Annotated in this window: 96 protein-coding genes and 4 pseudogenes (2 of these 100 cut by a window edge); 60 read left to right on the top strand and 40 right to left on the bottom strand. The window is 70.0% G+C overall.

Annotation, left to right across the window (positions count from 1 at the left end):
- A protein-coding gene (gene pglX / locus IE198_RS20325) for a BREX-2 system adenine-specific DNA-methyltransferase PglX (protein WP_189888593.1) crosses the window boundary here: on the top strand, positions 1–887 show its final stretch. Its footprint begins 2764 nt before the window's first position; only the last 887 of its 3651 coding nucleotides appear in the window; its start codon lies off the left edge, out of view; its stop codon occupies positions 885–887.
- A gap of 63 nt (positions 888–950) precedes the next feature.
- Here the strand turns inward: pglX and IE198_RS20320 are convergent, their stop codons facing one another.
- The gene (locus tag IE198_RS20320) at positions 951–1160 is read right to left on the bottom strand and encodes a DUF397 domain-containing protein (protein ID WP_189888591.1); all 210 of its coding nucleotides are present in this window, start codon (positions 1158–1160) and stop codon (positions 951–953) included.
- Positions 1142–1984 carry a helix-turn-helix domain-containing protein gene (locus IE198_RS20315; protein ID WP_189888589.1) on the bottom strand — a complete coding sequence of 281 codons (843 nt, stop codon included), beginning with the start codon at positions 1982–1984 and terminating at the stop codon, positions 1142–1144. Before IE198_RS20315 ends, IE198_RS20320 begins: the two co-directional genes overlap by 19 nt.
- Before the next feature lie 440 nt (positions 1985–2424).
- Between IE198_RS20315 and IE198_RS20310 the strand changes: the two genes are divergently transcribed.
- Positions 2425–3099 (top strand): class I SAM-dependent methyltransferase, encoded by a 675-nt coding sequence (locus IE198_RS20310; RefSeq protein WP_189888587.1) that lies wholly within the window; start codon positions 2425–2427, stop codon positions 3097–3099.
- Positions 3100–3232: 133 nt separating this feature from the next.
- On the opposite strand, the gene IE198_RS20305 is transcribed toward IE198_RS20310, so the two are convergent.
- The 3 genes from IE198_RS20305 to IE198_RS20295 form a co-directional block, all read right to left on the bottom strand.
- Positions 3233–3373, bottom strand: a complete 141-nt coding sequence (locus tag IE198_RS20305) for a hypothetical protein (protein ID WP_189888585.1) — start codon at positions 3371–3373, stop codon at positions 3233–3235.
- Positions 3374–3932: 559 nt separating this feature from the next.
- On the bottom strand, positions 3933–5003 hold the full coding sequence (locus IE198_RS20300) for a putative hexosyltransferase (protein WP_229834126.1): 1071 nt from the start codon (positions 5001–5003) through the stop codon (positions 3933–3935).
- 626 nt (positions 5004–5629) lie between these two features.
- Positions 5630–5917, bottom strand: coding sequence for a hypothetical protein (locus IE198_RS20295; RefSeq protein WP_189888583.1), 288 nt, complete (start codon positions 5915–5917; stop codon positions 5630–5632).
- A 409-nt stretch (positions 5918–6326) separates the two neighbouring features.
- Here IE198_RS20295 and IE198_RS20290 point away from each other — a divergent pair, with 409 nt between their 5' ends.
- On the top strand, positions 6327–6614 hold the full coding sequence (locus IE198_RS20290) for a hypothetical protein (RefSeq protein WP_189888581.1): 288 nt from the start codon (positions 6327–6329) through the stop codon (positions 6612–6614).
- Between the two features lie 29 nt (positions 6615–6643).
- Here the strand turns inward: IE198_RS20290 and IE198_RS20285 are convergent, their stop codons facing one another.
- Positions 6644–7039, bottom strand: a complete 396-nt coding sequence (locus IE198_RS20285) for a hypothetical protein (RefSeq protein WP_189888579.1) — start codon at positions 7037–7039, stop codon at positions 6644–6646.
- Between the two features lie 116 nt (positions 7040–7155).
- Between IE198_RS20285 and IE198_RS20280 the strand changes: the two genes are divergently transcribed.
- Entirely contained in the window at positions 7156–7443 is a 288-nt protein-coding gene (locus tag IE198_RS20280; RefSeq protein WP_189888577.1) for a hypothetical protein, read from the top strand.
- Positions 7444–7567: 124 nt separating this feature from the next.
- On the opposite strand, the pseudogene IE198_RS20275 reads toward IE198_RS20280, so the two are convergent.
- Positions 7568–8627 (bottom strand): annotated as a pseudogene (locus IE198_RS20275) (NF041680 family putative transposase); the annotation flags it as partial.
- Between the two features lie 82 nt (positions 8628–8709).
- Positions 8710–8949 (bottom strand): annotated as a pseudogene (locus tag IE198_RS20270) (helix-turn-helix domain-containing protein); the annotation flags it as partial.
- A gap of 214 nt (positions 8950–9163) precedes the next feature.
- On the opposite strand from IE198_RS20270, the gene IE198_RS20265 reads away from it, so the two are divergent.
- The 10 genes from IE198_RS20265 (at position 9164) to IE198_RS20220 (ending at position 25331) form a co-directional block, all read left to right on the top strand.
- Entirely contained in the window at positions 9164–9412 is a 249-nt protein-coding gene (locus IE198_RS20265) for a hypothetical protein (RefSeq protein ID WP_189888575.1), read from the top strand.
- Entirely contained in the window at positions 9409–9648 is a 240-nt protein-coding gene (locus tag IE198_RS20260) for a hypothetical protein (protein ID WP_373299907.1), read from the top strand. Before IE198_RS20265 ends, IE198_RS20260 begins: the two co-directional genes overlap by 4 nt.
- Positions 9649–9781: 133 nt before the next feature.
- On the top strand, positions 9782–10282 hold the full coding sequence (locus IE198_RS20255) for a glycine-rich domain-containing protein (RefSeq protein ID WP_189888573.1): 501 nt from the start codon (positions 9782–9784) through the stop codon (positions 10280–10282).
- A gap of 70 nt (positions 10283–10352) precedes the next feature.
- Positions 10353–11009 carry a class I SAM-dependent methyltransferase gene (locus tag IE198_RS20250; RefSeq protein ID WP_189888571.1) on the top strand — a complete coding sequence of 219 codons (657 nt, stop codon included), beginning with the start codon at positions 10353–10355 and terminating at the stop codon, positions 11007–11009.
- Between the two features lie 169 nt (positions 11010–11178).
- Positions 11179–13119 (top strand): DUF2075 domain-containing protein, encoded by a 1941-nt coding sequence (locus IE198_RS20245; protein WP_189888569.1) that lies wholly within the window; start codon positions 11179–11181, stop codon positions 13117–13119.
- Positions 13120–13211: 92 nt separating this feature from the next.
- Positions 13212–17111: a BREX-2 system ATPase PglY gene (gene pglY, locus IE198_RS20240; protein ID WP_189888567.1), complete on the top strand. Its 3900-nt coding sequence runs from the start codon at positions 13212–13214 to the stop codon at positions 17109–17111.
- Positions 17108–20005 carry a BREX-2 system phosphatase PglZ gene (gene pglZ / locus IE198_RS20235; RefSeq protein WP_189888565.1) on the top strand — a complete coding sequence of 966 codons (2898 nt, stop codon included), beginning with the start codon at positions 17108–17110 and terminating at the stop codon, positions 20003–20005. The genes pglY and pglZ overlap by 4 nt, the downstream gene beginning before the upstream one ends.
- Positions 20006–20045: 40 nt before the next feature.
- Positions 20046–21797, top strand: coding sequence for an AIPR family protein (locus IE198_RS20230; RefSeq protein ID WP_189888563.1), 1752 nt, complete (start codon positions 20046–20048; stop codon positions 21795–21797).
- 46 nt (positions 21798–21843) lie between these two features.
- Positions 21844–23169, top strand: a complete 1326-nt coding sequence (gene brxD / locus IE198_RS20225) for a BREX system ATP-binding protein BrxD (protein ID WP_189888560.1) — start codon at positions 21844–21846, stop codon at positions 23167–23169.
- A complete protein-coding gene (locus tag IE198_RS20220; RefSeq protein WP_189888558.1) occupies positions 23169–25331 on the top strand; it encodes a DEAD/DEAH box helicase in 2163 nt (720 codons plus the stop codon). Before brxD ends, IE198_RS20220 begins: the two co-directional genes overlap by 1 nt.
- 177 nt (positions 25332–25508) lie before the next feature.
- Here IE198_RS20220 and IE198_RS20215 read toward each other — a convergent pair whose 3' ends face one another.
- Positions 25509–30788: a sacsin N-terminal ATP-binding-like domain-containing protein gene (locus IE198_RS20215; protein ID WP_189888556.1), complete on the bottom strand. Its 5280-nt coding sequence runs from the start codon at positions 30786–30788 to the stop codon at positions 25509–25511.
- Between the two features lie 302 nt (positions 30789–31090).
- Between IE198_RS20215 and IE198_RS20210 the strand changes: the two are divergent.
- A pseudogene (locus IE198_RS20210) lies at positions 31091–31429 on the top strand (SpoIIE family protein phosphatase); the annotation flags it as partial.
- A 65-nt stretch (positions 31430–31494) separates the two neighbouring features.
- On the opposite strand, the gene trhA reads toward IE198_RS20210, so the two are convergent.
- Positions 31495–32325 (bottom strand): PAQR family membrane homeostasis protein TrhA, encoded by an 831-nt coding sequence (gene trhA, locus IE198_RS20205; RefSeq protein WP_189888554.1) that lies wholly within the window; start codon positions 32323–32325, stop codon positions 31495–31497.
- Positions 32326–32547: 222 nt separating this feature from the next.
- On the opposite strand from trhA, the gene IE198_RS20200 reads away from it, so the two are divergent.
- Positions 32548–33108: a hypothetical protein gene (locus tag IE198_RS20200; protein WP_189888552.1), complete on the top strand. Its 561-nt coding sequence runs from the start codon at positions 32548–32550 to the stop codon at positions 33106–33108.
- Positions 33109–33568: 460 nt separating this feature from the next.
- Here IE198_RS20200 and IE198_RS20195 read toward each other — a convergent pair whose 3' ends face one another.
- Together IE198_RS20195 and IE198_RS20190 are read right to left on the bottom strand one after the other, a co-directional pair.
- Positions 33569–33772, bottom strand: coding sequence for a cold-shock protein (locus IE198_RS20195; RefSeq protein ID WP_053751759.1), 204 nt, complete (start codon positions 33770–33772; stop codon positions 33569–33571).
- 242 nt (positions 33773–34014) lie between these two features.
- A complete protein-coding gene (locus IE198_RS20190; protein ID WP_189888550.1) occupies positions 34015–34353 on the bottom strand; it encodes a helix-turn-helix domain-containing protein in 339 nt (112 codons plus the stop codon).
- Positions 34354–35918: 1565 nt separating this feature from the next.
- On the opposite strand from IE198_RS20190, the gene IE198_RS20185 reads away from it, so the two are divergent.
- The 15 genes from IE198_RS20185 (at position 35919) to IE198_RS20120 (ending at position 49284) form a co-directional block, all read left to right on the top strand.
- Positions 35919–36485: a winged helix-turn-helix domain-containing protein gene (locus IE198_RS20185; protein ID WP_189888548.1), complete on the top strand. Its 567-nt coding sequence runs from the start codon at positions 35919–35921 to the stop codon at positions 36483–36485.
- Positions 36486–36498: 13 nt separating this feature from the next.
- Positions 36499–37728: an acyl-CoA dehydrogenase family protein gene (locus IE198_RS20180; RefSeq protein WP_189888546.1), complete on the top strand. Its 1230-nt coding sequence runs from the start codon at positions 36499–36501 to the stop codon at positions 37726–37728.
- A gap of 170 nt (positions 37729–37898) precedes the next feature.
- A complete protein-coding gene (locus IE198_RS36630) occupies positions 37899–37988 on the top strand; it encodes a putative leader peptide (protein ID WP_189888648.1) in 90 nt (29 codons plus the stop codon).
- Between the two features lie 233 nt (positions 37989–38221).
- Positions 38222–39265, top strand: a complete 1044-nt coding sequence (locus IE198_RS20170) for an ABC transporter substrate-binding protein (RefSeq protein WP_189888545.1) — start codon at positions 38222–38224, stop codon at positions 39263–39265.
- Between the two features lie 4 nt (positions 39266–39269).
- Entirely contained in the window at positions 39270–40106 is an 837-nt protein-coding gene (locus tag IE198_RS20165; protein ID WP_189888543.1) for an ABC transporter ATP-binding protein, read from the top strand.
- Positions 40103–41053 carry an ABC transporter permease gene (locus IE198_RS20160; protein WP_189888541.1) on the top strand — a complete coding sequence of 317 codons (951 nt, stop codon included), beginning with the start codon at positions 40103–40105 and terminating at the stop codon, positions 41051–41053. The genes IE198_RS20165 and IE198_RS20160 overlap by 4 nt, the downstream gene beginning before the upstream one ends.
- Before the next feature lie 68 nt (positions 41054–41121).
- Positions 41122–42477, top strand: coding sequence for an LLM class flavin-dependent oxidoreductase (locus tag IE198_RS20155; RefSeq protein ID WP_189888539.1), 1356 nt, complete (start codon positions 41122–41124; stop codon positions 42475–42477).
- Complete coding sequence (locus tag IE198_RS20150) at positions 42474–44096, top strand: FAD-dependent oxidoreductase (RefSeq protein ID WP_189888537.1); 1623 nt, start codon at positions 42474–42476, stop codon at positions 44094–44096. The genes IE198_RS20155 and IE198_RS20150 overlap by 4 nt, the downstream gene beginning before the upstream one ends.
- Positions 44093–44461: a 4Fe-4S dicluster domain-containing protein gene (locus IE198_RS20145; protein WP_189888535.1), complete on the top strand. Its 369-nt coding sequence runs from the start codon at positions 44093–44095 to the stop codon at positions 44459–44461. Before IE198_RS20150 ends, IE198_RS20145 begins: the two co-directional genes overlap by 4 nt.
- Before the next feature lie 41 nt (positions 44462–44502).
- Complete coding sequence (locus IE198_RS20140; protein WP_189888533.1) at positions 44503–45411, top strand: TauD/TfdA dioxygenase family protein; 909 nt, start codon at positions 44503–44505, stop codon at positions 45409–45411.
- A gap of 91 nt (positions 45412–45502) precedes the next feature.
- On the top strand, positions 45503–45961 hold the full coding sequence (locus IE198_RS20135; RefSeq protein WP_189888531.1) for an RrF2 family transcriptional regulator: 459 nt from the start codon (positions 45503–45505) through the stop codon (positions 45959–45961).
- A 139-nt stretch (positions 45962–46100) separates the two neighbouring features.
- Positions 46101–46202, top strand: coding sequence for a putative leader peptide (locus IE198_RS36625; protein ID WP_373299906.1), 102 nt, complete (start codon positions 46101–46103; stop codon positions 46200–46202).
- A gap of 226 nt (positions 46203–46428) precedes the next feature.
- Complete coding sequence (locus IE198_RS20130; RefSeq protein WP_189888529.1) at positions 46429–47535, top strand: aliphatic sulfonate ABC transporter substrate-binding protein; 1107 nt, start codon at positions 46429–46431, stop codon at positions 47533–47535.
- Between the two features lie 38 nt (positions 47536–47573).
- Positions 47574–48371, top strand: a complete 798-nt coding sequence (locus tag IE198_RS20125) for an ABC transporter ATP-binding protein (protein WP_189888527.1) — start codon at positions 47574–47576, stop codon at positions 48369–48371.
- Positions 48358–49284 carry an ABC transporter permease gene (locus IE198_RS20120; RefSeq protein ID WP_189888526.1) on the top strand — a complete coding sequence of 309 codons (927 nt, stop codon included), beginning with the start codon at positions 48358–48360 and terminating at the stop codon, positions 49282–49284. Before IE198_RS20125 ends, IE198_RS20120 begins: the two co-directional genes overlap by 14 nt.
- A 530-nt stretch (positions 49285–49814) precedes the next feature.
- Here the strand turns inward: IE198_RS20120 and IE198_RS35345 are convergent.
- Positions 49815–50337: pseudogene (locus IE198_RS35345) on the bottom strand (cupin domain-containing protein); the annotation flags it as partial.
- Positions 50338–50604: 267 nt separating this feature from the next.
- On the opposite strand from IE198_RS35345, the gene IE198_RS20110 reads away from it, so the two are divergent.
- The 6 genes from IE198_RS20110 to IE198_RS20085 all read left to right on the top strand — a co-directional run bounded on the left by IE198_RS20110 (position 50605) and on the right by IE198_RS20085 (position 57436).
- On the top strand, positions 50605–51372 hold the full coding sequence (locus IE198_RS20110) for a GntR family transcriptional regulator (protein ID WP_189888524.1): 768 nt from the start codon (positions 50605–50607) through the stop codon (positions 51370–51372).
- 67 nt (positions 51373–51439) lie between these two features.
- Complete coding sequence (locus tag IE198_RS20105) at positions 51440–51667, top strand: 4Fe-4S dicluster domain-containing protein (RefSeq protein ID WP_125741086.1); 228 nt, start codon at positions 51440–51442, stop codon at positions 51665–51667.
- Between the two features lie 14 nt (positions 51668–51681).
- Positions 51682–53034, top strand: coding sequence for an ABC transporter substrate-binding protein (locus tag IE198_RS20100; protein WP_189888522.1), 1353 nt, complete (start codon positions 51682–51684; stop codon positions 53032–53034).
- A complete protein-coding gene (locus tag IE198_RS20095; protein WP_189888520.1) occupies positions 53031–53927 on the top strand; it encodes an ABC transporter permease in 897 nt (298 codons plus the stop codon). The genes IE198_RS20100 and IE198_RS20095 overlap by 4 nt, the downstream gene beginning before the upstream one ends.
- Entirely contained in the window at positions 53924–54679 is a 756-nt protein-coding gene (locus IE198_RS20090; RefSeq protein ID WP_189888518.1) for an ABC transporter ATP-binding protein, read from the top strand. The genes IE198_RS20095 and IE198_RS20090 overlap by 4 nt, the downstream gene beginning before the upstream one ends.
- A 12-nt stretch (positions 54680–54691) precedes the next feature.
- Positions 54692–57436, top strand: coding sequence for a fumarate reductase/succinate dehydrogenase flavoprotein subunit (locus tag IE198_RS20085; RefSeq protein WP_189888516.1), 2745 nt, complete (start codon positions 54692–54694; stop codon positions 57434–57436).
- A 266-nt stretch (positions 57437–57702) separates the two neighbouring features.
- Here IE198_RS20085 and IE198_RS20080 read toward each other — a convergent pair whose 3' ends face one another.
- A complete protein-coding gene (locus tag IE198_RS20080; RefSeq protein WP_189888514.1) occupies positions 57703–58392 on the bottom strand; it encodes a response regulator in 690 nt (229 codons plus the stop codon).
- Complete coding sequence (locus tag IE198_RS20075) at positions 58389–59687, bottom strand: sensor histidine kinase (protein WP_189888512.1); 1299 nt, start codon at positions 59685–59687, stop codon at positions 58389–58391. Before IE198_RS20075 ends, IE198_RS20080 begins: the two co-directional genes overlap by 4 nt.
- A 220-nt stretch (positions 59688–59907) precedes the next feature.
- Here IE198_RS20075 and IE198_RS20070 point away from each other — a divergent pair, with 220 nt between their 5' ends.
- The gene (locus tag IE198_RS20070; protein ID WP_189888510.1) at positions 59908–60600 is read left to right on the top strand and encodes an ABC transporter ATP-binding protein; all 693 of its coding nucleotides are present in this window, start codon (positions 59908–59910) and stop codon (positions 60598–60600) included.
- On the top strand, positions 60597–63047 hold the full coding sequence (locus IE198_RS20065) for an ABC transporter permease (protein ID WP_189888508.1): 2451 nt from the start codon (positions 60597–60599) through the stop codon (positions 63045–63047). The genes IE198_RS20070 and IE198_RS20065 overlap by 4 nt, the downstream gene beginning before the upstream one ends.
- Positions 63048–63429: 382 nt before the next feature.
- Here the strand turns inward: IE198_RS20065 and IE198_RS20060 are convergent, their stop codons facing one another.
- Together IE198_RS20060 and IE198_RS20055 are read right to left on the bottom strand one after the other, a co-directional pair.
- A complete protein-coding gene (locus tag IE198_RS20060) occupies positions 63430–63744 on the bottom strand; it encodes an SHOCT domain-containing protein (protein ID WP_189888506.1) in 315 nt (104 codons plus the stop codon).
- Positions 63745–63775: 31 nt separating this feature from the next.
- Positions 63776–64198: a DUF6325 family protein gene (locus tag IE198_RS20055; RefSeq protein ID WP_189888636.1), complete on the bottom strand. Its 423-nt coding sequence runs from the start codon at positions 64196–64198 to the stop codon at positions 63776–63778.
- A 175-nt stretch (positions 64199–64373) separates the two neighbouring features.
- Here IE198_RS20055 and IE198_RS20050 point away from each other — a divergent pair, with 175 nt between their 5' ends.
- The 4 genes from IE198_RS20050 to IE198_RS20035 all read left to right on the top strand — a co-directional run bounded on the left by IE198_RS20050 (position 64374) and on the right by IE198_RS20035 (position 69348).
- Positions 64374–65711 (top strand): hypothetical protein, encoded by a 1338-nt coding sequence (locus tag IE198_RS20050; protein WP_229834125.1) that lies wholly within the window; start codon positions 64374–64376, stop codon positions 65709–65711.
- 420 nt (positions 65712–66131) lie between these two features.
- Positions 66132–66416 carry a hypothetical protein gene (locus IE198_RS20045; RefSeq protein WP_189888504.1) on the top strand — a complete coding sequence of 95 codons (285 nt, stop codon included), beginning with the start codon at positions 66132–66134 and terminating at the stop codon, positions 66414–66416.
- Entirely contained in the window at positions 66413–66811 is a 399-nt protein-coding gene (locus tag IE198_RS20040) for a type II toxin-antitoxin system VapC family toxin (protein WP_189888502.1), read from the top strand. The genes IE198_RS20045 and IE198_RS20040 overlap by 4 nt, the downstream gene beginning before the upstream one ends.
- Positions 66812–67500: 689 nt before the next feature.
- Positions 67501–69348: a glycoside hydrolase family 15 protein gene (locus IE198_RS20035; RefSeq protein WP_189888500.1), complete on the top strand. Its 1848-nt coding sequence runs from the start codon at positions 67501–67503 to the stop codon at positions 69346–69348.
- A 63-nt stretch (positions 69349–69411) separates the two neighbouring features.
- On the opposite strand, the gene IE198_RS20030 is transcribed toward IE198_RS20035, so the two are convergent.
- A complete protein-coding gene (locus IE198_RS20030) occupies positions 69412–70851 on the bottom strand; it encodes an MFS transporter (protein ID WP_189888498.1) in 1440 nt (479 codons plus the stop codon).
- An 805-nt stretch (positions 70852–71656) separates the two neighbouring features.
- Here IE198_RS20030 and IE198_RS35340 point away from each other — a divergent pair.
- Positions 71657–72364, top strand: coding sequence for a hypothetical protein (locus tag IE198_RS35340; protein ID WP_229834124.1), 708 nt, complete (start codon positions 71657–71659; stop codon positions 72362–72364).
- A gap of 514 nt (positions 72365–72878) precedes the next feature.
- On the opposite strand, the gene IE198_RS20020 is transcribed toward IE198_RS35340, so the two are convergent.
- Together IE198_RS20020 and IE198_RS20015 are read right to left on the bottom strand one after the other, a co-directional pair.
- Positions 72879–74372 (bottom strand): long-chain-fatty-acid--CoA ligase, encoded by a 1494-nt coding sequence (locus IE198_RS20020; protein ID WP_189888496.1) that lies wholly within the window; start codon positions 74370–74372, stop codon positions 72879–72881.
- Positions 74369–75433, bottom strand: a complete 1065-nt coding sequence (locus IE198_RS20015; RefSeq protein ID WP_189888494.1) for a TauD/TfdA family dioxygenase — start codon at positions 75431–75433, stop codon at positions 74369–74371. The genes IE198_RS20020 and IE198_RS20015 overlap by 4 nt, the downstream gene beginning before the upstream one ends.
- A 168-nt stretch (positions 75434–75601) precedes the next feature.
- Between IE198_RS20015 and IE198_RS20010 the strand changes: the two genes are divergently transcribed.
- The 7 genes from IE198_RS20010 (at position 75602) to IE198_RS19980 (ending at position 84082) form a co-directional block, all read left to right on the top strand.
- Positions 75602–76624 carry an AraC family transcriptional regulator gene (locus IE198_RS20010; RefSeq protein WP_189888491.1) on the top strand — a complete coding sequence of 341 codons (1023 nt, stop codon included), beginning with the start codon at positions 75602–75604 and terminating at the stop codon, positions 76622–76624.
- A gap of 336 nt (positions 76625–76960) precedes the next feature.
- Positions 76961–78013, top strand: a complete 1053-nt coding sequence (locus IE198_RS20005; protein WP_189888489.1) for a beta-keto acid cleavage family enzyme — start codon at positions 76961–76963, stop codon at positions 78011–78013.
- A gap of 115 nt (positions 78014–78128) precedes the next feature.
- Positions 78129–79103: a quinone oxidoreductase family protein gene (locus tag IE198_RS20000; RefSeq protein ID WP_189888487.1), complete on the top strand. Its 975-nt coding sequence runs from the start codon at positions 78129–78131 to the stop codon at positions 79101–79103.
- 31 nt (positions 79104–79134) lie between these two features.
- Positions 79135–80049, top strand: a complete 915-nt coding sequence (locus IE198_RS19995) for a TauD/TfdA dioxygenase family protein (protein WP_189888485.1) — start codon at positions 79135–79137, stop codon at positions 80047–80049.
- A gap of 68 nt (positions 80050–80117) precedes the next feature.
- Positions 80118–81467, top strand: coding sequence for an MFS transporter (locus IE198_RS19990; RefSeq protein ID WP_189888483.1), 1350 nt, complete (start codon positions 80118–80120; stop codon positions 81465–81467).
- Positions 81464–82042 carry an RBBP9/YdeN family alpha/beta hydrolase gene (locus tag IE198_RS19985; RefSeq protein WP_189888481.1) on the top strand — a complete coding sequence of 193 codons (579 nt, stop codon included), beginning with the start codon at positions 81464–81466 and terminating at the stop codon, positions 82040–82042. The genes IE198_RS19990 and IE198_RS19985 overlap by 4 nt, the downstream gene beginning before the upstream one ends.
- Positions 82043–82093: 51 nt before the next feature.
- Positions 82094–84082, top strand: a complete 1989-nt coding sequence (locus IE198_RS19980) for an acetoacetate--CoA ligase (RefSeq protein ID WP_189888479.1) — start codon at positions 82094–82096, stop codon at positions 84080–84082.
- Positions 84083–84283: 201 nt separating this feature from the next.
- On the opposite strand, the gene IE198_RS19975 is transcribed toward IE198_RS19980, so the two are convergent.
- Together IE198_RS19975 and IE198_RS19970 are read right to left on the bottom strand one after the other, a co-directional pair.
- The gene (locus IE198_RS19975) at positions 84284–85612 is read right to left on the bottom strand and encodes a class I SAM-dependent RNA methyltransferase (RefSeq protein WP_189888478.1); all 1329 of its coding nucleotides are present in this window, start codon (positions 85610–85612) and stop codon (positions 84284–84286) included.
- Positions 85613–85685: 73 nt separating this feature from the next.
- Complete coding sequence (locus tag IE198_RS19970; protein WP_189888476.1) at positions 85686–87734, bottom strand: APC family permease; 2049 nt, start codon at positions 87732–87734, stop codon at positions 85686–85688.
- A gap of 212 nt (positions 87735–87946) precedes the next feature.
- On the opposite strand from IE198_RS19970, the gene IE198_RS19965 reads away from it, so the two are divergent.
- Together IE198_RS19965 and IE198_RS19960 are read left to right on the top strand one after the other, a co-directional pair.
- On the top strand, positions 87947–88615 hold the full coding sequence (locus IE198_RS19965; RefSeq protein ID WP_189888474.1) for a potassium channel family protein: 669 nt from the start codon (positions 87947–87949) through the stop codon (positions 88613–88615).
- On the top strand, positions 88615–89298 hold the full coding sequence (locus tag IE198_RS19960) for a potassium channel family protein (RefSeq protein ID WP_189888472.1): 684 nt from the start codon (positions 88615–88617) through the stop codon (positions 89296–89298). The genes IE198_RS19965 and IE198_RS19960 overlap by 1 nt, the downstream gene beginning before the upstream one ends.
- Positions 89299–90107: 809 nt before the next feature.
- Here the strand turns inward: IE198_RS19960 and IE198_RS19955 are convergent.
- From IE198_RS19955 to IE198_RS19940, 4 genes are read right to left on the bottom strand one after another with little or no spacing between them, the layout of a single operon-like run.
- Positions 90108–90854, bottom strand: coding sequence for a DUF3159 domain-containing protein (locus IE198_RS19955; protein WP_189888470.1), 747 nt, complete (start codon positions 90852–90854; stop codon positions 90108–90110).
- Positions 90855–90857: 3 nt separating this feature from the next.
- Complete coding sequence (locus IE198_RS19950) at positions 90858–91283, bottom strand: OB-fold nucleic acid binding domain-containing protein (protein ID WP_100109621.1); 426 nt, start codon at positions 91281–91283, stop codon at positions 90858–90860.
- A 33-nt stretch (positions 91284–91316) separates the two neighbouring features.
- Complete coding sequence (locus IE198_RS19945; RefSeq protein ID WP_189888468.1) at positions 91317–92000, bottom strand: response regulator; 684 nt, start codon at positions 91998–92000, stop codon at positions 91317–91319.
- Positions 91997–94561: a DUF4118 domain-containing protein gene (locus IE198_RS19940; protein WP_229834123.1), complete on the bottom strand. Its 2565-nt coding sequence runs from the start codon at positions 94559–94561 to the stop codon at positions 91997–91999. Before IE198_RS19940 ends, IE198_RS19945 begins: the two co-directional genes overlap by 4 nt.
- A 328-nt stretch (positions 94562–94889) precedes the next feature.
- Between IE198_RS19940 and IE198_RS19935 the strand changes: the two genes are divergently transcribed.
- Positions 94890–95078, top strand: coding sequence for a hypothetical protein (locus tag IE198_RS19935; RefSeq protein WP_189888465.1), 189 nt, complete (start codon positions 94890–94892; stop codon positions 95076–95078).
- A gap of 291 nt (positions 95079–95369) precedes the next feature.
- On the opposite strand, the gene IE198_RS19930 is transcribed toward IE198_RS19935, so the two are convergent.
- Genes IE198_RS19930 through IE198_RS19920 form a run of 3 tightly spaced genes read right to left on the bottom strand, consistent with a single transcriptional unit; the run spans position 95370 to position 97271 of the window.
- Positions 95370–96137 carry a DUF3710 domain-containing protein gene (locus IE198_RS19930; RefSeq protein ID WP_189888463.1) on the bottom strand — a complete coding sequence of 256 codons (768 nt, stop codon included), beginning with the start codon at positions 96135–96137 and terminating at the stop codon, positions 95370–95372.
- A gap of 1 nt (position 96138) precedes the next feature.
- Positions 96139–96651, bottom strand: a complete 513-nt coding sequence (gene dut / locus IE198_RS19925; RefSeq protein WP_100109615.1) for a dUTP diphosphatase — start codon at positions 96649–96651, stop codon at positions 96139–96141.
- The gene (locus IE198_RS19920; RefSeq protein WP_189888462.1) at positions 96651–97271 is read right to left on the bottom strand and encodes a PaaI family thioesterase; all 621 of its coding nucleotides are present in this window, start codon (positions 97269–97271) and stop codon (positions 96651–96653) included. Before IE198_RS19920 ends, dut begins: the two co-directional genes overlap by 1 nt.
- Before the next feature lie 58 nt (positions 97272–97329).
- On the opposite strand from IE198_RS19920, the gene IE198_RS19915 reads away from it, so the two are divergent.
- Complete coding sequence (locus tag IE198_RS19915) at positions 97330–97788, top strand: DUF3093 domain-containing protein (RefSeq protein ID WP_189888460.1); 459 nt, start codon at positions 97330–97332, stop codon at positions 97786–97788.
- 33 nt (positions 97789–97821) lie between these two features.
- On the opposite strand, the gene IE198_RS19910 is transcribed toward IE198_RS19915, so the two are convergent.
- From IE198_RS19910 to IE198_RS19895, 4 genes are all read right to left on the bottom strand, one after another.
- Positions 97822–98808 (bottom strand): hypothetical protein, encoded by a 987-nt coding sequence (locus IE198_RS19910; protein WP_189888458.1) that lies wholly within the window; start codon positions 98806–98808, stop codon positions 97822–97824.
- Positions 98809–98821: 13 nt separating this feature from the next.
- Positions 98822–99118 carry a DUF4193 domain-containing protein gene (locus tag IE198_RS19905; protein WP_005310959.1) on the bottom strand — a complete coding sequence of 99 codons (297 nt, stop codon included), beginning with the start codon at positions 99116–99118 and terminating at the stop codon, positions 98822–98824.
- A 381-nt stretch (positions 99119–99499) separates the two neighbouring features.
- The gene (locus tag IE198_RS19900; RefSeq protein WP_189888456.1) at positions 99500–100735 is read right to left on the bottom strand and encodes a sensor histidine kinase; all 1236 of its coding nucleotides are present in this window, start codon (positions 100733–100735) and stop codon (positions 99500–99502) included.
- A 5-nt stretch (positions 100736–100740) separates the two neighbouring features.
- Positions 100741–101394 (bottom strand): response regulator transcription factor, encoded by a 654-nt coding sequence (locus tag IE198_RS19895; protein WP_189888454.1) that lies wholly within the window; start codon positions 101392–101394, stop codon positions 100741–100743.
- A 315-nt stretch (positions 101395–101709) separates the two neighbouring features.
- Here IE198_RS19895 and IE198_RS19890 point away from each other — a divergent pair, with 315 nt between their 5' ends.
- Positions 101710–101877 carry a hypothetical protein gene (locus IE198_RS19890; RefSeq protein WP_189888452.1) on the top strand — a complete coding sequence of 56 codons (168 nt, stop codon included), beginning with the start codon at positions 101710–101712 and terminating at the stop codon, positions 101875–101877.
- Between the two features lie 198 nt (positions 101878–102075).
- On the opposite strand, the gene IE198_RS19885 is transcribed toward IE198_RS19890, so the two are convergent.
- Positions 102076–102885, bottom strand: coding sequence for an inositol monophosphatase family protein (locus IE198_RS19885; RefSeq protein ID WP_189888632.1), 810 nt, complete (start codon positions 102883–102885; stop codon positions 102076–102078).
- Positions 102886–102908: 23 nt separating this feature from the next.
- Entirely contained in the window at positions 102909–104036 is a 1128-nt protein-coding gene (locus tag IE198_RS19880; RefSeq protein WP_189888450.1) for a ferrochelatase, read from the bottom strand.
- A 133-nt stretch (positions 104037–104169) separates the two neighbouring features.
- Between IE198_RS19880 and IE198_RS19875 the strand changes: the two genes are divergently transcribed.
- The 3 genes from IE198_RS19875 to sepH all read left to right on the top strand — a co-directional run bounded on the left by IE198_RS19875 (position 104170) and on the right by sepH (position 108202).
- The gene (locus IE198_RS19875) at positions 104170–105420 is read left to right on the top strand and encodes an MFS transporter (protein ID WP_189888448.1); all 1251 of its coding nucleotides are present in this window, start codon (positions 104170–104172) and stop codon (positions 105418–105420) included.
- A complete protein-coding gene (locus tag IE198_RS19870; protein WP_189888630.1) occupies positions 105383–106699 on the top strand; it encodes a D-arabinono-1,4-lactone oxidase in 1317 nt (438 codons plus the stop codon). The genes IE198_RS19875 and IE198_RS19870 overlap by 38 nt, the downstream gene beginning before the upstream one ends.
- A 453-nt stretch (positions 106700–107152) precedes the next feature.
- The gene (sepH, locus tag IE198_RS19865) at positions 107153–108202 is read left to right on the top strand and encodes a septation protein SepH (protein ID WP_189888446.1); all 1050 of its coding nucleotides are present in this window, start codon (positions 107153–107155) and stop codon (positions 108200–108202) included.
- A 62-nt stretch (positions 108203–108264) separates the two neighbouring features.
- Here sepH and IE198_RS19860 read toward each other — a convergent pair whose 3' ends face one another.
- Positions 108265–109095: a sulfurtransferase gene (locus IE198_RS19860; protein WP_189888444.1), complete on the bottom strand. Its 831-nt coding sequence runs from the start codon at positions 109093–109095 to the stop codon at positions 108265–108267.
- Positions 109096–109332: 237 nt separating this feature from the next.
- Here IE198_RS19860 and IE198_RS19855 point away from each other — a divergent pair, with 237 nt between their 5' ends.
- Complete coding sequence (locus tag IE198_RS19855) at positions 109333–110106, top strand: VOC family protein (RefSeq protein WP_189888442.1); 774 nt, start codon at positions 109333–109335, stop codon at positions 110104–110106.
- Positions 110107–110727: 621 nt separating this feature from the next.
- Here the strand turns inward: IE198_RS19855 and IE198_RS19850 are convergent.
- The 4 genes in view from IE198_RS19850 to IE198_RS19835 are tightly spaced (at most 38 nt apart) and all read right to left on the bottom strand, a layout consistent with a single transcriptional unit that may run on beyond the window.
- A complete protein-coding gene (locus tag IE198_RS19850; protein ID WP_189888440.1) occupies positions 110728–111378 on the bottom strand; it encodes a thymidine kinase in 651 nt (216 codons plus the stop codon).
- 38 nt (positions 111379–111416) lie between these two features.
- Entirely contained in the window at positions 111417–112610 is a 1194-nt protein-coding gene (locus IE198_RS19845) for an alkaline phosphatase family protein (protein ID WP_189888438.1), read from the bottom strand.
- Complete coding sequence (locus tag IE198_RS19840; RefSeq protein ID WP_189888436.1) at positions 112610–113194, bottom strand: DUF5998 family protein; 585 nt, start codon at positions 113192–113194, stop codon at positions 112610–112612. The genes IE198_RS19845 and IE198_RS19840 overlap by 1 nt, the downstream gene beginning before the upstream one ends.
- Before the next feature lie 36 nt (positions 113195–113230).
- A protein-coding gene (locus tag IE198_RS19835; RefSeq protein ID WP_189888434.1) for a bifunctional GNAT family N-acetyltransferase/acetate--CoA ligase family protein crosses the window boundary here: on the bottom strand, positions 113231–115343 show its 3' portion. 1259 nt of this gene lie beyond the right edge of the window; 2113 of the gene's 3372 nt are visible here — the last part of the coding sequence; its start codon lies off the right edge, out of view; it ends in the stop codon at positions 113231–113233.

The raw sequence follows: 115343 nt of genomic DNA, 5'->3' as shown, positions 1-115343 counted from the left end.
CCTACCGTGAACTCGTGCATAAGCGGATAGAGGCCATAGAGCAGAACCGAGCAATCGGCATGGTAGAACGACCGGAGTTTAAGCGGCGCTGGAAATCGGAAGGCTGGGATTCTCTTCTAGACCATGCAATTGAGTCGTGGCTGCTCGACCGGATCGAGGACCGTGCGCACTGGTTCGACGAGAACGGGATGCCCGCGCTCGTCACTCTCTCCCGGCTCACCGACAACCTCTCCCGTGACGAGGACTTCGTCTCCGTCGCTAAGATCTACGCGCCGCGCAAGGAACTGCCCACCGTGGTTGCCGAGTTGATGACCGACGAGCACGTTCCGTTCCTCGCCACCTTGCGCTACAAGCCCGCCGCCCTAAAGAAGCGCGCGGACTGGGAGCACGTTTGGGATCTCCAGCGGCAGGAGGACGCCGCTCCGGACGAGTCGGCCAAGCGGAAGATCCGGGACAGCATTCCCGTACCGCCGAAGTACACCTCGGCCGACTTCCTGCGCCCCTCCTACTGGCGGGCGCGCGGCAAGCTGGACGTGCCGAAGGAGCGGTTCATCTCGTACGCGCGAGCCAACGTCGCCACCCCCGACCTGTACGGCTGGGCAGGCTGGGACCACCGGGAGCAGGCGATCGCGCTCGACACGTACATCGCCACGCACGAGGGCCTGACCACCGAAGAGGTAACCCCGCTCCTCACCGGGCTGCTGGAACTTCAGCCGTGGCTGAACCAGTGGCACAACGAGCCCGATCCGCTCTTCGCCCCGACCCCCGCCAAGTTCTTCGAGGGCGACCGGCAGATGGAACAGGGCAAGCACGGCCTCACCGACGACGACCTGCGCGCCTGGCGCCCGGCCGCCGCGACCAGAGGACGCCGTACCACCAAGAAGTAACCCGCCCGAGAACGCAAACGGCCCCGCGATCGAAACAGATCGCGGAGCCGTTGACTTGCATGTTCAGTCGCTCAACTGACTGTCCCTGATTGCCGAAACGAAGGAGGACCATCCACCGGCCCGGAACACGAGCACCGGACCGTGCGGAACCTTGCTGTCCCGAACCGGCACGACAGCGGCGAAGTCGTCCGAGACCTCAACGCAAGCACCACCATCCGGGTTGCTGTAGCTGCTCTTCCGCCAGGTCGCGGCGGTCAAGTCGAAAGGTCGCACGGCACTTCCTCCAACATGCGCAGGATGAACTTTCGCGACTCGCCAGGGGGCAAGGCCATGTCGCGCACCACATCGTAGGCACGCTGCAAGCGTTCGACCCTGGCACTTTCTTCCACCAGCTCACCCCAGTGAGCATTCTCGGTGTAAGCAACAGGCCGTCCGTCCGCAAGGCGTAGGAACCACACGTCGGTGCCGACCAAGCCGTGCACTCCTGCGCTCTGGAGCAGCACCTGGACGGTGACGGACTCCCTCTCCGCCATCTCTGCGAGGTGCTCCAACTGCGCCCGCCACTCAGCAGCACCCCGCACCGGCGTCCGCAACACCGCCTCCGCGAGGATCGTCCGGAATGGCGGTGCGTCCTGTGCCTCCAACAACTCCCGCCGTCCCATTCGCGCCTCGACCTGCTGCTCCAGCTCCTTACCCTTCAGCCCGCCGACCGCCAGCACCTCCCGCGCATACCCCGGCGTCTGCAACAACCCCGGCAGCACGCTCACCGCGAAGTGCCACAGGCTCAGCGCCTCCGCCTCCAGCGCCATGTACCGCCGGTACCGCTCGCGGAACTGCGTGTGGTCCCCGGCGGCCAGCTCCCACAGCGCCAGCAGCAGGCCCGGCGTCCCGTAGTGCGTGTCCAGCGCCTGGACGACCTCCGGGCTGCCGAGCGTCTCGCCCTTCTCCATCTTGCCGAACAACGACCAGTCCCAGCCGAGCCGTTCACCGAGCGCCCGCAGGCTCGTCCCGCTCCCCGCCCGTAACGTCCGCAGTTCCTCGGCGAACCGCTGACGGGGTTCCTGGCTGCGGCCGGTGATGACGCGCCGCTGCGGCATACCGCTGCTCCCTCCGGGACGTGCGCGTGACCGATGTGGAACGTGTGGAACCACCTCCGCACGGCGGGGAAGCACCACCCCGTCCACCACCCGGTCGCCCACATCCAGCCGCATCCTCGTAACGACCGGACTCCACAGCGTAATTCAGCCAGCACAGCCCGGTCATGGATTCAACGGAACCGCACCGACCACCACACCGAACGGTCGACTGGAGGCTGTGGGAAGCCGACTACGCCAAGTGCGGGCCCTGCCGGCCTGGCGAGAACTGCCACTGGTACTGGTACTGGTACTCAGGGAACGATCGGATCCGGGGACGTTGGGAGCGTCCCCGGGCCCTCGACTGTGCGGGGCGCGACGATGTTGTGTCAGTTCCCCGGCGCATCGGGCGTCACCGGTACGGTGGCCGTCTCCATCGGCCTCACCGTTCCCGGAGGAGCTCCATGCCCCGTGTGCCCGACACTCCGGCCGAGTACTGGGACACCTATATGCCGCACCGGGGAGAGGGTGAGCAGCCCGCCCCCGTCGTGAACCGCTTCGAATGGACCCAGTACCCCGGCCACGGCCCTGGTGCCGAGCTGCTCGGCGAGCCGCGACGCGCTCTGGATCTCGGCCCCGCGGAGGGTAAGGAGGCCGTGTACCTGGCTCAGCAAGGCGTGGAAGTGGCCGGCGTCGACCTCTCCCTCGTCCAGGTGGAGCGCGCCCGGAGATGGTGGGACGGCGTGCCGGGGCTCGACTTCGTCCACGCGGACGCTTGCGACTATCTCGCTTCAGGCACCCGGTTGTTCGACGCCGTCTACTCGGTGTGGGGTGCTGTGTGGTTCACCGACCCCGAGCAGTTGTTCCCTCTGGTGGCCAAGCGTCTGGCCCCGGGCGGTGTCCTTGCCTTCAGCCAAGCCGAGCCGCTCCCTGGTGCCTACGGACCGCAGCCGATGCGGGGCAAATGGCTTGAGGGCCGGGAACATGAACTCACCGTGCTCCGCTGGCAGTACACCCCTGAAGCGTGGGCCGACCTGCTCAAGCAACATGGCTTCACCGGCGTCCAAGCCTTGGTGCTCGAAGCTCCCGAGCCAAACAAGCTCGGCACCCTCTTGGTACGGGCCCACACCCGCGCATGAAGGGACAGACGCCGTCGTCGCTGACTCAACTGCTGCGCGGTGGCGTTCAGTCCAAGACAGGCGACAGAACACGACCGCTCCCTGACCGGGCGCCCAGACGGCGCGCGTTGGCGGAGGGTCCGTAGCGCATGTTCTAGCTGATGCCGAGGGCCGTGTCGGCGCGGCAGTGCGCGCACGCCTCCACGCCGTCGGCCACGGCCCGGGCGGCGACGTCGTCGACCGGAAGCCAGCGGCATGGATCGGCGAGTACGGCAAACACCCCGACCGTGCGCATCGTCCTCACCGACCAGGCCGACGGCAGCGAGCTGTCCTGGCCGTAGCTGTCTGACCGCTGCGCGCAGCGGGTGGCGCGCCTTCCTTACCGCTTGACCCTGCCGCGGACCGCAAGGACAGCGAGATGAGCAGCAGGGGCTCGGCAAGGCGGGAGGCCAATTCCATGTAGATGCTGGCCGCCGTCGGTCCTGGCCCGAGGAGCGGAAGACGAGCACGCCGTCCGAGCAGTGATGCCTGAACGTCTGTCCGACCAGGTCTTTGCCTACCGCCTTGACCAGCGCTTGCGCACTCGGCATTCCGCCCCCAAAAACGCAGCAGCCCGCGCCTCCGCACCCCTCCAAGTCACATGCGGTGTCCTCGGGTGTCCGTGACACTGCCGCCCGACAGGAGGTGATCCTCACGCCCCATGGCGGGACCGCGGCACGACACGAGGTGCAAACAGGCGCGCTGCCCATGGGAGCGCCGAGAGCCGGTCGCTTGTCCGGGAACTGCTCAAGCCGACCGCTCCTCGTCCTCTATGAGTGAGTTGGGGACAAAGACGACGTCCTTGTCGGGACCGTCTACGGCGGCCCCGAACCGTTGAGCCACAAGGCGCCGTAGAGGGCGCTTGTCATCACGAGGGGTGCGATCCAGAGGTAGGGCTTTGCGGAGCGCTGCAGAGTGATCGCGACGAGCAGGAGCAGCGGGAATGCTGGTATGAGGAGTCGCGGCTTGGACCCGAAGTATCCGGACGCGCCCATGGCCATGGCGGTGACCACGGCTGAGTAGGCAATCAGGCCGGGCGGGTATCCGCGCAGGCGCATCATGACGTGGGGGATGACAGTAAGGGCGATGATGGCGAGCAGGAGGACTGCCGTGAGGATTGGTGATGGTGAGATGAATTCGCCGAGGAAGCGGGCGAATGAGTATCCGGCGTCGAATCCATTTCCCCAGGCTGCTTGTACGTCCAGGTACCCGAGGAAGGTGCCTAGTTGGCTTCCTACCCACAGTACGTAGGCAGCGGTTCCCGACAGGGAGAGGGCGCACGATGCGAGGATGCAAGCCCTGTTGTCCGAATGGCGCAGGCGTGTGAGCGCGTGGGTGCACATGGCTATGCCTATGGCGACCCCGACGGGCCTCGTCAAGCCAGCTGCGCAGGCCAGGGCCGCGGCAGCGACCCATCGATCCTGCATGAGGAAGTAGAGACTCCATGCAGCGAGTGCGACGAAGAGGGACTCGCTGTACGCCATGGATTGGACGATGGAGACGGGCAGCGAGGCCCACAGGCAGACGAGGAGAGTGCCGGCTTGGGGACTGTGGACGTGACGGCCCAGGTGAAACAGGCCGAGAGCTGCGACGACCGACGCCATCGCACTGATGAGCAGTCCTGCATGTCCGAAGGTGAGCCCGGTGATGCTTACTGCCCTTTCCAGCCAGGGAACTAGCGGAAAGAAGGCCATGCTTGACAGTTCTCGACCGTCTGGGGCGGTCAGGGTGAAGCCGTAGCCGTGCTCAGCTACTCGTGCATACCACAGCGAGTCCCATCGTCGGCTGAGTAAGTGCAGAGCGCTTTTTTCCTGGGTGTGCGACCAGAAAGTCAGGACCACAAGGCCAACTGCCTTGATCGAGGCGAATAGCAGGACTGCCGACAAGGGGGTAGCGAATCGCGTCACGGAATGTCGGCCGATGTCGGCATCTACTGACTTCACTTGTCGTCTGTTTGCAAGCAGTTGTGACGACACCTTCGTGGAACCTTTCACTCACATTTCTGTGCCGCCCGACGTCTCTATGCGGTGCGACCTGCATTATTTCAGGCGATGGGGCGGCCTCCAACGCAGTGGTCAGCTTCGAACCCTTGGATGCAAAATCAGCCAGAGATGGCTGAATCAACGAGGGTGCAGTGACGCATATGGATCGGCGAGCCAATGTCCGTATTGAGTAAATACTCACTAATGCACTAAAGATCGACGCGCCTCGAGGTAGCGTTGCCAAACTTTCTGTGGGCTGCGGCCCTCAATGGCTTCGCGGAGCTCGACGAAGGACTATGGTGTGAATGTGAGCCCCGGACCGGTACGCACACTCCTGTCCGGGGCTCACACCTGCGCCTGAACGATGTGCCGGCACCTGCTGTAGGCGCAATTCCGCGTCTCGCGCCTAAAATATCGCGAGTCGACCCGAGGGTCACTTTCTGGTGGCAACGATACGATCGTGCACTGTCAGCATTACAGCCGGGAGCTTCTGCTGATCACATCTGCCGGCGCATTCGCTCGCGGCTCTTTTACTTCACCTGCACCACGACATCGACGATGCTGAAGTTGCACTCCGACGCGTACACCCGCGTCTTCTTGTTCGTGGTCACCCACTCGGTGTACCGGTCGTAGTCGGCGAAGCTGCACACGGAGCGGACCCTCCACGTGCCGGAGCCAGTGCATTCGGCCCACCCCCCGGTGCTGCCGACGCTGGTCTTGCAGGACAGGGCCTGCGGCGCGGCCGTGGCGGTCGGCATGGTCAGTCCGAAAAGAGCCGTCGCGCCGATAACAGCTGCAGCGATACCTCGTCTGTTCATTTTTTCCTCCCCTGTGCGTACCGCGGAGCGCGGCACTCACGCAGCCTGCATCACCGCAGCGCAGCTGATCAACCGCGTGCGAAACGTTGGCGCAAAAGCCAGCGCCTCGGGCAGGAGCTGATCCGAACCAGGCGCACTTTGCGGGAAAAGTCTCCATTGCGCATTTTGCACAGATCCTTACTGTGCCTTTTGTGTCGATACGTGAGGCGCCGAGTCTCCGAGCCCACAGGGAAGTCGGCCAAATGCTCGGCCGATTCGGATTGGTCAAGCGGCGGGTAAAGTCCCGATTTATGTGCCAGTTCGGAAGCGCCATTCCCGGCCATTGTCTCGATAGTCCGTTGATCACCGAATGTGCTTCGTGCAGGCTGCGTGAGTGCCGCGCTCCGCGGTACGCACAGGGGAGGAAAAAATGAACAGACGAGGTATCGCTGCAGCTGTTATCGGCGCGACGGCTCTTTTCGGACTGACCATGCCGACCGCCACGGCCGCGCCGCAGGCCCTGTCCTGCAAGACCAGCGTCGGCAGCACCGGGGGGTGGGCCGAATGCACCGGCTCCGGCACATGGCGCGTGGTCTCCATCTGCAACAACGAGCGTGACAAGTACACGACCTGGTCCGACCAGAGCGGTGGCACCACCCGTCGATACGCGGTGGACTGCTCCTGGGACATTGCCCGGGTTCAGGTGGAGATGAAGTAACGGCACATCGGCCGGGCCTCCAGTGAATCCTATTTGTCGGCCAGCAGTTGCGACACACGCTGCCGGGAAATGTCGAGGATCAAGGCAATTTCAGCCCCCGACACTCCGGATTCCTGGAGGCTTCTGGCCACGTCCCGATAGGCTCGAGCCGCTTTCTCCTGGGCGCGGCGGGCGTCCAGAATCGCCTGCACCGCTTCCCTCTTTCTGCTTTGCAGAGGCTCGTCCAGGTGGATATCGACCTGGATATTAACCTCGCCCGACGGGACGTCGGTGGCCTCGGCGATCCGGCTCCGAGCAGCTGCGGCCGCCTCTGTGAGCCGGCGAATCCATACCTCATCGGTACCGGCAATCTGCAGAACCCATCCGTCTCGCTGGCGTTTCGCGCGGACACGGTGCATCCCTCTGTTTGCGAGCTCATCCGTCATGACGGAAAGTTAACCCGCCCTAGATTTGCCTGTCAAGCCGCCCTAGACAAGGGGCTTCCGTGTGCCGCGCGATGCCATGCACTCGCACGACACGCGTCCATCGAAGAGGGGGAACGATGAAAGGCCGTATCACGGCTGTCCTGGCAAGCGCGGCACTACTGCTGGGGGCAGCCCCCGCAGTGGCCGGCGAGGTGGGCGTCTCGGGACTGTCCTGCAAGACAAGTTCCGGTAGCACAGGAGGCTGGGCCGAGTGCACCGGCTCCGGCAAGTGGCACGCCCGGGCAGTATGCGACTTCGAGTCAGACAAGTACTCGCAACGTGTGGACCAGAAGAGCGGCACGGTGCGCGTCTATGTACCGGACTGCAGGTACAACATCGACAAGGTGATCGTGGAGCTGCTCTGACGCGAGGCTGCCGATCGCCGGCGTCGATGACTGTGCCCGGCCGGGTCTGTCCGGCCGGGCACATCCATGCGGCTATAAGGGCGATGGCGTGACCAGACGGGGCTCTCTGCGTTGAGCTTGATCTTTAACCGCGCTGCTGTTTCAGGCGGACGTCTTCGGTGAGGGTTTCGGCTCGTTTCACGGTCTTCCCGGGCTTCCCGGGCTTCCCGGGCTTCCCGGGCTTGCAGCGTGGGGCTGGCCTGCGGTTTTGTGAGCCTGTTGGACGTCCGGGCCTGGCCGGGAGGGTTTCGGTGCACCCGCAGGACGGGGGGTCTTGGCGCGGAGGTACCGGAACCCTCGGCGAACGCGGGCCGGAGTGAGTCGGCGGGGCTCACTGGGTCGTTCCCAGGGGCGGCGGAGGTCCTCTGCGAGGGGCCGGGCGAGGCGGAGTTGGGTGTGGACGGCGATGATCAGCCAGGTCCACAGGTCGGCGGTATGCGGGTCGCGGACCTTGGGGACGATCCAGCCCAGGATCTGCTTGAACAGGCGGAAAGTTTGTTCAAGATCGAATCTGCGAAGGAACGCCTGCCAGCGCAGGTCGACGGCGGCGCTGGTCATGCCGGTCTTGGAGGACCATAGCCAGACCGGTTTCGGGTCGCGGACACCGGGCAGGTGATCGACCTTAGCCGGATCAACGTGCCGTGAATCATAGGGAGTTCACCGCAGTGGTCCAGCCAGGGCCCTCGGGCTGTCAGACGTGGGTGCATCCGGTCCCAGGCGAGGACTTCGGCCTTGCCGTGGCTGGTGTCGCAGGTCGTGGCCTGGCCGGGAGTGTGCCAGGAGGCCGGCTTGGAGAAAGTGAGCACACCGCCGTGCTTGCGGGGCTGCCCGCCGCGCGGGGTGGAACGCCGGGGGCCTGCGTCACGGAGCATGACCCGGTCCGAGCGCAGCCTGCCGACCAGTTCGACGGGCAGGTCGGCCAGGACGTAGGCGACGTCGCGGAGCTGTGCGGCGGTCACCGCGGTGGCGTCGTCGGCCGGGCCCCGACGGATCGCGTCCAGCACGGCGGTCCACGATGTGCGTCCCGTTTCAGGGCGGCGACGAAGGAGCAGGGCCAGCCTGGGATGAACTGATCCGCGCTGCGGCCTCGCCCGCTAGACGTGGCAGAAGAGCCGGTCCGGGCTGGTGGGGGCGTCCGTCCGCAAGGCGTAGGAACCACACGTCGGTGCCGACCAAGCCGTGCACTCCTGAGCTCTGCAACAGCACATGGACGGTGACGTACCCCCTCTCCGCCATCGCCAGCAGCAGGCCCGGCGTCCCGTAGTGCGTGTCCAGCGCCTGGACGACCTCCGGGCTGCCGAGCGTCTCGCCCTTCTCCATCTTGCCGAACAACGACCAGTCCCAGCCGAGCCGTTCACCGAGCGCCCGCAGGCTCGTCCCGCTCCCCGCCCGTAACGTCCGCAGTTCCTCGGCGAACCGCTGACGGGGCTCCTGGCTGCGGCCGGTGATGACGCGTCGCTGCGGCATACCGCTGCTCCCTCCGGGACGTGCGCGTGACCGATGTGGAACGTGTGGAACCACCTCCGCGGGACGGGGAAGCACCACCCCGTCCAAACCACGGTCGCCCACATCCAGCCGCATCCTCGTAACGGCCGGACTACACAGCGTAATTCAGCCAGCCCAGCCCGGCCATGGAATCAGCGGAACCGCGCCGCCCCGCCCACCACACCGACGAGGACACATGACCTCCACCGCTCACACTCCCCGCCCTCCCCACACCCCCAAGATCCAGGAAGCGGTCGAAGCCCGCGACGCCCTCGCCACCGCCCTCACGCAGGCCGGCATCCAGCTCCCCGCGATGGACATCCGCACCCCGTGGGCCGACGACCGCGAGGACGACGCCCGGTACGCGCTCGTCCACCTCGGCGTGTGCTCGGCCCCGATCGCGCACCTGCTCGCGGACGTCATCACGAAGGGGATCGCCAGGTGACTCAGGACGCCGACGGGACGCCCACCGCCGTCACCGTCGGCGTGGCCGTCCACGACAGCGCCCATGACCGCATCGGACGCGTCATGGGCCACGAGGGCCCGTACGTCCAGGTCCGCCCGCTCGGCGGGGGCCGCGAGTGGGACGCCGAGCCCGACCGCCTCCGCCCCCTCACCCAGGACGAGCTGCTGAGCGCCCTCCTCGCCGAGGTGAACGCCCGCAGCAGACAGCCCAGATGACGGCACCACCCCCCTTCCGGAGCCGCACCCCCGTCACCCGCCCTCCGCCCCTCCCCACCCCACTCCGTCCCGTCCCGGCCGACTTCGTGCCGATCCGCTCCCCCGTACGACACCTCCCAGAAAGAGAACGCCCATGACCGTCACGCTCGACAACCCTTCCCGCATCCGCACCAGGGACCCGAAGGAGCTGCTCAACGCCGTCCAGCCGCGCATCAGGCACCTGACCGTCAACGTCCTCGACAGCGGCATGAGCCTGTGGGATCGCGAGGTCGCCCTGCTGCTGCGCGACCACACCATGGTCCGCGACATGGCGGAACGCGTCCTCGGCAACGCCATCATGTACACCATCGGTTGCATGGAGCACCCCGAGGTCCACCTGGGAGTGGGGAAGCTCGTCGACATCGGCGTCCGCCAGCTCATCCTCGACACACCCGTGTGGTGGGCGCTCTGCGACGCCTACAACGAGGGCCGCTTCAAGCACCACGCCCCGTTCATCGAGCGCCGCCGCGACGGACTCTGCCTGCGTACGGCGGACTTCCTGAAGTCCATCGGGTTCACCATCGACGATGAACTGTGGGCGATCGACGGCACGGATTGCTCGCCGTGCGACAACAAGGTCCCCGACAGCCACTGAACCGCCCAGCGCGGCCCCTGGCCTCGATCCCAAGAGGGCAGGGGCCGCCGCCCCGCAGAGAGGAAGCGTCTTGCCCGCACAGCACGACATCGCCGCCGAGACCGAGCTCTGGGACGCCTACGCGGCCTCCGCCTTCAAGGACGACGCCGAGCCGGGCTTCTGCTGGACCCAGTACGCCGGTCACGGGCCCGGTCCCGAACTGCTCGGCGACCCGCGTTCCGTGCTGGAGATCGGCTGCGGCACCGGCCGCGCCCTCGCCCACCTCGCTCGGCGCGGCGTCACCGCTCACGGCGTCGACCTGTCCCCCGTCATGGTCGAGAAGACCACTTCGAAGTGGGTCGGCACCGGCGCGGCGTTCGTGTGCGCCGAGGTCCTGGAGTATCTCGACGGGCAGGAGGAGGCGTACGACGCCGTCTACTCCATCTTCGGAGCCGCCTGGTTCACCAACCCCGCCCGTCTCTTCCCGCTCGTACGCCGGCGGCTCAGGCCCGGCGGCGTCTTCGTCTTCTCGCAGCCTCCCGCCATCCCCGGCGCGTACGGGCCGCAGGGCATGTACAAGGGAGGCTTCGCGGGCAAGGCGATGTTCACCTACCGCTACAGCTACCGCCCGGCGGTGTGGGAGCGCCTGCTCACCACGGCCGGGTTCACCGCAGCCGACGCGCAGGTCCTACAAGCGCCTCACCCCGGGCACATCGGAACGCTCCTCGTCCGTGCGGTCGCCCCGTGACCGGTTCTCACGAGGCGCCCTCGCACCCCCGCCACCGAATCCGGCCGGGTTCGCGCAAATCTCTTCCCTCGTGATCGACACCGCGACCTAAAATGGCGGGTACCAATCTCAGCGGCCCGACGGGCTTCCTGATCCGCCTCGCGAGAGCGCACGGCGGACCACGAAGGACATGCCCCCACCCGCACGAGTCTTCTTCGTGCTGCCTGGGGGCATTTCCTTGCTGTTCCGTGAGTCCGCGGCGTCCGTGGCGGCCCGCATCATCGAAGGGTCGCTGGCGCTGCATCTGACCGAGAACTTCCGCCATCTGCACGGCCGCAGAGCCGGGCAGGCGGAGATCAGGTCCTGGGAACGCAGCATCCCGGCTCTCGTCAACGCACTCATGGACGCCGGGCTCGGCGACGTCGAGGTGCTCATCGAGTACGGCCTGCCCCTCACCAGCAAGCGCGCGGACGCCGTCCTCGCGGGCGTGCACCCCACCACGGGCGAACCGTCGTACGTCGTGGTCGAACTGAAGCAGTGGAGCGCGGCCTACCCGGAGGAGGACGAGCCGCTGCTGTGCCGGATCGACGCGTATCCGGACGCCGTGCTCAACCCGATCGAGCAGGTGCGGGGCTACTGCGAGTACCTGCTGTCGTTCAACGGCGCGCTGGAGCGGATGCCGAAGGCGCTGGCCGGGGTGGCGTTCCTGCACAACGCGGCCGAGTCCCGTATCGCGGGCCTGCGGAGCGTCACGGAGGACCAGCACGGCCGGATGTACACCGGCGAACAGCGCGCCGCCTTCCTGGACTTCCTGCGCTCGCGGCTCGCCGCGAAGCCCGGTGCGGAGGCGGCGGACATACTGCTCGACGGCAGGATCCGGCCGTCGAAGCAGCTGATGGCCGTCGCGGCGGCCGAGATCCGCGACCGCGAGCAGTTCGTGCTCATCGCCGAGCAGCGGGTCGCCTACGAGCAGGTCATGTCCGCCGTGCGCAAGGCGAAGCAGTCCAACCACAAGCAGGTCGTCGTGGTGACCGGCGGTCCCGGCTCCGGCAAGAGCGTGGTCGCCCTGTCACTCCTGGGTGAGCTGTACCGGCGCGGGGTGACCGCTCTGCACGCCACCGGGTCCGCGTCGTTCACCAAGACCATGCGCAAGGTCGCCGGGGCGCGGAAGCCCGCCGTGCAGAAGCTGTTCATGTACTTCAACAGCTTCATGGACGCCGAGCCGAACGACCTCGACGTCCTGATCTGCGACGAGGCCCACCGGCTGCGCAAGACCTCCGCCAACCGCTACACCCGGGCGGAGCTGCGCACCGGCCGTCCCCAGGTGGCGGAGCTGATCGAGGCGGCCCGGGTGCCGGTGTTCCTGCTCGACCAGCACCAGGTGGTGCGGCCCGGCGAGATGGGGACCAAGGCGGAGATCCAGCGGGCCGCTGCCGCGCAAGGACTGGAGTGCACGGTCGTGGAGCTGGACGGGCAGTTCCGGTGCGGCGGCAGTGACGCGTACGAGAAGTGGGTCGTCGACCTGCTCGGGCTGGAGGGCGGCACGCCCGCGCCGTGGGAGCCGGACGGCAAGCTGGAGCTGCGGACCGCCGAGAGTCCGCAGGAGCTGGAGGACTTCCTTCTCGCCCGCCGGGCGGAGGGCTACGGGGCGCGGATGTCGGCCGGCTACTGCTGGAAGTGGACCACCAAGGTCACCCCGGGCATGACCGAGCTGCCCGCCGACGTCGTCATCGGGCAGTGGGCGCGGCCCTGGAACGTGTACGGCGACCGGTCCGTCCTCGGTGCGCCGCCCGCGCCCCTGTGGGCCACCGACCCGGACGGTTTCGGCCAGGTCGGGTGCGTCTACACGGCGCAGGGCTTCGAGTACGACTGGTCGGGCGTGATCATCGGTCCCGATCTGGTGTGGCGGACGGACCGCTGGGTCGTGGACCGGTCGGCCTCGAAGGACCCGATCTTCACGAAGTCGACGCCGGACAGCGAGATCGACCGGCTGATCCGCAACACCTACAAGGTGCTGCTGACGCGGGGCATGGTCGGCACGATCATCTACTCGACCGACCCGGAGACGCGCGACAAGCTGCGCTCGCTGGTGCACCCGGCGTCCGGGGTGGGGGCACCCGCCCTGGTGTAGTCGGGCATGTGCGAAAAGTGGTCATCTGCTGTCAGTGGTACGCCATACGATCGGATGAGCCCGCGCAGCCGCCCGTCGGAGAGTGATCGTTCATGGTCCAGCAGCCGCCCCTGCTCCGCGATGTCATCGACATCAAGGAGTCCATCTCCACGTCGGACTTCGTCCTCCAGCTCTCGGAGGCGACGACCCCTCAGGGTGCCGAGCGGGCGCTGCGGGACTACGTGGTCACGGAACGGCTGCTGGAGAACTTCGACGAGGCGCTCGGGCTGATCCGGGCCGCGCTCGACGGGCACACGTCGAAGGCGGCCTATCTGCACGGGTCGTTCGGTTCCGGTAAGTCGCACTTCATGGCGGTGCTGCACGCGCTGCTCAGCGGGGCACCGGCGGCCCGCTCGCGGACGGACCTGGACCCGGTGCTCACCAAGCACGAGTGGCTCGGCACGGAGGGCAGGCGGTTCCTGCTCGTGCCGTACCACATGCTCGGGGCGAAGGCCCTGGAGCAGCGGGTCCTCGGCGGGTACGTCAGCCACATCAAGAAGCTGCACCCGGACGCTCCGACGCCGCAGGTGTACCGGACGGACGCCCTGTTCGACAACATCCGGTCGATGCGGTCCCGCATGGGCGACCAGGCGGTCATCGGCGGCCTTGCCTCGGCGGACGGCGGAGACGGCACGGCGGACGAGGAGGACGAGTGGGGCGAGGCGTTCGGCTGGACGACTCAGCTGCTCGACACCGCTCTCGCCGCCGAGGAGGTCCACGAGGGCGGCCAGGCGCTCAACCTGGTCAGCCCGTCGACGCCCGCGGAGCTCCGGGCGCGGCTGGTCCAGGACGCGAGCACGCACCTGCTGCCGGGCTTCGCGAAGAACGCCGCCGAGGACGAGCACGGGTTCGTCTCGCTCGACGCCGGCCTGTCCGTGATCGCCGAGCACGCCAAGTCGCTCGGCTACGACGGGCTGATCCTCTTCATGGACGAGCTGATCCTGTGGCTCGCGACCCTCATCCACGACCAGAAGTTCGTGGCCCGGGAAGCCGGCAAGATCACCAACTTCGTGGAGGGCGGCGACGCCCGCCGTGCCGTGCCGGTGATCTCGTTCATCGCCCGTCAGCGCGACCTGCGCGAGCTGGTCGGCGAGGAGGTGTCGGGGGCGGCCGAGGCGTCCATCCAGGACACGCTCAACCTGGCCTCGGGCCGGTTCGACAAGATCACGCTGGAGGACCGCAATCTCCCCCAGGTCGCGCATGCCCGCCTGCTCAGGCCCAAGGACGAGGAGGCCGCCGCTCTCGTCGACGCCGAGTTCGAGAAGACCCGCAGGATCCGCCAGGAGGTGTGGGACACCCTCCTCGGCTCCGACCGCGGTGCGGACGGGGTCGGCGCGGACGAGGAGAGCTTCCGGCTGACCTACCCCTTCTCGCCGGCGTTCATGGACACCCTCGTGCACGTGTCGTCCGCGCTCCAGCGCAACCGGACCGGCATGAAGCTGATGGGTCAGCTGCTCGCCGAGCACCGGGCCGAGCTGCGGCTGGGCGACCTGATCCCGGTCGGCGACCTGTATCCGCTGATCACGGCGGGCGGCGACAAGCCGTTCACCGACAGCCTCAAGGTCGTTTTCGAGGCGGCCGACAAGCTGTACCGGACCAAGCTGCGGCCGTACCTCCTGCTCACGCACAACGTCACGGAGGAGGACGTCGAGCAGTACGCCCACCGGCCCGACAGCGTCACCGACCCGGAACTGCGTGCCCGGATCAAGCAGTTCACCGGCGACAACCGGATCGTCGGCACGCTGCTGCTGTCGGCACTCGCCCCGAGCGTCCCGGCCCTGTCCGACCTGACCGTCCGCCGTCTGTCCGCGCTCAACTACGGCTCCGTGGTCGCCCCGATCCCCGGCCGCGAGTACGGCATCCTGAAGAACAAGATCTCCGAGTGGGCGGGCCGCTTCCCCGAGATCAAGGAGACCGGCACCGAGGCCAACCCGGGTGTCCGGCTCGAACTGTCCGGCGTCGACGTCGACTCGGTGATCGCGAATGCCAACGTCAACGACAACCCCGGCAACCGCGAGGCCCTCGCCAAGCGGATCCTCGTCGAGGAACTCGGTATCGACCAGGAGCAGTTGATCAACGAGCTGCGCTTCGCGTGGCGGGGCACGGAGCGCAGTGTCGAGGTGGTGTTCGGCAATGTCGCCGACGAGGACGAGCTGCCGGACCACGACCTGATGCCCCAGCAGGACGGGCAGTGGCGGATCGTGATCGACCTCCCCTTCGACGAGAGCGAGTGGGGGCCGCGCGAGGACGCCAACCGGATGCAGCGGCTGCGTGAGCGGCAGGGCGAACCGTCCCGCAGCGTCGCCTGGCTGCCCACCCACCTCTCCAGCCAGCGGTACGCCGACTTCCGCCGCCTCGTCGTCATCGACAAGGCCCTCTCCGACAGCCAGCGGTTCGACGGCCAGTACGCGGGCCACCTGAGCCCCGACAACCGGGCCCGCGCCAAGGGGCTCCTGGAGACCCAGCGGGAGTCGCTGCTGAAGAACGTGAAGGCGGCCTTCAAGCAGGCGTACGGCCTGGCGGACAAGAAGGCCACCGACGTGGAGCTCGGGTTCGGCGACCATCTGAAGTCGCTGCGCGAGGTCGAGGGGCTGACCCTGTCCTTCGGCCAGTCGCTGCGGGACGGCATCCGGCACATCGCCGGCAAGCTGCTCGCGAGCCAGTACCCGGACCACCCGAACCTCGACCCCGACGGCAACGGCACCGTCGTCAGACCCGCCGACGCCAGGAAGGTGTTCACGCACGTACGGGCCGCCGCCGAGGCCCGCGACGGACGCACCGAAGTCCCCGCCCCAGAACGGAACCTGATGCGCCGGGTGGCCACCCCTCTGCGGCTGGGCCGGCAGAAGGAGGCGTACTTCGAGGTCTCGGAGTACTGGGCGGACCACTTCCGGCAGCTCGCCCGCGGGCAGGGCATGACCGGCGACCTCAGCCTGATCACCCTCACCGACTGGACGGACCGGCCGACACCGCGCGGTCTGCCGGGCTTCCTCGCCCGGCTCGTCGTGGCCTCGTTCGCCGAGATGGACGACCGGGTGTGGGTGCGCGCGGGCACGCCGCTCGACCCGGCACCCGCGCTGAACGAGATCAAGGACCATGACGCGCTGCGCAGCCAGCCGCTGCCCTCCGAGGAGGGCTGGTCGGCCGCCCGACAGAGGTTCACCGCCGTCTTCGGTGAGCCCGCGCCCACGCTGCGACGTGGCCGCATGGTCAACCAGCTCGCCCGGCAGATCGCCCAGCAGGCGAGTGCCCACCAGGAGGCGGCCCGTGAGCTGGTGACCCAGCTGGAGCGGCACGCCGGCTTCCTCCGGCTCGACGAGACCGCCGAGGGCGGGCGCCTCGCCCTCGCCCGGCGGGCCGTCGAACTGCTCCAGGAACTCACGCGCTCGTCCGGCCAGGGCGCCGCCGGAGCCCGCAGGACCGTCGAGGCGCTGGCCGCCTTCGACTTCGGCCAGGTCGGCGCGGACCGGTTCGGAACCTCGATCAAGCAGGCACGCGCGGTGGCGCAAGCACTGGACACGGCGTCCTGGACCACCCTCGACCTGGCCACCTCGGAGGGCCCCGAGGGAGAGGCCCTGCTGGAGTCCCTGCGCAACGCCGCCCAGAGCGACCAGCGGACCAACGACCTGAAGGAGGCGCTGGCCAGGACGCAGCGCGAGGTGCTGGCACTGGTGAAGCGCAACCGCGCAACGCCGACTGCGCCGCCGCCCGCTCCCCCGGCCCCACGTCCCGGTGACGTACCGCTCGACACCCCGACGAGCCACCCACCGGTCCCCGAGCAGACGCCGAGCACGAGCACCAGCCCGGCCAAATCGGGCCGGGTGAAGCGCTCCGGCGGCGGACGGACGACCGCGGCGAAGGCGGTGGCCGAACTCCAGGCGGAGATCGCGGAGCTGGCAGCGCGTGAACCCGGTATCGCGGTCGAGATCACCTGGCGGGTCGTCGAAGGATGAGCACGGCGACGACCAGCACGGTGGCGGTGCGGCTGAACCTCGCGGCGATCACCCAGTACCTGTCGGCCCAGAGCTCTCTCGCCGACACCCTCGCGGGCCGGGACCAGCGCCGGGCCGTGCTGCTGCGCTCCGCGCCGCAGTGGGACGGGCCGACCGAACACGCCTGGGGCGACGGGCTGTCGGCCCGGATCGCGGCGGCACCGTCCCCGCTGGCCGTGCACGAACTGCTGCTCGGGCACCTGTCGGACACGGCGACCGGCCCCGCCCTGCTCGTCGTGCTGACCGACCGCGAGCAGAACGAACTCGACCCCGCCGTCCTGGCCCGCGCCCACAAGAAGCGCATCGACACGGTGGACAGCTGGGACGTGGTGCGCGACGCGTTCGGAGCGCATCAGGTCGACCAGCGGCTCAGGGACGACAAATGGGCCGCTGAGGCCCTACTGGACGCGGCGCCGCCGAGGGGCGGCTGGCCCCGGCTGGGAGGCGGCATCCTGTCGCGCGGCACCGCGCTGTCCGCGCTCGCGCTGCGGCGCCTGAGGCTGGGCAGCTACCAGGACGAGGAGGCCCGTCAGGACCACACCACGTCCGCCGACCGCCTCGACACCCACGCGCTGCTGGGCTGGTCGCTGCTTCCAGGACGTCCGGAGGGCTTCCTGGCACTGCGCGGCGCCGAACGCGACGGCCTGGCGGAGTTCCTGGGCGAGGACGACCGGGCCGGACTCGCGGGGCGGGCACTCCTGGCCCTCGTCGAGGCCGAGCACGGGCCGGACGCGGTGGCCTTCGGGCTCGTCTGCGCCGCGCTGTGGTGCCATGCCGAACCGGACGCGGCCGTCTACACGGCTCGCGGTCGCGCGGAGCGCTGGTTCGGAGAGCGGCCCCCGGCGCGGGGCGAACAGCTCGACGCCATGGCGGCCGCCCTCGGCCGGGCCTCGGAGGAGTACGTCTCCACACTCCTCGCCTCAGCCGCCAGGGACGGCACCGCGGGCTCGGAAGACGCCCGGGAGGCCCGCCGGACCAGCGACACCGTGCTCGAGCGTGCGTCGGTACTGGTCCGCCAGTTCGGCGCGGAAGCCGCCGCCATGACCAGTCCCCTCCTGCCGGCCGGCCTGGACGCCAGGCTCACCGCGGTCGGCGCGGCCCTGACAGCCGGTGAACCGGGACCGCTCGACGCGGCCGTGCGTTCGCTGAGCGAACACCGGCGTGCACAAGGACCGGAGGTCCGGTCACGGATCGAGCGGACCCGCATGGCCCAGCGGCTCGTCCAGTGGCTGGCCACAGAGCCGGGGGTCGAGGCGCCCCACGTGGGCGGAGGCATAGAGCGGCACCTCACGGAGACCGGATGGGTGGACCGTGCCCTCGAGCACATCGAGGCAGGTGGGGACTTCGACGACCGGCTGAAGGCCGCCTACGACGCGCTCGCCGTGCGCGTGCGCGAGCGGCGCCACGAGATCGACCGTGCGTTCGCCCGCGTCCTGGCGACCTGGACCGCGGCCGGAACCGATCCCGGCGGGATGCTGACGGTGGAGACGTTCCTGGACCGGGTGGTGAAGCCGGTCGTCCGCGCCGCCGACCGGCGCGTGCTGCTGCTCGTCCTGGACGGGATGAGCGCGGCCATCGCCACCGAACTCGGCGAGGAACTGCGCGCATCCTGGGCCGAGTTCGATCCGGTGGCAGCCGAAGGCGCTGCGCGCCGCCGCGCCATGGCGGCGGCACTTCCCACCCTCACCTCCGTGTCCCGCACGTCGCTGTTCGCGGGCAGGCTGACACAGGGGGCGCAGCAGGACGAGGCCCGCCTGTTCCCCGCCCTCCCGCTCTGGGGCGGGGCGCCGGCGGCCGTGTTCCACAAGGACGACCTGAGGGCCGACAGCGCCGGGGACACGTTCGGCCCCGCGCTCACCGAAGCGCTCATGGACGGCCGCACGCATGTGGCGGTCGTCCTCAACGCGATCGACGACCGGCTCGCCAAGGAACAGAAGCTGGGGGACGGCGCCTGGCAGGCCGTGCACATCCCTGGTCTTGAGGATCTGCTGCGGATCGCCGCCTCGCAGGGGATGGCGGTCGTCATCACCAGTGACCACGGGCACGTCGTCGACCGCCACGGGATGAAGGTGGACACCGGCTCGCCGCTGTCCGCCCGCCACCGGACCCCGGACGGTGCGGTGGGACCGACGGAGGTCGCGCTGCACGGCCCCCGGGTCGTCGCGCCGCAGCCCGGCGGATCGATCGTCGCCCTGTGGGACGCCGACTCCCGGTACACCGCCCGTAAGGCCGGCTACCACGGCGGGGCGTCCCTGGCCGAGTTCACCATCCCTGTGCTGGCCTTGCTGCCGTTCGGAGCGGCGCCTCCCGCGTCCTGGCGGGAGCTGGGTGACCAGCGGCCGACGTGGTGGCTGCTGGAGGAGCCGGCGGCCCGCCCCGCCACCGTCCCATCCGTCCCGACAGCCACCTCGAAGCGGCAGGCACGGCAGAAGCCGACGAAGAGCCAGGCCCGGCTGGCCCGTACGCACGACTCGTTGTTCGAGGTCGCGGTGGTCCCGGCGTCCGGCGACGAGGGCACGCTGCTGACCGCCACCGCCGTCGGTCCCGACGACACCCTCATCGCGGCCCTCATCGCCTCGGAGGCGTTCCAGGGCCAGATCGGCCTGCTCGCGCGCAAGCCGCCCCTGGACAAGGTGGAAGGGGCGATCCGGGCCCTGCTCGACGCCGGGGGCACACTGCCGGTGTCCGCGCTGGCGCAGCGCGTGTCCTACCCGGTGACCCGAGCGGACGGGTTCGCCGCGATCCTGCGCCAACTGCTCAACTACGACGGAGTGCAGGTCCTGGAGACGCTGCCGGACGGCCGGACCGTCCGTCTCGACCTCCCTCTGCTGCGCATGCAGTTCGACCTGGGCTGACGATCCGTCCGCCGTCTTCCACACCGATGAGCCGGGAGCCATGAGCGCCAACGACCGTGTGCTGATCAACCAGATGATCGAGGAACGACGCAGCGCCCGCGCCGTCCCCCTCTCGTTCGACGCGGCCTTCGAGAGGTTCGCAAGCGAACACGCGCTGCACGGCTTCGGCCTCTCCGAGGAGGAGATCGAGGCCGGTGTGATCGGTGGCGCGAACGACGGCGGCATCGACGGGGCGTACGTGTTCCTCGGCGGTCGGCTCCTGCATGAGGACAGCGAGATCGTCCAGCCGAATTCCGTCATCTCGAATGTCGAGGCCGGAACCCAGCTGACGCTCTGGCTCGTCCAGGCCAAGACGAGCCCCGGTTTCTCCGAAGTCGCCCTCGACAAGGTGGCGTCCACGTGCGCGAACCTCCTGGACATGGAGGTCGACGAGGCCACCGTCGGGGTGCTCTACACCGAGGACCTCCTCGCCCGCTTCAGGCTGTTCAGGACAGCGCTGCTGCGGCTCCTCACCCGCCATCCGACCGTGCTGATCAAGTTCTCGTACGTGACACGGGGGGAGGCGAGCGAGGTACACCCCAAGGTCCAGGCGAAGGCCAAGATTCTGGAAGCGCAGTTCTCCAATGCCTTCGCGATCTCCACGGGCGAAGTCGAGTTCCTGGGCCCCGCGGAACTCTGGAAGCGTGCCAGCACCCTCCCCTCGTACACCCTGGAGCTTCCGTACCGGGAGAGCATCACCCATGGCACCAGCCACATCGCGCTCGTCTCCCTGGGCGAGTACATAGACTTCCTCAGCGACGAGACCGGGGCGATCAAGTCCCACATCTTCGACTGGAACGTTCGTGACTATCAGGGAAACGTCGAGGTGAACCGTGAGATCACGGCATCTCTCCAGAACCCGGAGGCACCCGAGTTCTGGTGGCTCAACAACGGCATCACCATCGTGTGCTCGCAGGCGACCTCGGTCGGGAAGCGGCTCAGCCTCTCCGACGTACAGATAGTCAACGGTCTCCAGACCTCGTACACCCTGCACGAGACGCTCAACGACCTCTACGTGAGTGATCCTGCTGACCCTGTCTTCAACAGGCTGGTGCAGGTACGCATCCTGGTCACGGTGGACCAGGCGGCCCGTGACTTGGTCATCCGGGCCACCAACCGGCAGACGAGCGTGCCGGTCGCCTCTCTCCGGGCCACGGACGACATCCAGCGGCAGATCGAGTCGTACTTCCTCGAACACGACTGGTTCTACGACCGGCGCAAGAACTTCTACCGGAATCAGGGCAAGTCGGCCGACCGCATCGTCAGCATCCCCCTGCTGGCGCAGTCCGTCATGGCCATGGCACTGGGACAGCCCGACTATGCCCGCGCCCGGCCGTCCAGCCTGCTCAAGTCGGACACGGACTACCGCCGCGTCTTCTCCGACAAGACGGAACTCCCCGTCTATCTGTGGCTGGCCAAGGTGCAACGGCAGGTGGACGAGTTCCTGCAGTCGGCATCGGATCCCGTCGCCCGATCACTGCACACCAACCTCCGCTTCCACCTCGCCATGCTCGGTGCCGTAGACCTCGTGGGCCGTGTCTTCAGCAAGCCGGAAACCCTGAACAACGCCGCCCGGGAGAACGTCTTCCCGACGGCGACGCGCCTCGAATCGCTGTGGGCGTCACTCCAGGAGCAGTTCGACGCATTCCAGCGACAAAGCCGGTCGGGGGCCGACAGGACCGCGAAGAGCAGCGACTTCGTCACCTACCTCACGGCCAACCTGGGATACGGCAGCCTGCGCCGTCCCAGGTGACCTCGGAGCCCGGTCCACAACCCGGCGCGGATGGGACAATGGGCGAGTGATCGATCCTCGCCCTTCTCCCGTCTCCGCCGTCCGGCGGCGCACCGCCCTCGACGCGCTCCGGCGCGGTGCGGTGCCCGAGAGCGGCCTGGATCTCCTCGCCACCGGCCTTGACCGTTTCGAGTCCGCGCTCGACGCCGAACTCGACGCGGTCGCCTCCGGTGCCTCGGTCTTCAAGGCCGTACGGGGCGAGTACGGCTCCGGCAAGACGTTCTTCACCCGCTGGCTCGGAGAACGCGCCAAGCAGCGCAACTTCGCCGTCTCCGAGATCCAGATCTCTGAGACGGAGACTCCGCTGCACAAACTGGAGACCGTCTACCGGCGTCTCACCGAGCGGCTCTCCACCCCGAGCTTCCCGCCGAGCGCGCTGCGTCCCGTCGTGGACGCCTGGTTCTACGCCTTGGAGGAGGACGCCCTCGCCGCCGGTGCCGACGAGGACGATCTGAGTGGTGCGGTGGAGGAGTTGCTGGCCGCCCGGCTGAGCGAGGTGTCGCGGCACGCGCCGTCCTTCGCGGCCGCGCTGCGCGGTTACCGGTCGGCACTCGCCGCGGGCGACGAGTCGACAGCGGCCGCCGTCCTCGCCTGGCTCGGCGGGCAGCCCCATGTGGCTGCTGCGGCCCGCCGGTCCGCCGGGGTACGCGGCGACCTGGACCACTTCGGTGCCCTGGGCTTCCTGCAAGGGCTGCTCACCGTCCTGCGGGACTCCGGCCACCGAGGGCTGTTCGTCGTGCTGGACGAGGTGGAGACTTTGCAGCGCGTGCGGTCGGACGCCCGTGACAAGGCACTCAACGCGCTGCGGCAACTGATCGACGAAGTCCACTCCGGGCGGTTCCCCGGCCTCTATCTGGTCATCACCGGCACACCCGCCTTCTTCGACGGTCAGCAGGGCGTGCAGCGGCTTCCGCCGCTCGCCCAACGACTCGCCACGGACTTCACGACCGATCCTCGGTTCGACAACCCACGGGCGGTCCAGCTGCGCCTGTCCGGATTCACCCTGGAGTCACTGACCGACCTCGGGGTGACCATCCGCGATCTTTACGCGTCCGGGGCCGACTCCCCCGACCGGATCAGAGCTCTTGCGGACGACGCGTACGTCGCCGATCTCGCTCGTGCGGTGGGCGGAGCCCTCGGCGGCAAGGTGGGTGTCGCACCGCGGCTCTTCCTCAAGAAGCTGGTGGGCGACGTCCTCGACCGTGTCGACCAGTTCCCGGACTTCGACCCACGGCAGCACTACCGGCTGACGGTGGACAGCAAGGAACTCACGGACGTCGAAAAGAACCTGGCCGCATCGCCGTCGGCCGGCGACATCGACCTGGAGCTGTGATGGCGCCCACCGCAGACCCCGTCGACCGGCTCGACCCCGTCATCCTGCACCACGTGGTCAACACGCTCGGCTGGCCGAACCTGCGGCCCCTGCAGCAGGCCGCGATCGACCCGGTGTTGGACGGCGAGGACGTCGTACTGCTCGCTCCCACCGCGGGCGGTAAGACCGAGGCGGCCTGCCTGCCGATCCTGTCGGCCATGTCCGCGCAGGGCTGGACCGGCACCTCGGTCCTCTACCTCTGCCCCCTCAAGGCGCTCCTCAACAACCTGATTCCCCGCGTCGATGGCTACGCGCAATGGCTGGGCCGGCGAGCAGCCCTGTGGCACGGCGACACGAAGGAGTCACAGCGCCAACGCATCCGTACCGACAGGCCGGACATCCTGCTGACGACACCAGAGTCGCTGGAGGCCATGCTGATCGGCGTGAAGACCGATCACGCGCACCTGCTGGGGGACGTCCGGGCGGTCGTCGTCGACGAGGTGCACGCGTTCGCGGGCGACGACCGGGGCTGGCACCTCCTGGCAGTCCTCGAACGCCTCCAGCGAGTCACCGGGCATCCCATTCAGCGGATCGGATTGTCGGCGACCGTCGGAAACCCCCGAGAACTGCTCGCCTGGCTGCAAGGGTCCGGCGCCGGCCGGCGCGCGGGGCAGGTCGTCGCTCCGGGACTCACGGCGCCCTCGGGGGCATCGTCCGCCCAAGTGCCTGTGGACGACGGGGCCGGGCCTCCACCCGGAGAGGTCGAACTCGACTACGTAGGCTCGCTGTCCAACGCCGCCAAGGTCATCGCGGCCCTGCACAAGGGCGAGAAACGGCTGGTGTTCTGCGACTCCCGGCGGCAGGTCGAAGAGCTGGGCGCAGCACTGCGGGCACGCGACGTCACGGTGTTCCTCTCCCACGCCTCCCTGTCGGCCGACGAGCGGGCCCGATCCGAGCAGGCGTTCGCCGAGGCGCGTGACTGTGTCATCGTGGCCACGTCCACCCTGGAACTGGGCATCGACGTCGGCGACCTCGACAGAGTCGTCCAGATCGACGCGCCCGGCACCGTCGCCTCGTTTCTCCAGCGCATCGGCCGTACGGGGCGTCGCACAGGAAGCACCCGGAACTGTCTGTTCCTGGCCACCGAGATGGACACCCTTCTGCAGGCCGCCGCGTTGCTGCTCCTGTGGGGCCGCGGCTGGGTCGAACCGGTCGTCGCACCGCCCGAACCACGCCATCTTGTGGCGCAGCAACTGCTCGCCGCCGCGCTCCAGGAACACAAGCTGGGCGACCAGATGTGGCCCGAGCAGTGGAACGGCCTGGCTCCCTTCGACCGTTCGGCCGCTCCCATCCTGCGCCATCTGACGGAGGAGGGCTTCCTCGACACCGACGGCGGCATGCTGTTCATCGGCCCCGAGGCCGAACACCGTTTCGGACAGCGCCACTTCATCGAGCTGACCGCGTCCTTCACCGCACCACCGCAGTTCACCGTCCTGTCCGGCCGCACCGAGATCGGCCGGATGGATCCGTCCGTACTCACCGAGGAACGTCCGGGCCCGCGCCTACTTCTGCTGGCGGGCCGCAGCTGGCAGGTGACGTTCATCGACTGGGGACGCAAGCGGGTCTTCGTCGAGCCGGTCGAGAGCGGCGGGATCGCCAAGTGGTCCGGAGGCACACTCGCCGGACTCTCGTACGAACTGACGCGCGCCATGAGGGACGTTCTCCTGGGCTCCGATCCGCCCGTCACACTCACCCGACGAGCCGAAGTCCGCCTCCAGGAGTGGCGTGACGAGGACGCCCCCCACCTCGTCCACCCCGGCGGGACGCTGATCGCGCGGCGCGGCAACGACATCCGCTGGTGGACGTGGGCGGGGTACCGGGCCAATGCGACGCTCAGCGCGACACTGTCGTCGATCGCCGACCCGGTCCAGCGGCCGACGGACTGCTACCTGCGGCTGCGGGAGGATCTGAGCCCGGACATGTGGCGTGCCGCGCTCGACGCCGTGCAGGCCGGGCCTGCGCTCGTCCTGCCCGACGTCGACCCGCGGGCGGTGCGCGGCCTGAAGTTCTCAGCAGCGCTCCCCCAACGACTGGCTGTGGCGACCTTGTCGGCGCGGCTCGCCGACTTCGACGGCGCGCGCGCCGTCCTCGCGGAACCCAAGCGCTTCTCAACCGGCCAGTGACCTGCGTACCGTCCGCTTTCCCACAGGGGCGTGTCCCTCGTCCTCCCCCCGCGGTGGCTCCAGGCGAGACCCCTCGGGGCACCCCGTCGAGCGAACGTACGACCTGCACGTCCCGTCCGCGTGACGGCTCATCAGGATCAAGGGGTGAGCCACTTCGTCAGTGCGGGTCGGCGTGCGCTACCCCTTCCCCAAAGGCGAGCACTGATAGCGCAGCCCCCGGCTCACGATCCTGAAGCGGTCGCGTCCCTGGGCGGAGAACGGGTTCGGCAGCTCGAACACGCGCCGTTCCTCCGGGACGAGGGCCGAGGTGATCAGCAGGATGCGGTAGCGGTTGTCCCGGGCGTGGCGGCGGGCCGCGTCCACCTCGGACGCTCCGAGCTCGAACTCGACCCGCTGGGCGCACGGTTCGCTCAGTGCCTTCACTTCGTACAACCGGGTCGTACCCCGCCATGCCACCTCGAAGTCGTATCCCAGGGAGTCTGACGCCTCACGGTCGTCGTTGATGACGGCCGCGTAGCCCGAGGTCCACCGCACGTCGGGGTAGTGGCGCTGGAGCCAGGCACGCGCGACCACCTCCCCGACGAGGCCGACGGCGGACCGCTGGTCCTCGTTCGTCTGCGACATCTTGGCGACGACGATACGCGGCTTGGCGGGGGAAGCACCTCCGCGTCGTGGCTGGGGCACACCGGCCACGTTGTCGAGACGCACCCTGCCCGACTGGGCGAGGAAGGCTTCGTAGATGGTCTTCGAGGCGATGTCCGCGATCACGGAGAACTGGTCGCGTCCGACCCGGACTTCGGCGTCTCCGATGGTGATCGTGCGCGGAGCGGGGCCGATCGAGCCGCCGGAGCCGTGGGGCCGCGTTGTCGCCTGCGTGAGATCCTTGTCGGTGAGCCCCAGTACCGCGGGATCCGCGGCGTGCGGCATTCCGGCGGGCCACCCCACGGCGCCTTGCACCGTGTCGAGCAATTGTTCTTCGCTCAGCAGCAACAGGTCGCTCAACCCGGTTCCGTCGATGAGGCTCCTGCATTCCATCAGTGCCGCCCCGTGCCACCCGGCGGGCACCTGGACGCCGTGACGGCGGCACCATGCGGCTACCAGGGGAGCCAGCGTCGCCACGAGCGCGTCGAGGGCGGCCGCGTTGAGTGCGCGCAGTCGGTCGACGGGCTTGAGCCCGGTGGGCCGTTCGAGGTCGTCATCGGCTCCGTGCGCACGGAGCCACTCCTGCACTCTGCTGTGCATCGCCTCCTCGGGCGGGGTGATGAAGCGGGGAAGCCAGTCCGGGTCCGGCTGCAGGTCGTGGAGACCGCGGGCCGCGGCGTAGCCGGAGATGTCCTCACCCTGCTGTACGGCGGCGGCGTATCGCTCGCGGAGCCGGTCGAGGAGAGCCCCGGAGCGGGCGCGCACGAAGTCACCGAAGACCTGTTCATGGCGGTCGGGGTAATAATCGGGGGAGTACCCGGGGCCGAGGGAGGCCAATGCGGCGTTGAACTGCTGGAAGTCGAGCCGTAGTTCGTCCCGGAGTTCGGCCGGTTTCGTGCAGGAGCGGGCCAGGGCCACCAGGTCGGCCGACGGCAGCGGCAGACCGGGCGCGAACCGGTCGATGATCTCGACGAGCTCACGCTCGCCGGCCGCATGGCTGAGCATGTGGGCGCCCTCCTCGTTCCAGTCGTCGGCGGTCAGGCACGCCAGCACCGGGCGGAGCAGTCTCACCGTGTCCTGCACGTCGCCGGTGAGATTGCGCCGGATCTCGGTGACCTTGGCCTCGGTCGTGTCCAGCGCCGCCGCGAGGACGGTGTCGTCGATGAGCGTGGGACTGCTGCCGTCGAAGTTCCGCTCGAGTTTGACCAGGACCAGTTCCAGCGCGTCCTGCAGCCACGGCCTGCCCAGCAGTTGCGCGACGGCGGGTGTCGCCGCCTGCAGTTCGTCCCAGCCCTCGTCACACCTCCAGACGACCACCGTGGGGTGCTCGTCGTCCGGCAGCGGCAGCGCGCGCGTCGTCGACGGTGATTCCGTCGGCGTCCCCGAGATGGCGATCTCCACGTCGTCGGCGTGCACGACGCGGAGGGTGCGAAGTCGTTCGAGCGCGGCACGGACACTGCGCTCGCTGGGGCGCACGAACGCCCCGGACTTGAGTTCCATCGTGAGAGCGACCACGGTGACCAGCCACTCCCGTCCCATGGTGAACACCGGCGTCTGCCCAGACGGCGTAATGGGAGCGCCGTCGCGATGACGTACCTGCACGTGGGTAACCGACGTGCGCTCCGTCTTCAGTCCGTTCACCTCGGCAAGGCGGACGACGGTGTCACCGGCCTCCGCCGGAGCGACGAGGACGGGATGGCCCGCCAGCTCAATGAGTGCTTCCTTCAGAGGATCAGCCTCGTCGCAGACGATGACCGGTGTTTCGTCGGCCGACGGTGCGAAGGTGCCGAGCACGTTGGTGCGGCTGACCACGAGACGGACTTCCTCCTGCGGCGCCCAGGGCCACCGGCCCGTCCGCGCGATGTGCGACCACGCCCGCTCGTAGTGCCGTTTGAAGGAGACGCTGAGGTGCTCAGGCACATGGCCCTTGTCGAGCACGTCGCCGAGCTGCTTCACCGCCGCCCCGGCGTGCTGCGGATCGTCCCACTTACGAAGGCCGATCCGGACCATCCGCTCGACGACGGTCCTGTCAGTGAGCAGGCGCCGCGTCGACAAGGGCAACGCCGGCACGAAGGACGGAAGTTCACCGTCGGTGCTGAACCAAGCCCGACGGGGTTCGACGAAGGAAGGGCCGTCCGGTTCCTCCACCGGCAGCCAGGCCAAGCTTCGGAGATAGGAGGCGAGAGGGGTAGGCCAGGTATGCGAGTCCTTGAAGGGGTACGTGGGCCTGTGCACGGTAACGGTGAGAACCTCCTCGCCCCAGGTACGCAGTCCGTGCATCAGCAGCTCGGCGAACTCGCGCCGGGCGGCGGAGCCGAGCCCGGCGACCTCGGTCGCTCCCTCCAGGTGAGCGGGCGCGCGCTTGAACTCGTACGGCGTGTAGGGGTGGGCGAATTTGGTCCACCCTCTCCTGACATCGGCGGACCAGACATCGGCGAGAGCGTCCTCAAGTCCAAGGCGCACGGCGAGGCTCGATGGACGCAGTTCATATCCCTGGCAGGCCCCGAGTCGTTCCCCGACAGCTCCGGGCCTCAGTCCGTCGCACACCCCGAGGGCCTCCAGGAACTCGGCGTAGGCCGCCCGGTCCCGAACCGGAGCGGGCCAGTCGTCGGGACCGCTGATCCACTGGTCCCGCTGAGCCGCCAGGGCAGGGATCCGGGCTCCTCCCTCAGCGAGGAATCGCTCCAGCCGCCGCGCCCCCTCGGTGCCCCAGGCGGATGAGAAGGAACAGCGTGCGGCTCTGCCCCACCGGCCGTCGGCGGTCAGCGGCAACCGGAAGGGGATACGGGCCAGTCGGCGACGCTGGGCCTGGGTGAGCAGCGGGTACTGCCGGAAGGTGAAGGTGAGGGCGTCGCGGCTGAGCGCCTCCGAGGGCCGTTCGGAGAGCAGGTCGTCCAGCGCGTCGAAGACGCGGTCCAACTGATAGGGGCGCACCAGTTCGTTGCGTTCGAGGAATCCACGCGCGGCACTGTCCCAGGCGATCGCCGGGTGGGTGAAGGAGATGCGGCGCCGGAGCGCCTTGAGGTCACCCGGGACCCGGGTGACGGCGTCACCGTCCGGGATGTCGTCGGGGTCGGGGTGGAAGAAGACGGTCGCGTCCTGCTGCCCGGACTCGGTCCGAGCGCCGAGGGCTCTTCTCAGCCGTAAGTCCTGGTCGAGGATGATGCGTCGGCCTCGCAACACACCTTGGTCCCGGGCGAACGCGTGGGCCACGTCACTGTAGAAGTCCGCCCACACCAGGCCTGCCGGCTCCGCGCCGCCAAGCAGTGACCCGGCCACGGTCTCGACCCACTCGGCGGCCAGAATCGCCGGAGGGCGAAAGGGCCTGGAGAGAGCGGCTTTGCACAGCTTGTCCAGACGCGTGTGACGGACAGGGCCGACGGACGGGGAAAGCAGGTCGGCTCCGGCCTGCGTGAGTGCCTCGGTGGTGAGAACGCGCCAGGAGCGCTTGCCGTCGGGCCATCCGTAGGAGTCCTGCAACGAGCCCCACGCCTCCCGGCCGTGCAGGGGCACGATCGGTTCGGTGGCGAGCCGCCCGTCCAGGGCCGAGTCCAGCCGGGCCGGTACGTCCCAGCACATGAGGTCGAGGACGAGGTCCGCGGCGGTGAGATGCGGGGTCTCCGAGCGAATGCGCCTGCTCAGGTCCACCGTCAGTGCGGCGAGTTGGTCGAGGAGGAAAGCGTTCAGGGCGACGGCCTCGCTGATGTCGAGGCGGGCCAGTTTGGTGAAGAACGGGGCATGGGCGTGGCCGGGGAACGGGGCGTGGACGCCTGTGGCCATCGGCAGGAAGGTGTACATGCGGCCGTGGGTGAGCGGTGCGTCGAGTCGCAGTGCGACTGCCACCCACGCCTCGGCATCCCAGTTCTCCCAGGCGGCGTCGATCTCGCGCGCCTGCACGCTGCGGCTGATCGCTCCGCTCAGTGCCTCGGAATCCAGTGTGCGACGTGCCAGCAGGTAGCGCCCCGCCCCGGCGAGATCGACCTCCCGTACCCAGTCGGACTCGCACGCAGTGACCAGGTCCGATGTGCGCTCGGCACGCGAGAGGACATGGCGGAAAGCAGCATCTGATCCGTCGCGCACCTCGACGAGGAGTTCGGCCACGCGGTCGAGAAAGAGCAGGAGCGGCGCCTCCCCGTTCACCATGTCCTCCGCCTGTGCCACGGCAAGTCCCCAGGCATGCTGATTGCGCAGCGGCAGCCGGACGACCGTGGAGTACCCGTCCTCGGCCAGTTCCTTGAGTACGGGATCGGTGACGTCGGCCGGTACCGGCAGTGCCAGCGGGGAGATGTCCTCGATCACCCGTGTCGCGAGTGCCGGGTCGTCCACCAGGGTCCGCGCGTCCTCGGGCCTGGTGAAGCGGAAGCAGTAGCCGTCGAAGTCGGGGGAAGCGGGCGAGGACTTCGAGTAGATCTCCGGCCAGTCCGTCAGTTGCAGCACGCTGCGGAAACCGAGGCCCTTGTTGCCGATCCCCTCGCCCGCCGCCTTGCTCGACAGGGCCAGCTCCGTGATGGCGCGGAAGTTCTCCTCGGCGAACGCCGCTCCCTCGTTGGCGACGTAGAGGACGCTGCCGCTCTCCTGGGCGACCGCCAGGACGGCGATCCTTCCCGGGCCGACATGTCCGAGTGCGTCGTGGCCGTTCTGGACGAGTTCGAGGATCGTGCGGCCCTCGTACTCCTGGGCGGTGTCCTCGCTGACGGACTTCAGGCTCTCGGCGAACCGCCATGTCTCGCCCGCGTCCCTGTAGATCTCGATCCGCCGCCGGGTCAGAGCGGTTACGGCCGCCCGGAATCCGTCGCCCTCTGCGGCGTCCCCCATAGATGTGATCGCTGTTCCCCCTCGTTCATGCACACCCGTGCGTCCGTGTGCCTGCCAGGAGCCAGGCCTGGCGATGCCATCCAACCGGATTGGGGGTCACGATTTCTGGTGCATCCCCATATTGGGTAACCAATGGGGATACCAGGCCACCCTCGCTGCTCTCACCGGGAGACAAGCGCGGTGCTTCCCCTGCTCGCTGGAACTCTGCGGGCGTCAGCTGCACCGTGTCCGGCTCGGCGCCGGCTCTGACCCTGGTTCTGTGGGCGACTGCGGAGAGTCAGATCTCCGGTGTCAGACGATCCGGCTTCCATGCCCCTCATACCTACCGGGTCCAGTCCCTGGACCTGCGGCCGGGCGACCGTCTGGTGATGCTGACCGACGGCATGCTGGAGCGCCACGCCAACAGCCTCGATCTGTCCGACCTGATCGTCCGCACCCGCGCGCTGCATCCCCGCGAGGCCGCCCGTACCTCATCGCGGCGATCGTCGACTCCAACAACGGCCACCTGCAGGGTGACACGACCGTCATGTGCCTGGACTGGCACGGCGTCGGGCCACTCCCGGCGGGACGCCGACACCGGTGCCGACCTCGCCGACGCCTCCGCACCGTCACGGACGGCGCGGACCACTCCTGGGCGATGACTCGAGGACCGGTAGCCGGCTTCGGCCGACCCCCTGGCCGCCGCCGCAGGCGCAGGCCGAGCAGGTCAGCAGGTGGCCAGGGAGATGGCGGCGTAGTGCGCGGTGAAAGCCGCCACGGTCAGCGCGTGGAAGACCTCGTGGAAGCCGAACCAGCGGGGTGAGGGGTCGGGCCGCTGGAGGGCGTAGACCACCGCGCCCGCGCTGTAGAGGAGACCGCCGACAACGATCAGGACGAGTACGGCTGCTCCGCCGGTGTGCAGGAAGTCAGGCAGGTAGCTCACCGGTGCCCACCCCAAGGCCAGGTAACACGGGGTGTACAGCCAGCGCGGAGCTCCGATCCACAGGACCCGGAACACGATGCCGGTCAACGCGCCCGCCCACACGACCCACAGCAGCACGGACCGCTGATCCGGCGGGAGGAGGAGCACGGCCAAGGGGGTGCAGGTGCCGGCGATGATCAGGAAGATGTTGGCGTGGTCGAGGCGTCGCAGCAGAGCCTCGCCGAGCGGCCCCCAGGTACCGCGGTGGTAGATGGCGCTCGTTGCGAACAACAGCCAGGCGGTGACCGAATACACGGCGCAGGCCAGGGCCGCCTGCGGAGTACGGGCCAGGCAGATGAGTACGACGCCTGCGATCAGTGCGACAGGGACCATTCCGACATGGAGCCAGCCACGCAGCCTCGGCTTGATCGGTTCGACCAGGTCGGCCGCCCGCTCCACCAGAGCAGCGACCGAGCTGGCCTTCTCCCCTGCATCGCCACCTTGTGATTCGCAGGGCAGCCCGTCTTCACGGCGTTCTCCATGTGATGAGGCGACGTGACTGCATTCGACTTCAGCGGCGTCGCGGGACACGGCTTCCCGTCCCCCCTCGGACTCCTGGGCGTCACTGGCAACCATGCGATCATGCTAGGAGACCTCACCCCGACATCATGGTGGGAGGTCGGCCCAGAATCCCGGGGCCACGTCGCCGGGCATGGGCCGGTTCGCCACCCTGTGGACTCCAGCCCTGCTGAGGCTGCCGCCGATTGCGCCTGCCGAAGCCGAGTAGATCGGCTGGTCATGGGAACGATCAGGGCTCACGAACGGGCATCTCCGCTCGCCTACGCGCAAGGATCGCCGATGCTTCCTGAGATCCGCCCCCACGTATCCGCCCCCCTCGCACACCAGCTGGAACACCAATTGGGCCTGGCGTCGCATCTCGAAGCCGGCCATCTCGACGTGGAGGGCGTCGCCGGCATCGCAGTCGTCGCAGCTGCCCACTCCGACGGCTACGCGGCCACCGGTCATCTCCTCGGGCTGCTGGCCGCGCTGCCTGCGCCCACCAAGGCAGGAGAACGCTTCTGGTCGGACCTGTGGCGGTCTTCGGGCACCGCGTACCTACTACCCGTCAACATCAAGGCTCTGGTGCTGCGTTCCCTGGCAGGAGAAGGAATTGCCCTGGCCCGGCAGATCCTCTCGGCCGTCGACGAGATGACCCCGCCCCAGCGCGTCGCCGCCGGGGAGGTGATCGGTCAGGCCCTCGCCGAGTCCGACCATCTTCCCGACCTCAAGACACAGGTCATCGGAGAACTGTGGCTCCGAGATCTCGAGCTCACCGCCTGGCGCGTCCTGCATGCAGAGGCAGGCTCGGACGATCCGGCTGGACGGAAAGCCTTCCTCGACGCCTGGACCAGCGTCTGAACGTCTGCTCCTCCAGGCAGCCGCGCCAGGCATGTGGCGCCCGAGCCGGCACGTGGCGCGCAGTCCCGGCCCCGTATCCCAACGCATCCGGTTCGGTGCTCCTGCACCTTCCGAGCAACCCTGGTCGCCGGACAGCCGACGAACTGCGCGCCGGCGACCTGGACCGCAGCGTGGCCGCCCGGCCGATCGGCACTTGTACGGTGAGGCGACCGAGCGAGCCGGGCCAACGTTTGGGAGCGACCGGGTCCAGGGAGTCCCCGGCCGAGGTCGCGCCCGCCCCGGATCCGCCTCAACGGCTCAGGGCCGCGCAGCCATTGCTGCGCGGCCCTGATCCTGTGCACCACGGTCCCATCCAGCCCTGGCGCGAGAGCGGGTCCCCTTGTCCGGCTGACAGCACGGGCCGCACGGCTGCGGCAGTCACCGGACGCGGCGTGCGCGATCCCGCGGGAAGGGCTGAGGGTCAGGCCGGGGTGATGTTCTCGGCCTGCGGGCCCTTCTGGCCCTGGGTGACGTCGAACGTCACGATCTGCCCCTCCTGGAGCTCACGAAAGCCCGAGGAGTTGATCGCGGAGTAGTGCGCGAAGACATCCGGGCCGCCCCCGTCCTGGGCGATGAAGCCGAAACCCTTCTCCGCGTTGAACCACTTCACAGTTCCCGTAGCCATAGTCATGCCTTCCAGTCGATGAACGCCTCCCACTCCATGTGGAAGGCGGAGGTGATCGCCCTGGTTCGTGCGGCACAGCACAGCAAAACGCCCACGCCAAAAGCGTGGGCAAGGGGAACTCCGAACCACGACAGCTGCTGCAGACGCTACACGCCTACACACCACGTCACCACAGGAATGATCACACCGCACACCGTGACCGTGCGTGCCGCGCCCGCCGATACCCGGCGGGCACGCTCATCTCATGCCGCGGCCGGGGGGTTGGGTGATCCGGCGGCGCGGCGGTGTTCGGCGTTGATGCGCTCGGCTTCTTCAAGCTGGTCTTCGAGTATGACGATGCGGCAAGCGGCCTCGATGGGGGTGCCGTGGTCGACGAGTTCCCGGGCGCGGGCAGCGATGCGCAGCTGGTAGCGGGAGTAGCGGCGGTGGCCGCCCTCCGAGCGGAGCGGGGTGATCAGCCGGGCCTCGCCGATGGCGCGGAGGAAGTTGGGGGTGGTGCCGAGCATCTCGGCAGCTCGACCCATGGTGTAGGCGGGGTAATCGTCGTCGTCGAGACGGCCGAAGGAATCGTCTGCTGTCATTGCACCTCTCTGTGGAACGCGTGGAGGGGCCCTGGTGCCGTACTGGCACCAGGGCCCCGAAGGAACTGCTACACCATCTGCCGGCCCCAGTGCTGCGCCGGCCTACTTGTTCCGCAGGCCCACCCGGGAGAGGGCGGGGAATGCGGGGATCGCGGATGTGTGACCGGAGACCACCTACCTGTCGATGTCCTGCGGTACCCGGGCTCAGGCCTGCCGCCCGGGCGATCCTGATGGCGCTGAAGTCCTCCGTTCTTTCCTCTGAACCAATCACTTGCCAAACGGGTACTGCGTACTGCTTGTACTGCTGATACTGCGAACTACTGGTGGCCTGTCGCAGCGCCACTCTTCGGCAGCCGGCCCCTCGCCCGTCCTGCATCTGCTCTGGCTCAGAACCCCACTGCCGAACCTCCCGGCACGCGCGCCCGCAGCCGACGCCTTTACCGAGGAACCACTGACTGCTGCACTGCTGGTACCGACAACCGCAGCCATGAACTGACAGTGCGTCAGCTGCGGTACTGCTCACGGCGGCCCCTGATCACTGCGGGCCACCCGGTCCGGTCGTCAGTCCCGTCACCGTCCTGCGACAACCCTGGCTTCGGAACTCCACCACCGCACCGTCCTGCGAACTTCGTGTACTGCTGCCCGGCAGTTCATCTCTGCCGGGCCTTGCTCGATCTCGGCTACGAGAGAAACCATAACCACACCACCACCCAATGTCTACTCTGGCGAGCATAGATTTCCAGCCGCTCGAGGATGAGGTAACCCGCCTCCCCTGACCCATGGATGGTCGGAGCAGCCCCGAACCTCAGGTCTGGCGCCCGGAGTGCCCCACAGCCGCGCAGCGCGTCGGGCTTCCCGCGGCGCCGCCGGCGGCGCCGCGGCTGCCGTCGGCAGATACCGGCCATCACTGGCCGGCGTGACACGAGGGCCTGCGTCGGCCTTGACGATCCCGGCCCGATGATCGTGCAGCTCTTGGGAGCCGTGCACACCGGTACCCGGGCCGCAATCCACAGACCGGCGCTCCTGCTGCCGCGTCAGCGCCTCGACGAGGTCTCGTCAACCACGGCCCGGATCGGGACCGGCGCTCGGCCCGCTGGTGTCTCTGCAGCCGACCCGCCCCGAGACGCCCCAAAGCCCCGCGCGGCCAGGACACGACGACGATCTGCCGCGGATCGTGCCGTGCCGTCACGTCTGGCGGGTGGCTTTCGTCCGTAGCGCCGTTGGTTCTTCGCGACAGAGGCCGGCTCGATCGTGGGCAACCCGCCCATGCGGACGACCACCCGCGGTGTCAGCTTCCCTACATTTCCCATCGATTTACTAGGAAAGCATTGACGGCCCGCCCAGCGCGTGCGCAGGATGATGCACATGGCCCACACTCAGCAACGACTCGTTCGTCGTCGGCATGTCGACTTTGGTCACGTCGTCAGCGCCGCATGCTGTCGCGTCTGAGGCACGCGGCTCACACCTTGCGCGTGCCACTCCGCTCCTTCTCCCTCATCCCGGGCGATCAGGCGAACCAATTCGCTGCGCCTGACGGCCCGACGCACTTCTGAAGGACGACCGCCATGACCACGGCACTTCCGGCCCAGGCCACTCCATCGGACTCGCCGCTCCCCGACATGCGCCATCTCCACCTCGTGGGCGACACCGCTCGGGAGGGCGACGAGGGAAACGGTTCCGCACCCCTCGTCGGCTATCTCGTGCTCGTCCCCGAGGGCACCGACCCCGCCCGGCTCTTCGCCAAGGACGTGACACGGCCGGAGATCCGGCCGGTCGCCTACACGGACTCACCTCCCGTGCAGGCGGGAGGCAGTGCCGTCCGCATCGATCCCGCGCGACATGTCGCCGAGGTGGACGGACGCGAACTGGACCTCACCTACCTGGAGTTCGGGCTGCTGGCCCATCTCGTACGCCACCCCCACCAGGTGCATTCACGCGAGCAGTTGGTGGCCGGCATCTGGGGCTACGAGCACATCGGCGACGGCCGCACGGTGGACGTCCACGTCTCGCGCCTGCGCCGCAAGCTCGGCACGGCTCACCGGCACCGGATCGTCACCGTACGGCGCGTGGGCTACAAGTACGTGCCCGACCAGCAGGAGAGCCCCAACCCCCCACCGTTCCACCGTCCTTGAGGAGACCACCACCATGGGCGTTGCCACTGCGCCGTCCGGCCCCGTCTCGGAATGCGACCGGACCGGGCCCGGCCGTGCGCACTGGCTGCGCGTGGCCCGGGAGGTGGCGGACGACCTGGCCACGGACGCGGTGGCCAGGGAACAGGCAGGCAAGGTCCCGTTCGACGAGGTGTCCCGGCTGCGCGAGTCGGGACTGCTGACGCTCCTCGTACCCGCGGAACTCGGAGGAGGCGGCGCGGACTGGCCCACGGTGTACGCCGTCGTCCGGGACATCGCCGCGGCCGACGGTGCGATCGGTCAACTGCTCGGCTGTCACTACTTCCTGTCGTGGAGCGCCCGGTTCTTCACCGAGCCCTCTCCCGCCACTCAGCTCCAGCACAAGTCCGCGATGGAGCAGTGGTGCTGGGGCGGTGGTTTTGCCCCTCAGGAACTGCCTCTGACGCTGACCAAGACGGCCGCCGGCTTCGCGCTCGACGGTCGGCAGACTTACGCCACGGGGGTCCTGGTCGCCGACCGTCTCGCCGTGCGGGCCGTACGGGCCGACACCGGCGAACCACTCGCCGTCGTCGTCGATCCCACAGGTCACGGCGTGGGGATCGACGGTGACGCCGACACTTTCGGCCAGCGCCTCGCGGCCGGCGGCAGCGTGGAGTTCGACCGCGTACCGGTCGCCGCCGACGACGTACTCGGCTCCCTGTCCGTGGATGAGGACGTCCTGTCGCCCCTGACTGCGCTGGCATCGCCGATCGGGCGTCTTCTCTCCGTCCAGCTCCGTCTCGGCATGGCTGAGGGAGTGCTCGCCGAGGCCCGTGAGTACAGCAGGGCGGGCCGCTCACCCTGGCACCCCGCCTGGCCGGTCGGCTCCGCCCAGGACCCGCAGGCGCTGACCGTCTACGGCGAACTCACCGTCCTGACCCGCTCCGCGTCCGCGCTCGCCGATCAAGCGCGGGAAGCCGTGCACGGCGGACTGGCACGAGGCGAAGACCTCACCTACGACGAGTACGCGGAGATCTCGGTCCTCGTGGCCATGGCCGAAGCCGCAGCCTCCAGGGCTGTGCAGGAGTCGACCGCCCGCGCCCTCGACATCATCGGCACCCGCTCCGCGTCCTCGCAACTGGGCTTCGACCGCTTCTGGCGCAATGCCCGGACCCACACCTTGTACGAGCCCGTCACCCACCGGCTCCGCGAAGTCGGGGACTACTTCCTCAACGGTGCGCACCCTCCGTTCGTCCTGCCCGTCTGACCGTGCGATGCCGCGCGCATTTCCCGGCCGGCTCGGCACGAGCAGAATTCGCATGCGCCCCGGCATCCAGGCAATTGTGAACGCGGCACTTCACCCACATGTCGAGCGGTTCAGAATATGAGATGTCCGCGCAGGCTGCATTGACTTGGCCGGATTTCGCTGCAACTCTCATGAATGTGAGCAAGTCCGAGAACCTCGCCGCGCGCCTGCACGTCGATCTGCGACGCCAGGCCAGCGCCATCTGTGCCGTCGGCCGCTGAATGCGCTGACGGGCGCCCCTCTCCCGCTCCATTTTCACAGTCGTCCACCACGACCGTTTTCGGCATGGACGGCTGATTCCTGGCAGGCATTTCTGGCAGGCATTTCTGGTGGGTCCTTCCCCATTCGGTGTCCGCCTTGCTTGCACCCAATTGCCGAGCACCCCACTCGGTCACGGCTTCTTCATGCCATCGATCCCGCCCCCGTCCCCATCCGCGTGAACAGGACCTTCTCCATGGCCACTAGTGCATCGACCCGACGCCAGTTCCTCTTCCTGCTCGGCCTTTCTGCGGTGGCCGTGAGCTGCGGCACGACCGCCGGAGCCACTTCCGGTAATGGCCAGACCAAGACGCTCCGGTACCAGGGCTGGACGGGTCAGGTGACCCTTCCGGAACTGGCCGAGGATCTCGGCTATCTGGAGGACGTGAAGCTGAAGTGGGTCGGCAACACCATCAGCGGACCGCAGGACATCCAGTCCGCGGCCACGGGCCAGGTCGACTTCGGCGGAGCGTTCAACGGCGCGGTGGTCAAACTCGCAGCGAACAACGCCCCCGTCAAGGCCGTCATCAGCTACTACGGAGCGGACAAGTACGCCTACAACGGCTTCTACGTCCTCGAGGACAGCCCCATCCGTTCGGCCAGGGACCTGATCGGCAAGAAGGTCGGGATGAACACACTCGGAGCCCACTCCGAAGCCATGCTCGACCTCTATCTGCAGCGAGGCGGCCTGTCCCGAGCGGATATCGGCAAAGTCGAGCCACTCGTGCTTCCACCGGTCAACACCGAGCAGACATTGCGGCAGAAACAGATCGACGTGGCCGTGCTCGGCGGCATTCTGCGCGACAAGGCACTGGCAGCCGGGGGAATCCGCCCGTTGTTCACCGACCATGAACTACTCGGCACATTCAGCGCAGGCACCTATGTGATGACGGACCGCTTCCTGAAGCAGAACCCGGACACAGCCCGGATCTTCGTCACCGGCGTGGGACGGGCCATCGAGTGGTCCCGTTCCACGCCGCACGAAGAGGTCATCGCCCGGATGACGGACATCGTGAAGAAGCGCGGCCGCAACGAGGACACCGCACCTTTGAAGTACTGGCGGTCCTACGGCGTCGCCGAGAAGGCGGGCCTGATCACCGGCAAGGAACTCCAGCTGTGGATCGACTGGCTGGCCGACCGCGATGACATCAAGAAGGGCCAGGTCACGTTGTCGGACCTCTACACCAATGAGTTCAACGGCAACAACACGTCCTCCTCCGCGGCGAAGAGCGGGAGCTGATCCCATGCCCGATTCCACCGCACCCAGGATTCAGTTCCAGGACGTACGGAAGGACTTCAGCGTCAAGGACCGGACAGGGGCTCGACGGGCAACCCGGTTCACCGCCCTCGACGGCATCGATCTGGAGATTGCGGACGGCGAGTTCATCGTCCTGGTCGGTCCCAGCGGCTGCGGAAAGTCGACACTGCTGGATCTGCTCGGTGGCCTCGCCCACCCCACCGGCGGACGGATCCTGTTGGACGGCGAACCCGTCACCGGCCCGGGCCTGGACCGCGGCATCGTGTTCCAGCAGTACGCGCTGCTGCCGTGGCGCACGGCGCAGGCCAATGTCGAGTTCGGCCTGGAGGCCACCGGCGTCCCGCGACGTCAACGGGCCGCACGGGCCAGGGAGTTCCTGGACCTGGTCGGTCTGTCCGGGTTCCAGGAGCGCCATCCACATGAGCTGTCCGGAGGGATGCGACAGCGGGTGGCGATCGCCCGCAGCCTCGCCTACGACCCCGATGTCCTGCTCATGGACGAGCCGTTCGCCGCGCTGGACGCCCAGACCCGGGAGTCGCTGCAGGACGAACTGCTGCGTATCTGGCAGCGCACAGGCAAGACCGTCGTCTTCATCACGCACAGCATCGACGAGGCCGTCTACCTGGGACAGCGCGTCGCCGTCATGACATCAAGGCCGGGCCGCATCAAGCAGATCGTGCCGGTCGCCTTCGACTCCCGTACGGCGACGGACGACCTCCGCTCCAGTCCCGAGTTCGCGCGGCACCGGCACGAGATCTGGTCGCTGCTGCACGACGAGGTGGCCAGGGCCCAGCAGTTGGAGAAGGAGGAGGCTTCCGTATGAGCCCCACAACCGGCATGGCCACCGAGAAGACCACGGCACCGGTCCCGGTGAGCGCCGCCGAGCCCGTCCCGGCCCCTTCCTCTGCTACGTCCGCGGCGTCCCCGCCACATGACGCATCGCCGGCGGGGGTGCGCCCCGTCCCCTCCACGGCGGCCCGGGCCCGCCGGGCGGCCCGCCGACTGCCGCACCTGCTGGTCAAAGGAGCGACCAAGTCCGTTGCGATCGTGGCTCTGCTGCTGCTGTGGGAGACCGCACCGCGACTCGGCCTGGTCGACCGGACCTTCCTGCCGCCGTTCAGTGAGGTCGCCCGCGCCTGGTGGGTGCTGGCCGCCGACGGTCAGCTCGCCGACAACGCGGGCGCCAGCCTGGTCCGCTCGTTCAGCGGATTCGGTCTCGCCGTGGCCTTCGCCGTGCCCCTCGGCCTGCTGATCGGCTGGTACCGGCCGGTCGCCGACCTCCTCGGCCCGCTCCTTGAGGTGTTCCGCAACACCGCCGCCCTGGCCCTGCTGCCGGTGTTCGTACTGCTGCTGGGCATCGGCGAGACCTCGAAGATCTCCATCGTGGTGTACGCGTGCACCTGGCCGATCCTGCTCAACACCATCAGCGCGGTCCGCAACGTCGACCCGACGCTGCTGAAGCTGGCGAAGTCGATGGACCTGTCCGCGCCCCGGCTGTTCCAGAAGGTCATCCTGCCCTCCTCGGTGCCGGTGATGTTCACCGGTATCCGGCTGGCGGGAGCGGTGTCCATCCTGGTGCTGGTCGCCGCCGAGATGATCGGCGCCAAGGCGGGACTCGGCTATCTGATCAACGCCTCGCAGTACAACTTCGCGATCCCGCAGATGTACGCGGGCATCATCACGATCTCCGCCATCGGCGTGACCTTCAACCAGCTCCTGGTCGTCGTCGAGCGGCGGCTCAGCTCCTGGCGCCTACCGGTCGGCGGCTGACCCAGCCGCCCTCTCATCCCGCTCTTCCCTCTCCCGATCGTCTCGCTGCCCTTGATCCGAGGAACCTCATGATCGCGACCAGCCCCCGCCGGCTGCACCTCAACGCCTTCCTGATGAACGCCGGCCACCACGACGCCGCCTGGCGCCACCCCCGCACCCAGCCCGAACGGGTCACTGATCTGCGCTACTTCCAGCAGCTCGCGCGGACCGCCGAGCGCGGCCTGCTCGACTCGGTCTTCCTCGCCGACGGCCTCGCCCTGTGGGGCAAGGTCCGGTACAACGCGCTCGGTGGCTTCGAACCGCTCACCCTGCTGTCCGCGCTGGCGGCGGTCACCGAACACGTCGGCCTGATCGCCACCGTGTCCACCACCTTCAACGAGCCGTTCCACACCGCCCGAAAGTTCGCCTCCCTGGACCACATCAGCGGTGGCAGGGCCGGCTGGAACATCGTCACTTCCGGCACCGTGAACGAGGCCCGCAACTTCGGGCAGGAGGAGCATCTGGAGCACGGCCTGCGCTACGAGCGGGCACGGGAGTTCGTCGAGGTCGCCACCAAGCTGTGGGACAGCTGGGAGGACGACGCGATCCTGCTCGACCGCGAGCGCGGCGTCTACGCCGACACCGACAAGGTGAGGGAGATCAACCACCGCGGGGAGCACTTCGGGGTGCAGGGCCCGCTGAACGTACCGCGCACCCCGCAGGGATACCCCCTGCTGGTGCAGGCCGGTTCGTCGGAGGACGGCAAGGAGTTCGCCGCCCAGTACGCCGAGGCCGTCTTCACCGCCCAGCAAACCCTCACCGACGGCCAAGCCTTCTACAAGGACCTCAAGTCACGGCTCGCCCGCTACGGCCGCACCGAGGACGAGCTGCTGGTACTGCCCGGCATAGCCCCCGTCATCGGGTCGACAGAGGCCGAAGCGCGCGCCTTGGCACAGGAGTTGACGGACCTCCAGGTGCCCGAGTACGGACTCGCCCAGCTCTCCGGGATGCTCGGCATCGATCTGACCGGACTGCCGCCGGACGGACCGCTGCCCGAACTGCCCGATGAACGGGACATCAACGGCAACAAGAGCCGCTTCACACTCGTCGCCGAACTCGCCCGCCGCGACGGCCTCACCCTGCGCGAGCTCATCGCCCGCCTCGGCGCAGGCCGCGGCCACCGCGTCTTCGCCGGCACCCCCGAGCAGACAGCCGACCAGCTCGAGGAGTGGTTCACCCAGGGTGCCGCCGACGGCTTCAACATCATGCCGCCCCATCTGCCCGGCGGCCTGGAGGATTTCGTCGACCACGTCGTGCCGATCCTGCAGCGGCGCGGCCTCTTCCGCACCGAGTACACCGGCCACACCCTGCGCGAGAACTACGGCCTGGCCCGCCCCGCCAACCGGCTGGCCACGGCGGCCTCAGCACAAGGGCGGCCCGCATGACCGGCATGGATCTCACCACGGACGTCCTGGTGGTCGGCGGCGGCCCCGCGGCCACATGGGCGGCGCTCAAGGCGGCCCAGGACGGAGCGGACGTGGTTCTCGCCGACAAGGGCTACTGCGGCACCAGCGGCGCCACCGCCTCCGCCGGAACCGGCGTCTGGTACGTCCCCCCGGAGCCCGCCGCGCGGGAGGCGGCCATGGCGAGCAGGGAGGCACTGGGCGGATTCCTGGCCGACCGGCGCTGGATGACCCGGGTCCTGGACCGGACGTACGCGGGCATGAACGAACTGGCGGCGGCCGGCCGCTACCCCTTCCCCACAGGGCCGGACGGAAAGCAGCTCAGGAACGGACTGCAGGGACCGGAGTACATGCGCAGGATGCGCATCCGGGTCCAGCGGGCCGGGGCCCGCATCCTCGACCACAGCCCGGTCACCGAACTGCTCACCGACCCCTCCGGAGCGGTCGCCGGGGCCAGGGGCCACCGGCGACAGGCCGGGCAGCCCTACCGGATACGCGCCGGGGCGGTCGTTCTGGCCACCGGCGGCTGCGCGTTCCTCAGCGGCGCGCTCGGCTGCAACGTCAACACCGGCGACGGCGCGCTGTTCGCCGCCGAGGTGGGCGCGGACCTGTCCGGGATGGAGTTCTCCAACGCGTACGGCATCGCACCCGAGGGCACCTCCGTCACCAAGACCGCGTTCTACTCCTTCGCAACCTTCTACCGCGAGGACGGCACGGTCCTGGAGGGAGCGGCCGCCCAGGGCGGCCGGTCCGTCATCGCGCGGGCGCTGCTCGACGAGAAGGTGTACTGCCGCCTGGACCGGGCGGGCGCTGCTGCCCGGCAGGCGATGCGGCTGGCCCAGCCGAACTTCTTCCTCACCTTCGACCGGCTCGGCATCGACCCCTTCACCCAGCGCTTCGCCGTCACGCTCCTCGCCGAGGGCACCGTACGCGGCACCGGCGGCATCCGCCTCACCGGCGACGACTGCTCCACCAGCGTTCCCGGACTGTACGCGGCCGGGGATGCGGCGACTCGTGAGCTGATCTGCGGCGGCTTCACCGGCGGCGGCAGCCACAACGCCGCCTGGGCCATCTCCTCCGGCACCTGGGCCGGCCGGGGCGCGGCCCGCCACGCCCGCTCCCTCGGCCACCGCCCCGGTACGAGGCGCCTGATGGCCGCGGGCGGAGCCGGGCTCCGGCCCACCGGGACACCCGGTCCGGCCGACGGCTTCCGCGAGGTCGTCACCGCGGTCCAGGGCGAAGTGCTGCCGTACGAGAAGAACTATCTGCGCCACGGCGACCGGCTCGCCGCCTCGCTGGACGTTCTCGACAGCGTCTGGGAGGAGTCGCGCGCCTCCCTGCACGCCAGGGGCCAAGACACCGTGCGCGCCAGGCAGGCGGCGGCGATGGCGGCCCACGCCCGCTGGATGTACGCCTCGGCGCTGGCCCGCACCGAGACCCGCGGCATGGCCAAACGGCTCGACCACCCGGCACAGGACCCCCAGCAGCACCACCGCATCGTCACAGGGGGCCTCGACCAGGTGTGGACCCGCCCCGAGCCCCTGACCACGGCGCCAACCGCATCGACGGCACCGGCCGCACCACTGGAGGTGGCCTCGTGATCGAACTGGTCTCGGCGGAACGCTGCATCACCTGCGACAAGTGCATCAAGGTCTGCCCGACCAACGTCTTCGACCGCGGGGAGGACGGCATCCCCGTGCTCGCCCGCCGCGACGACTGCCAGACCTGCTTCCAGTGCGAGGCCAACTGCCCGGCCGACGCGCTGTACGTCGCACCCCTGACCCGCCCGCTGTCCGACGACTCCACCGCCCGGGACGAGGAGCACCTGGACCGTGCCGGCCTGCTCGGCAGCTACCGCCGGCACATCGGCTGGGGACGGGGCCGCACCCCCGGCGCGCTACGTGCCGTCGGCCCTTCCCTCGGACCACCCGGGTCCAAGGGAACCTCCCCGCCCATCACCTCCTGACGACCTTCCCGCTGATCACCTCCTGAAGGGAACACCCGCACATGACCACCAGCACCGGCCTCGACATCCGCAGGATCGGCGGCCGTATCGGCGCCGAGCTCCTCGGTGTGGACCTCTCCGCCGACCTCGACCCCGCCGTCGTCACCGAGATCAACTCCGCGCTCCTGGAACACAAGGCGCTGGTCTTCCGGGACCAGAACCTCGACGACGCGGCCCAGCTCCGCTTCGTCTCCCTCTTCGGCGAGCTCACCACCGCGCACCCCACGGTGCCTTCCGTCGACGGCCGGCCCCACATCCTGCCCGTCGACGGGGACGAGGGCATCCGCGCCAACCACTGGCACACCGACGTCACCTTCGTCCGTACGCCCCCGAAGGCGTCCACGCTGCGCAGCCTCGTGGTCCCGCCGTACGGCGGCAACACCCTCATCGCCAACACGGCCGCCGCCTACCGGGACCTGCCCGCGCCGCTGCGCGAGCTGGCCGACAAGCTCTGGGCGGTGCACACGAACGACTTCGACTACGCCGCCCACGCCGCCCCGAAGAACGAGAAGGCGGCCGAGCACCGCAGGCGGTTCGTCTCCCGGAAGTACCGCACCGCCCACCCTGTCGTCCGCGTCCACCCCGAGACCGGGGAGCGCGGGCTGTTCATCGGCGGCTTCGCCCAGAGCATCGTCGGCCTCGGCCCCTCCGACTCGCGGGATCTGCTGCGCATCTTCCAGTCGTACGTCACCCGCCCCGAGAACATCGTGCGGGTGGCCTGGACGCCGGGCGATCTCGTCCTCTTCGACAACCGCATCACCCAGCACTACGCCCCGGACGACTACGGCGACCTGCCGCGCCTGCTGCACCGGGTGACCGTCGCGGGCGACGTCCCCGCCGGTGTCGACGGCACCCTCAGTCACGTCGTCGAGGGCGACGACGCCTCCCACTACACACCCGCCGCGGCCTGAGCCCCCGGGGCCGCCGGGCAGCAACAGCTGCCGGGCGGCCCCCCGCCCCCCGCAACGGACACCGACCGAAGCCGTACGGGATAATGTGCACATGCGGATCTCAGCCAGGGCGGACTACGCGGTACGTGCCGCGTTGCAGCTCGCCGCGTCACGGGATGACGGGCCACTGAAAGCCGAGGCCATCGCCGACGCTCAGGACATTCCGCATAAATTCCTCGAAAGCATCCTGAACGACATGCGCCGGGGCGGCCTCGTGCTCAGCCAGCGCGGCGGCAGCGGCGGCTACCGGCTGGCCAAGCCCGCCGAGTCCATCAGCATCGCCGACGTCATCCGCGTCGTGGACGGACCGCTGGTGTCGGTGCGGGGCGTGCGCCCCCCGGAGCTGTCCTACACCGGCCCCGCCGAGTCGCTGCTCCCCCTGTGGATCGCGTTGCGATCCAACGTGCGCGAGATCCTCGAGGGCGTGTCGCTCGCCGACGTCGCTTCGGCCCAACTGCCCGCCGATGTATCGGCATTGACCAACGCCCCCAGCGCCTGGGTCAACCCCTGACACGTTGGGCCAAGCACCACCCATCCCAAAAAGTGAGATGACGACGTCCGCCATGTGAAACACCCCTTGGGGTGGGCGCCACCTTCTGCCACGATCCCTAGCAATCAGGTAGGAAAACTAGGGATCTACGGGGGTGGCCATGGGAACGTTCGACCGCACAGCCCGGTCGCTGCCCCTGCTGACCTCGCGTCGTCACATCGACCTCGGCCGTACGTCCAGTGCCATCTGTCGGCCCCTCTGACGCCGCCGAACCTGCCTCGCTCAAAACCAGCGCCGCCTCCCCGCCGTCCCACCTCGGTCGGCGGATCGGACACCCTCGGCCGACTACGCCCCCCACGTTCCACTTCTCGGCCCGCGACAGCATGCCTGCCGCCGACGCCGAGGAGGGGAGTGTGGTGCGTGCCGAGAAGCCGTACGCCTCGCATCTCCGTACCTCCCCGCTCACCATCCCCTGAGAGGACACCGTCGTGTCTGCCGCAAGACCGCTCACCGCCCTGCGCACCATCGCCGTCATAGCCGCACTCCCCCTCCTGCTCACCGCGTGCGGCTACGGTTCCGAGTCCACTGACGACGGCAAGCAGACCGAGGTCGCGGCGGACGCCAAGAAGCTGTCCGCCGACGAAGTGAAGATCGGCTACTTCCCCAACCTCACGCACGCCACCGCTCTGGTGGGCGTGCAGGAGGGTCTGCTCCAGAAGGAGCTCGGCGGCACCACGATCGAGGCGTCCACCTTCAACGCCGGCCCCTCCGAGATCGAGGCGCTGAACGCCGGCTCCATCGACATCGGCTGGATCGGCCCCTCGCCCTCCATCAACGGCTACACCAAGTCGAACGGCAAGAACCTGCGCATCATCAGCGGTTCCGCCTCTGGCGGCGTGAAGCTCGTCGTCAACCCGGACAGGATCAAGTCCCTGGACGACCTCAAGGGCAAGAGGATCGCCACGCCGCAACTCGGCAACACCCAGGACGTCGCGTTTCTCAACTGGATCACGGAGAAGGGATGGAAGGTCGACGCCGAGAGCGGCAAGGGCGACGTCTCCGTGGTCCGCACGGACAACAAGATCGCCCCGGACGCCTACAAGGCCGGTTCCATCGACGGCGCCTGGGTGCCGGAGCCGACCGCGTCCAAGCTGGTCGCCGAGGGCGCGAAGGTCCTCCTCGACGAGGCCGACCTGTGGCCCGACAAGAAGTTCGTGATCACGAACATCATCGTGTCGCAGAAGTTCCTCACGGAGCACCCGGACGTCGTCGAGGCCGTGCTGCGGGGCTCGGTGAAGACCAACGAGTGGATCAACGCCAACCCGGAGAAGGCGAAGGCTTCCGCGAACGCGGCGCTGAAGAAGGAGTCGGGCAAGGCCCTGCCCGCCGAGGTCATCGACCCGGCCTGGAAGTCCATCACCTTCCTCGACGACCCGCTGGCCTCCACCCTCAGCACCGAAGCAGAGCACGCGGTCAAGGCCGGTCTGCTGGAGAAGCCCGACCTGAAGGGCATCTACGACCTCGCACCGCTCAACAAGGTCCTCAAGGCCGAGGGCAAGAACGAGGTCGGCGACGCCGGTCTCGGCGCCCAGTAACGACAACCGACCCGATGAGTCCCCAGGAGGTGACGACCATGGCCACCACGATCGCCAAGGCTGCCGCGGACGCCACGGCGGTGACGCACGCCGCCCGTATCGAGCATGTCTCGAAGTCCTTCCCCGCCCCCGGCACGCCCGGCGGACAGCAGCTCGTGCTGGACGACATCACGCTCGATGTCGCTCCGGGTGAGTTCGTCACCCTCCTGGGGGCTTCCGGCTGCGGTAAGTCGACCCTGCTCAACCTGCTCGCGGGACTGGACCTGCCCTCCGCCGGGTCGATCGACACGGACGGCCGACCCGCCCTGATGTTCCAGGAGCACGCGCTGTTCCCATGGCTGACCGCGGGCAAGAACATCGAACTCGCTCTGAAGCTGCGCGGCATCGCCAAAGCGGAGCGCCGGCAGGAGGCGGAACGGCTGCTGGAACTCGTACGGCTGCAAGGCGCGCACCGCAAGCGGGTGCACGAACTGTCGGGTGGTATGCGTCAGCGCGTCGCACTGGCTCGGGCGCTCGCCCAGGACAGCCGGCTGTTGCTGATGGACGAGCCGTTCGCCGCACTGGACGCGATCACCCGTGACGTCCTGCACGACGAACTGACCCGCATCTGGCGGGAGACGGGACTGTCGGTGCTGTTCGTCACGCACAACGTGCGGGAGGCAGTGAAGCTGGCGCAGCGGGTGGTGCTGCTGTCCTCGCGGCCGGGCCGTCTCGCCCGGGAGTGGAACGTCGGCATTCCGCAACCGCGCCGTATCGAGGACAGCGCGGTCGCCGAGCTGTCCGTCGAGATCACCGAAGAACTGCGTAGGGAGATCCGCCGTCATGGCCAGCACTGACACCGGCGTCGACGCCAAGGGGGACGGCTCGTCGGCGGCCGGGGAGCCCCAGGACACGCACGATCTGGCGGGGCTGGAGGCAGGGCTCGACGCACTGGAATCGGTACAGGCCGCCCGTACGCCGCTGCGCGAGACCCTGGTACGCAAGGCACTGCCGCCCATCACCGCCATCGCACTGGTGCTGGTGGTCTGGCAACTACTGGTGGGGGCCGGGGCGGCACCCGACTACAAACTTCCCTCGCCGTCCGCGGTATGGGACGAGGTCATCGACGCCTGGCTCCAGGGCACCCTTCTCGACTACATCTGGACATCCGTGTCGCGCGGCCTGCTCGGCTTCCTGATGGCGCTCGCCATCGGTACGCCGCTCGGCCTGCTGGTCGCCCGGGTGAGGTTCGTCCGGGCGGCCATCGGCCCCATCCTGGCCGGCCTCCAGTCGCTGCCGTCCGTGGCCTGGGTGCCGCCGGCCGTGATCTGGCTGGGCCTGAACGACTCGATGATGTACGCCGTGATCCTGCTCGGCGCAGTCCCGTCCATCGCCAACGGCCTCGTCGCGGGCATCGACCAGATCCCACCCCTGTTCCTGCGAGCCGGGCGGACGCTGGGCGCGACCGGACTGCGCGAGGCCTGGCACATCGTGATGCCGGGCGCGCTCCCCGGCTACCTCGCCGGACTGAAGCAGGGCTGGGCGTTCTCCTGGCGGTCACTGATGGCCGCCGAGATCATCGCCTCCTCGCCCGATCTGGGCGTCGGCCTTGGCCAGTTGCTGGAGAACGGACGGAACAACGCCAGCATGGCGCAGGTGTTCCTGGCCATCTTCCTGATCCTGCTCGTCGGGATCGCCATCGATCTGCTGATCTTCAGCCCGCTGGAGCGGCGGGTGCTGCGCAGCCGTGGCCTGCTGGTCACCCGCTGAACGAAAGGTCCCGACCGACACGGATGCGCGCGCCCATCCGGCCACCCACCAGTACACCCGGCGCACGGCACCGGCCCCGCGGAGGAATCACCCCACGGCGGAGCCGGTGCTGTCGTGCGCGGAGGGGACCCACCCGCACGTCCTGCGGTTCACTGACGGGCAGGCCAGGCCCGCCCCGCGCCACGCCTGTAAGCCTCCGACCAGATCGTCACGCGGTGCTGACCGGCTGGTGCAGCGACGCCGCGGCCGGCTCGAGGCGTAGCCCTCTTTGCAGATCACCACTCGATCCGCAGCACGTCGTGGCCCGCGGGACACGGTGGGAGCCCTGTGGGTCCAGCCGCAACTCCAGTTCGTTGCGTTCCATCACGAGGGCGCCGGGTATCGGCCCGTCGGGCTCGCTCAGTTGGGCATACCGGATGTCGACCGGCAGTGCCCCGTCGCCGGCCGCGCGTACGCCTCCTGCGCGTCGACGCGGTCGAGCCCGCCGCGGACCCGCACCAGGTGCTCGTCGATGGACAATGCTCCGCTCGCCGCCAATCCTCCGGCCTCTCGGCCTGCTCGGGCCGGAGCACCCCCCCCGGTACGGCTGGAGCGGCGCATCAGCGGAAGGGGCGGGCAGCAGGCGTGGACGGCGACGGCGTGCTCGGTACGGGACTCGTTGAGCACTTCGGGCACGTGGTGGCGCCGAAGGTCCTGCCCTCACCGGGTGGCAACCTCCGTCGGCGGTCGACCCCTTCGGTCAGCTCCTGGGACCTTCACCCCCGGTGGCCGCCAGTGCGTTCTCCGTCGGTTCGCCCGCCGCCGTGGTGAAGGCGCCGATCGACTTGGCGTGGTCGTGCCGGGCGGCCGGCTGATGAGCCATGCCTCGCTGCCACCTGTGCCATCGAGGCGTACCCGGGTACGGCCTTCGGGGTCGAGCGGGAGCGCGGCGACGCAGTCGGCGTCCGCGGCCGTACGACACACGAATTCGGACGACACACGCAGCCCGCGCAACGGAGGAGGTCCATGGGGACCCTCCGCCACAGGTGCCGGACGGTGTCGGTCAGGCCCCATGAGTACAGCGCGGTCCGCGCCGGGGCAACCGCTTCTCAGGGTGTGACGGCGGGCGAGTCGGTCCGGCGCCAGGACTCCACCGGCGGTGTGCGATGGCAGGTCACCGACCGCATCGTGGGCACGCGGAGTCCACGTTATGGGCGACAGAGTGGCGGATGTCGGCGCTCTGCCGATGAAACCGCAGGTCAGACGGGTGCTCAGGGGGCGTCAGGTGGCGCAATACTGCGGCAACACCATCGGAGCGGTTCTCCTTGTACGTTCCCTCTCATGCCAGCCGAACCCGCCCCCGCCACCCTCCCGGTAGCCGCCGCGCGCCGCCGGCGGCTGCGTGCGGACCGGGCCCGGCACCTCGCGGACCTGCTGCGGCACCAGATCCTGGCGGGGAGCTTCCCCGGCGGGATCCTGCCCCTCGAGGACATCATCGCCGCCGACTACCGGGCCAGCCGCAACACCGTCCGGCAGGCCCTGGACCTGCTGCGCGACGAACAACTCGTCAACCGGCAGCCGGGCGTCGGCACCGTGGTGGTCTGCGAGAAGTACCAGCACGGGCTGGACCGCCTCCAGGGCCTGGCCGAGACCCTGCACGAGCACGGTCGGGTCACCAACGAGGTCCGTACTGTCGGGCCGGTGACCGCCCCCGGCCCGGTGGCGCACCGGCTGGGCCTGCCCGAGCACACCGACGTGCTGTGTCTCGAGCGGCTGCGCCGTCTGAACGGACTGCCGCTCTCCCTGGACCTGTCCTACCTGCCCATGGACGTGGGCGCCGAACTGCTCGGCTGCGACCTGGAGAACACCGACGTGTTCCGGCTCCTGGAGTCACTGACCGGCGGCCCGCTGGGCCATGCCGAGATCACCCTGGAAGCCGTCAACGCCGACGCGCACTGCGCCGCGGTACTCCAGACCCCGCGCGGGGCCGCCGTACTGATGCTGGAACGACTGACCTGTCTGCCCGACGGGCGGCCGGTGGACCTGGAGTTCATCCGGTTCCGCGGCGACCGCATCACCATGAGCGGCGTGCTGCACCGCTCCCTCTGATCCCTGAGCTCCCCCTCCCTTCCGATCCCCGCTGTTCCGGCCCTGCCGCGCCTCTTGGAGACCAACCATGCCTCTCGTTCCGCAACGCGCCGACGTGCCCGTGACCATCGACGAGTCGAAGTGCATCGACGGCTGCACGCTCTGCGTCGACATGTGTCCGCTCGATTCGCTCGCGATCCGCGAGGACAACGGCAAGGCGTACATGCACGTGGACGAGTGCTGGTACTGCGGCCCGTGCGCGGCCCGGTGTCCCACCGGCGCAGTCACCGTCAACATGCCCTACCTGCTCCGGTGAAAGGCCCAACCCTCATGCCCCGCAAGAGAATCCCCCTCCTGCCGCTCCTCCCGCTCGCCCTGATCCTCCCGCCGGCCACCGCCTGCGGCACCACGGCCGGCGCCGACGGCGACTCCGGCGCGAGGACCGTCACCGTGAGCGTCGGCTATCAGTCCAAGACCATCAACACCGTCACCGCCGGTACCCTGCTGCGCTCCCTCGGCTACTTCGAGGAGGAGCTCGCTGCCCGCGGGAAGAAGGACGGCATCACCTACAAGGTCGAGTGGCAGGACTACGCGACCGGCGCCCCGATCACCGCCCAGATGACCGCAGGGAAGATCGACATCGGTTCGATGGGCGACTTCCCTCTGCTGATCAACGCGGCCCGCGGCAAGCAGCTGGGGCAGCCGACCCGGCTGGTCGCGGTCACCGGATACAACCTCCGCGGCGGCTTGAACACGGTCGTCACCGCACCCGGTTCGCCTCTGCGGTCACTGGCCGACCTACGCGGCAAGAAGGTGTCCACCAGCGTCGGCTCGGCCGCCGACGGCACCCTGGTCCGGGCGCTGCAGCGGGCCGGCATCGACCCGGACAAGGGCATCCAGAAGCTCAACCAGCAGCCCAGCGTGGGTGCTTCGGCCCTGACCGCGGGCAACGCCGACGCGCTGTCCCAGTTCGTCGCCTGGCCCGGCAAGCTGGCCTTCGAGGGCCGGGCCACCGCTCTGTACGACGGGGCAGAACTGAACCTGCCGACCTTCCACGGTGTCACGGTCCGGGAGAAATTCGCCGAGGAACGGGCCGGGGTCCTCGACGACTTCCTCAGGGCGCAGCGCCGGGCCACCGACTACCTGCGCGCCCAGCCGGTCGCCGCCGCCGAGTCGGTGGCCGCGCAGACCGGTCTGCCGGCCGAGGTGGTCTACCTCTACAACGGCGCCAACGGCATCGCCACCTTCGACCCGGAGCTCCGCCCGGAGCTGATCGCCGCTCTCAAGGCGGACGTGCCGGTGCTGAAGGCCGCCGGGCTGGTGCGTGACGTCGACGTTGACGCCTTCGTCGACCCGGCGCCGCTGAAGCGGGCCGTGCGGGCTCCCGCCCACCCCAAGGCGAGCACCCCCAAGCCCGAACTGTGGCTGAAGGGCCGGACCACTACCCGCACGTTCGACAGTCCCAAGGAACTGCTGAAGGCCGCCAAGGCTGCCGACGTGCGGGCCGCCTACGTGCCGGACGCGCTGACCGGCACCCTGTGGTTCGCGGACAAGGCGGTATGGGTGGCGGACGGCGCCGAGCTGCGCGCCTTCGTCACCCGGGCAAGTGCCGAGAAGTTCACCGGACGGAACGCCGGAGCCCGGATCATCCGCTACGCAGACGCTGTGAGACTGGCGTCATGAGCGTGGGCCGTCGGCTGCTCCGCGTGGCCTCGTTGGCCGCGGCCCTCGGGGCGTGGCAGCTGCTGACCTCCCTGGACGTCAACGTGTGGCTGCGATTCGAGCAGTTCCCCACAGTCGGTGAGGTGGCCTCCGCCTTCGCCGACCGGGTCGGCACCGGTCCGTACTGGCAGGACCTGGGCCACAGTCTGCGCCGGATCGTGCTGGGGTTTCTGCTGGCCGCGGTGCTGGGGGTGGCGACCGGCACGGCCATCGCCCGGTCCCGGTGGGCCGCCGACCTGCTCGGCCCGCTGGTGGAGGTGGTGCGGCCCGTGCCAGCCATCGCCCTGGTTCCGGTCGCCATCCTGCTGCTGCCCACCAACGAGCAGGGCATCGTGTTCATCACCTGCACCGCCGCCTTCTTCCCGGTGGTGGTGTCGACGCGGCACGCGGTCCGGGCGCTCACCCCGATCTGGGAAGAGGCCGTGCTCACCATGGGCGCAGGCCGACTGCGGGTGCTGTTCTCCGTGGTGCTGCCGGGCGCCCTGCCGGGCATCTTCGGCGGCCTGTCCGTAGGCATCGGCGTCTCGTGGATCTGCGTGATCTCCGCGGAGATGATCTCCGGCGAGTACGGGGTGGGCTACCGCACCTGGCAGGACTACACGATCGTCGACTACCCGGCGGTGTTCGTCGGCATGGCCACCATCGGGGCCCTGGGATGGCTCACCTCGACCGCGGTGGAACTGCTGGGCCGTCGCGCCACCTCCTGGCTGCCCCGCCCCGCCGCGCGAGGAGCCGCCGAAACACCGCGTCCGTCGCTTCGAAGGCCCGGCCGCACGCCCGCGAACACCGGCGCCGATCCCTCCGGCCGCGGCGCGGACCGTACCGCCGTTCCCCGGAAGGAGCCGGTCCCATGAACACCGCAACCCTGCCCGCCGTACCCGCACCGATGGGCGCCGAACTCGCCCTGCACGACGTACTGCTCGGTCACGCGGACGGCGCTGCCGTCCCGGGCAGGGTCGCGCTGCGGATCGCGCCGGGGGAACTGCTTGCCGTGGTCGGGCCCTCCGGCTGTGGGAAGTCCACTCTCCTGCGCACCCTCGCCGGCCTGCTGCCTCCGCTGGACGGGCGGGTCACCCAGGACGGTGAGCCGGTCGGCCGGCCCGCCGCCGACCGGGCGCTGGTCTTCCAGCACGACGCCCTGCTGCCCTGGCGGACCGTCCGAGCCAACGTCGAACTGCCGCTTGCGATCCGCCGGGTCCCCCGGGCCCGGCGGCGGCGGTCGGCGGCCGACTGGCTGGACCGGGTCGGTCTGGCCGGGCATGCCCACAAGCTCCCGCACCAACTGTCAGGAGGGCAGCGACAGCGTGTCCAACTCGCCCGTGCCCTGGCCGGCCGGCCCCGGGCGGTGCTGATGGACGAACCCTTCGGCGCACTCGACGCGCACACCCGCGCCGGGATGCAGGACCTGCTGGTGGACATCCTGCAAGGCACCGGCGCGACCGTCGTCTTCGTCACCCACGACGTGGACGAGGCCCTCTACCTCGGCGACCGGGTCGCCCTGCCGGCCTCCGGGCAGGTCTTGGACGTACCACACCCGCGTGACCGCGACGGGCGGCACGCCCCCGGCACCGCCGAGCTGCGCCGCCGCATACTCGAATCCCTCTGAAAGGCACTTCCCGTGGACACCCTGGTGGACACCCCGCTGACCGTCCCGGCCCTCACCGACGCGACCGAACTGTCCTGCGACGTCCTCGTCATCGGTGGCGGCACCGCCGGCACCATGGCCGCGCTGACCGCCGCCGGACGCGGCGCGCAGGTACTCCTGCTGGAGAAGGCGCACGTGAGGCACTCCGGCGCCCTCGCCATGGGCATGGACGGGGTCAACAACGCGATCATCCCGGGCCGGGCCGAACCCGACGACTACGTCGCCGAGATCACCCGCGCCAACGACGGCATCGTCGACCAGTCCACCGTCCGGCAGACCGCGACCCGCGGCTTCGACATGGTCCAGCGCCTGGAGTCCTACGGGGTGAAGTTCGAGAAGGACGAGCACGGCGAGTACGCCGTCCGCCAAGTGCACAGGTCGGGCTCGTACGTGCTGCCGATGCCGGAGGGCAAGGACGTCAAGAAGGTCCTCTACCGGCAGTTGCGGCGACGCGAGATGCGACAGCGGATCCGCATCGAGAACCGGATCATGCCTGTCCGGGTTCTCACCCACCCCGACGATGGCCGGGCCATCGGCGCGGCCGGGTTCAACACCCGCACCGGCGCGTTCGTCACCGTCCGGGCGGGCGCGGTGATCCTGGCCACCGGGGCGTGCGGCCGGCTCGGTCTGCCCGCCTCGGGCTACCTCTACGGAACGTACGAGAACCCCACGAACGCGGGCGACGGCTATGCCATGGCCTACCACGCAGGGGCCGCGCTCACCGGGATCGAGTGCTTCCAGATCAACCCGTTGATCAAGGACTACAACGGGCCGGCGTGCGCGTACGTCGCGAACCCGTTCGGCGGATACCAGGTGAACCGTCACGGCGAGCGGTTCGTGGAGTCGGACTACTGGTCCGGTCAGATGATGGCCGAGTTCGCGGCGGAACTCGCCTCCGACCGAGGCCCCGTGTACCTCAAGCTCAGCCACCTGCCCGAAGAGACCATCACCGCTGTCGAAGCGATCCTGCACACGACGGAGCGGCCCACCCGCGGCACGTTCCACGAGGGCCGCGGCCACGACTACCGCAGCCACGACGTCGAGATGCACATCTCGGAGATCGGGCTCTGCGGCGGGCACTCCGCCTCCGGCGTGCGCGTCGACGCGCACGCCCGCACCACCGTGCCCCGGCTGTACGCGGCCGGCGACCTGGCCTGCGTACCGCACAACTACATGATCGGCGCGTTCGTCTTCGGCGACCTGGCCGGTGAGGACGCCGCGCGCTACCGGGCCTACGAGGGAGAACTGCCCCGCGACCAGCTGGTCGCCGCCCACCGCCTCGTCTACCGGCCACTGGCCAACCCGGACGGACCGCCGCAGCCGCAGGTGGAGTACAAGCTGCGGCGGTTCGTCAACGACTACGTGGCACCGCCGAAGACGGGTGCGAAGCTGTCCCTGGCAGTGGAGGCGTTCACACGGATGTCGGGGGAGATCGCCGGGATGGGGGCGCGGACACCGCACGAACTGATGCGGTGCGCGGAGGTCACCTTCATCCGGGACTGCGCGGAGATGGCTGCCAGGGCCTCACTGGCCCGGACGGAGTCCCGTTGGGGTCTCTACCACGAGCGGCTGGACCACCCGGAGCAGGACGACGCGGGCTGGCTGCACCACCTGGACCTGCGCAAGTCGCCCTCAGGTGCGATGGAGTTCACCGCTCGACCGGTGGAGCCGTACGCGGTCCCGGTGCCGGAGTTCGCTCCGGCTCGGGGGCCGGAACGGCACCTCGGCGAGGTCACTCTGTTGCCAGTGGCCATGGCCGGCCCGCGGGACGCTGCCCCGGCCGCCCACCCGGCAGCGTCCGCGGCGGCTCCGGCCTCGGCCGAGGCCCTCGACATCTCCGCGCCCAGCCCCTCGCTCCTCCGCCTGCTCTCCCTCGCCGAGGATTCCCCCGACCTCGAGACGCTCCGCCCCTACCTCGCGGATGCCGACCCGGCGGTGCGAGCAGCCGCGGTGGCCGCCCTCGGCGAGACGGTACCGGCCGGCGCCGGACCCGCGCTCGCCGAGCGCCTGAGTGACACCGCACCGCAGGTTCGGGCGGCCGCCGCGGCGGCCCTGCGTGAGTTGGTCGAAGTGCTGCCCGCCGAGGCCGATTTGGGTTCGGGGCTGCGGGAGGCGCTGCGCCACGCCGACCCCGTCGTCCGGGCTGCTGCGCTCGACGTGCTGCGTGCCCTGCGGCTGGGCGATGCCGGGGTGTACGCCGCCGCGCTCGCCGACAGCGACATCGAGGTCCGCATCACCGCCGTCCGGGCGCTGGTCTCGGTGGACGCGGTCCCGGAACTGGTGGTGGCCGCCACCGACCCGGCCCGCGAGGTCCGGGTCGCGGTGGCCCGCGGCCTTGCGGCTGTGCACGCCCCGGCCCCGGCACCGCTCGACCCGCTGCTGGATGACACCGACGTTCTCGTCCGTGCCGCCGCGCTGGCCGCGCTGGCCGCCACCGGCTGCCCGCCCCACTACGCCGCGCCGGCCGCGGCCGCCCTCGACGATCCCGCATGGCAGGTCCGAGCCGGCGCCGCGACCGCCCTCCGGGCGGCCACGACCGCGCAGGCGGTTCCCGCACTCGCCAAGGCCCTGGCCGACCCCAACGCGGATGTCCGCAAGGCCGCCGTCCTCTCCCTCCTCCCCCACCGCGCCGACGCCGAAGCCCGCACCGCCCTCGCAGCGGCCACCACCGATCCCGACGCCGACATCCGCGCCTACGCGTCCCGCGCGGTCTCCTGACCACCGCGGTTCCGACGGCGACGGCCGACGCCATGTCCACCACGCGGGCCAGGGCATGGGGCGCCCCGGCCCGGGCGGCCAGGGCCCGTTCGCACCGCGATCCCGCTCGCACCTCGAAGAAGGATGTGGCCGGTGTTACGCGCCCTCGTCGGTCGCACCGTACGCGTCGTGTGGGAAGGCCGGAGCGCCGCGATCTGGCACGACCACCACACCACCAACCAGTCATCTGGTCACTGACGGCCCACGACCACTGACCTCGGAATCAATCATCGGGGCGCCCCGCCCGGGGCGATCAACCCCGTCTCGTAGGCGAAGACGACGGCCTGGACGCGGTCACGCAGGTCCAGCTTCGAGAGGATGCGGCCGACATGGCTCTTGACCGTGGTCGGGCTGAGGAACAGCCGGGAGGCGAGTTCGGCATTACTGAGGCCCGTCGCGAGCAGGCGGAGCACCTCGAGCTCGCGCGGGGTCAGGCCGGACAGATCGCGGTGCGGGGCGATGGTCTGCGGTTCGTCGTGATGGGCGAAGCGCTCGATCAGCCGACGAGTGATCGTGGGCGCGAGGAGAGCGTCGCCGGTCTGCACCAGGCGTAAGGCGGAGACCAGATGTTCGGGGGTGACGTCCTTGAGCAGGAAGCCGCTGGCGCCGGCCGTGAGCGCGGCGTAGACGTAGTGGTCGAGGTCGTATGTGGTGAGGATGATGACCCGCGTTCCGTCCGGGCCGGCGTCGCCGATGATGCGCCTGGTGGCCTCGATGCCGTCCATCTCCGGCATCCGGATGTCCATGAGGACGACGTCGGGCCGCGTACGGCGGACCGCTGCGACAGCCTCGGCCCCGTCGGCCGCCTCGGCCGTCACTTCGATGCCGTCCGCGGCCAGGATCATCTTGAAACCGGTGCGTACGAGAGCTTGGTCGTCGGCGATGACGGCACGCAGCGGTGGCTGGTCCTTGTTCATACGGTGCTCCGCGGGATGCGGGCCGTGACCCGGTAGCCGCCGGCGTTTGTCGGCCCGGCCGTCAGCTCGCCCTTGTAGACGGCCAGCCGCTCGCGCAGCCCCATGTGGCCACGGCCGTTGCTCTGCACCGGCGGGGACTCCTTGGCGCCGCCGGTGTCCGTGATCTCGATCTCCAGACAGGCGTCGGTGTAACCGATGGCGACGGACGCCTGCGCGCCGCGCGCATGTTTGATCGTGTTGGTCAGCGCCTCCTGTACGACGCGGTAGGCCGCGAGGTCCAACCCCGGTGGCAGCGGATCCGGCGGCAGCGACACCCCGACGCTCACGGGCGTACCGGCGGCGCGTACTCGTGCGACGAGCGCGTCGAGCTGTGCGAGCCCGGGCTGGGGCTCCAGGCTGTCGGGCCTCTCGTGGTCCGGAGCGGCCAGCAGGCCCATCACGTGGCGGAGTTCGGCCATGGCGGCCCGACCGCCCGCCTCGACGGCCAGCAGTGCCTCCTTCGACTGCTCGGGGGCCATGTCCATCACTTTGCGGGCCGCGCCAGCCTGGATCACCATCACGCTCACATTGTGGGTCACAACGTCGTGCAGTTCGGCGGCAATGCGGGCACGCTCCTCCTCGACGGCGCGGCGCGTGGCCTCCTCCTGAGCGGCCTGCAGTTCTGTCACCCGGTCCCGGCTGGACGCCAGCCGAAGTTGCAGAAAGCGGACGAGGCTGGCCAGCATCCCGGCCACCAGGAGCACGAATCCGGGGCTGGACCATCCGGGGAGCACGGGGTCCGCGTTACGGAAAGCGAAACCGGACAGCGCGGCGGCGATCACCAGGACGGCGATCGCCGTTATCCGGTAACGGCTGTATACGACGGCGCTGTAGGCGCCGATGACACAGGCCAGGACGGTGATCCAGGAGGCGGAGCTGCCGATGGCCAGTGCCGCGCCCAGCACCACCACGAACAAGGTCAGCGGATACCGGCGCCGGGCTGCCAACGGCAGCGTCGACAGGATTACCAGGCCCCAGGGCGCGGAGGAGGGTTCTTCCGCCTCGGGCACCTGACCAGGGTCGGGCGGCGAGGGCGGGGCCGGGACCCCGGTCCCGACGTCCACCGCAGGGGGGCTGCTGTTCACCGGCCCGTCGCCGGGATAGCGCACCGCCACGAACAGGGCAATGACGGTCAGTACGACCGCCAGCACCACATCGACGCGCACCGCTCGCCGGGACAGCGGGGCGGCCTTCGCCTCCGGACGGAGCGCGTCGACGAGCTGCTGCTGCCGACTGCGCCGGTCTTCCCTCTCCATCCGTGCATTGTGCTGCGCTCTCCGCCCGGCCCGCGTCCGCCTGTCCGGCCAGGGCGTTGTCCCAGAGGCCTACTTCTCAGGTAGGACTCCGCGGCCGAATCCTCCGCGGGAAGGGCCTGATGTCGGTTCCGCGGCCGAAGCGCCCCATACGCGGCACCCCTAGGTTCGCAGGACCGGCAACGGCATGTGCCTCTCGCGACCGTAAGGACGGACAACTCGTATGCATCAAGTGATCGAACTGGAGGGTGTGGCGAAGCGCTACGACAGCGCTGGCGCGCCGGCGCTCGGACCGCTCACGCTCAGCGTCGCCAAGGGTGAGGCTCTTGCCGTGACGGGCCCTTCCGGCAGCGGCAAGTCCACGCTGCTGAACCTCGTCGCAGGCCTGGACAAGCCGACCGACGGCGCCATGATCGTGGCCGGGCGACGGATCGACCAGTTGAGCGAGCACGCCCTCGCCAAGTTCCGTCGCGAGCACATCGGCATGGCATTCCAGTTCTTCAATCTCCTCGACGACCTCACCGTCACCGACAACATCCAGCTCCCGGCCCAGCTGACCGGGAGCAGCCGACGCGCGGCCGCGGCCCGCGCGGGTGAGCTCATGGAGATGCTGGGCATCCAGAAGCACGCCCGCGCCTACCCGGGCCGGCTGTCCGGAGGTGAACGCCAACGGGTCGGTGTCGCACGGGCGTTGGTCAACCGGCCCGCGCTGCTGCTGGCCGACGAGCCCACCGGTGCGCTCGACACCGCCTCGGGCCACGACGTCCGCAACCTGCTGACGGATCTGCACCGCGCTGGACAGACCATCGTGCTGGTGACGCACGACCTGTCCCTCGCGGAGGCGTGCGCGAGCCGCACTATCCACCTGGTCGACGGTCACGTCGCCCTCGACTCCTGCGCGCAGGCCGTCCGATGAGCCTGTTCGGTACCGGCGCGATGGGCCGGGTCGTACGTTCCGGGGTGGGCCGGCGGCGGGTGCAGACAGTGGTGATCGCCGTGGCCACGATGATGGCCGTGGCGTCGGCCGTGGTCGCCGGGTCGCTGATGGTCGCCGCGGCCGCGCCCTTCGACAACGCCTTCAGGAAGCAGCGAGGTTCGCACATCACCGCGCAGTTCGATCCTGCCAAGGCGAGTGCGGCGGAGCTGGCGAAGACCGGGAAGCTGCCCGGCGTCGCCGCGAGCGCGGGACCGTACCCGTCCACGTCGGTCCGTCCGGTGGACCGGGCGGGCTTCCAACTGCCGACGCTGACCCTGGTCGGGCGGTCCGGCCCTGACGGCGCCGTGGACCGGGTGGATCTGAAGTCCGGCCGGTGGGCGCAGAAGCGGGGCGAGATCGTACTCGACGCGTCGTTCGAGGGGCCCGCCCTCGGGATCGGCACCCCCATGAAGACGTCGGACGCCGGGGGCGCCCCGACCCTTTCGATCGTCGGCTTCGCTGTGTCGGCCAGCAAGACGGCCGACTCCTGGGCGACTCCCGCGCAGGTCAACGCGCTGGCGTCGGAGGGCAGCCCGGTCACGAGTCAGATGCTCTACCGCTTCGACTCCGCGAGCACGAAGCAGCAGATCATCGCCGACCGGAAGAAGCTCGCCGCCTCCGTGGGGTCCGGGGCGCTGCTGGGTACCCAGTCCTGGCTGGACACCAAGCGCGCCGCTGATCAGGGTGCGGCGGCGACCGTCCCGTTCGTGATGGCTTTCGGCGCGCTCGGCATCGTGATGTCGGTGATCATCGTCAGCAGTGTGATCAGTGGCGCGGTCGGCACCAGCCTGCGCAGGATCGGCATCCTCAAGGCCATCGGCTTCACTCCGCGCGAGGTCGTACGCGCCTACGTGGCCCAGGCGCTGATCCCGGCCGTCGTCGGCATCGCCCTGGGTGTCGTCCTGGGGAATCTCCTGGCCGTGCCACTGCTGTCCGACACCGAGTCGGTGTACGGCGGCGTCTCGCTCTCGGTGGCCTGGTGGGTGGATGTCTCCGTGCCGGCCGCCGCCCTGGTCGTCGTGGGGCTCGCGGCTCTGATTCCCGCGCTGCGGGCCGGAAGGCTGCGTACGGTCGAGGCCATCGCGGTCGGCCGGTCGCCGCGCACAGGACGCGGCCAGTGGGCGCATCGGGCGATGGGGATGCTGCCGCTGCCGCGACAGGTGACCTACGGTCTCGCCACCCCCTTCACTCATCCGGTACGTACCCTCGCGATGCTGCTCGCGGTGGCGTTCGGCACGGTCGCGGCGACGTTCGCGGTGGGGCTGACCTCGTCCCTGAACGCGATCGGCACCTCCCAGGACCCCGAGAACCGTGCCGCGGTCACGGTCACGACGACCGAGGCAATCGAAGTCGCTCCTCCCCCGCCGCCTCCTGTAGGGGGCAACGCGGAAGACCCGCCTCCCCCTGGCGGCAGCGAGTCAGGCCCGCCTCCCGTGGAAAGCAGCGCGGCAAGCACGTCCAAAAAGCCCAAGGTCGCCGATCCGGCGAAGGTGCGGTCCGCCGTCACGTCACAGCCGGGCACGGAGTCGTACTACGGCAAGGCCCAGACCGAGGTCGCCGTGGCCGGGGTCTCCGGCTCCATTCAGGCCAGCCTCTACGAGGGCAATTCGCGCTCCGGCAGCTACGAGATGCTCTCCGGGCACTGGATCACCGGTAAGGGGCAGGTCGTGGTGCCCTCCCGCTTCCTGGAGAGGACCAGCACCAAGATCGGTGACACGGTGCGGGTGACCTACGAGAAGGAGACCGCGAACCTGCGGATCGTGGGCGAGTCCTTCGACACGTCGGGCAGCCGGCTGGAGATCCACGCGGACATGGCCAACTTCGCGTCGGCCGAGCCCAGTACCTTCCTCGTCGAGACCAAGTCCGGCGTCTCCGCCGACGAATACGCCCGGAAGGTCGCCGCAGTCGTACAGCCGCTGGGGGGCGACGCCACCACCAACGCCTCCTCTGGGCAGGAGGGCGTCATCCTCATCATGTCCGCGATGGCGGTGCTGCTCACCCTCATGCTGATCACCGTGGCCGGTCTCGGCGTACTCAACTCCGTGGTCCTCGACACCGGGGAACGTATCCACGACCTGGGCGTCTGCAAGGCGATCGGCATGACGCCGCGGCAGGCCATGGGCCTCGTGCTCGCCTCGGTGGCCGTGATCGGCGTGATCGGCGGGCTGATCGGCGTCCCTGCGGGGTACGCGCTGCACCACGTCGTCATGCCGGTGATGGGACGTGCCGTAGGCACCAGCCTGCCGTCGCTTGTCCTCGATGTGTACGGGCCTTTCCAGCTGCTCCTGCTGGGGCTCGGCGGGGTCGTGATCGCGGTGCTGGGCGCGCTGATCCCGGCCGGCTGGGCGGCCAGGGCCCGTACGGCCACGGCGCTGCGAACCGAGTAGCGTCCGCCGGAGCGCGAGCCGCCGGGGCCGATCCGCCAGGCCCGCGGGGTCGGGCTGCCCGTACAGGCACAGGCGACGAGGCCCCGTCCAGGCAGGTCCTCGAGAGGAAACAGCAGGTCAGAGGCCCTTTGCGGCAAGCTCCAGAATCGCCACGCACTCCACGTGCGAGGTCATCGGAAAGGTGTCGGCATGCGAGGTACAGAAAAGGCCAGGTCAGGTGCGATTTTACGGCCTGGTGTCCCGCGTGCGGCCACCAAGAGCGCCACGGCCGACAACCCGTTGCTCCGGCTCAAGGCAATACCCCGGCACTCACAGTCGCGGCCCGGCAGGTCCCGGTCGGTCTCGGGTACGTCCACTCCGGTCGTCCTCACTGCGGAGCGGGTCAGGTACCGAGGACCTTGCGCTTCTGGTCCTCGAACTCCGCCTCGGTGAGAACGCCTTGGGCCTTGAGGTCGCCCAGCTGCTTCAACTGTTCGATCTTGCTGGACATGTCGGAGGCCGCCGGAGCGGACCCGGCGGGAGGCGCCGGCTGCGGTGCGGGCGCCTGATACTCGGGCGCCGGTTGCGCCGCGGGCTCCTGGTACCCCTGCTGGGCCGCCCATCGCCCCTGCTGTCGGCGGGATACACGGTTCGACACGGAGGTCGCCGTTCCGGCGACGACGGCCGTACGGGCAACCCCTCGGAGGAGTCCCGGCATGGTGATCTCCCTTCTTGCTTCCCCGTGCTTTTCAGGGCGCGGTTTCGGTCGCGTCGAGCGCGGCCAGAACCGCGGGCACCGGGATTCTTCCGGAGGCGACCAGCTCGGCACCGCCGCGTCGCAGGGCGGCGGCGAACGGTGCGGCCCAGAGGTTCTCGTAGATCAGGACGCCGGCGGAGTTGCCTGGTTCCAGGGCGTTGGCTGCCTCTTCGAGGTCGTCCTGGCCCAGCAGGCCGGAGGACGCTCCCTCGAAGACGGCCAGGTCGAGTTCGCCGTCGCCGGTGAGATCGCCGATCTCCAAGCCGCTCACGGTTCCGTCGGTGTCCTTCCGGATGAACGTCAGGTCGAGGATCCGGATGAGGCCGCGGTCCACCAGATCGACCAGGAGGGGGAGGCCCTCGCCGGTCATTCGGTTGCCGGGGAACTCGACGACCAGATAGTCGATCGGTCCCATCTCGCCGGATGCGTCGACTTCGTCGAATGCGTCACTCACGGCGTCACCTCTGGGCTCGTGCCTGCTCCCCCAGGCCATTGCATCACCGCACCGGGGCGGCCGCACCTCGTGCTCGAATCACTCGTCGGGCTCACCCGGGTCGCCCGCTCGGCATCGCGCGGGTCTTCTGGTGTCCATGGCCCACACAGGCGGCGAGCCGCACTCCAACCGGGAGCACAGCGAACTGGATGAACTGCGGCACCGCTTGGGTGCCCTGGAAAGTGGCGCGCGCCCGCGGGCGGCGCGGCATCACCCCTTCCGGTCCGCAGGCTCCGTCCTGCTGATCCTCTTCGCGGCCCTGCTGTCGCTGCTTTCCGTCGTCGCGGTCTGGGCGAACAGCATCGTGCGGGACACGGACCGCTACGTCGCCACGGTGGGGCCGCTGGCCTCCGATCCGGATGTGCAGAAGGCGGTCACCAACCGAGTCACGGACGTGGTGCTGGCACAGATCGACGTGGACGCGTTGGTCAAGCAGTTGCAGGACGCCGTGTCGCAGACGGGCGTCCCACCGAAGGCGGCCCAGCTGGTCGGCAATCTTCAGGCGCCGATCACGAACGGTCTGAAGCGGCTGGTCAGCGGCACCGTGGAGCGGGTGGTCACCAGCAGTGCCTTCGAGACCGTCTGGGTGGAGGGCAACCGCAAGGTGCACTCGGCCGTCGACAAGGCCCTGACGGGCAATGCCGACGGGGTGGTCTCGCTGGAGAACGACCAGGTGGCCATCGACGTGGCACCGATCGTGGCCCAGGTCAAGGAGCGGCTTGTCGACGCCGGCCTCGGAGTGGCCGAGAGGATCCCGGATGTCCACACGGACTTCGTTGTGCTCCAGTCGAAGGACATCGGCAAGATCAAGACGTATATGAGGGTCCTGGAGATCTTGGGGGGCTGGCTGCCCTTCATCACCCTGCTGGTGGCCGCGGCGGGGGTGTACACGGCGTTCAACCGTCGGCACGCGCTGATCGGGGCCGCGTCGGCAGTGTTCGCGGCCATGCTGTTCCTCGGGATCACCCTCACCGTCTTCCGTGACGTCTACCTCGACCATCTGCCCTCCGGCGCGTCTCCGGCCGCTGCCGGAGCGGTGTACGACGCGCTGATCAAGTTCTTGCGCGCCGGTGTACGGGCGCTGGGTGCCGTCGCCCTCATCACCGCTGTCGGCGCTTTTCTCAGTGGCCCGTCCCGGATCGCCGTCCTCGTCCGCACCGGCTGTCGCAGGAGCATCGGCGCCCTGCGCGACGTCGCCGTCTCCGGAGGACTTCGGCTGGGGGCAGTCGGTCGGTTCGTGCACCGCTTCAAGCGCTGGATCGGGGCCGCGATCCTGGTGGTCGCCGCGATCGTTCTGTTCACCTGGAGCTACCCGACCACGATGGTCGTGGTGTGGACAACGGTCGTCGTGCTGGTGGGCTTCGCGATCCGGGAATTTCTGGACACCGGCTCCGCCTCGGCCGCCACCGAATCCCGGGAGACCGTCACTCCCTGAGGTATCGCCCCGCGCCGTCGGGACACCAGTACTTACAGGGCGGGGGCCGAGGCCGTCCGCAGTTCGCCGGACGTCAGGGACCGGGCGAGGACGGCCGACAGCGTTGCGGGGCGAGCCCGTCCGGGACTGACCTCGCGGGCGGTTGCGGCCTCCTGACCGCTGTGTGCTCATGCGGGCCCGTGCGGATACGTGATCCTGTTCGGCGGGCGCTCCTCGGACAGCGGACGCGCCTCGGACAGGTCGGAGGAAACCGCAGGTCAGAGGCGCGCACGACGCATACCAGACTCAAGATCAATGTGCATTGCGGGCACGACGGGCGCTACACGCGACTTCTCGACGCGCGTTTCGCCCCTCCCCGAGGCTCGGGGTGCCGCTGAGAAGGGTCTCGTCGTATAGCATTCCAAATGCCATACTCGTGTCATGGCTGACGACGACACCGACTTCCCACCCGGCGACGGCCCCAGCAGCGGCATCTCCGTCTCCCTGACCGCCGGCACCCTGCAAGCAATCCGTGAGCGGGTCGGCAAGCGGGGCGTGTCCGCGTACCTGGAGAGGGCCGCGCAACGGCAGATCGAGCGCGACAACCTGGACGAGCTGATCGCCGACCTCGACAAGACCCACGGCCCCGCCGACCCGGAGGCCGTGGCCGCCAAGCGGGCCAAGCTCACCGGTGGCACCTCTTCCGGAACCGGGGCAGCCGCGTGAGCGGCGCGCTCATTCTGGACAGCGAGGGCCTGGCCAAAGCCGTGCAGCGCGACCGCGAGGTCCACGAGTGGCTCACCGCCGCGCGCGACGCCGACCTTCCGGTGATCACCTCGGCCGCCGTGCTCGTCGAGGTGATTCACCCCCGGATCAATGACGCCGCGCTGAAATGGACGCTGTCCCGGCTGCGGGTGGAACCGGTCACTCAGGCGATCGCCCAGTCCGCCGCCAGTCTGCTGCGCGCGGCCGGGCTGCACGGCCACAAGTACGCCATCGACGCGATGCTGTGCGCCACCGCCCTCGCCCAGCCGGGCCGCGTCACGATCCTGACGTCCGACGTCGAGGACATCACCATGCTCACCACCGACCACCCCCGTGTCACCGCAGAAAAGGTCTGATACGCGTCGCTGCACCGAGCACCCGCGACGCGTGGCGCCCGGAACGCCCAGCGGGGTGTCCGGGCGGGCAGCGGGTTCTCTCGCTGGGCGGAGGGCCGTAGTCGGCGATGTGTAGGTGGCCGCCTTGCCTCAGCTTCGCCTCGCACTCCGAACCGCGCGACTTCGGCCTCTGATAGCGGAGCCGCGCGGTACGGGAAGTCAGGTCGTTCAGCGGGGTCGGCTGGTGCTTTGTGATCCAGCGGGCGGCGAGCAGGCCCGAGGCGGCGGCGAGCACTGCCGCCAGTTGAGGTTGTTGATCAGCCCGGCTTGGCTGGCGCCGCGCAGCGAGCGGTTGTGCCAGGAGGTACGGGCGAACGTGGCCTTCAGGCCGGTGGCGTCGTCGATCCACCTCGACCAGCCGACGGCGGACTTCGGCCATGGTCCGCCTCCTGGGCGCGTTCCTCACCCGGCGTTCGCCAGTAGCGTCTGCCGGCCGACGGTGCGGTCGGTGCACGGGTGCTCCGGCCAGGAGTGGCTGGGGGGCGCCCGGTGTCGCGATGATGGGCAGGACGGCCGAGGCTCGGCCATGGCAGCGGCGCCGTCGGTCCCACGTGGGATGCGACCACCGGCGGGATCGGACCGGTGGCGGTGCCGCCCTGGTGCGAGGACTCTGTGCGTCACTGGCTAGCGCAGAGGGCCGAGGAGGCGTTGTGAACGACTACCCCCCGATCGCGGACCACGGCATCATCGGTGATCTGCAGACAGCGGCGCTGATCGCCGCGGACGGCACTCTCGACTGGTGGTGCACCCCTCGGTTCGACTCCCCCAGCTTGTTCGCTTCGCTGCTGGACAGTGACCGCGGTGGTTCCTGCCGCCTCGCCGCCGATGTCGGCGGCGAGGCCACCGTCCGCCAGCTCTACCTTCCTGACACCGCCATCCTCATCACCCGCTTCATGACGCCCGGCGGCGTCGGCGAGGTCGTCGACTTCATGCCCCCCGACCCGTCGACGACACCGTCGGCTCGGCACCGGCTGATTCGGGTCGCTCGGGTGGTGCGCGGCAACGTGCCGTTCGAACTGATCTGCCGGCCCCGCTTCGACTACGGTCGCGCACCGCATGACCTCACGCGCCTCGACGACGGATCCATGCTGCTCCGGGGGCCCGGCACGGATCTGCACCTGCAGGTCACCGCGCCGATCGTCCTGCACCCGGACGGCACCGACGTCTCCGCCCGCTTCACCCTCCAGGCCGGGGAACGTGCCGCCGTCGTCCTCACCAGCGAAACCGGCGATCCGGGCGGCCTCAGCGGCCGGCCCGGCGGTGGGACGCCCGCCCTTGATGCAATCGCCGCCGCCTTCGACGCGTGCAGTACGTTCTGGCTGAACTGGCTGCGCGCCTCCCGCTACCGTGGCCGCTGGCACGAGATGGTCGCCCGCTCCGCGATCACCCTCAAGCTGCTGACGTACGCCCCCACCGGGGCCCCGATCGCCGCCGCCACCATGGGCCTGCCCGAGCAGATCGGCGGGGAGCGGAACTGGGACTACCGCTACACCTGGGTGCGTGACGCCTCCCTGTCGGTGCGGGCGCTGATCGGTCTCGGCTTCACCACCGAGGCGAACGCCTTCCGCCGGTGGCTGCGGGAGCGCCTGGCCGCCGGAGGCACCGCCTCGGGCGAGCCGCTGCAGATCATGTACCGCGTCAACGGCGAGCCGCACCTCGACGAGGAGGTGTTGCACCACCTGGAGGGCTACCGGCGGTCCGGGCCGGTGCGGGCCGGCAACGCCGCCGCCGACCAGATCCAGCTCGACATCTACGGCGAGGCCGCCTATGCCCTCGCCCAGGCCGAGGACATCGGTGGCATCCGGGGCTGGCGCACGTTCACCGACGTCATCGACTGGCTGGCCGAGCACTGGGACCGCCCGGACGAAGGGATCTGGGAGACCCGCGGCGGCCGCCAGAACTTCACCTACAGCCGCCTGATGACCTGGGTCGCCTTCGACCGCGCCGTCCAACTGGCCACCGCCCACTCCCGCCCCGGCGACCTGGCCCGCTGGCAGGGCGCACGTGACGGGGTCTTCCGCCAGATCGCGGACCGCGGCTGGAGCGAGAACCGCCGCGCCTTCGTCCAGCACTACGACACCGAGGTCCTCGACGCGTCCCTGCTCCTGATGCCGAAGGTCGGTTTCCTCACCCCCACCGACCCCGACTGGCTGACCACGCTCGACGCCATGGACGCCGAGCTCGTCAGTGACAGCCTCGTCTACCGCTATGACCCCGCCGCCTCCCCGGACGGCCTGCGCGGCTCGGAGGGCACCTTCAACCTGTGCAGCTTCCTGTACGTGGAGGCACTCGCCCGGGCCGGACGCCTCAGCCAGGCGCGCTACGCCTTCTCCAAGATGCTCACCTACGCCAACCACGTCGGCCTGTTCGCCGAAGAGATCGGCCCCTCCGGTGAGCAGCTCGGCAACTTCCCGCAAGCCTTCACCCACTTGGCCCTGATCGATGCCGCCCTCGCCCTGGACGAGGAGCTCGACCGTGTCGAGGGCCGGACAGGCTGACCGCACGTACCGTCGGCAGCCCAGGGAGAGCTCGAGGCAGCCGATGGAACGTGCGGTGCGGGGTCACCGCTGTGGCGCCCCTGGCGGCGGCGCGGCCGTCCCGGCTCCGGTAGCGGGGGGCCGGCCGGCGCGCGGCAACAGGGCCGCGGCGGTCAGCCCGCCCAGGCCGACGACCGCGAGCGCAGCCGTTGCCGCCGCGTATGCGCCCTTGCTGAGCCCTGACACCAGGATCGTGCCCGCGACGGCCGTGCCGAGCGAGGAGCCGAGGTTGGAGATGCTGCGCGACAAGCCGGAGATCTCGCCCTGTTGCGTCTCCGGGAAGCTCGACTGGACCACGTTCACTGACGGGGTGAGCATTACGCCCAGGCCCAGTCCGATCAGCAGCAGGCCGGGGGCGAACGCCCAGGCACCGGGCTTCCAGGCGACCAGGGCCAGCAGCACGGCGACGCCGGCGATCGTCACGACGAAGCCCGCCATGATCAGGGTGCGTTGTGCGCGGCGCCGGGCCAGCTTCTCGGCGGCCAGTGAGGACGCGAGGATGCCGAGGGTCGCGGCGGTGAAGATGACGCCGGTCTCGATCGCGTCGTAGCCGCGGACGACCTGCAGGTAGGCGGCGACCGTGAACGAGACGCCCATCAGCATCAGCCACTGCGTGTTCTGGGTGACCAGGCCGAGGTTGGAGGTGCGGTTGCGGAACAGGTCCGTCGACAGCAGCGCCTCCCGGCCGGCGCGCTCGCGGCCGCGCACCCACGCGAAGAAGCCGACCAGCACCAACGCACCGGCCAGCAGCAGGCCCAGCGCCAGCCAGCCGTTGTCGTCGACGGCCAGGATGCCCGTCACCAGCAGCACCAGGCCCGACGCCGACAGCACGGCCCCGACAGTGTCGAAGGGCCGGGCGGGGTCGGGCGGCAGCGGATCGGCGATCTGACGGCTGAGCACCACGATCACCACGATTACCAGCGCCTGGAACACGAACGCGGCCCGCCAGCTGATCGCGCTCGTGATCAGCCCGCCGATCAGCGGACCGGCGGCCGCCCCGATCCCGCCCATCGCCATGATCGCGCCGAACGCACGCGCCCGGGACGCCGTGTCGGTGAACAGCAGCGTAGTCAGGATGTAGACCGGCGGGATCAGCAGCGCCGTACCCACACCCTCCAGAATCGAGTTCCCGAGGATCAGCACACCCAGCCCCGGCGCGACCGCGCTGAGCACCGCCCCGACCCCGTAGACCACGAGCCCCGCCAGCAGGCAGCGCTTGCGCCCCCACTTGTCGGTCAGCTTCCCGCCCGGGATCATCAGCGCGGCCATCACCAGCAGGAAGATCGTGATCGCGACCTGGACACCCTGCACGGTGGTGTCCAGGTCCTCGCTGATGTCGTTGATCATCACGTTCATGTTCGAGCCCGCGAAACTGCAGATGAACTGTGCCAACGCCAGCGGAGCCAGAACACGCCGCCCCGTGGGCGCGGGCCCCGAAGCTCCCGCAGCAGCTGATCCCTCCATATCGCCCATCCCCATCCGTTCGCCTGCCCCCTGGGACCGCGCGTTGCCACTCTCCGCAGATCGGCGCAGCGCCACCGTGACCGTCCCACGAACGCCTGCCGTCATGACGAAGACGCGCAGTGTCCGGCCGACTCTGTCACCGCGATGAGGGTGTGGGACCGGCGGGCGGAAAGGCCGGGCAGTCGTGCGGGCGGGCACGTATGCCGGGCCGGGTCAGCCAGGGATACCAGCCTGCCGGAGACGCGCCTGGGAACGCGCAGCGTCAGCAACATGACGCCACGTGTCGAGGAGATCTCACACTGGTCCCACACTCGCCGAGGTGACGGCACCGCGTGCTCCCGGCTCTGGCCGGGCGTGGTCCGGGGAAGCCGACATCGGCCGCTCCTTCGAGCGAATCCCTCACGAAACGCCCACCGCTTGCCACCAGCCCTGACAGCATCCGCCCCCGTCAAGTGCCGGTCATCCGTGGAGGGCGGACCATTGGAGCGGCAGGTCAATGAACGTCAGCTTGCGGTACTGCAGTGGGTGGTAGCCGGGTGCCCTGCCGACGTATGGGAGACCAGCTCCTACAAGACCACCTGTCAGGCACTGCAGAACAGGGGCCTGGTCGCGGTCTCCCGGAAAGGCGGGCAGTGGAGCGTCGTCCTGACGAGCGCCGGCCAGCACTACCTGGCACACGGCACGTATCCCTTCCCTCTGGTGGGCCGCGGCCTCGGAAGGCCCAGTCCACGCCGCAGCCTCCTTCCCCCGAGCGCAGACGACTGTGCCCGCCGGGCGACAGCCAAGCCCTCCGCCGCAGCATCGCGTGACGCTCACGGAGCAGCTGTTGCAAGAGTTCGCGGACGCCGGCGGCCGGATCGTCAAGAGCGGCAGTGGTCCGGACTCCGTGAACTGGCCGTCCCGTATCGCCTCTGCACGCAGGTCCGGCAGGATCCCGAAGACGAAGGAGCCATACGGAGGTTGGTGCCGAGACGGGTACGAGATCAAGCTCGTCGACATCCCCGCTTGGCGCCTTGCCGTCCTCGAACCCGTTCCCGTCCCCTCCCGGCTCACTCGCCCGCACACCGTGGTCCGGGCCATGCAGAACCAACCCCAACCGCTCGGCCTGACCAAACCCGTCCAAGGGCGCGCCCTCCGGCTCATCCAGGCCCTGATCACCGCTGCCGAGGCCCAAGGGCACTCCTCCTCGGCGGGAGCGACCGGCGCCGCGCCTCCGTCTCATCGCCGACGCAGGGCATCTCCCCACTTCACCATCACGGCGCAAGGACAACCAGTGGGGTTCCTCGTTCTCCAGGAACAGGACCGGACCGAGCACGTCGCCACCGAGAAGGAACGCGCCGAGGCCAAGAAGCACTCCTGGGTCAGAATCCCCCGCTTCGACCACGCCCCGTCCGACCGTCTCCGGATCGTGCTCAGCGGCGGCCAGCCGCACCGGGCCGGCGAGTGGGCCGACACGGCCACACGCCCGGCAGCGCGCCTGCCCCCGCGATCAGCGGTGCCGCAACCCCACTGATTTTCTTCAAGGTCCCGCAAAGCCAGCCCTCGGGATTGCGCCCCACCCAGCATGACCTGCACGATCAGCCAAGTGACGCCCCATCAGAACGAGCGTCGAATGAGCGTCATCTCAGCGTCAGGATATCGCCCGTAACGCCCACATCACACATAATGCGCCCGCACAAAAGCTCAGGTCAGATGCCCTTCCCGACCGGCTCCAGAATCGCCACGCACTCCACATGGTGCGTCATCGAAAAGGTGTCAGGGTGGAAAAAGACCGGAGAACCTCCAGGTAAGGCGGGTTTTTCGGGCCCCAGCCACGGACGACGAGGTGCTCGGAGCGTCACATGAGCGTCACGGCGGATACCCGGTGCCGCTGCACAGCACGACGACGAGGCCGTTCGCCTCAGGCTCCAGCGTCGTTCCAGTCCCGCAGGCGGCGCCGGCACGTCAAACCCGACCCGAGCCTTGACGCGCAGCGATGGCTCAGGCAGCGGCACGCGGAGAGCCGCGGCGGCCCGCCGTCGCGCGGTTCACTGACCGGTGACCACGATCTCGCGCTTGAGGATCTTGCCGGTGGGGCCCTTGGGGAGTTCGGCCGTGAAGGTGACTATCCGGGGGTACTTGTATGCCGCAACCCGGTCCTTGACGTGGTCACGGATCTCCTCGGCCGTGACATGGGCGCCGGACCGGAGCGTGATCACCGCTGCGATCTCCTCGCCGTGCAGCGGGTGCGGCACGCCGACGACCGCGGCTTCGGCGACGGCCGGGTGCTCGTACAGCACCTCCTCGACCTCACGCGGGTAGACGTTGTAGCCACCGCGGATGATCAGGTCCTTCTTGCGGTCGACGATGAAGTAGAAGCCGTCCTCGTCGACACGGGCCAGATCACCGCTGTGGAACCATCCGGCGCGGACAGCTTCCGCCGTGGCCTCGGGGCGGTTCCAGTAGCCGGTCATGAGGTTCTCGCCGCGGATCGCGATCTCACCGACCTCGCCCGGGGCGACCACGCCGCCGTCCTCGGCGACGAGCTGCATCTCGACTCCGCGGATGGGCTGCCCGATCGAGCCCGCCTTGCGCGGGCGGTCCGGGTGGTTGAAGGCGGCGACCGGTGAGGTCTCGGAGAGCCCGTATCCCTCCAGAACGGTGGCGCCGAAGCGCCGCTCGAAGCCGTGCAGCACCTCGACCGGAAGCGAGGCGCCGCCCGAGACGGCCAGGCGCAGCCCGTGGATGTCGAAGCCTTCGGGGAGCTCGGCGTGGAGCAGCGCCGCGTACATCGTCGGCACGCCGAGGAACACGGTGACCCCGTCGCGGGCCATGATCTCCAGGGCGCGCTGCGGCTCGAACCGCGGCAGCAGGGTCAGTGTGGCGCCGGCGGCGACGGCCGTGTTCAGCGCGCAGGTCTGGCCGAAGGCGTGGAAGAGAGGCAGGCCGCCGAAGAGAACGTCGTCAGGTCCGACCTGAAGCAGCGTCTCGGCCGTGGTGGCGGTGTTCGTGGCCAGGTTCCGGTGGGACAGTTCGGCCCCCTTCGGCGTCCCGGTCGTGCCCGAGGTGTAGAGGATGAGGGCCGGGTCGTCATCGGTACGGCTGACGATGCCGGGCATCGGTTCGTGAGCCCGCAGCATGTCGTCGAAGGCCAAGGGCTCGGTCACCAGGCAGGCCGTTCCGGTCTCGGCGGCGGCCTTCGCGACCTCGTCCGCGAACAGGGGGAACACCAGCGCGATCCGTGCCCCGCAGTCGCGCAGGGCGAAGGCCACCTCGCGGGCCTTGAGGAGCGGATTCATCGGCACGACCACGCCACCGGCCCGCAGGATGCCGTAGTAGACGACCGGGAACAGCGGCACGTTGGGCATGGTCAGCGCGACGCGGTCGCCGGGCTGGAGGCCGCGGTCGCGCAGGAGGGCGGCGACTCTGGCGCTCGCGTCGTCCAGTTCGGCGTAGGTGAGCGTGCTGTCGTCGTGGCGCACGGCGATGCGATCACCCTGGGTCGCGGCGGAGTCCACCAGGAATGTGGCGAGGTTGGTCATGTCGGGTATCTCCTTGGGTTCGTCTCGTCCTGCGACGCGGCATTCCGGGGGCGGATCACATCGCGAGGGGTGACCCCGTCGCGAACGCCCTCGGTACGGGGGCGGTGCGGCAGGGCCAGCCAGAGCCGCAGCAGGTGGCGCTTGAGTTCGGGCTGATCGTGGTCCTCGAACTCCGCTCGCGCGTGCATGATCGTGTGGGTGTTGAGCAGCAGCAGATCGCCGACCTGAAGGTCGATGTCGAGCCGGAACTCCGGGGAGCCCGCCACGTCGTCGATGAGGTCGAACAGCTCCAGGTCCGCCGGTTCCAGGCGGGGCACCTCGGGGAAGCGCTGGGCGGATTCCAGATAGCAGCGGTTGTAGCGCATGCTCAGTGCCCCTTCGGGCCGGGCGACGAGCGGGGCGGTCGCGTACGGCGGCTCCTCGGGAGCGTGCTCCTCCCGGCGGTCGAAGAAGTAGGTGCGGTACAGGCGCTCGGCCAGATCGGGGCGGAGGTCCAGCACCTCGTTGTGCACCGCCGCCGAGCTGACCAGGGAGGTAAGCCCCCCGGTGCGGGGCGCCCGCAGGGAGAGCAGCGCGAGCAGATCGGCCCTGTCGGTGTGGAACGGCAGCGCCGCCCGGGTCTGGTAGCCGCGTGTTGCCGGATCGGTCAGGCTACGGCCGGTGTCCCGGACGTGGCCGAGCATGTGCCCGTCCGCGTTCTGCGGGACCGGACGCCCCAGGTACTGACCGAGGCCCCAGAAGACCGCGCTCGCGGCCGGCTCGCCCAGCCGTCCGACCGGGAGGCCCTTCACGATCGCGAACCCGCGTCCGTGCTCCAGTGACCCGGCGATGCGCTCCAGTTCACCGGCGAGCGTGGGGAGCGGGAAGTCGGCGGCTGTCAGCTTCAGCAGGGTGAGGTCGCGCCTGCGTGCCTCCCACAAAGCGGCGTCGATCTCGGCGAGGTGGCGCGGCGAGAGCCGCAGGACCCACTCCTCGCGGTTCGCGAGATCTCCGCCCCGCCACACCGAGGGGCCCGAACAGGGCACGTGCAGCGCCTCACCTGTGTCCGTCGTACCGGTCATGTGCGCCTCCGTACCATCGCCCGTGCACCGGCCCCGGGGCAGTCGCCGCAGCGAATCGGGCGGGTGAACGGGCGCCATGCTAGGTCGCCCGTGGGGCATTTGCTTGTCCTCGCGTGACATCTGACTTATCTTCTCGGGACACAGCTGGGACAGTCCTGGAGGGTGCACATGAAGCCCCTGGTCCGCACCGCGGCGCTCAGCGGCTATGTCGAGCTGTGCCGCTCCCTCGGCGTCGACCCACAGCCGCTGATGAAGCGCGTGGGTCTGGACACCGCCGCCCTGGCGGTCCAGGACCGGTGGATCTCCGGGGCGGCCGCGGTCCAGGTGCTGGAGGTGTCGGCAGCCGCCTCGGGGCACGAGGACTTCGGCGTACGGATGGCCGAGTTCCGGCGCTTCTCCAACCTCGGCCCCGTCAGTCTGGTCGTCCGCGAGGAACCCGACGTGCGGAGCGCCCTGAGGCTGCTGATCCGTCATCAGCACATGTACAACGAGATCCTGCATGCCCGGCTGTCCGAGGGCGACGGGCTGGCCACGCTCCAGGTCGACCTGCGGCTCGGCGAGGCGATGGAGAGCCGGCAGGCCACGGACCTGGCCGTCGCCGCCTTCCACCGGATCCTGCGCGGCTTCCTGCACACGCGGTGGCAGCCGCTGTCCGTCTGGTTCCGGCATCCCGCGCCGGCGGACCCGGCGACGCACCGGCGTGTGTTCGGCCCCATGGTGGAGTTCGGCCGCGAGTTCGACGGCATCGTCTTCTACGCCGACGACCTCGATGCGCCCAACGCGATGGCGGACCCGCTGCTGCGGGAGTACGCCCGCCAGTACTTCGAGGCGATCGCGGTCCCCAAGGACACCACCGTCGCGGACCGGGTGCGGGAGCTGATCGAGGTCCTGCTGCCGAGCGGGCGCTGCTCGATCGAGCAGGTCGCGCGCAGCCTGGGTGTCGACCGGCGCACCGTCCACCGGCATCTGGGCGCCTCGGGCGAGACGTTCTCCTCGCTCCTGAACGCCACCCGCATGCACCTCGCCGAGCAGTTCGTAGCGAATCCGCGGCGCTCGCTGACGGAGATCTCCGACCTGCTCGGCTTCTCGTCACTGAGTGCCTTCTCGCGCTGGTTCCGCGAGCAGTTCGGGTCCAGCCCGAGGGCGTGGCGCAGCGGCAGGGACCGGCAGCAGCTCCCCGGCCAGGACTGACTCCGCGGGCGGCCTGAACCCGGCCCGGTCGGGGCGGCTCATGCGGCAGGCCTCTGGTGATGTCCCCAAATGACAAATTATCTGTCCCCGCGGGTCAAGCGAGCGCGAGTTCTCGCCCCTACCTTGGCAGCACCGCAGAGACGCGGTCGGCCGCCGGAGGAGAGTCGTGGTACTCCCCCTGTGCACGTCCCCTCCGGACCGGTCGAGCGTACCGGGCCGTCCTGTGCCCGCTGTCCCCCGGTGACCCGCATCGATCCCCGCCGGACATCCAGTCCTCGCATCGCACGCGGCGATGATCCCGGCGAGTGATCACCGATCGCACGAAGGAGACGGACCGTGCACTTCCACGACGATTCACTCTTCCCGGAGAACCAGGAGAAGCTGGTGATCCAGGCCGCTCCCTACGGGCCGGAGTGGCTGCCCGGGGACGCCGACGACCTCCCCCTGACCATGGACGAGCACGTCCAGGCAGCCGTCGACTGCTACAACGCCGGCGCCACCGTGCTCCACATCCACGTACGTGAGCTCGACGGCAAGGGCTCCAAGCGGATGTCCATGTTCAACGAGCTGCTGGGCCGGCTGCGGCAGGCCGTACCGGACATGGTCCTGCAGATCGGCGGCTCGATCTCGTTCGCCCCGGAGGACGAGGGCAGCGAGGCGAAGTGGCTGAGCTACGACACCCGCCACCTGCTGGCCGACCTCACCCCCGCGCCGGACCAGGTGACGATCGCGATCAACACCAGCCAGATGAACATCGTCGAGATCATGACCGACGACGACCTGGAGGGCACCTCGATCGCGAAGCCCGAGTACTACAAGGCGTACCGCGACATGGTCGTCGAGGCGGGCCCCGACTTCTACCTGGAGCACCTCAAGCGCCTGCACGCGAACGGCATCCAGCCGCACTTCCAGCTCGCCACCCTGGCCCAGCTCGAGACCGTGGAGCGGCTCATCCGGGCCGGGGTGTACACGGGTCCGCTGATCCTCAACTACGTGGCCATCGGCGGCGGTTTCGCGGGACGGCACCCGGCCGATCTGATCGAGTTCGTCCGCCGCACCCCGGACGGCGCCGTCCTCACCATCGAGAGCTCCATGCGCGCCGTGGCGCCGATGAACGCGATCGGCATCGCCCTCGGTGTGCACGTGCGCGTGGGCAACGAGGACAACCTGTGGCGGCGCAAGGGCGAGCGCATGACCACCGTCGAGCAGGTCGAGCAGATGGTGCGGATCTCCGAAACGCTCGGCCGCGACATCGCGACCGGCGCCGAGGCGAAGAAGATCTACAAGCTCGGCGAGTACTACTCCGGAGCGGACGAGACGCTGGCCCGCCTCGGCATGGTGCCCAACCGCCGTCCTGATCAGCGCGGCTTCATGCTGCGCGACGCCTGACCGCGGCACGCAGCCACCACACCGCCGCGCATCCGCGCGCACCCACGGGCCGCCGGGACCACTCCCCCGGCACCGGCGGCCCCTTCTCACGTCCCATGAACAACGGAGTACGCCCGTGGCCCACGCCATTCGCTTCAAGGAGACCGGCGGTCCCGACGTCCTGCGCTGGGAAGAGGTCGTCGTCGGCGACCCCGGACCGGGCGAGGTACGGATCCGGCACGAAGCCGTCGGACTCAACTTCGCCGACACCTACTTCCGCAGCGGCCTGTATCCCGCGCAGCTGCCCGCCGGACTGGGCGTCGAGGCCGCGGGGGTGGTCGAGGCGGTGGGCGAGGGCGTCACCCACATCACTGAGGGCGACCGGGTCACGTACACCGGAAGCCCGCTCGGCGCCTACAGCACGGAACGGGTCATGCCCGCCGACTCCCTGATCCGGCTGCCGGACGGCATCGGCTTCGAGACCGCCGCCGCGATGACCATGCGCGGCCTCACCTCCGCGTACCTGCTGCGCAGGATCCACCCGCTGAAGGCCGGCGACACGATCCTGCTGACCGCTGCGGCGGGCGGCGTCGGCCTCATCGTCTGCCAGTGGGCCAAGCTGCTCGGGCTGACCGTCATCGGCACCGTCTCCACCGAGGAGAAGGCCGAGCTGGCCCGCGCCCACGGCTGCGACCACGTCATCCACTACCGGCGCGAGAACGTGGCCGAGCGGGTGTGCGAACTGACCGACGGCGCAGGGGTCCCTGTCGCCTTCGACAGCGTGGGCCGGACCACCTACGCCGCCTCGCTCGCCTCGCTCCGGCGCCGCGGTCTGCTGGTCTGCTTCGGTACGGCCTCCGGGCCCGTTCCGCCCATCGACGCCATGCAACTGGCCGTCAACGGCTCCCTGTTCGTCACCCGGCCGGCGCTCGCCGACTACATCGCCGATCCGGTCGAGCGGGCAGAGCTGGCGGGCGAGCTGTTCGACCACGTCGCCTCGGGCCGCATCGCCATCGAGATCAACCAGCGTTACGCGCTGGAGGACGCCGTACAGGCGCACCGCGAGCTGGAGGCGGGACGCACCACGGGATCGTCCGTCTTCGCCCTCTGAGCACCACGCCCCCTCTCCTGGAGGAAGAACCATGGAAAAGACCGCCGTTCCGGTGCGGGAAGCGCCGGCGCTCGTCCGCCCGCACTCCCGCGGCTCGATCAAGGTCGAACCGCTGACCTGCACCATCGGCGCCGAACTCTCCGGCGTGAACCTCGCCGACGCCTCGCGCGACGACGAGCTGTTCGCCGAGATCAAGGCCCTGCTCCTGCGGTACAAGGTGCTGTTCCTGCGCGACCAGGACATCACGCGCGCCGAACACGTCGCCTTCGCCGAGCGCTTCGGCCCGCTGGAGGACCACCCGGTGGCCGGCAGCGACCCCGAACACCCCGGCCTGGTGCGGATCTACAAGGACCTGGACAGCCCGGCCGAACACTACGAGAACGCGCTCCACACCGACGGCACCTGGCGCGAGAACCCCTCCATGGGCGCCGTACTGCGCTGCATCGAATCGCCCCCGGTGGGCGGCGACACGATTTGGGTCAACATGGCCGAGGCCCACCGCCGGCTGCCGGAGCACATCAAGACCCAGATCCAGGACCTGCGGGCCCGGCACAGCATCGAGGCCACCTTCGGCGCCGTCATGCCGCCGGAGAAGCGTCACGCGCTCAAGGCGCGGTTCCCCGACGCGGAGCACCCGGTGGTGCGCACCCACCCCGAGACCGGCGAACAGATCCTCTTCGTCAACGCCTTCACCACGCACTTCGTCAACTACCACACGCCCGGGAACGTGCGCTTCGGGCAGGACTACGCCCCCGGCGCGGGCCTGCTGCTGAACTACCTGATCAGTCAGGCCGCGGTCCCCGAGTACCAGGTGCGCTGGCGCTGGACGCCGAACAGCGTCGCCATCTGGGACAACCGCTCCACCCAGCACTACGCCGTCCAGGACTACTGGCCCGCCGTCCGCCGGATGGAGCGCGCCGGGATCGTCGGCGACAGACCGTTCTGACCCTCCCTCTCCGTCAAAAGCACGTTCCGTCAAAAGCACGTTCCATCAAAGCAGTTGAGGTGATGACAATGGGGTTTCTCACCACTGCGGCACCCGCCCCCGAGAGAGCCGGCTCCGGTTCCTCCCAGTGGCCCGTGTCCCGGCGCTACGCCTGGGTGGTCTTTGCACTGAGTTTCGGGCTCCTGCTCTCGGACTACATGTCCCGGCAGGTCCTCAACGCCGTCTTCCCGATGCTGAAGGCCGACTGGCTGCTCTCGGACGCCCAACTGGGCTCCCTCAGCGGCATCGTGGCACTGATGGTCGGTCTGCTCACCTTCCCGCTCTCGCTGCTGGCAGACCGATGGGGCAGGGTGAAATCCCTGGTCCTCGCGGCGACGCTGTGGAGCCTGGCGACACTCGGCTGCGCGGTGGCGGCGAGCTACGGCCAGATGTTCGTCGGCCGCCTCTTCGTCGGCATCGGTGAGGCCGCGTACGGCAGTGTCGGTATCGCCGTGGTCCTCAGCGTCTTCCCGCGCGCCCTGCGAGCGACGCTCTCGGGGGCCTTCATCGCGGGCGGGGCCTTCGGCTCGGTCCTGGGCATATCCATCGGCGGCGCTGTGGCCCAGGCGTACGGCTGGCGCTGGGCGTTCGGTGTGATGGGTGTCTTCGGCCTGGTGCTCGCAGCCATCTACGCAGTCGTGGTCACGGAGAAGCGGCTGACCCCGCGGAAGGATCCGGCCGAGGAAGCGACCGGCACCGACGGGCGTGACCGTCTGCGCGTGCTCCTCCCGCGGCTGTTCTCGTCCGTCTCGGTGGTCAGCGCCTACATCGGCAGCGGTCTGCAGCTCTTCATCGCGGGCGCCCTGATCGCCTGGCTGCCCAGCTACTTCAGCCGCTATTACGACATGCCCACCGCCAAGGCGGGCGCGACCGCGGGGCTCTTCGCCTTGGTGATCGGCATCGGCATGATCGCCGGCGGGATCGCCTCGGACCGGATCAGTCGGCACGCCCCGATCCGCAAGTGGGCCGTCGCCATCACCTGCAGCGTGGGCTCCTTCGTCCTGCTGATGACCGCGTTCCGCCTGCCGGCCGGCCAGGTGCAGCTGCTGGTGCTGGCGCTCGGCGCCCTGCTGTGCGCCGGAACGGCCGGGCCGGGGGCCGCGATGGTGGCCAACCTGACCCCCGCGGCCATCGCCGCAACGGCGTTCGCCACGCTCACGCTGGCCCAGAGCCTGCTCGGACTGGCCCCCGGCCCCGCGGTCACCGGCGCGCTCGCGGACCGGGTGGGTCTGCTCGGCGCGCTCCAGATCGTCCCGCTCGTGGCGGTCGCGGCCACCGTGGCCTTCCTGATCGGCCGCCGCCACTACGACCGCGATCTGCGCCGGCTGACCGGGCTCGTCCCTGTCCCGGAGCCGAAGGAACCGGAGGTGTCCTCATGAGCCGTACCACCGAGCCGGTGGTCGTGATCATCCCCGGCCTGCGCGACCACGTCGAGCAGCACTGGCAGACCCTGCTGGCGGCCCGCCTCGCCGAGGCCGGGCGCACGGTCCGCACCGTTCCCCCGCTGACGCAGGACCAGCTCAGCCGCGACGCCCGCGTCGCCGCACTGGACAAGGTGATCTCGGAGATCGCCGGGCCCGTCGTGCTGGTCGCCCACAGCGCCGGCGTGATCACCACCGTCCACTGGTCCCAGTGGCACGAGGCCCAGGTGCAGGGGGCGCTGCTGGTGACCCCGCCGGACTTCGAGAAGTCGCTGCCGGAGGGCTACCCCACCCCCGAGGTGCTCGACGAGAACGGCTGGACACCGGTACCCCGCTCCCCTCTGCCCTTCCCCAGCATCGTCGCGGCCAGCTCGAACGACCCCCTGGGCACCATCGAGCGCGTCGCCGAGCTGGCCCGGAACTGGGCCGGCCGCCTCGTGGAGCTCGGCGAGGTCGGCCACCTCAACCCCGCCTCCGGTTACGGCCCATGGCCGGAGGCGGAAGAACTGCTCCGCGAGCTCGAACAGAGCTGATCCCCCGTGCAGCCCCCGGGCAACCCCCGTGCAGCCCTGTGAAAGGCAACGATGAACACCGACACCGACCTGCTGTGGTCTCCCGGTCGCCGCGAGTTGGAGGACTCCAACGTCGCGTGCTTCATGGAATGGGTGAGCGAGGTGCGGGGGCTGCACTTCTCCGACTACGACGCCCTGTGGCGGTGGAGCTCCACCGACCTGCCCGGCTTCTGGTCGGCGGTATGGGAGTTCTACGGGCTGGACGCGGTCACCCGTTACGACGAGGTGCTGAGCGACGCGTCGATGCCGGGCGCCGTCTGGTTTCCCGGCGCCCGGCTGAACTTCGCCGAGCGGTGCCTCTCCCAGGCCACGGACGCCCGCCCGGCGCTGGTCAGCCTGGCCGAGGGCGGCACTCCCGTCGAGACCTCGTGGCAGGAGCTGCGCCGCCAGGTCGCGGACGTCGCTGCGGCCCTGCGCCGCATGGGCGTGGGACCCGGCGACTGCGTGGCCGGATACCTTCCCAACCTCCCGCAGACCGTGGTCGCGCTGCTGGCCACCGCCGCCGTCGGCGCCGTATGGACGGCGTGCTCCCCGGACTTCGGCACGCCCAGCGTGCTCGCCCGACTCCAGCAGGCGCGGCCGGCCGTCCTCGTGGCCACGGACGGCTACCGCTACGGCGGCAAGACGTACGACAAACGCCAGGACGTCACCGAGCTCGCGGACGGACTGCCCACCCTCCGTCACATCCTCGCGGTCGACAACCTCTTCACGCCCCCGACCGAGCCCTGGTCCGCGCGACCCGAGATCGAACAGCACGCCTGGTCCGCGCTACCGGCCGCCAAGTCACTCCTGGAATTCGCAGACGTGCCCTTCGACCACCCGCTGTGGATCCTGTGGTCATCGGGGACCACCGGGATACCCAAGGGGATCGTTCAAGGTCACGGTGGCATCGTGGTCGAACTACTCAAGGCACTCGGCCTGGGCGCGGACCTGCGCGCCGACGACCGCTATCTCTTCCTCACGTCCACGAGCTGGATGGTCTGGAACTTCCTGGTCGGCGGCCTGCTGCACGGAAGCACGATCATCCTGTACGACGGCAGCCCCACGTTTCCGGACGTCAACGGCGCCTGGCGGATCGCCGAACAGACGGGCGCCACCATGGTCGGCGTGGGCGCGGCCTACCTCGCCGCCGTGGAGAAGTCCGGCACGCATCCCGCGGCCGAGTTCGGTCTCGAGCGTCTGCGCTCCATCCTCCAGACCGGATCGTCCCTGCCGCCCAGCACCTGGCGGTGGGTCTACGAACGGCTCGCCCCCGGCGTATGGCTGCAGTCGATCTGTGGCGGTACCGACATCTGCTCGGTTCTCGCAGGCGGTTCCGCCCTGCTGCCCGTACGCGTGGGCCGGATCCAGTGCCCCGCGCTCGGCGTCGCGCTGGCCTCCTGGGACCCCAACGGGCGCCCGCTGACCGGCGAACAGGGCGAGCTGGTGGTGACCGCGCCACTCCCGTCCATGCCCCTCCACTTCGTCGGCGACCCCGACCGCACCCGCTACCGGGCCAGCTACTTCGACATCTACCCCGGGATCTGGCGGCACGGCGACTGGGTGACGATCGACGCAGACCTGTCGGTCGTGGTCGCCGGCCGCTCCGACTCCACCCTCAACCGCATGGGCGTACGGATGGGCTCCGCCGACATCTACGCCGTCGTCGAACAGCTCCCCGAAGTCACGGACAGCCTCGTCATCGGCGTAGAACAGCCGGGCGGCGGCTACTTCATGCCCCTATTCGTCGTGACCACCAATGGCATCGCACTCGACGACGGACTGCGCGAGCGGATCGCCACGGCCATCAAACGCCGCTTGTCCCCGCGCCACGTGCCCGACGTGATCGTGCCGATCCCCGCCGTCCCGCGCACGCTCACCGGCAAGAAGCTCGAAGTACCCGTCAAGCGCATCCTGCAGGGTTCCCCCGTCACCGAGGTCAGCAGCGAAGGATCAGTGACGCACTCCGAGATGCTCGCCTGGTTCGCGGACTTCGCGGCCCGTTCGGCACCGGACAGGTGACCACCCGGCCTCCGAGCCCGTAGCCGATCGAGCGTCACTTGAGCGTCAAGAATGCTCAGGATGCCCTGACGATCGCCGGTACGGTCGTTGGCTTCCCATGAACCCGCAGGCCCAGACCGGCTCCCCGACCTTGCTGTCCGTTCGACCCGTTGCACAACCGAAAACAGGTCGGGCTAAACGTCACACTGCTAAAACTGCAGGTCAACGGCTCTTCTGTGCAGGCTCCAGAATCGCCACGCACTCCACATGGTGCGTCATCGGGAACAGGTCGAACGCCCGCAGCGTGCGCGGCTTGTAGCCGCCCTCGCGGAAGTACGCCAGGTCGCGGGCCAGCGCCGCCGGGTCGCAGGCGACGTAGGCGATGCGGCGGGCTCCCAGGGAGGCGAGGTGCTTGACGGTCTGCTTGCCGGCGCCCGCACGGGGCGGGTCGAGGACGATCAGGTCGACCTCCTCGATGCCGGTGCGCGGGAGTACGGACTCGACCTTGCCCTGCTCGATGCGGACCCGGTCGAAGTGCTGGAGGTTGTGGCGGGCGTCCTCCACCGCGCGCTTGCCCGACTCGATGCCGAGCACGGCGCCCTTCTCCCCCACCCGGTCGGCAAGGGCGCCCGCGAACAGGCCGACGCCGCAGTAGAGGTCGAGCGCCATGTCGCCCTTGCGCGGCAGCAGGCCCTGCATCACGGCCTTGACCAGCATGTCGGCCGCCTGCGGGTGGACCTGCCAGAAGCCGCCCATGCCGACCCGGTAGGTGCGCTCGTCGGCCCGTTCGCGTACGAAGGCGCGGCCGTGGACGCGGTGGACGGAGCCGTCGCGTTCCTCGACCCGGAGGACCGAGACCGGCTTGTCGAGTTCGACGAGGGGGAGCCGGCCGCCGGGCCGCGGGGTGAGGACGACCTGGCGGTCGTTCGAACCGGTCGCCGCGATCGCCTCGACCGTGGCCATCTGCGGCCACTCGCGCTTTTCGACGCCCAGTTCGGAGACACCCGGCGCCGCGATCATGCAGTGGTCGATGGGCTGCACCTCGTGCGAGCGGTGCTTGCGCAGTCCGGCCCGGCCGTCCGCGTCGACCGCGTACTGCACGCGGGTGCGCCAGGCCGGCACCTCGCCCGCCGGCAGCTTGTCGCCCGGCGCGGGCATGACGGTGCCGTCCCAGCCGGCCTCCTCCGGGGTGAGGCCCGCGAGGCGCTGCAGCTGCTCCGCCACGACCTCGCCCTTGAAGCGGCGCTGCGCGCCGGGCTTGGCGTGCTGCCAGTCGCAGCCCCCGCACTTGCCGGGACCGGCGTACGGGCAGGGGGCCTCGACGCGGTCCTTGGACGCCTCCAGCACCTGCACCGCGTCGGCGCGCAGGAAACGGGAGTCCTCCTCGCCCTCGGTGACCTTGGCCACCACCTTCTCGCCGGGCAGCGCGTGCCGTACGAACAGCACCCGCCCGTCCTCGGTGCGGGCGACGCAGTGGCCCCCATGGGCGACCGGGCCGACCTCGACCTCGTACTCCTGCCCGACCAGCGAGGACTCAGGTGCGTTCTGCATGGCGGGGTGACTCCAGAGGTCAGGGGGTACGGCAGGACAACGACCGACCAGTCTACGTCCGCCGCCGAGTGCCTCAGGCCTTGCCGCTCGGCTCCTTCGGCCGCCGGTCCACCGGACCGCGTCGCACCGAACCGGGGGCGTTCCACTCCTGGCGTTTCCTGGCCCGCTGCTTGGCGGCCTCGGAGGACACCAGCTGGTACGGCACCGAGGTCACCATCACGCCGGGCGTGAACAGCAGCCGGCCCTTGAGCCGCAGCGCGCTCTGGTTGTGCAGGAAGTGCTCGTACCAGTGGCCGACCACGTATTCGGGAATGACGACGCTGACGACGTCACGGGGGTTCTCGGTCCGCAGGCCCTTGACGTATTCGATGACGGGGCGGGTGATCTCGCGGTAGGGCGAGTCGAGGATCTTCAGCGGGACGTTGATGCCACGGCGTTCCCATTCCTTCTGCAACGCCTTGGTCTCCGCGGGGTCGACGCTGATGCTGATCGCCTCGAGCCGGTCGAAGCGCATCGCCTTGGCGTAGGCGACGGCTCGCAGCGTCGGCCGGTGGACCTTGGAGACGAGCACGATCGCATGGACGCGTGAGGGCCGGACACTGTCGTCGCCGGGTTCGTCCGGTGCGGCGATCTCCTCGGCGACCCGGTCGTAGTGCCTGCGGATCGCGGTCATCGTGCCGTAGAAGATCACCATACCCAGCAGGGCCACCCACGCGCCGTGGGTGAACTTGGTGGCAAGCACGACGACCAGCACCACGCCGGTGAAGAAGGCACCGAAGGTGTTGATCGCCCGGGAGCGGATCATGTGGCGGCGCTTGGCCTTGTTCCTCTCGGTCCTCAGGTGCCGGTTCCAGTGCCGGACCATGCCGGTCTGGCTCAGGGTGAAGGAGACGAACACGCCGACGATGTACAGCTGGATCAGCTTGGTGGAGTCGGCTCCGTACAGCCAGACCAGCAGGATCGCGGCGCCCGCCAGCAGCACGATGCCGTTGGAGAAGGCGAGCCGGTCGCCGCGGGTGTGCAGCTGGCGCGGCAGGTAGCGGTCCTGCGCGAGGATCGAGCCGAGCAGCGGGAAGCCGTTGTACGCGGTGTTCGCCGCCAGGAACAGGACCAGGGCGGTGGCGGCGGCCAGCAGTACGAAGAAGAACGTCCCGTCGCCGAAGACGGCGGCCGCGACCTGCGAGATCACCGGGTTCTGTACGTAGTCGGGTCCGACCGGGACGCCGTCGGCGATCAGGTCCTTCGCCGGGAACTCCGCCATCTTGACGCCGGTGGCCATGGCCAGGCCGATGATGCCGCAGAACATGGTGACGGCCAGCGCGCCCATCAGCAGCAGCGTCGTCGCGGCGTTGCGGCTCTTCGGCTTGCGGAAGGCGGGGACACCGTTGCTGATGGCCTCGACGCCGGTCAGCGCGGCGCAGCCGGACGAGAACGCGCGCAGCAGCAGGAAGAGCAGCGCGAAGCCCGCGAGGCCCTCGTGCTCCGGCTTGATCTCGTAGTCGGCGGTCGGTGCGCGCATGCTCTCGTCGAGGACGATTCCCTTGAAGGCACCCCAGGCGATCATGATGAACACGCCGGCGACGAAGACATACGTCGGGATCGCGAAGAGCTTGCCCGACTCCCTCACGCCGCGCAGGTTCATCAGGGTGAGCAGGACGATGATCCCGACGGCGCAGAACACCTTGTGCTCGACGACGAACGGGATCGCGGAGCCCAGGTTCTCCACACCCGAGGAGATCGACACGGCCACCGTGAGGACGTAGTCGACCAGAAGGGCGCTGGCGACGGTCAGACCCGCCTTCGGGCCGAGATTGGTGTTGGCGACCTCGTAGTCGCCGCCGCCGCTCGGGTACGCGCGCACGTTCTGCCGGTAGGAGGCTACGACCGTGAACATCAGCACCACGACGGCGGCCGCGATCCACGGACTGAAGTGGTACGCCGACACACCCGCGATGGAAAGGACCAGCAGCACTTCGCCCGGCGCGTATGCCACGGAGGACAGGGGGTCGGAAGCGAAGACGGGGAGGGCGATGCGTTTCGGGAGAAGAGTCTCCCCCAGCTTTTCACTGCGCAGCGCCCGGCCGATCAGGATCCGTTTGGGAACGTCGGTCAGTTTGGACACGCTCAGGATCGTAAGCGCTCGGTATCGGCCAAGCCCAACCAGCGGCGCATCACCTGCGGGATCTTAACGCGTCCGCTGCGCCGGGGCCCTCTTGACGGACCCGTGCGTACCCTGTCGGGTCCGTGGTCTGAGATCCTGTAGTGCCTCAATGACTGGTACCGAATGACCCGGGTACCGCTGGTACCGCAGTAGACATAGCCGGAAGGACGGTCGTGCACATCGTCATCATGGGATGCGGGCGAGTGGGAGCCGCTCTCGCGCAGACCCTGGAGCAGCAGGGGCACACGGTCGCCGTCGTCGACCGCGACCCCACCGCCTTCCGCCGTCTGGGATCCGGATTCGGTGGCCGCCGCGTCACCGGCGTCGGCTTCGACCAGGACACCCTGCGCGAGGCGGGCATCGAGGACGCGGGCGCGTTCGCCGCCGTCAGCAGCGGCGACAACTCCAACATCATCGCGGCGCGGGTGGCGCGCGAGATGTTCGGCATCGAGAACGTCGCGGCCCGTATCTACGACCCGCGGCGCGCCGAGGTCTATCAGCGCCTCGGCATCCCGACGGTGGCCACCGTCCGCTGGACCGCCGACCAGATGCTGCGTCGTCTGCTGCCCTCCGGCGCGGAGCCGCTGTGGAGTGATCCGAGCGGCGGCGTACAACTGGCCGAGGTCTACACCTCGCCGGCCTGGATCGGCCACAAGGTCAGCCGGCTCCAGGACGAGACGGGTGTACGGGTCGCCTTCCTGACCCGATTGGGCGAAGCGATCCTGCCCACGTCGCAGACCGTGCTTCAAGAAGGTGATCTCGTGCATGTGATGATGCGCACGGACGAGATCGCGAAGGTCGAGGAGGCCTTCGCGGAAGGTCCAGAGGAGGGCGGTCACTGATGCGTGTCGCTATCGCGGGCGCCGGTGCGGTGGGCCGTTCCATCGCCGGCGAACTGCTGGAGAACGGGCACGAGGTCCTCCTCGTCGACAAGACCCCCACCGCGATCTCCGTGGAGCGTGTGCCGCAGGCCGAGTGGCTGCTCGCCGACGCCTGCGAGATCACGTCCCTGGACGAGGCGGCGCTGCAACGCTGCAACGTGGTCATCGCCGCCACCGGCGACGACAAGGTCAACCTCGTCGTCTCGCTCCTCGCCAAGACCGAGTACGGGGTGCCGCGGGTCGTCGCGCGCGTCAACAACCCCAAGAACGAGTGGCTCTTCAACGAGTCCTGGGGCGTCGACGTCGCCGTCTCCACGCCACGCCTGATGTCGGCGCTCGTGGAAGAAGCGGTGAGCGTCGGAGACCTCGTCCGCCTGCTGCGCTTCAGCCACGGCGACGCGAACCTCGTCGAGCTGACGCTGCCGCCGGAGTCGGCGCTCGCCGGGACTTCGGTGGGCGATGTGGACTGGCCCGAGGACACGTCGCTGGTCACCATCATCCGAGGCTCTCGGGTGCTGACGCCGAGCCCGGAGGAGACGCTCGAGGCGGGCGACGAGCTGCTGTTCGTGGCGGCGCAGGCGCGTGAGGAACAACTCGAGGACCTCCTCTCCGTCCGCCGCGAGGGCCCGTCGGCGGCGGGCTGACCCCGGGGCCACGCCCCCCGCGGGCGTGGCCGGATCGGGCTCCGCCGCGACGGGAAGACCCGGCCCCGTGCCCCGCTGCCCGGCGCGCGGTACGGCGTCCGCGTGGACGCCGTGGCGCGCTCCACGCCGTGTCCTCGATCGCCGGACGGGCTTGATTCGCCACTGCCCGGCAACCTCCGCCCGCAGGGTCCACCCGCCACGGCCGCCAGGCCGGAGGGGGAATCGAGGTGCGGGGGGCACGGGCGCCAGGCCACGACGAACAGCACCCCGAAGAGCAACAGCCCTGCGTCCGTCCACAGTTCGGCGAGATGCCGAACCCAGGACGGAGTGGTGTGGGCGAAGTCGATGATGTCGCGGTAGAGATCGCGGGTGATGCTGCTGTCCAGAGCGCGGAGCCCCGGAAACGGGTCCGGGCGGATCCCACCACGCTGCGGAGCCGCACAGCGACACAGCGGGATGGGGGTACTGCCCACGCCGCTAGGCGTAGGGGGAGGGCGGGGTGGGGGACATCTCCCCATCCGCACCGGCCACCGGCGGCGAAACCGCCGATCGGGGGCAGGGGACGCGCAGGGGGCGTGCTCGGACGTAAGGCTCGTCCGTCACGGCGGGGCGGGTACGGAAAGCAGTCCCTGGACACACGGCACAGCCCCGCGTCCTCCCGGAGGACGCGGGCCCCGACACCGAGAGCGTCACGCACACGGACCGGCCACGCCCGGCAACGCGGCACCCGGGCATGCCACCGGAGCGGCACCCGGACGCCGAGCCACCCGGAGCGTGGCCCGGTGCGCCGCCCGCCCAAGGGCCCGGCGTCAGTCCGTCTCCGAGGCCTTGCGGCGCTCCTCCGCTTCCATTTCCGCGAAGACGTCGATCGGCGGCGGCGCCTTCGCCAGGAAGACCCACGTCAGATAGACCGCCAGCAGGAACGGCGGAATCTTCAGCGTCACCAGCACCCAGCCGAGCTGGGTCGTGTCGGCCCACCAGTACAGCGGGAAGAGGATCGCGCACTTGGCGAGCAGGATCAGCCCCCACGCCCAACTCGCCTTGGTGTACGCCTTCTTGCGGCCGGGGTTGCGGGTCCGCCAGGAAAGGTTCTCCTTGAAGACCGGCCCGAGGATCAGTCCGATCAGCGGCACGCCGGCGATCGCGGTGATGATGTACGCCAGCGCCAGGCCGAGCGTGTACAGCATGCCCGGCAGATAGAAGTCCTTGGCGTTGCCCGTCATCATCGCGAAGACGACACCGAAGGCGACGCCGAAGACGCCGCTGAACGCGTGCTTGACGGTGTCCTTGCGTACGAGCCGGACCGCGACCATCACCAGGGAGACGGCCAGCGCCGCGATCGCCGAGAGGTGCAGGTCCTTGTTGACGGTGTAGATCGAGACGAAGAGCAGTCCCGGCAGGACGGTCTCCACCATGCCGCGGACGCCGCCGAAGGCCTCGAACAGGGCCGCCTCGGTCACCGTCTTCACGTCGTCGGGTGCAGAGGCGGCGGCAGGGTCGGGATCCTGTGCGTCGCTGTTCGTGGTCGTGGGGGTCGGCTTGTCGACAGACGCCACCGGCTACTCCTGTCCGAGTGGTCGGAGTTCGTATTTGGGATTGAACAGCACCCGGCGACCGTGACTCATCGAGACCCGGCCGGAGGCGATCAGTCTGCGGCCCGGCTCTATGCCGACGATGGAACGGCGGCCGAGCCAGACCACGTCCAGCGGGGCCGTGCCGTCGAAGAGCTCCGCCTCCAGCGCGGGCACACCGGCCCGCGGACGCAGGGTGACCGTGCGCAAGGTACCAGCGACCCTGACGATCTGACGGTCCCCGCAGTCGGCGATACGGGTGCACCCCGATGCCTGCGCGTCCTCCTGGAGCTCCTCGGACTCGAGGTCCTGCTGGGAGCTGGAGAGCCGGTCCAGCATGCGCCGGAAGCGGCCGGCCTGTCTGGCCACCGATTCCTCCTTCGCCGCCTTCGCGGAACGGGGTCGAGCACTCATACCGCAAGCCTACCGGCCGCCACCAGGCCCGGATCAACGTTCGAAGCGGTATCCCATGCCGGGCTCGGTGACGAAATGACGAGGATGCGAGGGGTCCGCCTCGAGCTTGCGGCGCAGTTGTGCCATGTACACGCGCAGATAGTTGGTCTCGGTTCCGTACGAGGGCCCCCACACCTCCTGGAGGAGCTGCTTCTGGCTCACGAGGCGTCCGGTGTTGCGCACCAGTACCTCGAGCAGGTGCCACTCGGTCGGGGTGAGGCGTACATCACGGCCTTCCCGGTTCACCTTCTTCGCCACCAGGTCGACGGTGAAACCCTCGGTCTCGAGCACGGTCACGTCGTCCTCACCGCCGACGGGCTCGGCCCTGCGGACGGCGGCGCGCAGCCGGGCGAGGAGCTCGTCCATGCCGAACGGCTTGGTGACATAGTCGTCCGCGCCGGCGTCGAGCGCCTCGACCTTCTCGTCGGAGGAGTGGCGGGCGGACAGGACGAGGACGGGGACGCGGGTCCAGCTGCGCAGCCCCTTGATCACCTCGACGCCGTCCATGTCGGGCAGTCCCAGGTCCAGGACGACGACGTCGGGGTGGCGGGCCGCGGCCAGTTGGAGGGCGGTGGCGCCGTCGGGGGCCGAGTCCACCTCGTACTTGCGCGCCCTCAGGTTGATCACGAGGGCGCGTACTATCTGCGGCTCGTCGTCGACCACGAGCACCCTGGTCATGTACTGCCCGCCTTTCCGCCCGTCCGGGCTGCTGCTGTGACTGGTCCGGCGGTGCCGGTGTGGCCGGGGCCGGCCGCGAGGGTGAGCACCATCGTCATGCCGCCGCCGGGGGTGTCCTCGGCCGTCAGCGTGCCGCCCATGGCCTCCATGAATCCACGGGCGACGGCGAGTCCGAGGCCCACGCCCGCGCCGCGCGGCGCGTCGCCGTAGCGCTGGAACGGTTCGAAGATCCGCTCCTTCGCGTCGTCGGGCACGCCCGCTCCGCGGTCCACGACGCGCAGTTCGACGCGTGTGCCGAGGGTGCTCGCGGCGACGGTGACGGGGACGGTGTCGGGGCTGTACTTGACGGCGTTCTCGACGATGTTGGCCACGGCCCGCTCCAGCAGTCCCCGGTCCACTGCCACCATCGGCAGTGTCTCGGGGATCTCCAGTTCGACGCTCTCGGCCGGGACTCCGGCGAGCGCGAGCGGGATCACCTCGTCGAGGCCGGTCTCACGGATCAGGGGGGTGACGGTCCCGGTCTGCAGCCGGGACATGTCGAGCAGATTGCCCACCAGGTGGTCGAGGCGGTCGGCGCCCTCCTCGATGCCCGCCAGGAGTTCTGCCTCGTCCTCCTTCGACCAGGCGACGTCGTCGGACCGCAGTGAGGTGACGGCCGCCTTGATGCCGGCCAGCGGGGTGCGCAGGTCGTGGCTGACGGCGGCGAGCAGAGCGGTGCGTATGCGGTTTCCCTCCGCGAGCTCGCGGACCTGTTCCGCCTCCCCGACCAGCCGCTGCCGGTCCACGACGACGGCCGCCTGGGTGGCGAAGGCCGCAAGGACCCGCCGGTCCTCTGCGGGCAGTACGCGGCCGGAAAGCGCCATCGCCATCTGGTCCCCGACCGGCATGTCCACGTCGGCGTCCTCGGGGCGGGCGGCAGGCCTGGGGCCGACGCTGGCCGTGCAGGTCCACGGGTCGACGTCGCTGTCGCGTTCGAGCAGCGCGACGGACTCCATGGCGAACGTCTCGCGCACCCGCTCCAGCAGGGCGTCCAGCGCGGTCTGACCACGCAGGACGCTGCCGGCGAGGAACGAGAGGATCTCGGACTCGGCCTTCAGGCGGGCCGCCTGGTGGGTGCGGCGCGCGGCCAGGTCCACGACGGAGGCCACGGCCACGCCCACCGCGAAGAAGATCACGAGGGCGACGAGGTTCTCCGGTTCCGCGATGTCGAGGGTGTGGGTGGGCGTGGTGAAGTAGTAGTTCAGCAGCAGCGAGCCCACGGCCGCCGAGGCCAGCGCGGCCAGCAGTCCGCCGAGCAGGGCCGCGATCACGGTCAGGAAGAGGAAAAGCAGCACGTTGTTGGCGAGACCCGGCCCGTTCTCGATCGCGGTGAGCAGCACCGTCAGCAGTACCGGGCCTGCGACGCCGACGAGCCATCCTCCGGCGACACGGGAGCGGCCGAGCCTGGCACCGCGGGTGCCCGGCAGGCCCCTGCCCTTGCCCGCCTCGTCGTGGGTGACGATGTGGACGTCGAGGTCGGGTCCCGAGTCGCGGGCGACGGTCGCGCCGACGCCGGGCCCGAACAGGTACTGCCAGGCCTTGCGGCGGCTGGAGCCGAGCACGATCTGGGTGGCGTTGACGCCACGCGCGAATTCGAGCAGCGCGGAGGGCACGTCGTCGCCGATGACGTGGTGGAAGGTGCCGCCGAGGTCCTCGACGAGGGTGCGCTGTACGGCGAGTTCCTTGGGCGAGGCGGAGGTCAGTCCGTCGCTGCGGGCGATGTAGACGGCGAGGACCTCACCACCGGCGCCCTTCTCCGCCAGCCGGGCGGCGCGCCGGATGAGGGTGCCGCCCTCGGGCCCGCCGGTGAGGCCGACGACAATGCGTTCGCGGGCCTGCCAGGTGGAGCGGATGTTGTGCTCGCCGCGGTACTGCTGGAGGTATTCGTCGACGCGGTCGGCGAGCCAGAGGAGGGCGAGTTCGCGCAGGGCGGTGAGGTTGCCGGGACGGAAGTAGTTGGAGAGCGCCGCGTCGACCTTGTCCGGCTGGTAGATGTTGCCGTGCGCCATGCGGCGGCGCAGCGCCTCGGGCGCCATGTCGACGAGTTCGATCTGGTCGGCGCGGCGGACCACCTCGTCGGGGACGGTCTCCGGCTGCCGCACGCCGGTGATCGTCTCGACGACGTCGCCGAGTGATTCGAGGTGCTGGATGTTGACGGTGGATATGACGTCGGTGCCCGCTGCGAGAAGTTCCTCGACGTCCTGCCACCGCTTGCTGTTGCGTGAGCCCTGTGCATTGGTGTGGGCGATCTCGTCGACGAGGGCGACTGCGGGGCGGCGTTCCAGTACGGCGTCGATGTCCATCTCGTTGAAGACGGCTTCAGGGTGGACGATCTCCCGGCGGGGCACGTGTTCGAGGCCGTGCAGGAGCGCTGCGGTCCTGGGCCGGCCGTGCGTCTCGGCGAAGGCGACCACGCAGTCGGTGCCGCGCTCGGCACGCCGGTGCGCCTCGGACAGCATGGCGTACGTCTTGCCGACGCCCGGCGCCGCACCGAGGTAGATCCGTAGCTTGCCGCGTCCCATGGCCTCATTGTCTTCTCTGCTGCGTCGGGCAGCGTCGACCCTACGCCGAAGGAGACGGACGAACCGGGCGGGCCGGGACTCGGGGGTGCGTATTGACGTGATTCTGATGGGGGCCGCGCACCGCTTCCCGGCGTTCGCCGCGGGGCGCCGGGCCCGAGCGGCGAACCGTCCCGCTCGCCGAGCAGGACCGCGGGCCGTGGGACGGCAGCGATCGCGGAGGCCTCGCTCCGGCCACGCGGCTCTGCCCGAGCGGCCGCCGGGGCCGTATCAGGTGCAGGTCGCGATCCGCGCCGTCCGGGCCGAGGCGCCGAGCGCAAAGGAGACCGACTTGGCCGCACATCCTGGCGCGGGACGGGGTGCTCGAGCGCCTGGGCGCGAAGCCGGTGGTGTCGCTGAACGATGGGTCGCCGCCGCGACGCTCCACTGCCCTGCGGCCGGCCCGGCGCTGCTGGAGTCGCCGGAGAAGGACGCCCGTCCGAAGAACCACCGGCTGCTCGCCACCCGCGGCGCTCCATGAGAAAGGCGGGCGACCGGGAGGGTGGGTCGCGAACGACCGGCAGGGACCGCCCCGGGCTGTCGCGCCGCGGCCGCCCGTACGCCCGCCCTCCCGGAGCGCCACCACCTCACCGCCACGGCGGGCCCGTCTGGCCGGCTCCGCACAGGAGACGTCCGGCTGACGCCCGCGGGGCCCAGTATGTGCAGGGCACACGGGCGGGCAACGGCCGTGCGCCCAGGGCAGCGCCGGGGGATGGGCCGCGCTCCGCCGGGGATGCGCGGCCCTCGTGGCGCTGTCCGTACGGACTGCTCCTCAGCGGACCTCGGTGATCTCGGGTCCGCGCTGGAGCTGCCCCATGCCTCCGGAGAAGCGCGAGCCCTCCTGCTCCTCCTGCTGGACACCCTCGGGGACCATCTGCGCGTCCTCCGGCAGCTTGAGGACGATCGGGTCGCGCGGGGCCATCGGGCCCTCACCGCGCACCACGACGGTGTCCCGGAAGATCTGCTCGAGCAGACCGGCGGCCTGCGGCTGCACCGCGCCCTGCCCGGAGATCACTCCGCGCAGGAACCAGCGCGGGCCGTCGACGCCGACGAAGCGCACCATCTGCACACCGCCCGTGCCGTCGGGCAGCTGCACGGGCACCTGAGCCCGCAGCTCCCAGCCGAGCGGGCCCTCGACCTCGTCGATGATGCCGCCCTGCTGGGTGATGCCGGAGGCGATCTCCTCGCGGACCTCGCCCCAGATGCCCTCCTTCTTGGGCGCCGCGAAGGCCTGGAGCTGTACGGCGCTGTCCCGCAGCACCACGGTGGCCGCGACGATCGCGTCGCCGGCGACCTCGACACGGAGTTCCATGCCCTCGACCCCGGGCACGAAGAGGCCACCGAGATCGACCCGGCCCTCGCCGGGCCTGGAGACCTCGGACACGTCCCAGGGTCCGTCGGGCCGGGGCGCCGGCGGGAGGTTCACCCTGCGGGCTTCGCCCTCCTCGGCGTCCGTACCGAGCTCGTCGACCTGCTCGGCCTCGCCCGTTGCGTCCGCCGCGTCCCCGGCGGAACCACTCTTCTTGCGACGTCCGAACACGTCACTGTCCTTCCCGGTCGGATACGACCGATGCGTATCGATTCCCACCCGTAGAGCCGTCCACGGCGGCATGACCGCCGGTGGACCCGAAGCCCCCCTCGGCCCGCGCCGAGCCGGGAAGCTCCGCAACCTCGTGGAAGCGCACCTTCTCGACCTGCTGGACGACCAGTTGGGCGATCCGGTCGAACCGTTCGAACCGCACGCTCTCGCGAGGGTCGAGATTGACCACGATCACCTTGATCTCCCCACGGTACCCGGCATCAATCGTCCCCGGGGCATTCACGAGGGCGACACCGCAGCGGGCCGCGAGCCCGGACCGGGGGTGCACGAAGGCCGCGTACCCGTCGGGGAGGGCGATCGAGACGCCGGTCGGCAGCACCGCACGCTCCCCCGGGGCGAGTTCGGCGGCCTCGCAGGTCACCAGGTCGGCACCCGCGTCACCGGGGTGACCGTACGCGGGCAGCGGCACCTCGGGGTCCACACGGCGGATCAGGACGTCGACGGGTTCACGCATCAGGGGTTCACCTCGAAGGCTCGGGCGCGCCTGACCTGGTCGGTGTCGGCCATCGCCGCCTGGATCTCCGCGGGCCGGCCGTTCGCGATGAAGTGGTCGACCTTGACCTCGATGAACAGGGCCGCCGCCCGCAGGGCCACCGGCCCGTCGGGTCCGCCGATCCGGCCGGTCGCGGTCGAGTAGATCTTGCGTCCCGCCACCGCGGTGACCTCGGCGTCGAGGTGCAGCACCGTGTCCACGGGCACGGGCCGTACGAAGTCGGTCTCCAGCTTGCCGGTGACGGCGATGACCCGCAGCAGCCAGTTCAGCGAGCCGAGCGTCTCGTCCAGCGCGGTGGCGAGCACTCCGCCGTGCGCAAGGCCCGGGGCACCCTGGTGCGCGGGCCTGACGGTGAACTCGGCGGTGACCCGCACGCCGTCCCCGGCCCGCGCCGCCAGGTGCAGGCCGTGGGGCTGTTCCCCTCCGCATCCGAAGCAGTGCCCGTAGTGCGCGCCGAGAAGTTCACCCGGGGCGGGCGCCTCGGGGTGGCGCACCGGCGCCGTGGCGTCGGCCGGCGGGGTCAGCGCCGTGGAACGGGCGGGGGGTCCGGGGTCCGCCCCCCGGGAGTTCGTGTTGCTCACAGCCGCAGACCTTACCCGCGCGGCTACCCGCGGGTCGCACCGTGCCAAGCTTGGATTCATGCAGCCTTCCGCCCCACAGTACGCAGAACGTCTGACCGTGCCCCGCTCGTGGTGGGCGGTCACCGCCCTCGTCGCCGTCTCCGGCGGTCTGGTCATGCTGCCGCTGGGGGTCCTGCCGATGCTCGGCGGTGTGATCGGCGCGGGCGCGCTGTCGTCGGCGCTGGTCAGCTCCTACGGCTCGGCGCGGATCCGGGTGGTGGCCGGGTCGCTGGTCGCGGGAGACGCGAGGATCCCGGTCTCGGCGCTCGGTGAGGCGGAGGTGCTGGACGCTGAGCAGGCACGGGCCTGGCGCTTCCACAAGGCCGATCCGCGGGCGTTCATGCTGCTGCGCAGCTATGTTCCGACGGCGGTGCGGATCGAGGTCAGCGACCCCGACGATCCGACGCCCTACCTCTATCTGTCGACACGGGACCCCGAAGCGCTGGCTGCCGCGCTGACAGCCGTCCGCGCGGCCTGAGACGGCCGGGCGCCAGTCGCCCTCTTCTGCCGGTCAGGCGCCCTCTCCCGGCGGGAGCTCGCCGGGCTCCAGCGGGTTCCTGGGCTCCTCCAGCGGGGGCAGTGACGCAAGAGCGGCCCAAGGGATCTGCCTGCTCCGCAGGTCCGCGCGGATCTGCTTCGCGAGCTTCCCTGTATCGCGGCGGTTCATCACGGCGCCGACGGCCGCGCCGACCATGAACGGCATCAGATTCGGAAGGTTGCGGACCATGCGCTTCATGATCTGCTGCCGCAGTTGCCGCTTGAGCTGACCGCCCATCGAGGCGTTGAACGTCGAGGGCTTGGTGAACTCGATCCCGCGCTCCTGCGACCAGGCGTTCAGATATGCGGTGCTGCGGTCCTTGACGCCGCCGGGCGGCCGCACTCCGTAGACCTCGTGGAGCTCGGCGATGAGTTTCAGCTCGATCGCGGCAACGCCGACGACCTCCGCCGCCAGCTCGGTCGGCATCGCCGGTGGCACGGGCATCATCGCGGCGGCTCCGATACCGGCGCCGACCGTGGAGGTGGCGTTCGCCGCGCCCGCGACCAGCTTGTCGGCAAGCTGCTCGGGGGTCAGACCGGGAAACTGCCGGCGCAGTTTCTCCAGGTCACGCACCGGAATGCGTGGTGCGTTCTCGATCAGGACGTCGGCGATGTGGGCCAGCGCCGCCTTGGCGCTCTCCTTGCTCTTCATGAGCCTCGCACGGGCGCCGCGCCCGCTCCTGGCGATGCCCGCCCTTGCGCTGTCGCCGCCCTTGACGACGCCCTTCCTGACCGCGGCCAGGCGTCGGGCCCTGGTCGGGGACCCGGCCTGGCCGACTGTCTCGAGCGAGGCCGGCAGACCTCGCTTCACACCCTCGATCGCGTCGTGCGGCAGTAGAGCGGCCGGGTCTTCGGCGGACGCCGTGGCGGCGTCCTGCTCGGGGCCCGTACCGCCCTGGTGCGCCTCCGGCGGTTTCTTACGCCGGAAGCGCCGCTTGTCGGACGGTGTCTCGCCTGCCACTGGCCGCTCTGCCTCAGTCGCAGTCGCGGCAGATGGGCTGACCGTTCTTCTCGCGCGCCAGCTGACTGCGGTGGTGCACGAGGAAGCAGCTCATGCAGGTGAACTCGTCGGCCTGCTTGGGCAGGACCCGGACGGCGAGCTCCTCGTTGGACAGGTCGGCTCCAGGGAGCTCCATGCCCTCGGCGGCCTCGAACTCGTCGACATCGACGGTCGAGGTCGACTTGTCGTTCCGCCGGGCCTTCAGCTCTTCAAGGCTGTCCGAATCGACGTCGTCGTCGGTCTTGCGTGGGGTGTCGTAGTCCGTTGCCATGTCGCTCTCCCCCTCTGGGTGGTTGCAGTGTCTCCAGCGCACGTAACGCGTGAGAGGCCGGACTTGTGCCCGACCTGAGGCGGAGATTTTGCCTCACATCAAGGTCTGTTACTCAATCGACACCCAACCGGACCCCTCCGGAGTGATCGGGGTTGGATGGCGATGGGGACCGTACACGGTCCGTGGACGCGCTTCACGAGCGCCACCCCGTGTACTTCCCGTGATACAACCCCGTGGAAACCCGGGCTTTTCCCGACATTCCGCACGATTCTTGATCACGGAGTGTAGATGGATTCGATGCGATCCATGTGATGGATCGCACATGTATTCGTGTGAGACTGTTTCCGGAAATTCCGCTTAAAGCGAACACCATGCGGGGCCTCACACCGGAAGGGTGACACGCATCACCAGTCCACCGCCCTCCCGGGGCACCGCCGCAATACGGCCCCCGTGTGCGCGGGCCACGGACCGGGCGATGGAAAGCCCCAGACCGACACCCTTGTCGCTACCCGTACGCTCCTGGCGGAGCCGCCGGAACGGCTCGAAGAGATTGTCGATCTCGTACGCCGGAACGACCGGCCCCGTGTTGGTGACCAGCAGGACCGCCTGGCCGTGCTCGACCGAGGTGGTGACCTCCACCCACCCCTGCTCCGGGACGTTGTACCGGACCGCGTTCTGCACCAGGTTCAGGGCGATCCGCTCGAGCAGGACTCCGTTGCCCTGGACGACGGCGGGCTCGCGCCGACCCCGGACCTCCACGCCCTTCGCCTCGGCCTCCGAGCGGGCCTGGTCGATGGCGCGCGTGGCGACCTCCGCCAGGTCCACCGGCTTGCGCTCGACGATCTGGTTGTCGCTGCGGGCGAGGAGCAGCAGTCCCTCCACGAGCTGCTCGCTGCGCTCGTTGGTGGCCAGCAAGGTCTTGCCCAGTTGGTGGAGCTCCACAGGGGCCCCGGGGTCGGAGAGATGGACCTCCAGCAGCGTGCGGTTGATCGCCAGCGGCGTGCGCAGCTCGTGGGAGGCGTTCGCCACGAACCGCTGCTGGGCGGTGAAGGCCCGCTCCAGGCGGTCCAGCATCTCGTCGAAGGTGTCGGCGAGCTCCTTCAGCTCGTCGTCCGGGCCGTCCAGCTCGATCCGGCGCGACAGGTCCGAGCCGGCGACCTGGCGCGCGGTCCGGGTGATCCGGCCGAGCGGCGACAGGACGCGGCCGGCCATCGCGTAGCCGAAGGCGAAGGCGATGATGCTCAGGCCGAGCAGGGCGAACAGGGAACGGCGCAGCAGGTCGTCCAGAGCGAGCTCGCGCTGGTGCTGGAGACAGGCGGAGACCGCCCGGCTGAACTGTTCCCCGGATCCCTCCTCGGGCAGGGTGCACCAGTCCGTGGTGGGCTGGACCTTGCCCTCGACGATCTTGAAGGGCAGTTCGGTGACGCCCACGTTCAGCGCCTGGGCGGTGAAGAGATAGATGATCGACAGCAGCAGGATGCCCGCGATCAGGAACATCCCGCCGTACAGGAGGGTGAGCCTTATCCGGATCGTCGGGCGCAGCCAGGGACGGACCGGCTCCCGGGGGTCCCAGGTCGGCTTCGGGGGCGCCTCCGGCGGCGCGGGGACGGTGGCCACCGCGATCAGATCCGGTAACCCGAACCGGGCACCGTGACGATCACGGGCGGTTCGCCGAGCTTGCGGCGCAGGGTCATCACGGTCACCCGCACGACGTTGGTGAACGGGTCCGTGTTCTCGTCCCAGGCCTTCTCCAGCAGCTGCTCTGCGGAGACGACCGCGCCCTCGCTGCGCATCAGGACCTCCAGGACCGCGAACTCCTTGGGGGCCAGCTGAATCTCCTTGCCGTCCCTGAAGACCTCACGGCGGTTCGGGTCGAGCTTGATGCCGGCACGCGCCAGGACAGGCGGCAGCGGCACCGTCGTACGGCGCCCGAGGGCCCGCACCCGGGCGGTGAGCTCGGTGAACGCGAACGGCTTGGGAAGATAGTCGTCGGCGCCCAGCTCCAGGCCCTCGACGCGATCGCTGACGTCGCCCGAGGCCGTCAGCATCAGCACCCGGGTGGGCATGCCCAGCTCGACGATCCTGCGGCAGACGTCGTCACCGTGGACCCGGGGGAGGTCGCGGTCGAGCACCACTACGTCGTAGTCGTTGACCCCGATGCGTTCCAGAGCGGCGGCGCCGTCGTACACGACGTCGACCGCCATGGCCTCCCGGCGCAGTCCGGTGGCCACCGCATCGGCGAGCAGCTGCTCGTCCTCGACGACGAGTACGCGCACGTCGCTGTTCCTCTCTCGCAAAGCCCTGATCATGTGACAGGGCAGGTCTGCGCACTGAGTGTGCGGCTCCATCCTGCCCGTTACGCGCGTAAACCGGCGGTAAGTCGAAACGGGCCGGCAGCCGGCCCCGGGAGCGGCGCTGCGGAATAAGAAGGATTCCCGGGACAGTTGAGGTTTCCGCCCGGGAAGGCCTGGGGAGGACGACTGCACACCCCGATCACGCCCTGTATGTGGCGCACCACGACCTGTTCCAGGGTTGATCAACCCACCGTCGGCACACCCCCGTGCCACCGACCCACGACGAGGGGGCGCACCATGGACGCTTTCACCGCCGGACTGCTGCAGCGCATAAAGGCCGCCGAGACCGACCTCACGATCGCTCGGGAGACGGGCGACGACTTCCTTGCGGATGTCGAGCAGGCGGAACTGGACGATCTCCACCGTCTGGCCGCCGAGCACGGGGTGAATCTCACAGCGGCGTGAGTCCGTACGCGAGAGGCCCGGCACCGTTCCTGCGGTGCCGGGCCTCTCGCTGTGTTCCGGCACTGCGCCGAGCCCGCTGCGCCCTCGGCGCGGGTCCCGGGACGGGGGTACCACCCACGCCGCCAGGCGTAGGGCGAGGGCGGGGCGGGGAACAGGCCCCGCACCGGATACACGCACGCCCCCGCCCGGCGTCACCCGTCAGTCATGCCACGCCCCCAGTTCCTCCAGCAGCCCCTGCAGCGGCTCGAAGACTCCCGGCGTCGCGGCGACGGTCAGGGCGCCGGAGGGGGGCTGCCCGGGACGGCCGCCGGTCAGTGCGCCCGCCTCGCGGGCGATCAGGTCGCCCGCCGCCAGGTCCCACGGGCTGAGGCCCCGCTCGTAGTAGCCGTCCAGGCGTCCGGCCGCCACGTCGGAGAGGTCGATCGCCGCGGAGCCGCTGCGCCGGATGTCCCGCAGTCGCGGGATCAGCCGCTGGGCGACGTCCGCCTGGTGGGTGCGGACGGTGTGGACGTAGTTGAAGCCGGTGGAGACCAGGGCCTGTTCCAGCGGGGGCGCCGGCCGGCACCGTACCGGCCGGTCGTTCAGGAACGCACCGCCGCCGCGCACCGCGCGGAACGTCTCGCGCCGCATCGGCGCCTCGACGACGCCGACCACCGTCTCGCCGTCGAGCTCCGCAGCGATGGAGACCGCCCAGGTGGGCAGGCCGTACAGGTAGTTGACCGTGCCGTCCAGCGGGTCGATGACCCAGCGCACGCCGCTGGTGCCGACCGTGGCCGCGCCCTCCTCGCCGAGGAAACCGTCGTCCGGGCGGTGCTCGGTGAGGAAGCCGGTGATCAGTTTCTCCGCCGCGATGTCCATCTCGGTCACCACGTCGATGGGGCTGGACTTGGTCCTGGCGACGCCCAGGTCGTCCGGCCGGCCGTCCCTCAGCAGCTCGCCCGCTCTGCGGGCAGCCTCCAGGGCGAGAGGCAGCAGTTCGGACGCCGAGTCGGTCGCAGGGTCGGTCATGGGCTCGGTCACAGTGGTCTCCTTCACGCGTACGGGCTGTCGGCGCCGGCCGCCGCCGGCTTCGGCGCGCGGGCCGGGCAGCACCCGACGGGGCAGAGGTCGTGGCTCGCGCCGAGGGCGCCGAGCGCGCAGCGCTCCGCCGGGACGCCCCGCTCGGTCGCGGCCCGCTCCAGCAGGAGGTCGCGCACGGCGCCGGCGAAGCGGGGGTCGGCACCCACCGTCGCGGCGCGGCGCACCGGCAGCCCCAGCTCGGCGGCCTTCGCGGTGGCCTCCGTGTCGAGGTCGTACAGGACCTCCATGTGGTCGGAGACGAAGCCGATCGGGACCATGACCACCGCGGGTGCCCCGGAGCCGTGCAGCGCCTCCAGGTGGTCGCAGATGTCCGGCTCCAGCCAGGGGATGTGCGGGGCTCCGCTGCGGGACTGGTAGACGAGCTCCCAGGGGTGCCGGACCCCCGTCTCGTCGGCGACCGCGTCGGCGATCACCCGGGCCACGTCGAGGTGCTGGCGCACATACGCGCCGCCGTCCCCGTGGTCGGGACCAGGTCCGGAGGAGTCGGCCGCGGACGTCGGAATGGAGTGCGTCGTGAAGGCGAGGTGCGCCCCGACGCGGACGTCCTCCGGCAGGTCGGCGAGCGAGGCGAGAACGCCGTCGATCATGGGGCGGACGAACCCGGGGTGGTTGAAGTAGTGCCGCAGCTTGTCGACGCGCGGCAGCTCCCGCCCCTCCCCTTCCAGCGTGGCGAGCCCGTCGGCGAGGTTCTCCCGGTACTGGCGGCAGCCCGAGTAGGAGGCGTACGCGCTGGTGGCGAGGACGGCGATGCGGCGGTGGCCGGCGTCGGTCATCTCCCGCAGGGTGTCCGTGAGGTACGGCGCCCAATTGCGGTTGCCCCAGTACACCGGCAGATCCAGGTCGTGCTCGGCGAAGTCCTTGCGCAGGGCGTCCAGCAGGGCCCGGTTCTGGTCGTTGATGGGGCTGACGCCGCCGAAGAGGAAGTAGTGCTGCCCCACTTCCTTGAGCCGTTCCTTGGGGATGCCGCGGCCACGGGTCACGTTCTCCAGGAACGGGACCACGTCGTCCGGGCCTTCGGGGCCGCCGAACGAGAGCAGCAGAAGGGCGTCGTAAGGAGCTGGATCGCGCTGATCGGACATGGGGCCGATCCTGCCACCCGCCTCTGACACCGGAAAAACCGCGGTGCGCCGACGGACGTTCGGCGCGTAATCTGTGAAGGCTGCCCATACGCCTTACCGGTGCCCCCTGCCGGAGCCCGACCGGAGCCCGACGTTGTCCAGTCCGTACCGCGCGATCTTCGCCACTCCCGGCACCGTCGGGTTCTCCGCCGCCGGCTTCCTCGGCAGGATGCCGCTGTCCATGTTGGGCATCGGGATCATGACCATGGTCTCCGAGCTCACCGGCCGGTACGGCCTGGCCGGCACGCTCACCGCGACCCTCGCACTGTCCGCGGCCGTTCTGGGCCCGCAGGTCTCCCGGCTCGTCGACCGGCACGGCCAGCGCAAGGTGCTGCGTCCGGCCACCCTGATCTCGCTGGCGGCCGTCACCGGCCTGTTGATCTGCGCGCAGCAGGGCGCACCGGACTGGACGCTGTTCGCCTTCACGGCCGTCGCCGGCTGTGTGCCGAGCGTCGGTGCGATGACCCGGGCGCGCTGGGCCTCGCTGCTGCAAGGGTCGCGGCGGGAACTGCACACCGCGTACTCGTTCGAGTCGATCGTCGACGAGGTGTGCTTCATCTTCGGTCCGATCGTCTCCATCGGTCTGTCGACCCTCTGGTTCCCCGAGGCCGGTCCGCTGTTCGCCGCCGGGTTCATGCTGGTCGGTGTCTGGTGGCTGACGGCGCAGCGGGCGACGGAGCCGAGGCCGCATCCCGCCGAGCAGCACACCGGCGGCAGCGCGCTGCGCTCCCCCGGGCTCCAGGTGCTGGTGGCCGCGTTCGTCGCCACGGGTGCGATCTTCGGCGCGGTCGACGTGGTGACGGTGGCGTTCGCGGAGGAAACGGCTCACAAGTCCGCGGCGAGCTGGGTGCTCGCGGTGTACGCGCTCGGTTCCTGCCTCGCCGGCGCCGTCTTCGGGCTGCTGAATCCGAAGGGCGAGCCCGGCCGCAGGTGGGTGCTGGGCGTGTGTGCGATGGCCGTGAGTATGATCCCCCTCCAACTGGCCGGGAGCCTGCCGTTCCTGGCCGTGGCGCTCATTGTCGCGGGCCTTGCCATCGCGCCGACGATGGTGACGACGATGGCCCTCGTCGAGGCACACGTACCGCGCAGCAAGCTGACCGAGGGCATGTCCTGGACCAGCACGGGGCTCGCGGTCGGCGTCGCACTGGGTTCCGCGGCCGCCGGCTGGGTGGTCGACGCGCAGGGCGCCGCTGCGGGGTACGCGGTGCCCGGCGTGGCGGGAGTGCTCGCGGCTGTGGTGGCGTTCCTGGGGTACCGCCGGCTGCGCAGGCCGGTGCCGACGCGGGAGGGGCAGCGTGAGCAGCGTGATGGGGACCCGGCGGAGCGAGAGCAGCCAGTGGCGTAACTGGGCGGGGACGGTCGCCTCCAGGCCGGCGAGGGAGGCACGCCCCGCGTCCGTGCAGGAGTTGGCGGACGCGGTGCGCGAGGCGGTGGCGGACGGCCTGCGGGTGAAGACCGTGGGCACGGGCCACTCCTTCACCGCGATAGCGGCCACCGACGGGCTGCTGATACGCCCCGATCTGATGACCGGGATCCGGCGGATCGACCGCTCCGAGATGACCGTCACCGTCGAATCGGGCACCCCGCTCAAGCGGTTGAACGCGGCGCTCGCCCGTGAGGGTCTGTCGCTCACGAACATGGGCGACATCATGGAGCAGACGGTCGCGGGGGCGACGTCGACCGGCACGCACGGCACGGGCCGCGACTCGGCCTCGATCGCCGCCCAGATCAAGGCCCTTGAGCTGGTGACGGCCCACGGCTCGGTGCTGACGTGTTCGGAGAAGGAGAATCCGGAGATCTTCGCGGCCGCCCGGATCGGTCTGGGCGCCCTTGGCGTCGTCACGGCGATCACGTTCGCCGTGGAGCCGGTCTTCCTGCTGACGGCCCGGGAGGAGCCGATGGCCTTCGACCGGGTCATGGACGACTTCGACGCCCTGCACGCCGAGAACGAGCACTTCGAGTTCTACTGGTTCCCGCACACCGGCAACTGCAACACCAAGCGCAACAATCGCAGCGCCGGTCCGGCGGCCCCGCCCGGCAGGGTCGGCGGCTGGATCGAGGACGAATTGCTGTCCAACGGAGCCTTTCAGGTTGCCTGTTCGCTCGGCCGCGCGGTGCCCGCGGCCATTCCCGCGATCGCCCGGCTGTCCAGCCGCGCGCTGTCCGCCCGCACCTATACGGACATTCCCTACAAAGTCTTCACATCCCCGCGGCGGGTGCGCTTCGTCGAGATGGAGTACGCGCTGCCGAGGCAGGCCGCGGTCGCGGCGCTGCGCGAAGTCAAGGCGATGGTCGAACGGTCACCGCTTCGGGTCAGTTTCCCGGTCGAGGTGCGCACGGCTCCCGCGGACGACATCGCACTGTCGACCGCGTCGGGCCGGGAGACCGCGTACATCGCCGTACACATGTACCGCGGCACGCCCTGCCGTTCCTACTTCACCGCCGTGGAGCGGATCATGACGGCGCACGGCGGCCGGCCGCACTGGGGCAAGATCCATACACGGGACGCCGGGTACTTCTCCCAGGTGTACCCCCGGTTCGGCGAGTTCACGGCTCTGCGCGACCGCCTCGATCCGGACCGGGTCTTCCAGAACGCCTATCTGCGCCGGGTATTGGGGGACTGACGGGCACCCACATGCCGTAACGCGAAAGCGAATAGTTCCGTTTGTGGCTTTTCAGTGAAGCACCGGACCCGACCGCCCGCGTCCGGGCACACAACTCCGGCCGCCCCGCACAACTTCGGCGGCGCGGCGGTCCACCCCGATGGCCCGAATGGAGTACTGTGGCGAGCCCTGGGTCCGGCCTCCTTCGTGGCGTCCGGACCCCAGGTTGGGGGCCGAAAGCGGCGCTCGATCCGGCGGCGCCGCGGTGAAGCACGGAGATCTATCGCTCAGAGTGACCGTCCGATCACACTGAGTGGCGAATGGATAACCGTGCCATAACGGCGATCCAGGGCAGGTGCCCGACACGCCGGGCACCTCGGCAAGGTTGTGGCAGGCTGCACCCGGGCAGGCCACACTCGACTAGCGGAAGCAGCGACGCAGGTGACGTCGGCAGGCACCACCCGGGAGGTCCCCATGCCCGAACTGCGTGTCGTGGCCGTCTCCAACGACGGCACACGACTGGTGCTCAAGGCTGCGGACAGCACGGAATACACGCTTCCGATCGATGAGCGGCTGCGCGCCGCCGTACGCAACGACCGCGCCCGCCTCGGCCAGATCGAGATCGAGGTGGAGAGCCATCTCCGCCCCCGCGACATCCAGGCACGTATACGCGCCGGCGCCTCCGCGGAGGAGGTCGCCCAGCTCGCCGGCATCCCCGTCGAACGGGTGCGCCGCTTCGAGGGCCCGGTGCTCGCCGAGCGCGCCTTCATGGCGGAGCGGGCCCGCAAGACTCCCGTACGCCGCCCCGGCGAGAACACCGGCCCGCAGCTGGGCGAGGCCGTGCAGGAACGGCTGCTGCTCCGCGGCGCCGAGAAGGACACCCCGCAGTGGGACTCGTGGCGCCGCGACGACGGCACCTGGGAGGTCCTGCTGGTCTACCGCGTCGCCGGCGAGCCGCACTCGGCGAGCTGGACCTACGACCCGCCGAGGCGGCTCGTCCAGGCCGTCGACGACGAGGCGCGGGCCCTGATCGGCGAGACCGACGACACGATCGCGCAGGAGCCGAGCTTCCCGTTCGTCCCCCGCATCGCACGACTGCCCAGGGACCGGCCGCTGGACCGTGCCCTCGACCGCCAGATCGATCGCCCGGCCGCGTCTTCGGCGGACGGCGACGGCGACGGCAACGAGGAGCGGGACTCGCTGACCAGCCTGCTGGAGGCGGTTCCCAACTTCCGCGGCGACATGGTCGTGCCGGAGCGGCCCGTGCCGGTCGAACCGCCCGCCATCGAGCCCGCCCAGGAGCCTGACGCAGAGGAGGAGCCGGTGGCGCCCGCCGCGTCCGCCGGAGCCGGGTCCGCCTACGCGGATGTGCTGATGCCGCGTTCGGTGGCCGGCCACCGTGACCGGCTCACCGGCACCACGGACCGGCAGGCGGAGGCGGACGGCGTCCGTCCCGGCCGCCGGGCCGCCGTGCCGAGCTGGGACGAGATCGTCTTCGGCACCCGCCGCAAGAAACAGGAGTAAGAGGAGTTCCGCAACAGGGCCGGCCCGTCAGGGGACCGGCCCTGTTGCCGGCCCGGCCGGGGTCAGCCCCGTTCGGGACCCGTCGCGACCGGGCGGTCCGGGTCGTTCGACCACTCGGACCAGGAGCCCGCGTACAGGGCGGGCCGGAAGCCCGCCAGCTCCAGGGCGATCGCCTGCTGGGCGGCCGAGACGCCGGAGCCGCAGTACACGCCCACGGCCCTGTCGGCTTCGTCCGCCCCGAGCGCGCGGAAGCGGGCCGCCAGTTGCTCGGGGGCGAGGAAGCGGCCCTCCGCATCCACGTTCTCCGTGGTCGGCGCCGAGACCGCGCCCGGAATGTGCCCGGCGACCGGGTCGAGGGGCTCCACCTCGCCGCGGTAGCGCTCTCCCGCGCGGGCGTCGAGCAGCAGCCCGTCACGGGCCGTCGCCGCCGCCTCGTCGGCGTCCAGCAGGGGCAGCGCGCCCGGCTTCGGCTCGAAGGTGCCCTCCTTCGGGTCGGGGACCGCGGTCTCGAGAGGTCCCGTCCACGCCGCGAGCCCGCCGTCCAGCACCCGTACGTCGTCGTGTCCCGCCCAGCGCAGCATCCACCAGGCGCGTGCCGCGCCCCAGCCCTTGTCCCCGTCGTACACCACCACGGGCGTGCCGGTGGAAATGCCCGCGCGGCGCATCACGGCGCCGAAGGCGGCGACGTCGGGCAGCGGGTGCCGACCGCCTGCTCCGGGCGGTCCGGCCAGTTCCGCATCGAGGTCGATGAAGACGGCGCCCGGGATGTGCCCGGCCTCGTACTCGGGACGGCCGTGCGGTCCGCCGAGCCGGTAGCGGACGTCCAGGAGGACCGGCGGGGTGGTGCCGGCGAGCTCGTGGGCGAGTTCGGCCGCGGAGATGATCGGATTCATGAGGCCATCCTCGCGCACCGGCCTGGCGCACCGTAACGCCTACGAAGCGAACAAGCCGCGTCAAAACGGGCATCGTCCGGCGGGAACCCGCCATATCCGGCGCGGCCCGGGCGCAGTGGGTCCCGGGTGGTGACAACATCTGCTCGGGCGCAACGGCCCTCCGCACGGCTTTGCCGCGACCGACGACGCGCCCGGTCCCCCCGTACGGCCACACGATGGTCCGAAAAGAGAGTGACGATGACCGAGGCGACTCGGCACACGCCCGGCACGCCCTGCTGGGTGAGCCTGATGGTGCACGGCCTTGACGCGACCCAGGATTTCTACGCAGCGCTGTTCGGCTGGGAGTTCTGCCCCGGGCCCACGCAACTGGGGCCCTACGTACGCGCGATGATCGGTGGCAAGGAGGTCGCCGGCATCGGCCGTCTCCCGGCCGACCGCGATCTGCCGGTCGCCTGGACTCCCTACCTGGCGAGTGACGACGCGGACGTGACGGCCGAGGCGATCCGCAGCTGCGGCGGCACGGTGGGTGTGGGGCCGCTCGACGCCGCCGACGCGGGACGCCTGGTGATCGCCTCCGACCCGGCAGGCGCGGTGTTCGGAGTCTGGCAGGCCACGGCACACCTCGGCAGCGCCGTGCACGGCACGCACGGGACGCCGGTCTGGAACGAGCTGCTGACCTGGGAGACATCGACGGTCGGCAAGTTCTACCAAGCGGTGTTCGGCCACGACACGCAGGTGGCCGACTCCGCCGACCTGGACCGGCTGACGCTGCTCGTCGAGGACCGTCCGGTCGCCACCGTGCACGGAATGGGCCAGGCGTTGCCCCGCGGACGCGGTCCCCACTGGATGACCTGCTTCGAGGTCGAGGACACCGACACGGCCGCCCACCTGGTGGTGGAGCTCGGCGGACAGGTGATCGAGCCGCCCCGTCCCGGCCCCGGCGGCCGCGAGGCGACCGTCTGCGACCCGGAGGGCGCGGTCTTCACCATCGTACGGTCGGACGCCCGCTGACACCTGTGGCCCCGACAGCGGGTGTCCGTACCGGTCCCCCACGGAGCAGGATGTCCGGAGCGAGGCCCTCACAGGGCTCTTCGTTGCCCGGGAATCACGTCCGTGCTGCAATTCAGCGGCCGGTCGGCTCCGTTGGAGGGAGCGGAGGCCAGGCACGGTGCCGTTCTTCCTTCCTTCGCCGGACGGCTTCTCATGGACCGGACGCAACCATGCGGGCAGAGCATTTCGAACTGCCGGGACGGCCAGGGCGCGAGACACGGCTGCTGACACAGCAAGCGCTCCCGCAACCCACGGAAGCGTCGTGGGCACCTGCCCCTCGGCCAGGGTCGGCGACGAGGTCACACGGCCGTTCGTCGGCTCGCCCGTCCACAGGAGGGTCAGGTCGGTTGCGTGGTAACCAGCGGCATGGTTGCCGGCGCCCACATGGACGACGTCGTGGGCCACGGCAGGAGAAGACACGAGCCCGGAAGTCCCTGGGCTGCTGTACAGGAGCAGCCAGCAAGAAGGGGGCCGTCAAGGCCTCGGGTGAACGGTCGTCCGCCGGTTGGAGAGTGGTGCCAAAAGATCTTCACGTGGGTGGCCCCCCGGAAGTGCTGACAAACACAAGGAGGAACCACGCCGTCAAGCCGATGTGACCGGCAGGACATCGGGGGACAGCGCGCCCGCGTGGGCCGAAGCACTTGTCATCCGGCGACGGTGGTGGCGGCGGCACAAGACCTCGTAACCGATCTCCTCCACCGGGCGGTTGACGTCGCCGACGACCACCTGGGCGCCCTGGACCACCATCTCCCCGCCCACCGTGCGGGCATTGTGCGTCGCCCGGGCGCCGCACCAGCACAGGGCCTCCACCTGGAGGGCCTCGATCCGGTCGGCCAGCTCGATCAGCCGCTGCGAGCCGGGGAAGAGTTTGGTGCGGAAGTCGGTGGTGATCCCGAAGGCGAAGACGTCGAGGCCCAGGTCATCCACGACACGGGCCAGCTGGTCGATCTGCTCCGGGGCGAGGAACTGCGCCTCGTCCACGATCACGTAGTCCGCCTTGCCGCCCTGGGAAAGCTGGTTCACCAGGTACGCGTAGAGGTCCATGCCCTCGGTGGCCTCGACCGCCTCCGTCACCAGGCCCAGCCGGGAGGACAGCTTCCCCTCGCCCGCCCGGTCATCACGGGTGAAGATCACGCCCTGGAGCCCGCGGGCCGAACGGTTGTGTCCGATCTGGAGCGCCAAAGTCGACTTCCCGCAATCCATCGTTCCGGAGAAGAACACCAGCTCGGGCATGGGGAGTCGAGACCTTTCGGGTCCGGGTGGCAGTGGGGTCAAGAGCGTACTTCGAGGAGCGGCACGAGCTGTTCGGCAGGGGTCATGGAACCGTGCATGCCGACCATGGCGGACTCGTTCGGTTCGCCTGTGGAGGCGATGACCACCACGTCGTCGTGGGCCGCCGCGACGACGTCGCCGATCCGGCCGTACACCCGCTCGTCGATCCGGGGGCCGAACCAGCCGGCGTCGATCGCCTCGTCGCGGCCGGCCACCCAGAACTGCTCGCCCAGCACCTCGCGCCAGACGGCGAGCACGTCGTTCTCCGCGCCCGGCACGGCATAGACGTGGCGCGCCCTGCCCTCGCCGCCCAGCAGGGCGACGCCGGCCCGCAGCTCCCAGTCCTCGTCGAAGTCGATGCGGGACTCTTCACCGAAGGGGACGTCGACCATGCCGTGGTCGGCGGTGACGTACAGCGCGGTGCGCGGCGGGAGCCGGTCGGCCAGGCGCTCGACCAGGCGGTCCACGTACATCAGCTGTCCGCGCCAGGCGTCGGAGTCGATGCCGAAGCGGTGGCCCTTGCCGTCGACCTCGCTGTAGTACGTGTAGACCAGGGAGCGGTCGCCGGCGGCGAGTTGCTCGGCGGCGAAGTCCATCCGTTCCTCACCGGTCAGCCGGCCGTGGAACGTGCCGCCGCTCAGGGCGACCCTGGTGAGCGGGGTCTGCTCGAACGCGGGCGACGACACCTGCGCGGTGTGCACGCCCGCGCGGTCGGCGAGCTGGAAGACCGTGGGGTACGGCTGCCAGACGTTCGGCGCGGTCCACGGCTTCCAGCGCAGCTGGTTCATCAGCTCGCCGGTCTCCGGGTTGCGCACCGTGTAGCCGGGCAGGCCGTGCACGCCGGGCGGCAGGCCGGTGCCGATGGAGGCGAGCGAGGTCGCGGTGGTCGCGGGGAAGCCGGCCGTGATCGGTGTTCCCGTGCCCCCGCGTGACGTGCCGAGGAGGGACGTCAGATACGGGGCCTCATCGGGGTGCGACCTGATCTGCTCCCAGCCGAGGCCGTCGATCAGGAAGACGCAGTTCCGGTCGGCGGGGGTGAGCTCCCGGATCGATTGCGCGAGCCCTGGCACGCCCTGGCCGGCCGCGAGGGTCGGCAGCAGATCGGCGAGCGAGCCGCTGCCGTACTCGGGCGCGGGCGCGGCGTGTACGTCCAGCGAAACGGGGTCGTCCGGCCATGCAGCGGGCTGGGCCATCAACGTGCGGCTGCCGTGGCTTCGGAGAGCGCCTGGGCGAAGACCAGGGTCTGGCGGACGGTGTCGGGGCCGTCGCCTGCCTCGCTGACCCGCAGGCTCAGATCGTCGGCGGTGGAGTTGCCGGTGTAGCCGTGGTCGGCGTCGCAGTTGGGGTCGCCGCAGGCGGCGGGCTCGAGGTCGAGTCGCGAGACGGCTCCCCAGCCGATGGTCAGGACGACCTCGCGGGGCAGGGTCCCGGGGGTGTACGCCTCCGGGTTGGCGACGACGCGGCTCATCACGACGGACGAGATCCGGCCGAGCTTGACCGACTCGGTGGAGGTCGTGGCGTACGGCGTCGGGGAGCTGGAGTCGGCGGCCTGCTCGTCGGTGTGGCTGACGATGAACCGGTTCGCCGTCAGGACGAGGACGGTGACATGACGGCGGACCTCGTTGGCGTCGAACGTGGTCTCCTGGTGCACCAGGTACGACGCGATCGGCTCGCCGCCGACGGCGGCCTCCACCGCCTCTGCCACGAGTGCCGGGTAGTAGCCGCTGCGCTCGATCGCCGCGCGCAGCCCCTGGGTCGTCGTACCGGTCTTCGCCATGCGGTCCATCCTACGGGCCCCGGAAGGCCCGGGCGCTCAGTAGCTGGGGAGCCTGCGGGGGCCGAGATCGGTACGGGGCGGCGGCGGCGCGAGCCGTACGGACGCGTCGAGGACAGTCAGGCCGTGCTGTGCCACGACGACCGGTTCCAGGCTGATTCCCACCACTTCGGGGTGGTCGTCGACCAGCCGCGACACCCGCAGCAGCAGTTCCTCGAGCGCGGACGTGTCGACCGGCGCCGAGCCGCGCCAGCCGAACAGGAGCGGTGCCGTGCGAATCGTGCGGATCAGCTCCGCCGCATCACGGTCGGTGGCGGGGACGAGGCGGTGGGCGGTGTCACCGAGCAGCTCGGACGCCGCACCGGCCAGCCCGAACGAGAGCACGGCCCCGACGCCGGGATCGATGGCCGCCCGTACGACGGTGTCCACGCCGCGCGGCACCATGGCCTGCACGACGGGCTGCAGCTCGGCGGGGGTGCCGAGCAGCTCCGTCAGTTCCCGGTAGGCCTGGCGCAGCTGGGTCTCGTCGGCCAGATCGAGCCGTACGCCGCCGAGGTCGGCGCGGTGGCGCAGATGCGGGGCGGTCGTCTTGAGCGCGACCGGATAGCCGAGGCGCGCGGCCGCGTGCACGGCGGCGTCGGGGTCGGGCGCGGGGAGAGTGGGGCGTACGTGGATGCCGTAGCGCGCGAGGAGCGCGTGCGCGTCAGCGGGGCCGAGGGTGAAGCCTCGCCGGTCCGCCGCCGCGTCCAGCATCCGCTCGATGTGGGCGGCTGCCCCGGCCTCGTCGATGTCCTCGAACTCGGGAACCCGCCCCGGCTCCGCGGCGTGCCGCCGCCACTGCCCGTACTTCACGGCCTCGGCCAACGCCCGCACGGCCCGCTCGGCGGCGGGGTACGCGGGAATCCGCCGCGCGTCGCCGCCGTCGAGGGCGGTCGCGGCGCCGTCCACCAGGGGTGCGTGGCCCGGCCCGGGGGCCTTGGAGGCGTGGGCCGCCGCGCCCGGGCGCGCGGAACCGGGACCGCCGGCACGCGCCGGCCCGCTGCCGTCCGGCGCGGGCGCGCCGGCGGCGGGTGGGGCCTTCGGTGACGAGCCGGATGCGGCCGGGGCGGCGGCGCCTGGCGCGGGCGCGCCGGCCCGGGCGGGCCCCGCGCCTCGCGGCGGAGAACCGGCGGGGCCAGGCGCGCCCGGCCCCGTCGCCCCGGCGGCGGCCCCGCCGCCCGGGGCGCTCCCGGCCTGACCCGGCCCGTCGGCGTGGGCGGAGTCGCCCTCCTGCAGGGACGAGCCGGCGGAGGGCGTCGCGTCGCTGCCCGCGGTCGCGAACGCTGCGGAGCCGCCCCCTGTGGACGCGGTCCTGTGCTCGGAGGGGGAACCGGTGGAGGCGCCGTACGGCGTGGGCCGGCCGCTGCCGGACGGAGCGGCGCCGGTCATGGGGCCTCCTGGCGCGGACGGGGACGCGGACGCGCCGGAGGCGTCGGCGGAGCGAGCAGGCGCGCCCACTCCACCCGCCGCGGCCGAGCCGGGAGCGGGTCTGCCCGTGCCGACGGGCGGGGCAGTGCTGGAGGCGGCCGCGAGGGCGTCGGCCAGGGCGCCCATCTCGACGTGGACGACTGCCACCGGCTTCGCCGGCGCCGTGGCCGACGCCGCGCGCAGGGCGGTGGCCAGGACCTCACCGTCGCCCGACTCCGTGACGCCGTTCTCCCCGACCCACGGGATCGCCGTGACCACCACCGCGTCGCATGCGTCGTCCACCAGCGCCTCCGCGAGCGCGGCGCGGAAGTCCGCGGGCGTGGCCGCCGTCGTGAGGTCGCGCGGCGGGAGCGGGCGCAGGCCCTCCGTGAGGCAGGCGTCGTACGTGAGCAGCCCGAGCGACTCGGAGTTGCCGAGGATCGACACCCGCGGTCCCCTCGGCAGCGGCTGCCCGGCCAGCATCAGCCCTGCGTCGACGAGCTCGGTGACGGTGTCGACGCGGATCACCCCCGCCTGGCGCAGCAGCGCCCCGACGGTCGCGTCCGGGATCCGGGTGAACGGCACCGCGTGGCCGGGCGGAACGCTGCCGCTGTGCCGGGCGCCCTTGACGACGACGACCGGCTTGACCGCGGCCGTGCGCCGCGCGAGGCGGGTGAACTTGCGCGGGTTGCCGATCGACTCCAGG

Origin of the sequence: Streptomyces xantholiticus (genome assembly GCF_014651015.1) — a bacterium.
In the GTDB taxonomy this organism is placed as follows: Bacteria; Actinomycetota; Actinomycetes; order Streptomycetales; family Streptomycetaceae; genus Streptomyces; species Streptomyces xantholiticus.
The sequence above is the reverse complement of the archived record's forward strand: the minus strand, read 5'-3'. Positions and strand labels throughout refer to the sequence as shown.

Bases quoted from the DNA above. Each gene is read 5' to 3' on its own strand.
- IE198_RS20095 (WP_189888520.1), top strand. From the start codon at position 53,031: ATGAGCGTGGGCCGTCGGCTGCTCCGCGTGGCCTCGTTGGCCGCGGCC.
- IE198_RS19975 (WP_189888478.1), bottom strand. From the start codon at position 85,612: ATGCAGAACGCACCTGAGTCCTCGCTGGTCGGGCAGGAGTACGAGGTC.
- IE198_RS19945 (WP_189888468.1), bottom strand. From the start codon at position 92,000: ATGACCAGGGTGCTCGTGGTCGACGACGAGCCGCAGATAGTACGCGCC.
- sepH (WP_189888446.1), top strand. From the start codon at position 107,153: ATGCCCGAACTGCGTGTCGTGGCCGTCTCCAACGACGGCACACGACTG.
- IE198_RS20155 (WP_189888539.1), top strand. From the start codon at position 41,122: ATGATCGCGACCAGCCCCCGCCGGCTGCACCTCAACGCCTTCCTGATG.
- IE198_RS20110 (WP_189888524.1), top strand. From the start codon at position 50,605: ATGCCAGCCGAACCCGCCCCCGCCACCCTCCCGGTAGCCGCCGCGCGC.
- IE198_RS20045 (WP_189888504.1), top strand. From the start codon at position 66,132: ATGGCTGACGACGACACCGACTTCCCACCCGGCGACGGCCCCAGCAGC.
- IE198_RS19940 (WP_229834123.1), bottom strand. From the start codon at position 94,561: ATGGGACGCGGCAAGCTACGGATCTACCTCGGTGCGGCGCCGGGCGTC.
- IE198_RS19850 (WP_189888440.1), bottom strand. From the start codon at position 111,378: ATGCCCGAGCTGGTGTTCTTCTCCGGAACGATGGATTGCGGGAAGTCG.
- IE198_RS20080 (WP_189888514.1), bottom strand. From the start codon at position 58,392: ATGAACAAGGACCAGCCACCGCTGCGTGCCGTCATCGCCGACGACCAA.
- IE198_RS20055 (WP_189888636.1), bottom strand. From the start codon at position 64,198: ATGGGACCGATCGACTATCTGGTCGTCGAGTTCCCCGGCAACCGAATG.
- pglZ (WP_189888565.1), top strand. From the start codon at position 17,108: ATGAGCACGGCGACGACCAGCACGGTGGCGGTGCGGCTGAACCTCGCG.
- IE198_RS20305 (WP_189888585.1), bottom strand. From the start codon at position 3,373: ATGCGCACGGTCGGGGTGTTTGCCGTACTCGCCGATCCATGCCGCTGG.
- IE198_RS20280 (WP_189888577.1), top strand. From the start codon at position 7,156: ATGAAAGGCCGTATCACGGCTGTCCTGGCAAGCGCGGCACTACTGCTG.
- trhA (WP_189888554.1), bottom strand. From the start codon at position 32,325: ATGGTTGCCAGTGACGCCCAGGAGTCCGAGGGGGGACGGGAAGCCGTG.
- IE198_RS19905 (WP_005310959.1), bottom strand. From the start codon at position 99,118: ATGGCAACGGACTACGACACCCCACGCAAGACCGACGACGACGTCGAT.
- IE198_RS19885 (WP_189888632.1), bottom strand. From the start codon at position 102,885: ATGACCGACCCTGCGACCGACTCGGCGTCCGAACTGCTGCCTCTCGCC.
- IE198_RS36630 (WP_189888648.1), top strand. From the start codon at position 37,899: ATGAATGTGAGCAAGTCCGAGAACCTCGCCGCGCGCCTGCACGTCGAT.
- IE198_RS36625 (WP_373299906.1), top strand. From the start codon at position 46,101: ATGGGAACGTTCGACCGCACAGCCCGGTCGCTGCCCCTGCTGACCTCG.
- IE198_RS19855 (WP_189888442.1), top strand. From the start codon at position 109,333: ATGACCGAGGCGACTCGGCACACGCCCGGCACGCCCTGCTGGGTGAGC.
- IE198_RS19995 (WP_189888485.1), top strand. From the start codon at position 79,135: ATGGAAAAGACCGCCGTTCCGGTGCGGGAAGCGCCGGCGCTCGTCCGC.
- IE198_RS20050 (WP_229834125.1), top strand. From the start codon at position 64,374: ATGGCCCACACAGGCGGCGAGCCGCACTCCAACCGGGAGCACAGCGAA.
- IE198_RS20105 (WP_125741086.1), top strand. From the start codon at position 51,440: ATGCCTCTCGTTCCGCAACGCGCCGACGTGCCCGTGACCATCGACGAG.
- IE198_RS20200 (WP_189888552.1), top strand. From the start codon at position 32,548: ATGCTTCCTGAGATCCGCCCCCACGTATCCGCCCCCCTCGCACACCAG.
- IE198_RS20220 (WP_189888558.1), top strand. From the start codon at position 23,169: ATGGCGCCCACCGCAGACCCCGTCGACCGGCTCGACCCCGTCATCCTG.
- IE198_RS20020 (WP_189888496.1), bottom strand. From the start codon at position 74,372: ATGACCAACCTCGCCACATTCCTGGTGGACTCCGCCGCGACCCAGGGT.
- IE198_RS20190 (WP_189888550.1), bottom strand. From the start codon at position 34,353: ATGACAGCAGACGATTCCTTCGGCCGTCTCGACGACGACGATTACCCC.
- IE198_RS20195 (WP_053751759.1), bottom strand. From the start codon at position 33,772: ATGGCTACGGGAACTGTGAAGTGGTTCAACGCGGAGAAGGGTTTCGGC.
- IE198_RS20310 (WP_189888587.1), top strand. From the start codon at position 2,425: ATGCCCCGTGTGCCCGACACTCCGGCCGAGTACTGGGACACCTATATG.
- IE198_RS20245 (WP_189888569.1), top strand. From the start codon at position 11,179: ATGCCCCCACCCGCACGAGTCTTCTTCGTGCTGCCTGGGGGCATTTCC.
- IE198_RS20015 (WP_189888494.1), bottom strand. From the start codon at position 75,433: ATGACCGGTACGACGGACACAGGTGAGGCGCTGCACGTGCCCTGTTCG.
- IE198_RS20290 (WP_189888581.1), top strand. From the start codon at position 6,327: ATGAACAGACGAGGTATCGCTGCAGCTGTTATCGGCGCGACGGCTCTT.
- IE198_RS20315 (WP_189888589.1), bottom strand. From the start codon at position 1,984: ATGCCGCAGCGGCGCGTCATCACCGGCCGCAGCCAGGAACCCCGTCAG.
- IE198_RS20160 (WP_189888541.1), top strand. From the start codon at position 40,103: ATGAGCCCCACAACCGGCATGGCCACCGAGAAGACCACGGCACCGGTC.
- IE198_RS19985 (WP_189888481.1), top strand. From the start codon at position 81,464: ATGAGCCGTACCACCGAGCCGGTGGTCGTGATCATCCCCGGCCTGCGC.
- IE198_RS20100 (WP_189888522.1), top strand. From the start codon at position 51,682: ATGCCCCGCAAGAGAATCCCCCTCCTGCCGCTCCTCCCGCTCGCCCTG.
- IE198_RS20180 (WP_189888546.1), top strand. From the start codon at position 36,499: ATGGGCGTTGCCACTGCGCCGTCCGGCCCCGTCTCGGAATGCGACCGG.
- IE198_RS19870 (WP_189888630.1), top strand. From the start codon at position 105,383: ATGGGGACCCGGCGGAGCGAGAGCAGCCAGTGGCGTAACTGGGCGGGG.
- IE198_RS20120 (WP_189888526.1), top strand. From the start codon at position 48,358: ATGGCCAGCACTGACACCGGCGTCGACGCCAAGGGGGACGGCTCGTCG.
- IE198_RS20030 (WP_189888498.1), bottom strand. From the start codon at position 70,851: ATGGAGGGATCAGCTGCTGCGGGAGCTTCGGGGCCCGCGCCCACGGGG.
- IE198_RS19990 (WP_189888483.1), top strand. From the start codon at position 80,118: ATGGGGTTTCTCACCACTGCGGCACCCGCCCCCGAGAGAGCCGGCTCC.
- IE198_RS20070 (WP_189888510.1), top strand. From the start codon at position 59,908: ATGCATCAAGTGATCGAACTGGAGGGTGTGGCGAAGCGCTACGACAGC.
- IE198_RS19840 (WP_189888436.1), bottom strand. From the start codon at position 113,194: ATGGCGAAGACCGGTACGACGACCCAGGGGCTGCGCGCGGCGATCGAG.
- IE198_RS20135 (WP_189888531.1), top strand. From the start codon at position 45,503: ATGCGGATCTCAGCCAGGGCGGACTACGCGGTACGTGCCGCGTTGCAG.
- IE198_RS20065 (WP_189888508.1), top strand. From the start codon at position 60,597: ATGAGCCTGTTCGGTACCGGCGCGATGGGCCGGGTCGTACGTTCCGGG.
- IE198_RS20060 (WP_189888506.1), bottom strand. From the start codon at position 63,744: ATGCCGGGACTCCTCCGAGGGGTTGCCCGTACGGCCGTCGTCGCCGGA.
- IE198_RS20090 (WP_189888518.1), top strand. From the start codon at position 53,924: ATGAACACCGCAACCCTGCCCGCCGTACCCGCACCGATGGGCGCCGAA.
- IE198_RS20185 (WP_189888548.1), top strand. From the start codon at position 35,919: ATGACCACGGCACTTCCGGCCCAGGCCACTCCATCGGACTCGCCGCTC.
- dut (WP_100109615.1), bottom strand. From the start codon at position 96,651: ATGCGTGAACCCGTCGACGTCCTGATCCGCCGTGTGGACCCCGAGGTG.
- IE198_RS20295 (WP_189888583.1), bottom strand. From the start codon at position 5,917: ATGAACAGACGAGGTATCGCTGCAGCTGTTATCGGCGCGACGGCTCTT.
- IE198_RS20265 (WP_189888575.1), top strand. From the start codon at position 9,164: ATGACCTCCACCGCTCACACTCCCCGCCCTCCCCACACCCCCAAGATC.
- IE198_RS19880 (WP_189888450.1), bottom strand. From the start codon at position 104,036: ATGTCCGATCAGCGCGATCCAGCTCCTTACGACGCCCTTCTGCTGCTC.
- IE198_RS19915 (WP_189888460.1), top strand. From the start codon at position 97,330: ATGCAGCCTTCCGCCCCACAGTACGCAGAACGTCTGACCGTGCCCCGC.
- IE198_RS20170 (WP_189888545.1), top strand. From the start codon at position 38,222: ATGGCCACTAGTGCATCGACCCGACGCCAGTTCCTCTTCCTGCTCGGC.
- IE198_RS20125 (WP_189888527.1), top strand. From the start codon at position 47,574: ATGGCCACCACGATCGCCAAGGCTGCCGCGGACGCCACGGCGGTGACG.
- IE198_RS19890 (WP_189888452.1), top strand. From the start codon at position 101,710: ATGGACGCTTTCACCGCCGGACTGCTGCAGCGCATAAAGGCCGCCGAG.
- IE198_RS19860 (WP_189888444.1), bottom strand. From the start codon at position 109,095: ATGAATCCGATCATCTCCGCGGCCGAACTCGCCCACGAGCTCGCCGGC.
- IE198_RS20285 (WP_189888579.1), bottom strand. From the start codon at position 7,039: ATGACGGATGAGCTCGCAAACAGAGGGATGCACCGTGTCCGCGCGAAA.
- IE198_RS20255 (WP_189888573.1), top strand. From the start codon at position 9,782: ATGACCGTCACGCTCGACAACCCTTCCCGCATCCGCACCAGGGACCCG.
- IE198_RS19960 (WP_189888472.1), top strand. From the start codon at position 88,615: ATGCGTGTCGCTATCGCGGGCGCCGGTGCGGTGGGCCGTTCCATCGCC.
- IE198_RS19980 (WP_189888479.1), top strand. From the start codon at position 82,094: ATGAACACCGACACCGACCTGCTGTGGTCTCCCGGTCGCCGCGAGTTG.
- IE198_RS20230 (WP_189888563.1), top strand. From the start codon at position 20,046: ATGAGCGCCAACGACCGTGTGCTGATCAACCAGATGATCGAGGAACGA.
- IE198_RS20140 (WP_189888533.1), top strand. From the start codon at position 44,503: ATGACCACCAGCACCGGCCTCGACATCCGCAGGATCGGCGGCCGTATC.
- IE198_RS20165 (WP_189888543.1), top strand. From the start codon at position 39,270: ATGCCCGATTCCACCGCACCCAGGATTCAGTTCCAGGACGTACGGAAG.
- pglY (WP_189888567.1), top strand. From the start codon at position 13,212: ATGGTCCAGCAGCCGCCCCTGCTCCGCGATGTCATCGACATCAAGGAG.
- IE198_RS19845 (WP_189888438.1), bottom strand. From the start codon at position 112,610: ATGGCCCAGCCCGCTGCATGGCCGGACGACCCCGTTTCGCTGGACGTA.
- IE198_RS20215 (WP_189888556.1), bottom strand. From the start codon at position 30,788: ATGGGGGACGCCGCAGAGGGCGACGGATTCCGGGCGGCCGTAACCGCT.
- IE198_RS19950 (WP_100109621.1), bottom strand. From the start codon at position 91,283: ATGAGTGCTCGACCCCGTTCCGCGAAGGCGGCGAAGGAGGAATCGGTG.
- IE198_RS20150 (WP_189888537.1), top strand. From the start codon at position 42,474: ATGACCGGCATGGATCTCACCACGGACGTCCTGGTGGTCGGCGGCGGC.
- IE198_RS20075 (WP_189888512.1), bottom strand. From the start codon at position 59,687: ATGGAGAGGGAAGACCGGCGCAGTCGGCAGCAGCAGCTCGTCGACGCG.
- IE198_RS20010 (WP_189888491.1), top strand. From the start codon at position 75,602: ATGAAGCCCCTGGTCCGCACCGCGGCGCTCAGCGGCTATGTCGAGCTG.